This window comes from Phreatobacter oligotrophus (assembly GCF_003046185.1).
GTDB classification, from domain to species: Bacteria; Pseudomonadota; Alphaproteobacteria; order Rhizobiales; family Phreatobacteraceae; genus Phreatobacter; species Phreatobacter oligotrophus.
The window spans coordinates 110,717-219,754 of record NZ_PZZL01000008.1; the positions used below are offsets into that span (position 1 = coordinate 110,717).

Annotated in this window: 114 protein-coding genes, 2 tRNA genes and 1 pseudogene (1 of these 117 running past the window's edge); 66 read left to right on the forward strand and 51 right to left on the reverse strand. The window is 69.3% G+C overall.

Annotation, left to right across the window (positions count from 1 at the left end):
- Positions 1–290, reverse strand: the 5' portion of a protein-coding gene (locus C8P69_RS17350) for a hypothetical protein (RefSeq protein WP_108178695.1). 298 nt of this gene lie to the left of the window's left edge; the window shows 290 of its 588 coding nt (coding positions 1–290); it begins with the start codon at positions 288–290; its stop codon lies beyond the left edge, outside the window.
- A 154-nt stretch (positions 291–444) separates the two neighbouring features.
- On the opposite strand from C8P69_RS17350, the gene C8P69_RS17355 reads away from it, so the two are divergent.
- Entirely contained in the window at positions 445–1,086 is a 642-nt protein-coding gene (locus tag C8P69_RS17355) for an N-acetylmuramoyl-L-alanine amidase (protein WP_108178696.1), read from the forward strand.
- Between the two features lie 191 nt (positions 1,087–1,277).
- On the opposite strand, the gene rpe is transcribed toward C8P69_RS17355, so the two are convergent.
- Complete coding sequence (gene rpe / locus C8P69_RS17360; RefSeq protein WP_108178697.1) at positions 1,278–1,961, reverse strand: ribulose-phosphate 3-epimerase; 684 nt, start codon at positions 1,959–1,961, stop codon at positions 1,278–1,280.
- Between the two features lie 152 nt (positions 1,962–2,113).
- Here rpe and C8P69_RS17365 point away from each other — a divergent pair, with 152 nt between their 5' ends.
- Complete coding sequence (locus tag C8P69_RS17365; RefSeq protein WP_108178698.1) at positions 2,114–3,358, forward strand: NAD(P)/FAD-dependent oxidoreductase; 1,245 nt, start codon at positions 2,114–2,116, stop codon at positions 3,356–3,358.
- Positions 3,359–3,363: 5 nt separating this feature from the next.
- Entirely contained in the window at positions 3,364–4,041 is a 678-nt protein-coding gene (locus tag C8P69_RS17370) for a DJ-1/PfpI family protein (RefSeq protein ID WP_245902106.1), read from the forward strand.
- Here C8P69_RS17370 and C8P69_RS17375 read toward each other — a convergent pair.
- The 3 genes from C8P69_RS17375 to C8P69_RS17385 all read right to left on the reverse strand — a co-directional run bounded on the left by C8P69_RS17375 (position 4,031) and on the right by C8P69_RS17385 (position 5,748).
- Positions 4,031–4,264, reverse strand: a complete 234-nt coding sequence (locus tag C8P69_RS17375) for a hypothetical protein (RefSeq protein ID WP_108178700.1) — start codon at positions 4,262–4,264, stop codon at positions 4,031–4,033. The genes C8P69_RS17370 and C8P69_RS17375 overlap by 11 nt on opposite strands.
- A 107-nt stretch (positions 4,265–4,371) precedes the next feature.
- Positions 4,372–4,647 carry a hypothetical protein gene (locus C8P69_RS17380; RefSeq protein WP_108178701.1) on the reverse strand — a complete coding sequence of 92 codons (276 nt, stop codon included), beginning with the start codon at positions 4,645–4,647 and terminating at the stop codon, positions 4,372–4,374.
- Between the two features lie 108 nt (positions 4,648–4,755).
- Positions 4,756–5,748, reverse strand: coding sequence for a P1 family peptidase (locus C8P69_RS17385; RefSeq protein WP_108178812.1), 993 nt, complete (start codon positions 5,746–5,748; stop codon positions 4,756–4,758).
- A gap of 125 nt (positions 5,749–5,873) precedes the next feature.
- Between C8P69_RS17385 and C8P69_RS17390 the strand changes: the two genes are divergently transcribed.
- Positions 5,874–6,608: a cytochrome c biogenesis CcdA family protein gene (locus tag C8P69_RS17390; RefSeq protein ID WP_108178702.1), complete on the forward strand. Its 735-nt coding sequence runs from the start codon at positions 5,874–5,876 to the stop codon at positions 6,606–6,608.
- Positions 6,609–6,614: 6 nt separating this feature from the next.
- On the opposite strand, the gene C8P69_RS17395 is transcribed toward C8P69_RS17390, so the two are convergent.
- From C8P69_RS17395 to C8P69_RS17425, 7 genes are all read right to left on the reverse strand, one after another.
- Positions 6,615–7,583, reverse strand: a complete 969-nt coding sequence (locus tag C8P69_RS17395) for a tripartite tricarboxylate transporter substrate-binding protein (RefSeq protein ID WP_108178703.1) — start codon at positions 7,581–7,583, stop codon at positions 6,615–6,617.
- Between the two features lie 72 nt (positions 7,584–7,655).
- On the reverse strand, positions 7,656–8,786 hold the full coding sequence (locus C8P69_RS17400) for a branched-chain amino acid ABC transporter substrate-binding protein (RefSeq protein ID WP_108178704.1): 1,131 nt from the start codon (positions 8,784–8,786) through the stop codon (positions 7,656–7,658).
- A gap of 129 nt (positions 8,787–8,915) precedes the next feature.
- Positions 8,916–9,293: a DUF6867 family protein gene (locus tag C8P69_RS17405; protein ID WP_108178705.1), complete on the reverse strand. Its 378-nt coding sequence runs from the start codon at positions 9,291–9,293 to the stop codon at positions 8,916–8,918.
- Entirely contained in the window at positions 9,293–10,015 is a 723-nt protein-coding gene (locus tag C8P69_RS17410) for an ABC transporter ATP-binding protein (RefSeq protein ID WP_108178706.1), read from the reverse strand. Before C8P69_RS17410 ends, C8P69_RS17405 begins: the two co-directional genes overlap by 1 nt.
- The gene (locus tag C8P69_RS17415; RefSeq protein ID WP_108178707.1) at positions 10,012–10,845 is read right to left on the reverse strand and encodes an ABC transporter ATP-binding protein; all 834 of its coding nucleotides are present in this window, start codon (positions 10,843–10,845) and stop codon (positions 10,012–10,014) included. The genes C8P69_RS17410 and C8P69_RS17415 overlap by 4 nt, the downstream gene beginning before the upstream one ends.
- Entirely contained in the window at positions 10,842–12,185 is a 1,344-nt protein-coding gene (gene livM, locus C8P69_RS17420) for a high-affinity branched-chain amino acid ABC transporter permease LivM (protein ID WP_108178813.1), read from the reverse strand. Before livM ends, C8P69_RS17415 begins: the two co-directional genes overlap by 4 nt.
- A gap of 58 nt (positions 12,186–12,243) precedes the next feature.
- Positions 12,244–13,161: an ABC transporter permease subunit gene (locus C8P69_RS17425; protein WP_108178708.1), complete on the reverse strand. Its 918-nt coding sequence runs from the start codon at positions 13,159–13,161 to the stop codon at positions 12,244–12,246.
- Between the two features lie 279 nt (positions 13,162–13,440).
- Between C8P69_RS17425 and C8P69_RS17430 the strand changes: the two genes are divergently transcribed.
- A complete protein-coding gene (locus C8P69_RS17430; protein ID WP_245902107.1) occupies positions 13,441–13,968 on the forward strand; it encodes a flavin reductase family protein in 528 nt (175 codons plus the stop codon).
- 191 nt (positions 13,969–14,159) lie between these two features.
- Here C8P69_RS17430 and pcaC read toward each other — a convergent pair whose 3' ends face one another.
- Complete coding sequence (pcaC, locus tag C8P69_RS17435; protein WP_108178709.1) at positions 14,160–14,546, reverse strand: 4-carboxymuconolactone decarboxylase; 387 nt, start codon at positions 14,544–14,546, stop codon at positions 14,160–14,162.
- Between the two features lie 217 nt (positions 14,547–14,763).
- Positions 14,764–15,543 carry a 3-oxoadipate enol-lactonase gene (gene pcaD, locus C8P69_RS17440; RefSeq protein ID WP_108178710.1) on the reverse strand — a complete coding sequence of 260 codons (780 nt, stop codon included), beginning with the start codon at positions 15,541–15,543 and terminating at the stop codon, positions 14,764–14,766.
- A gap of 255 nt (positions 15,544–15,798) precedes the next feature.
- On the opposite strand from pcaD, the gene C8P69_RS17445 reads away from it, so the two are divergent.
- From C8P69_RS17445 to C8P69_RS17455, 3 genes are all read left to right on the forward strand, one after another.
- Complete coding sequence (locus tag C8P69_RS17445) at positions 15,799–16,293, forward strand: (2Fe-2S)-binding protein (protein WP_108178711.1); 495 nt, start codon at positions 15,799–15,801, stop codon at positions 16,291–16,293.
- A 63-nt stretch (positions 16,294–16,356) separates the two neighbouring features.
- A complete protein-coding gene (locus C8P69_RS17450) occupies positions 16,357–18,726 on the forward strand; it encodes a xanthine dehydrogenase family protein molybdopterin-binding subunit (RefSeq protein ID WP_108178712.1) in 2,370 nt (789 codons plus the stop codon).
- A gap of 17 nt (positions 18,727–18,743) precedes the next feature.
- Positions 18,744–19,541: an FAD binding domain-containing protein gene (locus C8P69_RS17455; RefSeq protein WP_108178713.1), complete on the forward strand. Its 798-nt coding sequence runs from the start codon at positions 18,744–18,746 to the stop codon at positions 19,539–19,541.
- A 79-nt stretch (positions 19,542–19,620) separates the two neighbouring features.
- Here the strand turns inward: C8P69_RS17455 and C8P69_RS17460 are convergent, their stop codons facing one another.
- Positions 19,621–19,986, reverse strand: coding sequence for a hypothetical protein (locus C8P69_RS17460; RefSeq protein ID WP_108178714.1), 366 nt, complete (start codon positions 19,984–19,986; stop codon positions 19,621–19,623).
- 228 nt (positions 19,987–20,214) lie between these two features.
- On the opposite strand from C8P69_RS17460, the gene C8P69_RS17465 reads away from it, so the two are divergent.
- The 11 genes from C8P69_RS17465 (at position 20,215) to C8P69_RS17515 (ending at position 31,556) form a co-directional block, all read left to right on the forward strand.
- Positions 20,215–21,060: a DUF3108 domain-containing protein gene (locus C8P69_RS17465; protein WP_170118284.1), complete on the forward strand. Its 846-nt coding sequence runs from the start codon at positions 20,215–20,217 to the stop codon at positions 21,058–21,060.
- A gap of 55 nt (positions 21,061–21,115) precedes the next feature.
- On the forward strand, positions 21,116–22,033 hold the full coding sequence (locus C8P69_RS17470) for an AAA family ATPase (protein ID WP_108178716.1): 918 nt from the start codon (positions 21,116–21,118) through the stop codon (positions 22,031–22,033).
- Between the two features lies 1 nt (position 22,034).
- Positions 22,035–22,535 carry a hypothetical protein gene (locus C8P69_RS17475; protein WP_108178717.1) on the forward strand — a complete coding sequence of 167 codons (501 nt, stop codon included), beginning with the start codon at positions 22,035–22,037 and terminating at the stop codon, positions 22,533–22,535.
- Entirely contained in the window at positions 22,535–23,725 is a 1,191-nt protein-coding gene (locus C8P69_RS17480; protein WP_108178718.1) for a vWA domain-containing protein, read from the forward strand. The genes C8P69_RS17475 and C8P69_RS17480 overlap by 1 nt, the downstream gene beginning before the upstream one ends.
- A 305-nt stretch (positions 23,726–24,030) precedes the next feature.
- Positions 24,031–24,354 carry an XdhC family protein gene (locus tag C8P69_RS17485; protein WP_108178719.1) on the forward strand — a complete coding sequence of 108 codons (324 nt, stop codon included), beginning with the start codon at positions 24,031–24,033 and terminating at the stop codon, positions 24,352–24,354.
- On the forward strand, positions 24,354–25,031 hold the full coding sequence (locus tag C8P69_RS17490; protein ID WP_108178720.1) for an XdhC family protein: 678 nt from the start codon (positions 24,354–24,356) through the stop codon (positions 25,029–25,031). The genes C8P69_RS17485 and C8P69_RS17490 overlap by 1 nt, the downstream gene beginning before the upstream one ends.
- Before the next feature lie 16 nt (positions 25,032–25,047).
- Entirely contained in the window at positions 25,048–26,652 is a 1,605-nt protein-coding gene (locus tag C8P69_RS17495; protein ID WP_108178721.1) for an NTP transferase domain-containing protein, read from the forward strand.
- Positions 26,653–26,980: 328 nt separating this feature from the next.
- The gene (locus C8P69_RS17500; protein ID WP_108178722.1) at positions 26,981–28,234 is read left to right on the forward strand and encodes a BtaA family protein; all 1,254 of its coding nucleotides are present in this window, start codon (positions 26,981–26,983) and stop codon (positions 28,232–28,234) included.
- Positions 28,231–28,893, forward strand: coding sequence for a class I SAM-dependent methyltransferase (locus C8P69_RS17505; protein ID WP_108178723.1), 663 nt, complete (start codon positions 28,231–28,233; stop codon positions 28,891–28,893). The genes C8P69_RS17500 and C8P69_RS17505 overlap by 4 nt, the downstream gene beginning before the upstream one ends.
- A 31-nt stretch (positions 28,894–28,924) precedes the next feature.
- The gene (locus C8P69_RS17510) at positions 28,925–30,043 is read left to right on the forward strand and encodes a glycosyltransferase (protein ID WP_108178724.1); all 1,119 of its coding nucleotides are present in this window, start codon (positions 28,925–28,927) and stop codon (positions 30,041–30,043) included.
- Positions 30,009–31,556: a glycosyltransferase family 39 protein gene (locus C8P69_RS17515; RefSeq protein WP_170118285.1), complete on the forward strand. Its 1,548-nt coding sequence runs from the start codon at positions 30,009–30,011 to the stop codon at positions 31,554–31,556. Before C8P69_RS17510 ends, C8P69_RS17515 begins: the two co-directional genes overlap by 35 nt.
- Here the strand turns inward: C8P69_RS17515 and bcsS are convergent.
- A complete protein-coding gene (gene bcsS / locus C8P69_RS17520; RefSeq protein ID WP_170118286.1) occupies positions 31,550–32,239 on the reverse strand; it encodes a cellulose biosynthesis protein BcsS in 690 nt (229 codons plus the stop codon). The genes C8P69_RS17515 and bcsS overlap by 7 nt on opposite strands.
- Before the next feature lie 166 nt (positions 32,240–32,405).
- Here bcsS and C8P69_RS17525 point away from each other — a divergent pair, with 166 nt between their 5' ends.
- From C8P69_RS17525 to C8P69_RS17545, 5 genes are all read left to right on the forward strand, one after another.
- Positions 32,406–32,720, forward strand: a complete 315-nt coding sequence (locus C8P69_RS17525) for an usg protein (RefSeq protein ID WP_108178727.1) — start codon at positions 32,406–32,408, stop codon at positions 32,718–32,720.
- 100 nt (positions 32,721–32,820) lie between these two features.
- The gene (locus tag C8P69_RS17530; protein ID WP_108178728.1) at positions 32,821–33,441 is read left to right on the forward strand and encodes an exopolysaccharide biosynthesis protein; all 621 of its coding nucleotides are present in this window, start codon (positions 32,821–32,823) and stop codon (positions 33,439–33,441) included.
- Between the two features lie 27 nt (positions 33,442–33,468).
- Positions 33,469–34,098, forward strand: coding sequence for an exopolysaccharide biosynthesis protein (locus C8P69_RS17535; RefSeq protein ID WP_108178729.1), 630 nt, complete (start codon positions 33,469–33,471; stop codon positions 34,096–34,098).
- A 73-nt stretch (positions 34,099–34,171) separates the two neighbouring features.
- Positions 34,172–34,420, forward strand: coding sequence for a zinc-finger domain-containing protein (locus tag C8P69_RS17540; protein ID WP_108178730.1), 249 nt, complete (start codon positions 34,172–34,174; stop codon positions 34,418–34,420).
- A gap of 7 nt (positions 34,421–34,427) precedes the next feature.
- Positions 34,428–35,603, forward strand: coding sequence for an FAD-dependent oxidoreductase (locus C8P69_RS17545; protein WP_108178731.1), 1,176 nt, complete (start codon positions 34,428–34,430; stop codon positions 35,601–35,603).
- A gap of 3 nt (positions 35,604–35,606) precedes the next feature.
- Here C8P69_RS17545 and C8P69_RS17550 read toward each other — a convergent pair whose 3' ends face one another.
- Positions 35,607–36,158, reverse strand: a complete 552-nt coding sequence (locus C8P69_RS17550; RefSeq protein WP_108178732.1) for a DUF3617 domain-containing protein — start codon at positions 36,156–36,158, stop codon at positions 35,607–35,609.
- Positions 36,159–36,336: 178 nt separating this feature from the next.
- Here C8P69_RS17550 and C8P69_RS17555 point away from each other — a divergent pair, with 178 nt between their 5' ends.
- The 3 genes from C8P69_RS17555 to C8P69_RS23930 all read left to right on the forward strand — a co-directional run bounded on the left by C8P69_RS17555 (position 36,337) and on the right by C8P69_RS23930 (position 38,016).
- Complete coding sequence (locus tag C8P69_RS17555; RefSeq protein WP_108178733.1) at positions 36,337–37,524, forward strand: YncE family protein; 1,188 nt, start codon at positions 36,337–36,339, stop codon at positions 37,522–37,524.
- 57 nt (positions 37,525–37,581) lie between these two features.
- Positions 37,582–37,666: transfer RNA gene (locus C8P69_RS17560), tRNA-Leu, on the forward strand.
- Positions 37,667–37,851: 185 nt separating this feature from the next.
- A complete protein-coding gene (locus C8P69_RS23930) occupies positions 37,852–38,016 on the forward strand; it encodes a hypothetical protein (protein ID WP_170118287.1) in 165 nt (54 codons plus the stop codon).
- Positions 38,017–38,022: 6 nt separating this feature from the next.
- On the opposite strand, the gene gpt is transcribed toward C8P69_RS23930, so the two are convergent.
- The 3 genes from gpt to C8P69_RS17575 form a co-directional block, all read right to left on the reverse strand.
- On the reverse strand, positions 38,023–38,517 hold the full coding sequence (gene gpt / locus C8P69_RS17565) for a xanthine phosphoribosyltransferase (protein ID WP_108178734.1): 495 nt from the start codon (positions 38,515–38,517) through the stop codon (positions 38,023–38,025).
- A gap of 159 nt (positions 38,518–38,676) precedes the next feature.
- Positions 38,677–39,417, reverse strand: coding sequence for an OmpW/AlkL family protein (locus C8P69_RS17570; protein ID WP_108178735.1), 741 nt, complete (start codon positions 39,415–39,417; stop codon positions 38,677–38,679).
- Positions 39,418–39,612: 195 nt separating this feature from the next.
- The gene (locus tag C8P69_RS17575; RefSeq protein ID WP_108178736.1) at positions 39,613–40,383 is read right to left on the reverse strand and encodes a competence/damage-inducible protein A; all 771 of its coding nucleotides are present in this window, start codon (positions 40,381–40,383) and stop codon (positions 39,613–39,615) included.
- Between the two features lie 129 nt (positions 40,384–40,512).
- Between C8P69_RS17575 and C8P69_RS17580 the strand changes: the two genes are divergently transcribed.
- A complete protein-coding gene (locus C8P69_RS17580; protein WP_108178737.1) occupies positions 40,513–40,995 on the forward strand; it encodes a VOC family protein in 483 nt (160 codons plus the stop codon).
- Positions 40,996–41,027: 32 nt separating this feature from the next.
- On the opposite strand, the gene C8P69_RS17585 is transcribed toward C8P69_RS17580, so the two are convergent.
- The 4 genes from C8P69_RS17585 to C8P69_RS17600 form a co-directional block, all read right to left on the reverse strand.
- Positions 41,028–41,912: a hypothetical protein gene (locus tag C8P69_RS17585; protein WP_108178738.1), complete on the reverse strand. Its 885-nt coding sequence runs from the start codon at positions 41,910–41,912 to the stop codon at positions 41,028–41,030.
- Positions 41,913–42,232: 320 nt separating this feature from the next.
- Positions 42,233–43,057, reverse strand: a complete 825-nt coding sequence (locus C8P69_RS17590; protein WP_108178739.1) for a transglutaminase family protein — start codon at positions 43,055–43,057, stop codon at positions 42,233–42,235.
- 13 nt (positions 43,058–43,070) lie between these two features.
- Complete coding sequence (locus C8P69_RS17595) at positions 43,071–44,015, reverse strand: alpha-E domain-containing protein (protein WP_108178740.1); 945 nt, start codon at positions 44,013–44,015, stop codon at positions 43,071–43,073.
- Between the two features lie 15 nt (positions 44,016–44,030).
- Positions 44,031–45,428 (reverse strand): circularly permuted type 2 ATP-grasp protein, encoded by a 1,398-nt coding sequence (locus tag C8P69_RS17600; protein WP_108178815.1) that lies wholly within the window; start codon positions 45,426–45,428, stop codon positions 44,031–44,033.
- A gap of 239 nt (positions 45,429–45,667) precedes the next feature.
- On the opposite strand from C8P69_RS17600, the gene trhO reads away from it, so the two are divergent.
- Together trhO and C8P69_RS17610 are read left to right on the forward strand one after the other, a co-directional pair.
- On the forward strand, positions 45,668–46,417 hold the full coding sequence (trhO, locus tag C8P69_RS17605) for an oxygen-dependent tRNA uridine(34) hydroxylase TrhO (protein WP_108178741.1): 750 nt from the start codon (positions 45,668–45,670) through the stop codon (positions 46,415–46,417).
- Positions 46,414–46,635, forward strand: coding sequence for a SlyX family protein (locus C8P69_RS17610; RefSeq protein ID WP_108178742.1), 222 nt, complete (start codon positions 46,414–46,416; stop codon positions 46,633–46,635). Before trhO ends, C8P69_RS17610 begins: the two co-directional genes overlap by 4 nt.
- Positions 46,636–46,641: 6 nt before the next feature.
- On the opposite strand, the gene C8P69_RS17615 is transcribed toward C8P69_RS17610, so the two are convergent.
- Entirely contained in the window at positions 46,642–47,274 is a 633-nt protein-coding gene (locus C8P69_RS17615) for a hypothetical protein (RefSeq protein WP_146167372.1), read from the reverse strand.
- Between the two features lie 128 nt (positions 47,275–47,402).
- Between C8P69_RS17615 and C8P69_RS17620 the strand changes: the two genes are divergently transcribed.
- On the forward strand, positions 47,403–48,158 hold the full coding sequence (locus tag C8P69_RS17620; RefSeq protein WP_108178744.1) for a proteasome-type protease: 756 nt from the start codon (positions 47,403–47,405) through the stop codon (positions 48,156–48,158).
- A 6-nt stretch (positions 48,159–48,164) separates the two neighbouring features.
- On the opposite strand, the gene C8P69_RS17625 is transcribed toward C8P69_RS17620, so the two are convergent.
- The gene (locus C8P69_RS17625) at positions 48,165–49,274 is read right to left on the reverse strand and encodes a DUF1176 domain-containing protein (RefSeq protein WP_108178745.1); all 1,110 of its coding nucleotides are present in this window, start codon (positions 49,272–49,274) and stop codon (positions 48,165–48,167) included.
- A gap of 69 nt (positions 49,275–49,343) precedes the next feature.
- Positions 49,344–51,581 carry a glycoside hydrolase family 3 N-terminal domain-containing protein gene (locus C8P69_RS17630; RefSeq protein WP_108178746.1) on the reverse strand — a complete coding sequence of 746 codons (2,238 nt, stop codon included), beginning with the start codon at positions 51,579–51,581 and terminating at the stop codon, positions 49,344–49,346.
- Positions 51,582–51,773: 192 nt separating this feature from the next.
- Between C8P69_RS17630 and C8P69_RS17635 the strand changes: the two genes are divergently transcribed.
- From C8P69_RS17635 to C8P69_RS17665, 7 genes are all read left to right on the forward strand, one after another.
- Positions 51,774–52,529, forward strand: coding sequence for an alpha/beta fold hydrolase (locus C8P69_RS17635; protein ID WP_108178747.1), 756 nt, complete (start codon positions 51,774–51,776; stop codon positions 52,527–52,529).
- A gap of 26 nt (positions 52,530–52,555) precedes the next feature.
- The gene (locus C8P69_RS17640) at positions 52,556–53,410 is read left to right on the forward strand and encodes an alpha/beta fold hydrolase (RefSeq protein WP_108178748.1); all 855 of its coding nucleotides are present in this window, start codon (positions 52,556–52,558) and stop codon (positions 53,408–53,410) included.
- Between the two features lie 262 nt (positions 53,411–53,672).
- Entirely contained in the window at positions 53,673–54,491 is an 819-nt protein-coding gene (locus tag C8P69_RS17645) for a hypothetical protein (protein WP_108178749.1), read from the forward strand.
- Between the two features lie 96 nt (positions 54,492–54,587).
- A complete protein-coding gene (locus tag C8P69_RS17650) occupies positions 54,588–54,803 on the forward strand; it encodes a DUF3126 family protein (protein WP_108178750.1) in 216 nt (71 codons plus the stop codon).
- A 121-nt stretch (positions 54,804–54,924) separates the two neighbouring features.
- Positions 54,925–55,245 (forward strand): DUF6949 family protein, encoded by a 321-nt coding sequence (locus C8P69_RS17655; protein ID WP_108178751.1) that lies wholly within the window; start codon positions 54,925–54,927, stop codon positions 55,243–55,245.
- A gap of 88 nt (positions 55,246–55,333) precedes the next feature.
- Positions 55,334–55,864, forward strand: a complete 531-nt coding sequence (locus C8P69_RS17660; RefSeq protein WP_108178752.1) for a gamma carbonic anhydrase family protein — start codon at positions 55,334–55,336, stop codon at positions 55,862–55,864.
- 8 nt (positions 55,865–55,872) lie between these two features.
- Entirely contained in the window at positions 55,873–56,475 is a 603-nt protein-coding gene (locus C8P69_RS17665) for a 2-hydroxychromene-2-carboxylate isomerase (RefSeq protein ID WP_108178753.1), read from the forward strand.
- Positions 56,476–56,599: 124 nt separating this feature from the next.
- Here C8P69_RS17665 and C8P69_RS17670 read toward each other — a convergent pair whose 3' ends face one another.
- From C8P69_RS17670 to C8P69_RS17680, 3 genes are all read right to left on the reverse strand, one after another.
- Positions 56,600–57,244 carry a transglutaminase-like cysteine peptidase gene (locus tag C8P69_RS17670; protein ID WP_108178754.1) on the reverse strand — a complete coding sequence of 215 codons (645 nt, stop codon included), beginning with the start codon at positions 57,242–57,244 and terminating at the stop codon, positions 56,600–56,602.
- Between the two features lie 398 nt (positions 57,245–57,642).
- Positions 57,643–58,302, reverse strand: coding sequence for a PilZ domain-containing protein (locus C8P69_RS17675; RefSeq protein ID WP_108178755.1), 660 nt, complete (start codon positions 58,300–58,302; stop codon positions 57,643–57,645).
- Positions 58,303–58,376: 74 nt separating this feature from the next.
- The gene (locus C8P69_RS17680; RefSeq protein WP_108178756.1) at positions 58,377–58,976 is read right to left on the reverse strand and encodes a PAS domain-containing protein; all 600 of its coding nucleotides are present in this window, start codon (positions 58,974–58,976) and stop codon (positions 58,377–58,379) included.
- Between the two features lie 425 nt (positions 58,977–59,401).
- Between C8P69_RS17680 and C8P69_RS17685 the strand changes: the two genes are divergently transcribed.
- A complete protein-coding gene (locus C8P69_RS17685; protein ID WP_245902110.1) occupies positions 59,402–60,130 on the forward strand; it encodes a rhomboid family intramembrane serine protease in 729 nt (242 codons plus the stop codon).
- A gap of 140 nt (positions 60,131–60,270) precedes the next feature.
- Positions 60,271–60,702: a CBS domain-containing protein gene (locus tag C8P69_RS17690; RefSeq protein ID WP_108178757.1), complete on the forward strand. Its 432-nt coding sequence runs from the start codon at positions 60,271–60,273 to the stop codon at positions 60,700–60,702.
- Between the two features lie 10 nt (positions 60,703–60,712).
- On the opposite strand, the gene C8P69_RS17695 is transcribed toward C8P69_RS17690, so the two are convergent.
- Both C8P69_RS17695 and hisI read right to left on the reverse strand, forming a co-directional pair.
- Positions 60,713–61,780, reverse strand: a complete 1,068-nt coding sequence (locus tag C8P69_RS17695; RefSeq protein WP_108178758.1) for a patatin-like phospholipase family protein — start codon at positions 61,778–61,780, stop codon at positions 60,713–60,715.
- Positions 61,781–61,783: 3 nt separating this feature from the next.
- Positions 61,784–62,233, reverse strand: coding sequence for a phosphoribosyl-AMP cyclohydrolase (hisI, locus tag C8P69_RS17700; protein ID WP_108178759.1), 450 nt, complete (start codon positions 62,231–62,233; stop codon positions 61,784–61,786).
- Positions 62,234–62,415: 182 nt separating this feature from the next.
- On the opposite strand from hisI, the gene C8P69_RS17705 reads away from it, so the two are divergent.
- From C8P69_RS17705 to C8P69_RS17755, 11 genes are all read left to right on the forward strand, one after another.
- On the forward strand, positions 62,416–62,757 hold the full coding sequence (locus tag C8P69_RS17705) for a hypothetical protein (RefSeq protein ID WP_108178760.1): 342 nt from the start codon (positions 62,416–62,418) through the stop codon (positions 62,755–62,757).
- Between the two features lie 90 nt (positions 62,758–62,847).
- Positions 62,848–63,135 (forward strand): Asp-tRNA(Asn)/Glu-tRNA(Gln) amidotransferase subunit GatC, encoded by a 288-nt coding sequence (gatC, locus tag C8P69_RS17710; protein ID WP_108178761.1) that lies wholly within the window; start codon positions 62,848–62,850, stop codon positions 63,133–63,135.
- 3 nt (positions 63,136–63,138) lie between these two features.
- The gene (gene gatA / locus C8P69_RS17715; protein ID WP_108178762.1) at positions 63,139–64,626 is read left to right on the forward strand and encodes an Asp-tRNA(Asn)/Glu-tRNA(Gln) amidotransferase subunit GatA; all 1,488 of its coding nucleotides are present in this window, start codon (positions 63,139–63,141) and stop codon (positions 64,624–64,626) included.
- A gap of 4 nt (positions 64,627–64,630) precedes the next feature.
- On the forward strand, positions 64,631–64,840 hold the full coding sequence (locus C8P69_RS17720; protein WP_108178763.1) for a hypothetical protein: 210 nt from the start codon (positions 64,631–64,633) through the stop codon (positions 64,838–64,840).
- Between the two features lie 107 nt (positions 64,841–64,947).
- On the forward strand, positions 64,948–67,221 hold the full coding sequence (locus tag C8P69_RS17725; protein ID WP_245902111.1) for a fused MFS/spermidine synthase: 2,274 nt from the start codon (positions 64,948–64,950) through the stop codon (positions 67,219–67,221).
- Positions 67,222–67,480: 259 nt separating this feature from the next.
- Positions 67,481–68,020: a sigma-70 family RNA polymerase sigma factor gene (locus C8P69_RS17730; RefSeq protein ID WP_108178764.1), complete on the forward strand. Its 540-nt coding sequence runs from the start codon at positions 67,481–67,483 to the stop codon at positions 68,018–68,020.
- A complete protein-coding gene (locus C8P69_RS17735) occupies positions 68,017–68,721 on the forward strand; it encodes an anti-sigma factor (protein WP_108178765.1) in 705 nt (234 codons plus the stop codon). Before C8P69_RS17730 ends, C8P69_RS17735 begins: the two co-directional genes overlap by 4 nt.
- A gap of 87 nt (positions 68,722–68,808) precedes the next feature.
- Positions 68,809–70,281 carry an Asp-tRNA(Asn)/Glu-tRNA(Gln) amidotransferase subunit GatB gene (gene gatB / locus C8P69_RS17740; RefSeq protein ID WP_108178766.1) on the forward strand — a complete coding sequence of 491 codons (1,473 nt, stop codon included), beginning with the start codon at positions 68,809–68,811 and terminating at the stop codon, positions 70,279–70,281.
- 45 nt (positions 70,282–70,326) lie between these two features.
- Entirely contained in the window at positions 70,327–70,908 is a 582-nt protein-coding gene (locus C8P69_RS17745) for a hypothetical protein (protein WP_108178767.1), read from the forward strand.
- A 99-nt stretch (positions 70,909–71,007) separates the two neighbouring features.
- Positions 71,008–71,640, forward strand: coding sequence for a glutathione S-transferase family protein (locus C8P69_RS17750; protein WP_108178768.1), 633 nt, complete (start codon positions 71,008–71,010; stop codon positions 71,638–71,640).
- 14 nt (positions 71,641–71,654) lie between these two features.
- Positions 71,655–72,128 carry a GNAT family N-acetyltransferase gene (locus C8P69_RS17755; protein ID WP_108178818.1) on the forward strand — a complete coding sequence of 158 codons (474 nt, stop codon included), beginning with the start codon at positions 71,655–71,657 and terminating at the stop codon, positions 72,126–72,128.
- A gap of 6 nt (positions 72,129–72,134) precedes the next feature.
- On the opposite strand, the gene C8P69_RS17760 is transcribed toward C8P69_RS17755, so the two are convergent.
- Positions 72,135–72,428 carry a hypothetical protein gene (locus C8P69_RS17760; protein ID WP_108178769.1) on the reverse strand — a complete coding sequence of 98 codons (294 nt, stop codon included), beginning with the start codon at positions 72,426–72,428 and terminating at the stop codon, positions 72,135–72,137.
- Positions 72,429–72,638: 210 nt separating this feature from the next.
- On the opposite strand from C8P69_RS17760, the gene C8P69_RS17765 reads away from it, so the two are divergent.
- The gene (locus C8P69_RS17765) at positions 72,639–73,337 is read left to right on the forward strand and encodes a glutathione S-transferase N-terminal domain-containing protein (protein WP_108178770.1); all 699 of its coding nucleotides are present in this window, start codon (positions 72,639–72,641) and stop codon (positions 73,335–73,337) included.
- A gap of 22 nt (positions 73,338–73,359) precedes the next feature.
- Here C8P69_RS17765 and C8P69_RS17770 read toward each other — a convergent pair whose 3' ends face one another.
- Positions 73,360–73,761, reverse strand: a complete 402-nt coding sequence (locus tag C8P69_RS17770; RefSeq protein WP_108178771.1) for a DUF2147 domain-containing protein — start codon at positions 73,759–73,761, stop codon at positions 73,360–73,362.
- Between the two features lie 207 nt (positions 73,762–73,968).
- Here C8P69_RS17770 and C8P69_RS17775 point away from each other — a divergent pair, with 207 nt between their 5' ends.
- Positions 73,969–74,253: an SEL1-like repeat protein gene (locus C8P69_RS17775; RefSeq protein WP_245902112.1), complete on the forward strand. Its 285-nt coding sequence runs from the start codon at positions 73,969–73,971 to the stop codon at positions 74,251–74,253.
- On the opposite strand, the gene C8P69_RS17780 is transcribed toward C8P69_RS17775, so the two are convergent.
- Complete coding sequence (locus C8P69_RS17780) at positions 74,254–75,477, reverse strand: MFS transporter (RefSeq protein ID WP_281260065.1); 1,224 nt, start codon at positions 75,475–75,477, stop codon at positions 74,254–74,256. It abuts the gene before it with no gap.
- Positions 75,478–75,613: 136 nt separating this feature from the next.
- On the reverse strand, positions 75,614–77,455 hold the full coding sequence (gene ilvD / locus C8P69_RS17785; protein WP_108178773.1) for a dihydroxy-acid dehydratase: 1,842 nt from the start codon (positions 77,453–77,455) through the stop codon (positions 75,614–75,616).
- A 225-nt stretch (positions 77,456–77,680) separates the two neighbouring features.
- Between ilvD and C8P69_RS17790 the strand changes: the two genes are divergently transcribed.
- The 3 genes from C8P69_RS17790 (at position 77,681) to C8P69_RS17800 (ending at position 82,787) form a co-directional block, all read left to right on the forward strand.
- On the forward strand, positions 77,681–79,687 hold the full coding sequence (locus C8P69_RS17790; RefSeq protein ID WP_245902113.1) for a hydantoinase/oxoprolinase family protein: 2,007 nt from the start codon (positions 77,681–77,683) through the stop codon (positions 79,685–79,687).
- A complete protein-coding gene (locus C8P69_RS17795) occupies positions 79,684–81,270 on the forward strand; it encodes a hydantoinase B/oxoprolinase family protein (protein ID WP_108178775.1) in 1,587 nt (528 codons plus the stop codon). Before C8P69_RS17790 ends, C8P69_RS17795 begins: the two co-directional genes overlap by 4 nt.
- A gap of 80 nt (positions 81,271–81,350) precedes the next feature.
- Complete coding sequence (locus tag C8P69_RS17800) at positions 81,351–82,787, forward strand: NAD(P)-binding domain-containing protein (protein WP_108178776.1); 1,437 nt, start codon at positions 81,351–81,353, stop codon at positions 82,785–82,787.
- A gap of 177 nt (positions 82,788–82,964) precedes the next feature.
- On the opposite strand, the gene nikE is transcribed toward C8P69_RS17800, so the two are convergent.
- The 8 genes from nikE to C8P69_RS17840 all read right to left on the reverse strand — a co-directional run bounded on the left by nikE (position 82,965) and on the right by C8P69_RS17840 (position 92,923).
- Positions 82,965–84,641 carry a nickel ABC transporter ATP-binding protein NikE gene (nikE, locus tag C8P69_RS17805; protein ID WP_108178777.1) on the reverse strand — a complete coding sequence of 559 codons (1,677 nt, stop codon included), beginning with the start codon at positions 84,639–84,641 and terminating at the stop codon, positions 82,965–82,967.
- Positions 84,638–85,483, reverse strand: a complete 846-nt coding sequence (locus tag C8P69_RS17810) for an ABC transporter permease (RefSeq protein WP_108178778.1) — start codon at positions 85,481–85,483, stop codon at positions 84,638–84,640. The genes nikE and C8P69_RS17810 overlap by 4 nt, the downstream gene beginning before the upstream one ends.
- The gene (locus tag C8P69_RS17815) at positions 85,480–86,511 is read right to left on the reverse strand and encodes an ABC transporter permease (protein WP_108178779.1); all 1,032 of its coding nucleotides are present in this window, start codon (positions 86,509–86,511) and stop codon (positions 85,480–85,482) included. The genes C8P69_RS17810 and C8P69_RS17815 overlap by 4 nt, the downstream gene beginning before the upstream one ends.
- Before the next feature lie 6 nt (positions 86,512–86,517).
- Entirely contained in the window at positions 86,518–88,131 is a 1,614-nt protein-coding gene (locus C8P69_RS17820) for an ABC transporter substrate-binding protein (protein ID WP_108178780.1), read from the reverse strand.
- A 197-nt stretch (positions 88,132–88,328) separates the two neighbouring features.
- Entirely contained in the window at positions 88,329–89,090 is a 762-nt protein-coding gene (locus C8P69_RS17825) for an SDR family oxidoreductase (RefSeq protein WP_108178781.1), read from the reverse strand.
- Positions 89,090–90,445, reverse strand: a complete 1,356-nt coding sequence (locus tag C8P69_RS17830) for an aspartate aminotransferase family protein (protein ID WP_108178782.1) — start codon at positions 90,443–90,445, stop codon at positions 89,090–89,092. Before C8P69_RS17830 ends, C8P69_RS17825 begins: the two co-directional genes overlap by 1 nt.
- 105 nt (positions 90,446–90,550) lie before the next feature.
- Complete coding sequence (locus C8P69_RS17835) at positions 90,551–91,516, reverse strand: NAD-dependent epimerase/dehydratase family protein (protein WP_170118289.1); 966 nt, start codon at positions 91,514–91,516, stop codon at positions 90,551–90,553.
- Between the two features lie 96 nt (positions 91,517–91,612).
- Positions 91,613–92,923: an Hsp70 family protein gene (locus C8P69_RS17840; protein ID WP_108178784.1), complete on the reverse strand. Its 1,311-nt coding sequence runs from the start codon at positions 92,921–92,923 to the stop codon at positions 91,613–91,615.
- A gap of 153 nt (positions 92,924–93,076) precedes the next feature.
- On the opposite strand from C8P69_RS17840, the gene C8P69_RS17845 reads away from it, so the two are divergent.
- Positions 93,077–94,597: a helicase HerA domain-containing protein gene (locus C8P69_RS17845; protein WP_108178785.1), complete on the forward strand. Its 1,521-nt coding sequence runs from the start codon at positions 93,077–93,079 to the stop codon at positions 94,595–94,597.
- A 26-nt stretch (positions 94,598–94,623) separates the two neighbouring features.
- On the opposite strand, the gene C8P69_RS17850 is transcribed toward C8P69_RS17845, so the two are convergent.
- Complete coding sequence (locus C8P69_RS17850) at positions 94,624–94,878, reverse strand: hypothetical protein (protein WP_108178786.1); 255 nt, start codon at positions 94,876–94,878, stop codon at positions 94,624–94,626.
- Positions 94,879–95,120: 242 nt separating this feature from the next.
- On the opposite strand from C8P69_RS17850, the gene C8P69_RS17855 reads away from it, so the two are divergent.
- Positions 95,121–95,990: a CPBP family intramembrane glutamic endopeptidase gene (locus C8P69_RS17855; protein ID WP_108178820.1), complete on the forward strand. Its 870-nt coding sequence runs from the start codon at positions 95,121–95,123 to the stop codon at positions 95,988–95,990.
- A 30-nt stretch (positions 95,991–96,020) separates the two neighbouring features.
- Here C8P69_RS17855 and C8P69_RS17860 read toward each other — a convergent pair.
- Both C8P69_RS17860 and gcvA read right to left on the reverse strand, forming a co-directional pair.
- Positions 96,021–96,111 (reverse strand) — tRNA-Ser (locus tag C8P69_RS17860).
- A gap of 58 nt (positions 96,112–96,169) precedes the next feature.
- Positions 96,170–97,138 (reverse strand): transcriptional regulator GcvA, encoded by a 969-nt coding sequence (gene gcvA, locus C8P69_RS17865; RefSeq protein WP_108178787.1) that lies wholly within the window; start codon positions 97,136–97,138, stop codon positions 96,170–96,172.
- A 138-nt stretch (positions 97,139–97,276) separates the two neighbouring features.
- Here gcvA and C8P69_RS17870 point away from each other — a divergent pair, with 138 nt between their 5' ends.
- From C8P69_RS17870 to C8P69_RS17890, 5 genes are read left to right on the forward strand one after another with little or no spacing between them, the layout of a single operon-like run.
- Positions 97,277–97,567 carry a DUF2917 domain-containing protein gene (locus C8P69_RS17870; RefSeq protein WP_108178788.1) on the forward strand — a complete coding sequence of 97 codons (291 nt, stop codon included), beginning with the start codon at positions 97,277–97,279 and terminating at the stop codon, positions 97,565–97,567.
- A 3-nt stretch (positions 97,568–97,570) separates the two neighbouring features.
- On the forward strand, positions 97,571–98,158 hold the full coding sequence (locus C8P69_RS17875) for a GNAT family N-acetyltransferase (protein WP_108178789.1): 588 nt from the start codon (positions 97,571–97,573) through the stop codon (positions 98,156–98,158).
- A 42-nt stretch (positions 98,159–98,200) separates the two neighbouring features.
- Positions 98,201–98,665 (forward strand): ArsR/SmtB family transcription factor, encoded by a 465-nt coding sequence (locus C8P69_RS17880; RefSeq protein WP_108178790.1) that lies wholly within the window; start codon positions 98,201–98,203, stop codon positions 98,663–98,665.
- Positions 98,575–99,018: an SRPBCC family protein gene (locus tag C8P69_RS17885; protein ID WP_108178821.1), complete on the forward strand. Its 444-nt coding sequence runs from the start codon at positions 98,575–98,577 to the stop codon at positions 99,016–99,018. Before C8P69_RS17880 ends, C8P69_RS17885 begins: the two co-directional genes overlap by 91 nt.
- Positions 99,015–99,656: a glutathione S-transferase family protein gene (locus C8P69_RS17890; protein WP_245902114.1), complete on the forward strand. Its 642-nt coding sequence runs from the start codon at positions 99,015–99,017 to the stop codon at positions 99,654–99,656. Before C8P69_RS17885 ends, C8P69_RS17890 begins: the two co-directional genes overlap by 4 nt.
- 81 nt (positions 99,657–99,737) lie before the next feature.
- On the opposite strand, the gene C8P69_RS17895 is transcribed toward C8P69_RS17890, so the two are convergent.
- The gene (locus C8P69_RS17895; RefSeq protein ID WP_108178791.1) at positions 99,738–101,105 is read right to left on the reverse strand and encodes a serine hydrolase domain-containing protein; all 1,368 of its coding nucleotides are present in this window, start codon (positions 101,103–101,105) and stop codon (positions 99,738–99,740) included.
- Positions 101,106–101,205: 100 nt separating this feature from the next.
- Positions 101,206–102,366, reverse strand: a complete 1,161-nt coding sequence (locus tag C8P69_RS17900) for a M20 aminoacylase family protein (RefSeq protein WP_108178792.1) — start codon at positions 102,364–102,366, stop codon at positions 101,206–101,208.
- A gap of 206 nt (positions 102,367–102,572) precedes the next feature.
- Between C8P69_RS17900 and C8P69_RS17905 the strand changes: the two genes are divergently transcribed.
- Both C8P69_RS17905 and C8P69_RS17910 read left to right on the forward strand, forming a co-directional pair.
- A complete protein-coding gene (locus C8P69_RS17905) occupies positions 102,573–104,063 on the forward strand; it encodes an amidase (protein WP_108178793.1) in 1,491 nt (496 codons plus the stop codon).
- An 81-nt stretch (positions 104,064–104,144) separates the two neighbouring features.
- Positions 104,145–105,722 carry an ABC transporter substrate-binding protein gene (locus tag C8P69_RS17910; RefSeq protein ID WP_245902115.1) on the forward strand — a complete coding sequence of 526 codons (1,578 nt, stop codon included), beginning with the start codon at positions 104,145–104,147 and terminating at the stop codon, positions 105,720–105,722.
- 55 nt (positions 105,723–105,777) lie between these two features.
- On the opposite strand, the gene C8P69_RS17915 is transcribed toward C8P69_RS17910, so the two are convergent.
- Positions 105,778–107,586: a cation:proton antiporter domain-containing protein gene (locus C8P69_RS17915; protein ID WP_108178794.1), complete on the reverse strand. Its 1,809-nt coding sequence runs from the start codon at positions 107,584–107,586 to the stop codon at positions 105,778–105,780.
- Positions 107,587–107,740: 154 nt separating this feature from the next.
- Positions 107,741–108,532 carry an SDR family NAD(P)-dependent oxidoreductase gene (locus C8P69_RS17920; RefSeq protein ID WP_108178795.1) on the reverse strand — a complete coding sequence of 264 codons (792 nt, stop codon included), beginning with the start codon at positions 108,530–108,532 and terminating at the stop codon, positions 107,741–107,743.
- Between the two features lie 363 nt (positions 108,533–108,895).
- Between C8P69_RS17920 and C8P69_RS17925 the strand changes: the two are divergent.
- Positions 108,896–109,038: pseudogene (locus C8P69_RS17925) on the forward strand (porin); the annotation flags it as partial.

Sequence of the window (109,038 nt, forward strand, 5' to 3'; positions counted from 1 at the left end):
TCCAGCAGCCACCAGGCCAGCGCGATGCCGGGCAGGAGCGGCAGCGCCTGGAGGCAGATGACCTGCAGGCTGCGCCAGGACGGGGCGTGGCCTGCCAGCAGCGAGGCGGGCAGGGCGGCGACGAGGGCAACGGCGGTGGTGATGAGGCCGGCGCGCAGGGCGCGTCCCCAGACACCTGCCGGGGGCGGCGTCGCGGGGCGGCGGGGCGTGGCAGCGGGCTTGGCTGCGGTCTTGGCGGCGCGCTTGCGGGGTGTCTTCCCCGCTCCCGCGGCCGAGCCTTTCCGGTCCATGGTCGCTGCCCTGTGTGCCATGGCGAGAGGATAGGGCGGGCGGGTTGACGGGTGCTGAATGCGCGGTGGACCTGTCGACTTATCCCCACCCATCGCAGCGGCGCGATCCTCACGGCAGACCCGGCAATCCCGCCGGCAACCCCAAGAGGTCGCCATGCCGCAAGCCGCCCATCCCGCCACCGTTTCCCCGGTCTTCACCGTCGCCGCCCACCGGCTGCTCGCCGATGGCCGCCCCGTGGCCTTCCGTCCCTCGCCGCATGGCGGCAGCCCCATCCGGCCCGCCTATCTCGTGCTGCACTACACGGCGGGCCTCACCGCGGCGTCCGCCATCGGCTGGTTCCTCGACCCGAAGGCCAAGGCCTCGGCCCATCTCGTCATCGGCCGCGATGGGGCGGTGACGCAGATGATGGCCTTCGACCGCAGCGCCTGGCATGCGGGGGTGAGCGCCTGGGCCGGGCTCACCGGCCTCAACAGCCATTCCATCGGCATCGAGATGGTCAATGCCGGCAAGCTGGTGCGCGGGCCCGCCGGCGGTTGGCGGACCTGGACCGGCGAGCCGGTTCCCGAGGCCGACGTGCTGATCGCCCGCCACCGCAACGAGCCGGCGGACGCGGCCTGGCACCGCTACAGCGAGGCGCAGGTGGCGACCGTCACCGCCATCGGCGCGGCGCTGCAGGCGGCCTATCGGTTCAAGGGGGTGGTGGGGCACGAGGACATCGCCCCGCGCCGCAAGGTCGATCCTGGCCCGGCGTTTCCGCTCAAGGAGGTGGCGGCCCGGATCATGGGGGAGGGGTGAGGGTCGTGGATGTTCTGAAACGGGCGTCAAAGACCAATGCGACGCTTCCAACTCGTCATGCCCGGGCTTGTCCCGGGCATCCACGAATGTCTGGTCAGGGCGTGGTCAAGTCGTGGATGGCCGGGACAAGCCCGGCCATGACGGCGGAGAGCTCTGTGGTCAATCGGCCCGCGGAGCGGCCGATCATTCCCTTACACCATCGTGCCGCGGGCGGTCTCGGCAGCCTGGCGGATGGCGGTGATGTTCGGCGCATAGGCCGCGGTGCCGCCCTTGAACACGGCCGAGCCGGCGACCAGCACGGTCGCGCCGGCGGCTGCGACCTGCGGGGCGGTGGCCGGCGTCACGCCGCCATCCACCTCGATGAGGATGTCGCGGCCGGCGATCATCTGGCGGATCTCGGCGATCTTCTCGACCTGGCTGCCGATGAACGCCTGGCCACCGAAGCCGGGATTGACCGTCATCACCACCACGAGATCGACAAGGTCGAGCACATGGGCGATGGCGGAAGCGGGGGTCGCCGGGTTCAGCGCGACGCCCGCCTTCTTGCCAAGGCCCCGGATCGCCTGGAGCGAGCGGTGGAGATGCGGGCCGGCCTCGGCATGGACCGAGATGACGTCGGCGCCGGCCTTGGCGAAGGCCTCCAGATAGGGATCGGCCGGGGTGATCATCAGGTGGACGTCGAAGACCTTGGCGGAATGGGGCCTGAGCGCCTTCACCACGTCGGGCCCGAAGGTGATGTTGGGGACGAAATGGCCGTCCATCACGTCGAGATGGATCCAGTCGGCGCCGGCTGCATCGGCGGCGCGGACCTCGTCGCCCAGCCGGGCGAAATCGGCGGCGAGAATCGACGGGGCGATGAGGATCGGGTTGGCCATGGCCGGCTCCGGGCGTAACGGGATGGGGCGGCGGGTAGCATGGCGCAAGGTGCGCGGGCAATGAGGAGCAGCCATCGCTTGCGGTGCAGCAAGCCTGCCTGCAATCTGTCGCCGCTTTCCCCGACCGACCTTGCAAGGCCCCGGCCCGTTCCATGACTGCTCTTCACGACGTTCTCGTTCTCGGCGCCGGCATGGTCGGCGTCTCGACGGCGCTGCATGCGCGGATGCGCGGGTTGCATGTGGTCCTGGTGGACCGCCGCCAGCCCGGCGAGGAGACGAGCTACGGCAATTCCGGTGTCATCGATGGCGGCAACCTCTTCCCCGTCGCCATGCCGCGCGACCTGCCGACGCTGTTCAAGCACGCACTCAACCGGCAGACCGCCTCGCACTACCACCTGTCGGCGCTGCCGCAGGTCGGACGCTGGATGTTCGACTACTGGCGCTGGTCGGCCCCCGACAAGCTGGAGGACACGGCGCGCGTCATGCGGCCCTTCTTCGCGCAGGCCGTGGCGTGCCATCGCGAGCTGATGGCGGTCGCGGGCGCCGAGCGCTACTTCCGCCAGACCGGCTGGCTGGAACTCTATCGCCGCCCGGAGAGCCTGGCAGCGCAGGATCGCCGGCTCGCCCTGTCGCGGGACTACGGCCTCGACAACGTCAAGCTGACCAAGGCCGAGACGCTGGAGCTTGAGCCGCACCTGAAGGGCGATTTCGCCGGCACGATCTGGTGCAAGGGCGCCGACACGGTGTCCAACCCCGGCGGCGTCACCAAGGCCTATGCCGAGGCCTTCTCGCGCGCCGGCGGGCGCTTCGTCATCGGCGATGCCATGACCGTGGAGAAGGTCGAGGGCGGCTACCAGGTGCAGACGGCCGAGGGGCCGATCATGGCGCGGCAGGTCGTCGTCGCGCTCGGCATCTGGTCCAAGGCGCTGGTGGCGAAGTTCGGCTATTCCGTGCCGCTCTCGGCGAAGCGCGGCTATCACCGCCACTACAAGGCCGCCGGCAATGCCTTCCTCAACCGCCAGGTCTGCGACGAGGATGTCGGCTATGTGCTCTGCCCGATGGAGCAGGGCATCCGCCTCACCACCGGCGTCGAGATCGCGTTGCCCGACGCGCCGGCAACCCCGGTCCAGGTCGAGCGCGCCTTTGCGCACGCCAAGGACCTGTTCGACCTCGGCGAGCCGGTCGAGGCCGAGCCCTGGATGGGCCGCCGCCCGGCAACGCCGGATTCGCGGCCCGTGATCGGCGCGGCGCCGCGCCACGAGGGCCTGTGGTTCGCCTTCGGCCACGGCCACTGGGGCTTCACGCTGGGGCCCGCCACCGGCAAGGCGCTCGCCAGCGCCATGCAGGGCGAGCCGCAGCCGCTGGACCTCTCGCCCTATCGCATCGACCGGTGGTGACGCCCATGAACGTGGTGATGCTGCTGTTCCCGCGCCTGACCCAGCTGGACCTGACCGGTCCCTTCGAGGTCTTCACGCGGTTCAAGGAACTGCAGGTCCACCTCGTCTGGAAGAGCCGCGACCCGGTGACCGACGCATCGGGCCTCAGGATCCTGCCCACGGCGACTTTTGCGGACTGTCCCCAGGCCGACATCCTCTTCGTTCCGGGCGGTCCGGGTCAGATCGCGCTCATGGAAGATGACGAGACGCTGGACTTCCTGCGGCGTCAGGCCGTTGGAGCCCGGTGGATCACCTCGGTCTGCACAGGGTCGCTGGTGCTGGCCGCCGCCGGGTTGCTGACGGGACACAAGGCGACCTGCCACTGGTCCTCCATCGACCAGTTGGCGCTGTTCGGTGTCGAGCCGGTCGCCAGGCGTGTCGTGATGGATGGCAACAGGGTCAGTGGCGCTGGCGTGACCTCGGGGATCGACTTCGGCCTGACACTCGCGTCGATCATTTTCGGCGAGGAGCGCGCCCGCCATGCGCAACTCTTCATGGAGTACGATCCGGAACCGCCTTTCACGGGCGGCAGCCCGGCCTCGGCTCCACCGGACATGGTGGCGGAGGCGCGCGAGCGGCTGAAGCCCTTCCTTGCGGAGAGGCTCGCGGTCACTGAACGCGCCGCCGCGGCCCTCAGGCGCTGATGTCGAGGAGCCGGGCGACCGGCCCGGCGGGAGCCTCGTCGCGCACGAGGCCTGCTAGGCGTCCCGTGAAGGTCACGGCAGGCTCCGGCACGCGGCCGCGCTCGCGGTCGAGTTTTTCCTGCTTCAGCGGATCGTGGGTCGGGTTCTCGGGGTCGAGCCCTCGCTTGGCGTTGCTGACGTCCGTGCAGTTTTCGCAGCGATAGCCGTTGACGATCTGGGTCATGGCGCGATCCGGCGGGAGACCTGTCCTCCCGACGGTTCGCGGCCGGAGCGGCGCCCGTTACGCGGCGGCGCCGCTTATGGTCAACGCCGCGTTAAGGCCGGCGCGGCTCAGACGGTGATGTCGAAGAGCCGCGCGGAGGGCATCACTGCGCTGGCATTGGGTGAGCGCGTGGCCTGCACGGCGGCAGCCTCCTCGGCGCGGCGCAGCTCGGCGATCTTGCCGTCATAGACCACGGCGGGCGTCTCGGCCTCCCGCGCTTCGGGCGCGGAGGAGCCCGCCTCGGCAGCGTTGCGGTTGTTGCGCTGGGCAGCCTCGTCCGCACGCCGGGACGCATCGATCCCTGCGGTATTGGCGCCTGCGGTCGCGCCGGTCGTGCTCACCATGGGTGACACCCTTCCTGGGAGCCCCCCGTCCATCGGCCAGAACATCACAAGCCGGCGGCAGGCGCGAGCCTTCGCTGAAGGGGTGGTGAAGCGCGGGTAAAGGCCGCCTCAGCCGAAGCGGTCCTTCCAGGCGGGCAGGGCGCCGGGGAAGGGCAGGGCGGTCGCCGCATGGACGCCGCGGGCGCAGGCCCGCGCCAGCACGGAAGCGGCGGTGAAGCCGATGGCCGCCATGTCGCGGGCATAGTCGGCGACGGGCACCGCGCCGGTGGCGGCGGCAAAGACCGTGTCCCCGTCGAGCGGGGTGTGGATCGGGCGGATGGCGCGGCCGAGCCCGTCCTGCGCCATGACCGCGAGATGGGTCGCCTGGCCCTTGTCGAGCACGGCATCGGTGACGACGAGGGCGATGGTGGTGTTCTCGGGACGGGCGCCCTTCAGCTTCAGGGCATGGGCATCGGCGGGGAAGGGATGGGGCAGGCCGCCGCCGCCGAACTCGTCGCCGACCTCGTCGGTCGCCGCCCAGAAATGGCCGGAGGAGCCGATGGTGGCGCTGCCCACGGCATTCACCACGACGATGGCGCCGACCCGGTGGCCGGAGGGTGAGATGGCCGAGGCAGAGCCGATGCCGCCCTTGAGGTCGGCGGTGGTGGCGCCGGTGCCGGCGCCGATGGTGCCGAGCGCCACGGGATCGGCGGTGGCGGCGGCCGCCGCCGCATAGCCGAGGTCGCGATAGGGCGAGAAGCGGCCCCAGGCCTTGTCCCCGCCAGAGAGCAGGTCGAAGACGATGGCGCCGGGCACGATGGGCACGCGCATCGGGCCGATGGCGAAGCCGCGGCCGTTTTCGGCGAGCCAGGCGCTCACCCCGCCGGGCGCATCGAGGCCGAAGGCCGAGCCGCCGGACAGCACCACCGCATCCACCGTCTGCACGGTCTTGTCGGGGCGCAGGAGCTCGGTGTCGCGGCTGCCCGGCGCGCCGCCGCGCACGTCCACGGCGCAGACGGCCGGCTCGTCGAAGATGATCGCGGTGGTGCCTGTGGCGCGGGCGAGATCGGTGGCGTGGCCGACCTTCAGGCCGGGAATGTCGGTGATCGTGTTGGATGCCATGCTCATCACGCGGCATCACGCCTCTGCGATTGGGCGAAGTCAACGCTTCCGTCCCGCGCCCCACCTATGTACAGGTCGCGGCCACAGGTCATGCGGCACGGGCCGCAAGCGGGGCGGAAACCGGAATGCCTGACGTCACCCTCACGGCAGCCCTCCTGGCGGGGCTGGTGAGTTTCCTGTCACCCTGCGTGCTGCCGCTGGTGCCGCCCTATCTCGTCTATCTGACGGGCGCGACGCTCGACGACTTGTCGGACAGCGAGGCGGATCCGTCCCTCGTGCGCCGCTCGGTGCTGCTGGCGCTGGTCTTCGTCGCGGGCTTCTCGACCGTCTTCGTGATGATGGGCGCCTCGGCCTCGCTCATCGGCGCCTATATCCGGATGTATTCGGTGACCCTGTCGATGGTGGCGGGTGTCGCGATCATCGTCATGGGCCTGCATTTCCTCGGGCTGTTTCGCATCCCGCTGCTCTACCGGCAGGCCAAGATCGACATGGCCCCGCCCAAGGCTGGCCCTGCGGGCGCCTATGTGATGGGCCTCGCCTTCGCCTTCGGCTGGACGCCCTGCATCGGCCCGGTGCTGGCGGCGATCCTCGCGGTCGCGGCCTCGGAGATGACGGTGCACAAGGGCGCGGGGCTGCTCGCCGTCTATTCGATGGGCCTCGGCATTCCCTTCGTGCTCGCGGCCTTCGCCATCAAGCCTTTCCTGCGCTTCGCCGCCGCCATGCGCGGGCGCCTCAGGGCGGTGGAGATGGTGATGGGCGGCCTGCTGGTGCTGACCGGCCTCGCCTTCCTCACGGGCAAGATGACCAGCGTCGCCTTCTGGCTGCTCGAGACCTTCCCCGTTCTCTCCAGCTTCGGCTGACCGCCCTCAGGGGCGCGGCCCCATGAGGCGGCGGAAGCGGACGATGTCGTTCGCCACCAGCGGCGTGACCGCCTCCGGCGCGCGCTCGTCCATGCCGGGCGCCGAGGCCATGAGTTCGGCATAGCGCGCCTTCAATTCAGGGCTCTCCAGCGCCTCGGCAATGGCGCGGTTGAGCCGGCCGATCACTGCCGGCGGCGTGCCGGCAGGCGCGAAGAGGGCGTTCCAGTTCTGCATCTGGAAGGCGGGGAGCCCGGCCTCGGCGGCGGTCGGTACCCCCTCGAGACCCGGTACCCGCGACGGCGAGGCGACCGCGAGGCCGCGGATGCGGCCGGCATTGATCGCCTGCCCGACCGAGGTGGCCGCATCGCAGACGCCGTCGACATGGCCGCCCATGAGGTCGTTGAGGGCGGGGCCGGCGCCGCGATAGCTCACCAGCGTCACGTCGACGCCCGCCGCTTCCATGAAGGCGCGGCAGATCAGGTAGTTCTGCGAACCGACGCCGGCATGGCCGAGCCTGATCGTCCCGGGCTTCGCCTTGGCCTCGGCGACGAGGGCGGCAAGGGTCGTCGCGGGATGGTCGGCGCGCAGCGCGATCATCGAGTTGGTCTTGGCGATGAGCCCGATGGGGGCGAAGCTCTCCGGCGTGTAGCGGATGTCGGGATAGATCGCATAGGCCGCGGCATTGGTGCCGGAATTGCCGATGAAGATGGTGTAGCCGTCGGGCGCTGCGCGGGCTGCGCGGGCGAGCGCCACGGTGCCGCCGGCCCCGCCGACATTCTCGTGGATGATGCGCTGGCCGAGCGAACGCGCCATGGCCTCGGCGACGATGCGGGCGATGACGTCCGAGGTGCCGCCGGCGGCGAAGGGCACGATCATGGTGATGGGGCGGGCGGGATAGGCCTCCTCGGCGCGGGCGGGCAGGGCTGCCGCGAGCGTCAGGGCGAGGAGGGCGGCAATCGGCGTGAAGCGCGGCATGGGAGCATCCGTGAAGCAAAAACCCGCCCGGTGACCCGGGCGGGTTTCGATGGGGCGGGCGATGAGCCGGCCTCAGTTCGTGGTGGTGTTCTCGAAGTAGGAGATCTTCCCGTCCGGACCGGCGCGCCAGGTGTAGGTCACGTAGTCGGCACGGGTGATGTCGCCCTTCTTGTCATAGGAGATGTCGCCGATGACCGTCTTGAAGACGTGGCCGGTGCGCATGAACTCGGCGATCTTCTTGGGGTCGAGCGAATTGGTGGCGACCGCCGCCTGCTGGAAGATCTGCACGGCGGCGTAGCTGTAGAGCGTGTAGGCCTGCGGCTCGAAGCGACGGGCGGTGCGGAACTTCTCGACGATGGCGCGCGCCTCCGGACGGTTGCGCGGGTCCGGCGGGAAGGTCATGAGCGTGCCCACGGCGCCGGGGCCGGCGATGGAGGCGAACTCGTTGTCGGCGATACCGTCGCCCGACATCATCGGCGCGGTGACGCCCTGGTCGCGCATCTGGCGGACGATGAGGCCGCCCTCGGTGTGCAGGCCACCCCAGTAGACGATGTCGACATTGGCGGCCTTCAGCTTGGAGATGAGGGCCGAGAAGTCCTTCTCGCCGGTGTTGACGCCTTCGTAGATGACCTCCTTGAGGCCGGCGGCGTTCATCGCCTTCTGCGTCTCGTCAGCGAGACCCTTCCCGTAGGTGGTCTTGTCATGGACGATGGCGACGCGCTTGCCCGCATAGTTGCGGACGAGATAGGCGGCGGCGACGGCGCCCTGCTGGTCGTCACGGCCGCAGGTGCGGAAGGCGTTCCACAGGCCGCGCTCGGTGATGCGCGGGTTGGTGGCCGAGGGGGTGATGAAGACCGCGCCGTTCTCGGCGTAGACCTCGGAGGCGGGCATGGTCACGCCGGAGTTGAAGTGACCGACGATGAAGCGCACGCCGTCGCCGATGAACTTGTTGGCGACGCTGACGCCCTGGCGGGGGTCGGAGACGTCGTCACCGATGGACAGCGTGATGCGCTGGCCGAGGATGCCGCCGGCGGCGTTGATGTCTTCCACCGCCTGCTCGACGCCGTTACGCAGCTGGGCACCGAACGAGGCGTTCGGACCGGTGATCGGGCCGGCGACACCGAGGCGGATCTGCGCATGGGCGGGAACCGCCAGCGCGAGACCGAGGCCGAGCGTCAGCCCGGCGAGGAGTTTGGTCTTCATGTCTCATCCTTCCCTTGAGGGGTCACGAGGGGCACGAACCTTCGCGGAGGACGGCGAAGCCGCCCTTGGAAGGGATCGAACACCCTTTCGTGCGACTTGTCAGCCCATCCGAAGGCTCCTGATGCGACATCAGGTTTTGTCCGGAGGGGAGGACAGCGGGACCGGCCGTTCTGCCCAGGTGAGCGGGCCGGTGCGTTCGTAGAGCCACCAGTACTGGTGCGCCATCTGGGCGGCGCGGGTGGCGCGGAAGGAGAGCAGGCCGATCGCCATGACGATCGTCGTGTCGACGAGGTAGTAGCGCAGCGACAGCAGCGTGCCCTCGAACAGGGCGAAATGGGCGAAGCGCACGCCGAGGCCGAGGATCAGGAGATAGGCGACCGTCTCGGGGATGCCGCGCCAGGTCTGGGCGCAGGCGCGGCCGGTCATGATGGCGAGCCAGCCGCCGAGGATCAGCGTCACCAGCGCGAACAGCCAGATGGACGGTTCCTCGTAGAGGATGCCCTGCATCAGTGCCGCCCTCCCTCGAGATAGGCGGCGCGGACTTCCTCGCGGGCAAGGAGCTCCTGGCCGGTGCCGGACATGGTGACGCTGCCGTTGACCAGCACATAGCCGCGATGGGCGAGTTTCAGCGCGTGATATGCGTTCTGCTCGACGAGGAAGACGGTGAGGCCCTCCTGGCGGTTGAGCTCGCGGATGGCGTTGAAGATGCCGGCAACGATGAGCGGGGCGAGGCCGAGCGAGGGCTCGTCGAGGAGCAGCAGCTTCGGACGGCTCATCAGGGCGCGGGCGATGGCCAGCATCTGCTGCTCGCCGCCCGACAGCGTGCCGCCGCGCTGGTCGCGCCGCTCCTTCAGCCGGGGAAAGAGGGTGAAGACCTTGTCGAGGTCGTCGGCGAAGAAGGCCGGATCGGTGAGGGAGGCCCCCATCTGGAGGTTCTCGTAGACCGACATGCGCGGGAAGATGCGGCGGCCCTCGGGCGACTGGGCGATGCCCATCCGCATGATCTGGTGCGTCTCGAGCCGGGTGATGTCGCGGCCGTCATAGACGATCTGGCCGCGGCGGGCCTGCGGGCTGCCGCAGATGGTCATCATCAGCGTCGACTTGCCCGCGCCGTTGGCGCCGATCAGCGTGACGATCTCGCCCTGCGCGACATCGATGTCGATGCCTTTCAGGGCCTGGATCGAGCCGTAGAAGGTCTCGACGCCGCGGGCGGTGAGGAGCGCGGTCACAGGCCCACCTCCGCTTCCACCTTCTCGACCTCGCTGTCGTCGACACCGAGATAAGCGGCGATGACCTTGGGGTCCTCGCGGACCTGGCCGGGCGTGCCGTCGGAGATCTTGGTGCCGTAGTCGAGCACGACCACGTGGTCGGAAATCTCCATGACCACGCTCATGTCATGCTCGATGAGGAGCAGCGAGGTGCCGTGCTCGCGGCGGATGAAGCGCAGGAGTTCGTTGAGGACGAGGCTCTCGCGCGGATTGAGGCCGGCGGCCGGCTCGTCGAGGCAGAGGAGCTCGGGCTCGGTGCACATGGCGCGGGCGATTTCCAGCGCCCGCTGCGGCCCATAGGCGAGGTCGCCGGCCGGATCGTCGGCGCGGTCGATGAGGCCGCACTTGTCCAGCCAGTAGGCGGCCTTCTGGATCGCCTGTTTCTCCGCCCGCCAGTAGGAGGGCAGGCCCAGAATGCCGCTGATGGACCAGCCGGAGGCCGCCATGAGCGGGTTGTGCTGGGCGACGAGCAGGTTCTCCAGCACGGTCATGCCGGAGAACAGGCGGATGTTCTGGAAGGTGCGGGCGACCTTCGCCGTGCGGGCGATGCGGAAATCCGGCAGGCGCTCGAGGAAGAACTCGTCGCCGGCCTTCTGGCGCATGACGATGCGGCCCTGCGTCGGCTTGTAGAAGCCGGTGATGCAGTTGAACACCGTGGTCTTGCCGGCGCCGTTGGGGCCGATGACGGCGGTGATGTCGCCGCGGCGGGCCTCGAAGGACAGGTCGTTGACGGCGACGAGGCCGCCGAAGCGCATCGTCAGGTGCTCGACCGAGAGGATGGCGTCGCTCATCCGTGGCCCTCCTTCACGAGGGAGCCGGACACCGCCTGGCGCCGCTTGAGGAAGGCGGTGGGCATGCGGGTCGAGACGAAGCCGCGCGGCTTCCAGACCATGATGACCACCATGGCGAAGCCGAAGATGAGCATGCGGTACTGGGCGGGATCGAATTGCGGACCGAAGATCGCCTTCGTCCATTCGAGTTCGCGCAGCAGCTCGGTTCCGCCAATCATGGCCACGGCGGCGATGGCGGTGCCGATCAGCGAGCCCATGCCGCCAAGCACGACGATGGCGAGGATCACCGCCGATTCCATGAAGGTGAAGCTCTCGGGCGAGATGAAGCCCTGGCGCGCGGCGAAGAAGGACCCGGCGAAGCCGCCGAACATGGCGCCGATGGCGAAGGCGGTGAGCTTGGTGTTGACCGTGTTGATGCCGAGCGAGCGACAGGCGATCTCGTCCTCGCGCAGCGCCTCCCAGGCGCGCCCGACGGGCAGGCGGCGCAGGCGGTTCGACACCCAGGCGGTGAGAAGGGCGAGGCAGACGATCACGTAGTAGAGGAAGATCGTGCGGTGGACCGGCGAGAATTCGAAGCCGAACCGCGCGGCGAAGCCTGAATCCGAGGCGTTGAAGGGCACGCCGAAGAAGGTGGGCCGCGGGATCGTCGAGATGCCCTCGTAGCCGTTGGAGAAATCGGTCCAGTTGATGAGGACGAGGCGGATGATCTCGCCGAAGGCCAGGGTCACGATGGCGAGATAGTCGCCGCGCAATCGCAAGACCGGAAAGCCCAGCAGCACGCCCCAGAAGGCCGCGAGGATGCCGGCGATGGGCAGGCAGATCCAGAAGGCCCAGACGCCGAGGCCGGGGAAGGTGGCCGGGATCACCTTGGTGGCGATCAGCGCATAGGCATAGGCGCCGACGGCATAGAAGGCGACGTAGCCGAGGTCGAGGAGGCCGGCGAGGCCGACGACGATGTTCAGGCCCCAGGCCAGCATCACGTAGATGAGGATCTGGATGCCGAAATTGTCGATCCATTTCAGCGCGCCGCCGCCGCCGGTGAGCGACAGGATCATCATCGGATAGACGAAGAGGGCGACGAGGGCGGCGGGCGGCAGGCCACGGCTCACCACCGCCGGCAGCGTGATGGCCACGCGGGCGGGCCTGGGCTCGCTGGACCGGGTGTAGCTCCAAAAGGACAGGAGGAAGCGGCCCGCCCAGACGATCAGCACGACGATGGCGAGCAGGTCCCAGCGCGGCTCGACGATCAGCCGGTTCTGCATGTCCTGCGTCGTCTTGAAGGCGAGCAGGGGGCCGAAGACGCCGGCGGCGACGAGGGCGGCGAAGAGCGCGTCCTTCATGGCGCGCGCCACGGCCGAAGGGGCGGCGGGGGCGGTGTCCGTCACGCTGGTCACGGCGTCAGACCTTCTCGACGTCGGGCCGGCCGAGAATGCCCTGGGGCATGAAGATCAGCACGATCGCGAGGATGGAGAAGGCGGCGACGTCCTTGTACTCGACCGAGAAATAGGCCGACCAGAAGGTCTCGATGAGGCCGATGAGCAGGCCGCCGAGCACCGCGCCGGGCAGCGATCCGATGCCGCCGAGCACCGCCGCGGTGAAGGCCTTCACGCCCGGCGTGAAGCCGTCGGAGAAGTTCACCACGCCGTAATAGACGAGGTAGAGCGTGCCAGCGACGGCGGCGAGCGCCGCGCCCATGACGAAGGTGATGGAGATGGTGCGGTCGACATCGACGCCGAGGAGGGCCGCCATCTTGCGGTCCTGCTCGCAGGCGCGCTGGGCGCGGCCGAGCGGCGTCTTGGTGACGACCCACCAGAAGATGGCGAGCAGCCCCGCGGTCACCACCATGATGAGGATCTGCTTGTAGGACAGCGTCACCTGGTAGCCGCCGGCGGCGGAGAGGACGAAGACGTTGTTGAGGATCGGGTCGATGGCCTTGTTGCGGGGGCCCTGGGCCACCTGCACGAAGTTCGACAGCACGATCGACATGCCGATGGCCGAGATCAGCGGGGCGAGGCGGAAGGAGCCGCGCAGGGGCCGGTAGGCGACGCGCTCGATGGTCCAGCTGATCAGCGAGGTGAAGACCATGGCGATGATCAGCACGATCAGCAGCGCGAGGAGGATGGAGCTGACGCCGAGCCAGGTGGTGAGCACCATCAGCGCGATCAGCGCGATGAAGGTGGAGACCATGAAGACATCGCCATGGGAGAAGTTCACCATGCCGATGATGCCGAAGACCATCGTGTAGCCGATGGCGATGAGACCGTAGATCGATCCCAGGGTCACGCCATTGATCAGCTGCTGGAAGAAGACTTCCATGCCGCCACCTTCCCAACTATCCCCTCCGGCGCGCGGGAACGCGCCGTGCCGATCGGGGGGCGGGCTGCCGCGTTATTGGGCGGTCTCGTCCGATCCGTCGACGACCTATCGGTAGCAAGCGCGTCGATAAGTCACAATGGTGCGGTGCCCATTATTCACACGGTGCGCTCCGGGTATCCGGGGGCCAGATCTCAACCTTAATCACCGAGAGTTCAGCCAGCGCCATTGGCCGCGGCGGTCCGACGGTCCTATATGGTTCGCCTGACAAAGGATTTTGCCATGGATGGCGGAACCGTTCGCTCGATGATCCCCGGCGTTCTCGCGGCCACTTCACAGGCCTATCGCGACGGGATGGCCCATGTGGCCGGCCACGTCCATGTCGTGACGACGGCAGGCGCCGCCGGCACCAGCGGCTTCACGGCCATCGCCGTGGCGTCCGTTTCCGACGATCCGCCCATGCTGCTCGTCTGCCTCAACCGCAAATCCGCCAATGGCGACCTGATCGGCCGCAACGGCGTCTTCTCCGTCAACGCCCTGCCTTCGGGAGCCGAGGACCTGGCCGAGACCTTCGCGGGACGGCGCGGCCTTGCCGGCGCCGAGCGATTCCGCGAGGGCTCGTGGACGCCACTTGTCACCGGCTCGCCGACGCTGGACACGGCGCTCGTCAGCTTCGACTGCCGGGTCGAGGAGATGCGGCCCATGGCGACGCACCACATCCTCATCGGCCGCGTCGAGGCCGTGCGCATCGGCCCGGCCGGGGCGGCGCTCGCCTATTTCGACCGGGCCTATCGGCCGATCCCGCGCTGAGCGGGCAGGCGGCCGTGGCCGCCGCTGTCATCTGAACACCGTGCGGTCCGTTCCCTCGGTCCGTCATGCCCGGGCTCGTCCCGGGCATCCACGTCTTGACCACCGCCCTCCACGATAGTCGTGGATGCCCGGCACAAGGCCGGGCATGACGCGGAAAGGGCAGGGATTGATCCGGTTCTGGCGGTGTTCGATCAGGTCTTGATCCCAAGCTCGGCGAAGACCTCCTTCGCCTCCTTCATCGCCGTGTTGGCGGCGGGGACGCCGGCATAGACGGCGATCTGAAGGATCACCTCCTTGATGTCGTCGGTGGTGACGCCGTTCGAGAAGGAGGCGCGGCAGTGGAGGCGGAATTCCTCCCAGCGCCCCAGCGAGGCGGTGATGGCAAGGACGAGGAAGCTCCGCGTCTTCCGCTCCAGGCCCGGCCGGGTCCAGATCTCGCCCCAGGCATAGCGGGTGATGAAGTCCTGGAACTCGCCGGAGAAGCCGTCGCGGCCGGCCAGCGAGCGGTCGACATGGGCATCGCCGAGGACGGCGCGGCGCACGGCGAGGCCTTTGTCGAAGCGGTCTTTTTCATCCATGGCGATGGTCCTTTCAGGGGTATGGCCGCGTGGCAGACAGGAAGTGCGTCCTTCGAGGCTCGCTCGCTTCGCTCGCTCGCACCTCAGGATGAGGAAGGTCGAGACTGGCACGCTGGCCGAGCAGGTCCCGCCATGCAGGACACCGAAGTCCTCATCCTGAGGTGCGAGTGAGCGAAGCGAGCGAGCCTCGAAGGACGCACTTGAGCGATGCAGGGCCTTAGTGCTTCAGGAAGCCCAGCACCGTGTCGGTGAAAGCCAGCTCCTGCTCGATATTGGAGAGGTGCGCGGCGTCGAGCTCGACATAGCGCGCGCCGGGAATGGCTTCCGCCATCTCGCGGCCGCGGGCGGCCGGGGTCGAGCCGTCATGGGTGCCGGAGATGACGAGCGTCGGCAGGCGGATGGAGCGGATCGCCTCGCGCTGGTCCATGTCGCGGATGGCGGCGGAGCAGGCGGCATAGCCCTCGGGCGGGGTCGTTTCCAGCATCTCGACCACGCGCGCCACGGCCTTCGGGGCGGCTTCTTGAAAGCGCTTGGTGAACCAGCGGTCGACGATGGAGGGGATCAGCGGCTTCAGGCCGTCGCGCTTCACCGTGGCGATGCGCTGGTTCCACATGTCGGCGGTCGGCATGCCCGCCGCCGTGTTGCAGAGAACGAGGCGGGTGAAGCGGTCGGCATGGTGGACGCCGGCCCACATGCCGCTCATGCCGCCCATGGAGAGGCCGCACCAGTCGGCCTTGGCGATGTTCAAGTGGTCGAGCAGTTCCACCGCGTCGCGGGTGAGCCGGGCAAAGCTGGTGGGTCCGACGCGCAATTCGCTCTCGCCATGGCCGCGCTTGTCATAGCGCACGACCCGGAAGGCATCGGTGAAGGCGGTCATCTGCGGCTGCCACATCTCCAGCCGCGTGCCGAGCGAGTTGGAGAGCAGGAGGACGGGTTTGGTCCCGCCGGTGTCCTCGTAGCGCAGGGACAATCCGTCCGAGGTGGTGAAGCGGGGCATGGTCGTCTCTCTCAGGCGTCGGTCGTGCGCCGGGCGGCAGGGGAGACTAGGGGAGCGGCGGGCCCATGCAAGAGCCCGGAACGGCGGAGGCGCATGGCGAAGGCTCGGAAAGGTTCCAGCTTGACGCCTCTTTCAGAACGGGTCCAAACTGCAAATCCCGACGATAACGGCTTGTTTTCGTGGTGGGAGCCGGCGGCCGATACAAAAACAATGCCGATGGCGCCCGGTTTGGTCCCATTTTGAGGAGGAACGCCCATGCCGACGGTGACCCTGACGGTCAACGGTCGATCGGTGACGGCCGATGTCGATTCCCGCACCCTTCTCGTGCAGATGCTGCGCGAGACCCTGCATCTCACCGGCACCCATGTCGGCTGCGACACCTCGCAGTGCGGCGCCTGCGTCGTCCATGTCGACGGCAAGGCGGTGAAGTCCTGCACCACGCTCGCCGTGCAGTGCGAGGGCGCCACTGTCGTCACCATCGAGGGCCTCGCCCAGGACGGCAAGCTGCATCCGATGCAGGAGGCCTTCCGCGAGCATCATGGCCTGCAGTGCGGCTTCTGCACGCCCGGCATGATCATGTCCGCCGTCGATATCGTGAACCGCAAGGGGATCGTCGACGAGGCGACCATCCGCGAAGAGCTCGAAGGCAATATCTGCCGCTGCACCGGCTATCACAACATCGTGCGCGCGGTGGAAGCGGGAGCCAAGGCCATGGTTTCCGGCACCCCGGTTCGTCAGGCAGCGGAGTAAGCGGCGCCACAAGCCGTCCCGCCACGCCTCAATCCCAACAATGGGTCCTTTAGGGAGGACACTATGACAGTCACCGCGATCGGTGCCGCCGTACGCCGCAAGGAAGATCACCGCTTCATCACCGGCAAGGGCCAGTACACGGACGACATCAACCGTCCCGGCCAGACACATGCCTATTTCCTGCGCTCGCCGCATGCCCACGCCAACCTGAAGAAGATCGACCTGTCCAAGGCGAAGCACATGCCGGGCGTGGTCGCGATCTACACCGGCGACGATGTCGCCGCCGACAAGATCGGCGGGCTCATCTGCGGCTGGATGATCCATTCCAAGGACGGCACGCCGATGCGCGCCGGCCCGCACCCGATCCTCGCCCAGGGCAAGGTCCGCTATGTCGGCGACCATGTCGCGGTGGTGATCGCCGAGACGCTGAGCCAAGCGAAGGACGCCGCCGAGGCCATCGTGGTGGACTACGAGGTCCTGCCCGCCGTGGTCGAGGCCGGCAAGGCCCAGGCCAAGGGCGCGCCGCAGGTCCATACCGAGGCCCCCGCCAACACGGTCTATGACTGGCATATCGGCGACAAGGCGGCGACGGAGGCGGCCTTCAAGGCGGCCAAGCACGTCACCAAGCTCGACATCGTCAACAACCGCCTGGTGCCGAACGCCATGGAGCCGCGCGCGGCCATCGGCGAATATGACGCCGGCAACGACGCGCTGACGCTCTACACGACGAGCCAGAACCCGCACGTCGCCCGCCTCGTGCTCTCCGCCTTCATCGGCATCGCACCGGAGCACAAGCTGCGTGTCATCGCCCCCGATGTCGGCGGCGGCTTCGGCTCGAAGATCTTCATCTATGCCGAGGAGACGGTCTGCGTCTGGGCGGCCCGCAAATGCGGACGCCCGGTGAAGTGGACGGCCGACCGCACCGAGGAGTTCCTCTGCGTCGCCCATGGCCGCGACCACGTCACGCGGGCCGAGCTTGCCATCGACGCCGACGGCAAGATCACCGGCCTGCGCGCCAAGACCATCGCCAATATGGGCGCGTATCTTTCGACCTTCGCCTCGTCGGTGCCGACCTATCTCTACGCGACGCTGCTGTCGGGCCAGTACGCCATCCCGAACATCTATGCCGAGGTGGATGCGGTCTACACCAACACCGCGCCGGTCGACGCCTATCGCGGCGCCGGGCGGCCCGAGGCGACCTTCGTGGTCGAGCGCCTGGTCGAGGCGGCGGCGCGCGAGATCGGCATGGATCCGGCGGCCTTCCGGCGGCGGAACTTCATCACCAAGTTCCCGCACCAGACGCCGGTCATCATGACCTACGACTGCGGCGACTACAAAGCCTCGCTCGCCAAGGCCATGGAGATGGCCGACGTGAAGGGCTTCGGCAAGCGCCGCCGCGAGGCGGCCCGCCGTGGCAAGCTGCGGGGCCTTGGCTACTCGACCTATATCGAGGCCTGCGGAATCGCCCCGTCACAGGCGGTCGGCTCGCTCGGCGCCGGCGTCGGCCTGTGGGAATCGGCGGAGGTCCGGGTGAACCCGGTCGGCACCGTCGAGATCCTCACCGGCTCGCACAGCCACGGCCAGGGTCACGAGACGACCTTCGCCCAGCTCGTCTCCTCGCGCCTCGGCATCTCCATCGACAATGTCTCCATCGTCCATGGCGACACCGACAAGGTACAGTTCGGCATGGGCACCTACGGCTCGCGCTCGGGTGCGGTCGGCATGTCGGCCATCTCCAAGGCGCTCGACAAGATCGAGGCCAAGGCGAAGAAGGTCGCCGCCCATGTGCTCGAGGCGGCCGAGGCCGACATCGACTTCAAGGACGGCAAGTTCACCGTGAAGGGCACCGACAAGTCGGTGGATTTCGGCACGGTGGCGCTCAACGCCTACATCGCCCACAAGTTCAATCCGCAGGAGCTGGAGCCCGGCCTGAAGGAGGGATCGTTCTACGACCCCACCAACTTCACCTTCCCGGCGGGCTGCCACATCTGCGAGATCGAGGTGGACCAGGAGACCGGCGTCGCCCGCATCGTCAAATGGACGGCCGTGGACGATTTCGGCAACGTCATCAACCCGATGATCGTCGAGGGCCAGGTCCATGGCGGCATCGCCCAGGGTGTCGGCCAGGCGCTGCTGGAAGGCACCGTCTACACCGCCGACGGCCAGCTGGTGACGGCCTCCTACATGGACTATGCCATGCCGCGGGCCCATGACCTGCCGTCCTTCGAGGTCGGCATGACCGTGACGCCGTGCCCCTCCAACCCGCTGGGCATCAAGGGCTGCGGCGAGGCCGGCGCCATCGCCGCTCCGGCCGCCGTCATCAACGCGCTGACCGATGCGCTGGGAACCGAGGACGTGCCGATGCCGGCCACGCCCCAGGCCCTGTGGTCGGTCATCGCCAAGCAATCCAAAGCCGCGATCGCGGCCGAGTAAGGTTCCGGAGAGGTCCCATGTATCCTTTCAAGTACCAGAAGGCCGCCACCGTCCGCGGCGCTGTCTCCCTCCTCAAGAAGGCGGAGGATCCCAAGCTGCTGGCGGGGGGGCACACGCTGCTGCCGACTATGAAGCAGCGGCTGGCCAGCCCGAAGACGCTGATCGACCTCTCCGGTGCCGGGCTCTCCGGCATCGAGCAGAAGGGCCGGTCCATCGTCATCGGCGCCATGACCACCCATGCGGAGGTGGCGAATTCGCCGCTCGTCCAGCAGGCGATCCCCGCGCTCGCCAAGCTTGCCGGTCATATCGGTGATCCGCAGGTCCGCCATCGCGGCACGATCGGCGGCTCGGTGGCCAACAACGACCCGGCGGCGGACTATCCGGCGGCGCTCATGGCGCTCGGCGCGGTGGTCCACACCTCCAAGCGGAAGATCCCGGCCGACGAGTTCTTCGCCGGCATGTTCTCCACCGCCCTCGACGAGGACGAGATCATCACCAAGGTGGCCTTCCCGATCCCGTCGAAGGCGGCTTACGTGAAGTTCCCCAACCCGGCCTCGCGCTACGCCATCGTCGGCGTTTTCGTGGCCAAGAAGGGGAGCAACGTCCGCGTCGCGGTGACCGGGGCCGGCTCGAACGGCGTCTTCCGCCACGAGGCCATGGAGCAGGCGCTCGCCAAGCGCTTCAACCCCAAGTCGTTGGAGGGCGTTGCGACGCCGGCCGCCGACTTGAACGGCGACATCCATGCCTCGGCGGACTATCGCGCCCATCTCGTCGGCGTCATCGCCAAGCGGGCGGTTGCGGCCGCCACCGCCTGACCTTGCGGCCCTGCGGACATGAAAAAAGGCCGGGGTTCGCCCCGGCCTTCGTCGTTTCTGAACAGGGGAGGCGAGGGGCTCAGCCCTGGCCCTCGGCCAGGCGGCGGGTCTCGATCACCTCGATGACCTCGCCATTGGAGCGCAGGGCCACGCAGCGCAGGGCGCCGATGGGCCCGGTGACCGAGGGGTCGTTGGCGAAGCTGCGGGAGAGCAGGGAGCGGCACTCCTCGGGCTTGTTCAGCATGCGCAGCGTGCGCCAGCCGCGGGAGATCTCGGGGTTCACGGTCACGTATTCGAGGCGCACCATGTCCGCGTGCTTGGGGTCGATGACGCGGCGGATGCTGCCGGTGACCATCGCGGCCTCGCGGGGGAAGAACAGGAAGAGCGAGCCGAAGCCCAGGACCAGCACGATGCCGGCGGTAATCAGGAAGGTGTTGTTGCGCATCGTCGGTGCTCCGATACGGCGGGGTGACCCAGCGATAGCACGACGGGGATTAATGAAAATTCGAATCGATTGCATGGAAACCCGTTGCATCGGCGAAAAGTGCGCCGTTGGAACGGCTGCGGTTGTCGCAGGTTCAGCATGCCGCTCCGAGCTTTCCGCAGCGTCGCCGCAAATTCGCCAGACAGGCAGTCGATCTCTGATGCAACACGACCGAACGCCGAGGCTTCCATGACGGTCCGGTTCTACCCCGCCATCGCCGCCGCCACGCTCGCAGCCCTCACCGGGCTCGGCGCGGGCGCCAATCCCGCCCGCGCCCAGACCGCGGGCCAGGTCTCGGCGGACTATGCGGTGAGCTTCCTCGGCCTTTCCATCGGCCGCGGCACGATGGTCTCGATCAGTGACGGCCGGACCTATCGCACCACCCTCGACGCCCGCGTTACCGGCGTCGCGGCGGTCTTCGCCGGCGGCAGCGGCACGGCGACCGCCACCGGACGGCTGACGCCGAATGCCGCCGTGCCCTCCTCCTTCGACATCGAGATCCGCTCCGGCGGCAAGGTCGAGACGACACGCATCGCCATGAACGGCGGCAATGTCACGGCCGTCGAGCGCAATCCCGACAAGCCGCCCCATCCGCGGGCGACGCCGGTCCTGCCCGAGCACCTGCAGGGCGTGCTCGACCCGCTCTCGGCGGGCATCTTCGTTGCCGGTGGCTCCGGCCCGGTGACGGGGGCTGCGGCCTGCGAGCGGCGCGCCCGCATCTTCGGCGGGCGCGAGCGCTTCGACCTCATCTTCTCCTTCGTCGAGACCCGGCAGGTGGATATCGGCGGCTACAAGGGCGAGGCGGCGGTCTGCCGTGTTCGCTTCGAGCCGATCGCTGGCTACCGGCCAGACCGCAACGACATCCAGAACGCCCGCCGCCGCTCGGCCGAGGTGATCCTGGTGCCGGTGCGGGGCACGCGCCACCTCGTCCCGGCGCGTATCTCGCTCTCCACAGGCTATGGCACCGGCGTCGCCGAGGCGACGCGCCTTGCCCTCGACGGCGCGCCGCAGGCACGGCGGGCCTCCGCCGATTGATGTTCTCCACCGCGCCGCGGCTGGGCTATGGTGAGCGCCCAGCCGGAGTGCCTTCGTGACGTCGACCTCGCCCGTTCCGCTTCCCACCTCCATCGACGCGACGCTCGCGCTGCTCAAATCTGGCGACTATGTCGCCGACCGCGCGCTCGCCACCGTCCTGTTCCTCGCCCTCAAGATGGGCCGCCCGGTCCTGCTGGAAGGCGAGGCCGGTGTCGGCAAAACCGAAATCGCCAAGGTCCTCGCCAAGGCGCTGGGGCGGAACCTCATCCGCCTGCAATGCTATGAGGGCCTCGATGTCGCCGCGGCCGTCTATGAGTGGAACTATGCCGGCCAGATGATCGCCATCCGCCTCGCCGAGGCGGAAGGCTCGGTCGACCGGGAGCAGCTGTCCTCCGGCATCTTTTCCGAGCGCTATCTGGTCAAGCGGCCGCTCCTGCAGGCGCTGGAGCCGGACCTGCGCGGCCCGCCGGTGCTCCTCATCGACGAGCTCGACCGCACCGACGAGGCCTTCGAGGCCTATCTGCTCGAGGTGCTGTCCGACTTCCAGGTGACCGTGCCCGAACTCGGCACGATCAAGGCGCCGGCGCCGCCCATCGTTATCGTCACGTCGAACCGGACGCGCGAGATCCATGACGCGCTGAAGCGGCGCTGCCTCTACCACTGGGTCGACTATCCCGATGCGGCGCGTGAGCTCGCCATCCTCAAGGCCAAAGCGCCCGGTGCGGCGGAGCGGCTTTCGAAGGAGATCGTCGCCTTCGTCCAGAAGCTACGCAAGACCGAGCTGTTCAAGGTGCCGGGCGTCGCCGAGACCATCGACTGGGCGACGGCGCTGACCGAACTCGATGCCGTCGGCCTCGACCCGCAGGGGGTCACCGACACGCTCGGCGTGCTGCTGAAGTACCAGGACGACATCCAGAAGATGCAGGGCGGGGAGGCCAAGGCCATCCTCGATGCGGTGAAGGCGGGTCGCTGAGGTGGGCTCGCTCCTCGCGCCGCTCACGGATCCCGGCCGCATCCCGCCGCTGAAGGCGGTGGTCATCGGCGTGCTGCTGCTCGCCGTGCCGCTGGCCTGGTGGACGATCCTGCGGCTCGCCGGAACCAGCGTGCCGGCGCCCGCGCCGTCGGGCCTGTCCATGACCCTCATCGTCGTCGCCGCGCTGGTGGTGGCGCCATTGCTGGAGACGGCGATCCTCCTCGTCCTCCATTGGCTGATGGTGGTGCGCTTTGGCGCCGACCGATCGACCTTCGTGCTCGCGGCGGTCGCCACCGCCGTCGTCGCCCATCTGCCGCTGACGCTGGTCAGGACGCCGGTCACTGCGGCGATCTTCGTGGTCTTCGCCCTGGTCTATGCCGGGTGGTTCGCCTCGCGCGGCTGGCGCTGGGCCTTCCTCGGCGCGGCGCTCGCCCATGCCACCTACAATGCCGGCTCGCTCGCCCTCTCGCCGGTCTTCGCCTGGCTCCTGAGGCCCGCCTGATGGCTGAGGCGCTGGCCGAGAACATCGCCCATTTCGCCCGGGCGCTGCGGGTTGCCGGCCTGCCGGTCGGGCCGGGAACCGTGCTCGACGCCATCGCGGCGGTGGAGGCGGCGGGCATCGGTTCGCGCGACGATTTCTACTGGACGCTCCACGCCGTCTTCGTGCGCAAGCACGAGCAATCCGTCACCTTCCGCACCGCCTTCGAGATCTTCTGGAAGCGCCGGCACCTGATGGAGAAGCTGCTCTCCATCCTCATGCCGGTCGCGCCCGCCGCGCCGGGCAAGCCCGATCCGGTCTCGCTGCGCCTGCAGGAGGCCTTCTTCAAGCAGGCCGAGAGCGTGCCGGTGGAGAAGCCGGAGATCGAGGTGGATGCGAGCCTCACCGTCTCCGACATCGAGGTGCTGCAGAAGAAGGACTTCGCGCAGATGACGGCGGCGGAGATCGCCGAGGCGAACCGCAGGGTCGCCGCGCTGATCCTGCCCGACGATGCCGTCCCGACGCGCCGCCTCGCGCCCGATCCGCGCGGGCGGCGGATCGATCTCAGGCGCACGCTGCGCCGCTCCATCGCCGAGGGCGGGGCGATCATCGACCTCGCGCGGCGCGGACCGAAGAGCAAACACCCGCCGCTCGTCATCCTCTGCGACATTTCCGGCTCGATGAGCCAGTACAGCCGGGTGATCCTTCACTTCGCCCATGCGCTGATGGAGCATCGCCGCCACGTCCATGTCTTCACCTTCGGCACGCGGCTGACCAACGTCACGCGCATGCTCAGGGCGAAGGACCCCGACGAGGCGCTCGCCGCCTGCACCGCGGCGGTGGACGACTGGTCGGGCGGCACGCGCATTGCGCCCTCCATCCACGCCTTCAACCGGCTGTGGTCGCGCCGTGTCCTGGCGGGCGGTGCGGTGGTGCTGCTCGTCACCGACGGCCTCGAGCGCGACGGCACGGCGGATCTCGCCCGCGAGGCCGACCGGCTGCACCGCTCCTGCCGGCGGCTGGTCTGGCTCAATCCGCTGCTGCGCTTCGATGGTTTCGAGGCGCGGGCCCAGGGCATCCGGGCGCTGCTGCCCCATGTCGACGAGTTCCGCACCATCCACAACGTGGCGGCGGTGGCGGAACTGGTCGCGGCGCTCGATGCGCGGCGGTCCGACCGCAGCCATGACCCGCGCCTGTGGTTGAAGGTGGCCTAGAGGGGAGGGGCGGTCCTTCGCTCGACCCGTTCGACAGTTCAAGCCCCTCACCCTTCCCTCTCCCCGCAGGCGGGGAGAGGGGGCAACAGCGTTCCGTCGTCTTTGGCACCGCCTCCGCTTGGCGCCTCCTCTGGGGAAACCGCGCGACGCCGAAGTCCCCCTCTCCCCGCCTGCGGGGAGAGGGAAGGGTGAGGGGCTCTGGCGAAAGCATGAGCGAAAGATGTCCTGCACCCCGCCTCTGCCATCCCGCCCCTTGCCTCGCGGCCCCGATCATCCGATCTCTGTGCGAGACCGTGGAGGACGACATGCTCTCGACCGATGACGACATCCTCACCACCGCCGAGGCCTGGGCGAAGTCCGGCAAGGGCGTCGCGATTGCCACCGTCGTAGAGACCTGGGGCTCCGCGCCGCGTCCCATCGGCTCGCACCTCGTCATCGATGAGGAGGGCACGTTCCTCGGCTCGGTCTCCGGCGGCTGCGTCGAGGGCGAGGTCGTCACCGAGGCGCTGGACGTGATCGGCTCTGGCAAGGCCAAGCTGCTCGAATTCGGCGTCGCCGACGAGACCGCCTGGCGGGCGGGCCTCTCCTGTGGCGGCCGGATCGCCGTCTATGTCGAGAAGGTCGGCTGATGCGCCTCGACCTGCTTCAGGCCCTCAACCGGGCCCGCGCCGATCGCCACGCGGCGGTGCTCGTCACCGATCTCGACGGGGGCGAGGCCCGTCTCGTCACCGAGGCGACGCTGGCCGGCGATCCGCTCGAGGAGCCGATCCGCGCCGCGCTGCGAACGGGGCGGAGCGGCGTGGTCGAGGGCACGCGCGCCTTCCTCACCGTGCAGGTGCCGCCGGCCAAGATGGTCATCGTCGGCGCCGTCCATATCAGCCAGGCGCTGGTGCCCATGGCGAAGATGCTCGGCTATGACCCGGTCATCGTCGATCCGCGCACGGCCTTCGCGACCCCTGAGCGCTTTCCGGACGTGACGCTCCTGGCGGAATGGCCGGACGAGGCCCTGCCGAAGCTCAAGGTCGACCGCTTTACCGCCTTCATCGCGCTCACCCACGATCCGAAGATCGACGATCCGGCGCTGCTCCACGCCTTCGAGCGCGGCTGCTTCTATATCGGCGCCCTCGGCTCGCGGAAAACCCACGCCAAGCGCGTCGAGCGCCTGACGGGCAAGGGCGCGAGCCCCGAGGCCGTCGCCCGCATCAAGGCGCCCATCGGCCTTGCCATCGGCGCGATCTCGCCGGCCGAGATCGCCGTCTCCATCCTCGCCGAGGTGACGCAGGCCTGGCGGCAGGGCATCGCCTGAGGGCCGAGGAGGGGTCATGCGCTTCGGTCCCGTTCCCCTCGGCGAGGCTCGCGGCGGCATTGTCGCCCATGCAGTGCGAGCCGAAGGCCTGGTGCTGAAGAAGGGCGCCCGCATCGGCGAGGCCGAGATGACCGCCCTTGCGGCGGCGGGCATCGAGACCGTCGTGGTCGCCATGGCGGAGCCCGGCGACATGGGCGAGGACGCGGCGGCGGCCGTCATCGCCGCGGCCGTGGCGGGGGAGGGGCTTCGGGTCGATCCCGCCTTCACCGGCCGCGCCAATCTCTTCGCCGCCGAGGCCGGCGTCCTCGTCGTCGACCGCGACGGCATCGACCGGCTGAACCGCATCGACGAGGCGATCACGCTCGCAACCCTGCCGGCCTTCGCCGCGGTCGAGGCCGGCGAGATGGTCGCGACCGTCAAGATCATCCCCTATGCGGTCGCCGCCGACCGGGTCGAGGCGGCTGCGGCAGGGCCGCTGGTGCGGGTCGCGCCCTTCGTGCGGCGGCGCGTGGCGGTGATCTCGACGCTGCTGCCGGGGCTTGCCGACAAGGTGGTGGAGAAGACCCTGCGGGTGACGGCCGACCGGCTGGACCCGGCCGGCGCCAGCATCGTCCGGGAGCTGCGCGTGCCCCACGCGGCGGATGCGCTGGCGCAGGCGCTCGCCGCGGTCACGCCTGAGGCCGATCTCGTCCTCGTCTTCGGCGCCTCGGCCATTGCCGACCGGCGCGACGTCATTCCCGCGGCGTTGGAGGCGGCGGGCGGCGCGGTCGAGCATCTCGGCATGCCCGTCGATCCCGGCAATCTGCTGATGGTCGGCGCGCTGGGGGATGTGCCGGTGCTGGGAGCGCCGGGCTGTGCCCGCTCGCCGAAGGAGAACGGCTTCGACTGGGTGCTGATGCGGCTGCTCGCCGGGCTGCCGGTGACGCGGGCCGACATTACCGGGATGGGCGTCGGAGGGCTTCTCATGGAAATCGTGTCGCGGCCGCAGCCGCGCGAGGATGTGGTGCCGGTGGCGGCCACGCCGCGCATCGCCGCGCTCGTCCTCGCCGCCGGCCGCTCGACCCGCATGGGCGGGCCGAACAAGCTGCTCGCTACCATCGACGGCGTGCCGCTGGTGCGCCATGCCGCCGAGGCGGCGCTGGGGGCGGGACTGGCCGAGGTCGTGGTCGTGACCGGCCACCAGGGCGAGGCGGTGAGGGGCGCCCTCGACGGGCTCGGCTGCCGCTTCGTCGCCAATCCCGACTATGCGGACGGCCTGTCCACCTCGCTGAAGGCTGGCCTGTCGGCCCTGCCGGACGACATCGACGCCGTCGTCGTGCTGCTCGGCGACATGCCGCGGGTCTCCTCGGCGCTCGTCGCGCGGCTCGCCGCCGCCTATGGGCCCGGCGCCGGGCGCCACATCGTCGTGCCGGTGCTGGATGGCCGGCGCGGCAATCCGGTGCTGTGGGGGCGGCGCTATTTCGGCGAGCTGATGAAGGTCACGGGCGACCAGGGCGGGCGGGCCGTGCTCGCCGGCGCGCCGGAGGCCGTGGCCGAGGTCGCGGCGGAGGCCGATGACGTCCATCTCGACCTCGACACGCCCGAGGCGCTCGCCGCCGCGGGCGGACGGATCGCCCCTTAACCACCGGCCTGTCTTGGTTGCTGGGGCGAATAAAAAAAATCCCCGGGTCGTTGGGACCCGGGGCTGAATTGTCATCTCCGTGGACGCGGAGTTGTTGGATCCGTCTATGCGCGCCGCCTGACCGAAACACAACGAAACCCGTGTCTTTACCCTACCGGTTGACCTTACCGGCTTGGTCGAGAAAAGGCTCAAATTGTCTCTGTCGGCGCCACACCGGAAACGATCCTTCCCCGCAGGCCGTCACCGATAGGTCATCTCACCTTCGTCGGGCCGTCACCCCGCGATCATACCTCGCTCGGGATCGGCCCTCGAATCGGGATGAAGCGGCATGGCCCTGGTGGCAGGCGAGACTCGCAAGGCGACCCATCACAACCTGAAGCGCGCCGTGACGCGCCATCGCCCGCTCTCCCGCGCCGGCCTGCAGGAACGTCTCTTCACGCTGATGTTCTCCGGCCTCGTCTATCCGCAGATCTGGGAGGATCCGGAGATCGACATGGAGGCCATGGCGCTCGGGGCTGACGACCATGTCGTCGCCATCGCCTCGGGCGGCTGCAACGTGCTGAGCTATCTCGTCGCCGGCCCGGCCCGTGTCACCGCGCTCGACCTCAACGAGAACCACATCGCGCTGAACCGGCTGAAGATCGCCGCCGCGCGCTTCCTGCCCGACCATCACAGCTTCTTCCGCTTCTTCGGCGAGGCCGACAGCCGCGACAATGTCGCGGCCTTTGACGCCCATCTCGCCGAGCGTCTCGATCCGGTCACCCGCGCCTATTGGGAGAAGCGCAGCCTCACCGGCCGCCGCCGCATCGAGGACTTCGCCGACAACCTCTACCGCAAGGGCCTGCTCGGCTGGATGATCGGCACCGGCCACGCGGTGGCGCGCCTCCATGGCCGCGATCCCCGCAAGATGCTGGCGGCAACCAGCCTTGCCGAGCAGCGCGCCATCTTCGAAAAGGAACTGCGGCCGCTCTTCTCCTCCGGCCTTGTGCGCTGGCTGGTGAAGAACCCGGCCTCGCTCTACGGCCTCGGCATTCCGCCGGCGCAGTACCGGGCGCTGCTCTCCGCCGCCCCCGAGGGCAGCGGCATGGAGGCGGTGCTGGTGGCCCGCCTGGAGCGCCTCGCCTGCGACTTCCCGCTGGAGCGCAACTACTTCGCCTGGCAGGCCTTCGGCCGGCGCTACCAGCCCGGCGGGGAAGGGGCCGTGCCGCCCTATCTGGCGGCCGAGAACTTCCCGGCCGTGCGCGAGCGCGCCGAGAGGGTCGAGGTGCGCCACGAGAACTTCATCGACCACCTCGCCGGCCTGCCCGAGGCCTCGCGCGACGTCTATGTGCTGCTCGACGCGCAGGACTGGATGACCGACGAGATGCTCAACCGCCTGTGGGCCGAGATCACTCGCACGGCGCGCCCCGGCGCCCGCGTGATCTTCCGCACCGCCGCCGAGGAGAGCCTGCTACCCGGCCGCGTGGTCCCCGAAGTCCTCGACCGCTGGCGCTATGATGCCGAGCGCTGCCGCGCCTGGACGGCGCGCGACCGTTCGTCGATCTATGGCGGCTTCCACCTCTACACCCTCGGCGCGCCATGACCATGCCGACCGAGGCGCTGCCGGCGGGCGAGAAGATGGATGCCATCTACCGCTGGCAGGCGGGCATCTATGACGCCACGCGCAAGTTCTACCTGCTGGGACGGGACCCGCTGATCGCCGGACTGGCTCCGCCCCCGGGCGGGACGATCCTCGAGGTCGGCTGCGGCACCGGGCGCAACCTCATCGTTGCGGCGCGCATGCACCCCGAGGCGCGGCTCTATGGCTTCGACGTCAGCCCGGTCATGCTGGCCGAGGCGCGCAAGGCCGTGGATCGCGCGGGCCTTGCCGACCGCATCCGCCTCGCCAAGGCCGATGCGGCCACCTTTGATCCGCTGACGACCTTCGCCCGCGACGGCTTCGACCGCGTCTTCTGCTCCTACACCCTCTCGATGATCCCGCCGTGGCGGGAGGCGCTGGCCCGCGCCATGGCGGCGGTGGCGCCGGGCGGCTCGCTGCATGTGGTGGATTTCGGCGGGCAGGAGCATCTGCCGGCTGCATTCAAGTCGGCCCTGCGTGCCTGGCTTGCCCTCTTCCACGTGACCCCGCGCGATGATTTCGCCGCCGTCTTTGGCGAGGTCGTCGCCCATGGCGGCACCGCCTGGCGGCTGGAGCGGCCCTATCGCGGCTACGCCCTCCATGCCGTTGCGTCGCGTCCCTAGCCTCGCTTGACCGCCTCGCGCGGCGGGGTCTATGACCCGCGCCCAGATGACCAGCGACAGCCCCACCACCGGCGCCCCCGAACTGACGGTGGTCGTGCCCAGCTACAATGAGCGCGAGAACGTGCCGGAACTGGCGCGCCGGCTCGGCGAGGTGCTGGCCGGCGTCGCCTGGGAGATGATCGTCGTCGATGACGACAGCCCGGATGGAACCTCCGCCCTCGTCAAGGACCTGTCGCGCAGCGATCCGCGCATCCGCTGCATCCGGCGCGTCGGCCGGCGTGGCCTGGCCGGCGCCTGCATCGAGGGGATGCTGGCCTCCTCCGCGCCCGTCGTGGCGGTGATGGATGCCGATCTCCAGCATGACGAGACCATCCTGCCGGCCATGCTGGAGAAGATCCGCGGCGGGGCCGAACTGGTGGTCGCCAGCCGCAACATCGACGGCGGCTCGAAGACCGAAGGCCTCTCGCCGATCCGTCAGGCGATCTCCGACCTCGGCCGGCGCCTCTCCGACATGGTGCTGCGGGCGCCTCTGAGCGATCCGATGTCCGGCTTCTTCATGATCCGCCGCGAGATCGTCGAGGAGGTGGCGCCGCGCCTCGCCACCACCGGCTTCAAGATCCTCGCCGACATCGCCGCCTCGGTGCAGCGCGTGCCGACAGTGGCGGAGGTGCCCTTCGTCTTCCGCGAGCGCATCCACGGCGAGAGCAAGCTCGATGCGAAGGTGGCGCTCGACTATATCGGCTTCGTCCTCAACAAGCTGTCCGGCGGGCTCATCCCGCTGCGCTTCATCTTCTTCGCCCTCGTCGGTGCCAGCGGCCTCGTCGTCCACCTCGCCGCGCTCTATGCGGGCCTGTCGCTGGGGCTGCGCTTCGAATGGGCGCAGACGGCGGCCACCGTCGTCGCCATGACCTCGAACTTCATCATCAACAACGAGTTCACCTATCGCGACGCGCGGCTGAAGGGCGGGCGCTTCTTCACCGGCCTGCTGCTGTTCTACGTCGTCTGCAGCATCGGCGCCTTCGGCAATGTCGGCGTTGCGAGCTGGCTCTATGCCGGCGACGTGGAATGGTGGCTATCGGGTCTTGCGGGCGCCATCATGGGCGCGGTGTTCAATTATGCCGCTTCCTCCGCCGTCGTCTGGCGCCGCTGAGCCGCCGCCGCCCGTCTGGGCCGGCAGCGCGCGCGCCGTCATCCTCCTCGTCGCCGTCCTGACGGCGATCCGGCTGGTCGCGGCCGGCCATCTCGGCCTTGCTGCCGACGAGGCCTATTACTGGATCTGGTCCAAGAACCTCGCCTTTGGCTATTTCGACCACCCGCCGATGGTGGCGGTGCTGGTGCGCGCCTCCACGGCGGTTTTCGGCGACAGCCCCTTCGGCATCCGCTGGCTCTCCGTGCTGCTTGGCGCCGCGGCGAGCCTCGGCGCCTGGCGGCTGGTCTGGCGCCTGACCGATGACCGGATCGCCGCGGTCTGGGCGGCCGGCCTTGTCCAGGCGACGCTGTTCTTGGGCGCAGGCGCGCTTCTGGTGACGCCCGATACGCCGCTCGTCCTGTTCTGGACCCTGGCGCTGCTCGCCCTCGCTGAGCTCTGGCGCACGGGCCGGGGCGTCTGGTGGCTGGCGGTCGGCCTCTGCGTCGGCCTCGCCTTCGTGTCGAAATACACCGCCGTCTTTCTCGGCCCTGCCATCCTGCTCTGGCTCGCCCTGGTGCCGGAGCTGCGCCGCTGGTTCCGATCGCCCTGGCCCTATGCGGGCGGCGTGCTCTGTCTTGCCGTGATGGCGCCCGTCATCGCCTGGAACCTCGCCCAGGGCGGCGCCTCGCTCACCAAGCAGTTCGGCCGGGCGGTTCCGAAGGCCTTCGACCCGCGTTTCGTGCCGGAATTCATCGCGGGGCAGGCGGCGCTGCTGACGCCGCTGATCGGTCTCCTCGTCGTCTGGGGCCTGTGGGTGGCACTGCGCCGCACGATCCGCGATCGCAGCCCCGGCGAGACGCTGATCACCGTCTCCGTGCTGCCGCTGGTCGCCTATCTCGTCTGGTACGGCCTCTTCGATCGCGTCCAGGGCAACTGGACGGCCTGCCTGCTTCCCGCTTCCATTGCGGCTGCGGTGATGGGGGCGCGGGCCCTGCCGGCAGCCGGTCCGCTGGCGGCGGTGCTGCGGGCCTCCCTGCGCTGGTCGGTGGTGACCGGCGTCGTGCTTGGCCTGCTGCTGCTGCTCCACGCCGCCTTCCGCATCGCGCCTCTCGCCGTCGATCCCACCGGCCAGCTCCATGGCTGGCCGGAGGCGGCGCGCGAGGTCCAGGCGGCGGCCAACACGGCCGGCGCCGCGGTCATCGGCACGGCGAGCTACACGACCACGGCGCATCTGCGCTTCTACGGCTCGGGACGGCCGCCGGTGGTGCAGTTCGGCGAGCGCGCGCGCTACGTCATGGAGCCCGCCTTCGACCCGGCTGTCCTTGCCGGGCGGCCCGTCCTGGTGGCGGTGGAGAGCCGCCGCGTCGCCGAGGTCGAGCAGCGGCTGAAGCGCCTCTACGGATCCGTCACGCCGGCGGGTGTCGTCGAGCGGCGCTGGCGCGAGCGCTATGGCTTGGCGGCGACGGTCGACAGCTTGCATCTGTTCCTCGCCCGCGATCCCGTCGCGGCCGGACTTCCCGATCTCGCTCAATAGGATCGCCACAGCGCGATGCCGCCATAGGCGCCGGAGCGGCCGCCGCGATCCATGGCGAAGCCGCCGGTGATGCGCAGGCCGAGGGGGCCGAAGGTGAGGCCGGTGACATGGCCGCCAAGGCGGGTGCGCAGCGTGCCGTGATGGGCGCTCAGCGTCATTTCCGGCCCGACATGGACGCCCTTGGCCATCTCGTATCCCGGCGCGATCCGCAGCGTGGCTGCCCTGAAGGGCGTCGCATAGGCGGCGAAGAGCTGGACGGACATCCGGTCTGCAGGGGTCAGCCAGGCATCCACGGCGATGGCCGGACCGAGCCGCGTGCCGGTCTGCGGGTCGGGGAGGGCAGGGGCGATCCGCCGCGTCTCCACGGCGAGGCCGGCATAGGCGGTGACGACGCCCCAGTCGCTCTTGAACCGCCAGCCCCCCATCAGCCGCGTGGTGCCGGCGATCTCGGTGAGATGAATCGGGAGTGCGGGGTCCATGCGGAAGCGGGAGAGGCCGCTGCCCGCGCTGAAGCGGAAAATGAAGCCCTTCTCCCCGATCGGCACATCCATGCCGGAGGCGAGGTGGAAGCCGTCGAAAGCGGCCTCGAAGCTGGCATAGCGCACGGTGCCGGGGGGCGGCTCGGCGGCATGGCCGGCCAGCGACGAGCCGATCAGCAAGGCGAGGCCAGCGAGAACGCGCATGGCAAAAGGTTGCATTAGCGATGATCTGCAACCAGTCCGGCGAAGTCCGGAAACCGGCCGGGCCGTTCACCCTTTGCTAACCATCAGGGGCGCGAAATGGTGGAACGGGTGCCGTCGTCGCGTCCCGGCCCCCGGCAGTGCATCGCCCATCCTTCTGGAGGCCGCCATGCCCTTGCCGTGCACACCCGCGCTGGCCGCACCGCCGCGCCATGCCGTCGACGCCGATTTCCTCCGGCAAATCGAGGGCTACAGCCTGACCACCGCCGAGATCCTCTACCGGATGCCCGACCATCCGCTCTTCCTGCAGGTCTATCTCTGGCAGGACTACGACCAGGCGCCCTATTTCCCGGTCCTGCGGCGGTTTCTCGACTTCTGGGAGCGCAGTCTCGACGGGCGTCTCCATACGGTCCGGATCGCCTCCTCGCGCCTCATCGGCCCCTGCGAGGTGCGGGCGGCGAGCGAGATTGGCCGGCTGCACTGAGGCCCCCGCACCGGTTCGCGTATCATGTTGTGACGATGAGAGTGGCGGCGAGACGCCCGGCAGACTATGTTCGCCCTCCCATCCTCGTCCGGGTGCCCGCGTGCAGACCCCTGAAAAGACCTCGCAGATCATCGCCTCGCTGATGTCGGCCCAGACATCCAGCCATGCGGAGGTGATCGGCAACCTGACCGTCGGGGATCTGATGGCGTCGCTGCGCACGCGCGCCTTCGGCCTGTCGCTGATCCTGTTCGGCCTGCCGAACCTGCTGCCCATTCCCGGCCTGCCGATCCTCACTGGCATCATCCTGGCGCTGCTCGCCGTCCAGATCGTCCTCGGCCGCGACGTGCCCTGGCTGCCGGCGCGCATCGCCGGCGCGACCCTGCCGCGCGAGCGGCTCAATCAGGTCATGGCCCGCACCCTGCCACTGCTGCGCTGGATCGAGCGGGTGACGAAGCCGCGCTTCGCCCTGGCCGCCGGGCCGACCGCCCGCCGCGTCGTCGGCCTCACGGTGCTCGTCCTGGCGGTGCTGCTCATCATCCTGCCGATCCCATGGATCGGCTCCATGCCGCAGGGCCTGGCGCTCTGTGTCCTCGGCCTCGGCCTCACCGAGCGTGACGGCGTGCTGGTCACGGCCGGCTTCGTCCTGGCGGCAGTGGCCACCGCCGTGGGCGCGGGAATCGGCTACACGGTCTTCGCTGGCGCTCTGGCCGTGATGCACTGAGGGCGAGGACCCGCAAGGAGACAGCCGTTGACGGAGAGCATGGATGAGCGGTCGCTCCGCACGTCGGAGGTGTTCCGCGGGCTGAAGACCATCGGCAGCGGCGAGCGCATCTCGCTCGGCGAACTGACGACCTCGCTCGGCGATCGCGGTTTCGGCCTGCTGGTCCTGATCTTCGCCCTGCCCAACATCATCCCGATGATCCCGGGCGTCTCCACCGTCTCCGGCGTGGTCATCGCCCTGGTCGGCCTGCAGATGATGATCGGCCGCCATGCGCCGTGGATGCCGGGTTTCGTTGCCGAGAAGACCATGCCGCGCGAGCAGCTTGCCGCCATGGTGGATCGCACCGTCTCCTGGGTCGAGCGGCTGGAGCGGGTCGCCCAGCCGCGCTGGACCGGCATGACGCGCGGGCCGATGCATGTGGTCCTCGGCGCCATGTTTGTGCTGCTCGGCGCGATCCTCGCCCTGCCGCTGTCCTGGATCGGCAATTTTCCGCCGGGCGTGGCGCTGGTGGTGCTGTCCATCGGCATGCTGGAGGAGGATGGCCTGCTGGTCGCCCTCGGCCATGCCATCGGCATCGTCGCGACGCTGCTCGTCCTCGCCCTCGTGGCGGCGCTGGTCGCCGCGGCGCTGGTGAGCTTCGGCTGGCTCACGGCCTGACGTCGCATCCTTCCTGCTTCCCTTGCCGCGGCGCGGGCATTATGGTCCGCGCCATCATTCACGAGGTCCCGCCATGGCCGATCACGTCGTGCCCCATTTCGCCAATGACGACGGCGTTGCCGTTATCCATATCGGCGTGAAGGAGTTCCAGTGCATGGGCGCCCGGGCGCCCTATGACCATCCGCACGTCTTCCTCGACATGGGCAGCGACCACGAGATCGTCTGCCCCTATTGCTCGACCCTCTACAAGCACGACCCGTCGCTCCATGCCGACGAGACCCGTCCGGCCGGCGCCTATGTGAAGGCCCTCGCCGAGGCCTGATCCGGCCGTGCCCGGCACGGTCACCATTGCAGGCGCCGGGATCGGCGGCCTGACCGCGGCCCTGGCGCTGGCGCGCCGCGGCCTGTCCGTTACCGTGCTGGAGCGTGCGCCAGCCCTCGACGAGGTCGGGGCGGGCATCCAGCTCTCCCCGAATGCCAGCCGCATCGTGATCGGCCTCGGGCTCGGCGAGGCGCTGGCCGCGCGCGCCGTGGTGCCGGAGGCGATGGTGGTGCGCAGCGCCGCGACCGGCGGCACCCTCGCGACCGCCGAGCTCGGGGCGGCCGTCGCGCGCCGGTACGGGGCGCCCTGGTGGGTGATCCACCGCGCCGATCTTCTCGCCATCCTCGCCGAGGCCTGCCGGGCCGAGGGGGCCATCCGCCTCGAGACCGGCGTCACGGTCACCGGCCTTGCCCTCGAGGACGGCGCGGTCCGGCTTGGCCTCGAGCGCGCCGGCGAGCCCGACCATCTCACCACCCCGGCCGTGATCGGCGCCGACGGCCTGCGCTCCGCCGTGCGGGCGGCGCTCGGTGACGGAGGACCGCCCGACTTCCGCCACCGTGTCGCCTGGCGCGCCACGCTGCCGATGGAGGCGGTGCCGCAGGCGCTGGCCGGCGGACGGCTCGGCCTCTGGCTCGGCGCCGACGCCCATTGCGTGCACTATCCGCTGCGCTCGGGCGAGTTGTTCAACATCGTGGTCATCCTTGCCGCCGACGCCCCGGTCGAGGGCTGGCGGGCGCCCGGCGATCCGGCTGTCCTCGCGCGCCGGCTCGCCGGCTGGCCTGCCGCCCTGCGCGAGGTCGTGGCGCGGGTGGATGGCTGGCAATGCTGGTCGCTTGCCGATCGCCCGGCCTGGTTCGGGCCTGAGCGCGACCCGGTGACGCTGATGGGGGATGCCGCCCATCCCATGCTGCCCTTCGTCGCTCAGGGCGGGGCCATGGCCATTGAGGACGCGGCCGTGCTGGCCGAGGAAGCGGGGGCGACGCCGGACAATCTCGCGGGGGCTTTCCGCCGTTATGGCGCGCGCCGTCTCGCCCGGGTCTCCCGCATCCAGGCGCTGGCGCGGCGCAACGGGGCCATCTACCACCTCAAAGGGCCTGCGGCGCTGGCGCGCGACCTCGCGATCCGCGTCATGGGCGGCGGGATCGTCGCCTCGCAGGACTGGATCTACGGCTGGCGGCCCTGAGCCTCAGGGACGGCGCGCACCCTCGGCCGGGGCGTTGGAGGCGGCGAGGTCGCGGATGTTGAGCCGCTGGCCGCCGGGCAGGAGGATGTCGCCGGGACGCAGGCCGCCACCGCAGCGCGCCGAGACGAAGCGGCCCTGCTGGGTGGTGAGGGTCTGCTGGAACTCCGACTGGCCGATGGTCTGGATCGTGCCCTCGACGCGCAGGGAATAGGCCTGGCGCAGGTCGCCCGAGATGACCGAACGGGCGGTGGTGCGGGTCTGGCCGATGAGGCAGTCCGTCTCGATGACATAGTCCTCGCCGTCGCGGCGGATGTCGAAGCGCTGGCAGGTGCGCCCCATCTGGCCGAAGCCATATTCCACCATCTGCCGCTCGGTGGCCGCATCCGTGCAGGTCTGCAGGGTGAATTCCTGCCCGCCGGGGCCGCCGCCGGTCATCATGCGGATCTCCCAGTAGCCGGGACGCCGTTGCGGCAGCTCCACAGGCTGCGAGACCGCCGGCGACGCAGCGAGCAGGGCAAGGGCGGCAAGGCGCAGGGGAGCGGCGAGGAGCAGCATGATGGTCCTCTATAGGCGGGAATCGCCGCGCCGTGCGTGACGGATCGGCCACGGTCGGCGGCGATCACGCGCCGCGCGCCTGTGGCTCTGGTCCGGTCGCGTGCGGATGGCGCGGTGGCGCGCCGCTGCTAGGCTCGCTGCGCATCAGAACAGGCCGACACGGCCAGGGAGAAACACCATGAGGCTCACCTCCATCCGGCCGGCGCTTGCCGCCGGGCTCTTTGTCGCATCCGCGGCGGGAGTCCTCGGCGCCCCTCCATCAGCCCTGGCGCAGATCGCCGTGTCGGCCAATGACGGCAAGATGCGCCTCGTCGACGGCGTCGCCACCGTCGTCGAGCAGCCGCGGCCGGATTCCGTCTCGATCATCGATTTCGCCTCCGGCACGCCGCGGGTGCGGGCGACGATCCCCGCGCCGGCCAGCGTCGTCGGACCGCCCGTGTCCGTTGCGGTGACGGCGGACGAGAGCCTGGCGCTGGTGAGTTCGGCGATGAAGCTCGACCCCGCCAATCCCCGCCGCACCATCCCCGACAACCGCGTCTCGGTCATCGACCTCAAGGCCGAGCCGCCGGTGGTGATCGCGACGCTCGAGGTGGGGCAGGGCGCGGCAGGCCTCTCCATCCACCCCTCCGGCACTCTTGCCATCGTCGCCAACCGCGCCGAGGGCACGGTCTCGGTGCTGACGATTGCCGGGCGAGCGGTGACGGTCGGCCCGAAGATCGCGCTGGGCGAGCCGACCTCCGGCCCGAGCCATGTCGCCTTCACGCCCGATGGCCGGACGGCGCTGGTCACCCGTGACAACGACCACAAGATCTCGGTGCTGGCCATCGAGGGGACGACCGTGACCTACACGCGCCGCGACCTGAATGCGGGCCTGCGTCCCTACGGTCTCGACGTCTCGATGCGCGGCGACATGGCGGTGGTGGCCAACATCGGCATCGGCGGCGGCGACGCCGACACGATCAGCCTCATCGACGTCCGGGCGCAGCCGCCGCGGGTGGTCAACACGGTCTCCGTCGGCCAGACGCCGGAGGGCATCAAGATGGCGCCCGACGGCCGGCATGTCGCTGTCGTGGTGATCGACGGGTCGAACAAGGCGCGCAATTCGCCCTTCTTCCAGGCCCGCGGCAAGGTGGCGATCTATGAGGTGCGCGGCACCGACCTCGTGAAGGTCACCGAGGCGCCAATCGGGCAGTGGTCGCAAGGGGCGGCCTGGTCGGCCGACAGCCGGCGCCTGCTGGTGCAGAACATGGTGGGCGACGACATCCAGGTCTTCGCCTTCGAGAATGGCGCGCTCAGGGAAATCGGCACCCTCGCCATGCCGGCCTCGCCCGCTGCCATCCGCACGGCGGAGCCGGTCCGGCGCTGATCGCGCTCGCGCTCCGGTTGCCAAATCCGCCGCCGAGCCGCTAGAGCTTGGCGGCGGGCCCCCTTGGCGAAATCGGTAGCCGCACCGAACTTAAAATTCGGAGCCCTCGGGCGTGCCGGTTCGAGTCCGGCAGGGGGCACCACCGCGCGGCCCGTCTCGACCGTTCCGTAACGACAGGTCCGGCCGTTAATGATGCCCTAACGGCAGGGCAACAGTTCGTTGACCATTTCGACCGGTCCGGTGAACGCCGCGTTGAGATACGATGGCTAGCCTGCGCGGCGGGATAGCGGAGAGGGGACGGCAAGCCCGGGGAGACCGGCCGTGCAAATGACCCCTGCCAAGATCGTGCTGTTCTTCACCTGCGTGCTGGTTCTGATGAACCCGCCGCTGATGCTCGGCCTGCTCGGCCCGGAGGGCCGTCGCGCCGGCCTGCTCATCGACGAGAGCCTCGGCACCGACAACTTCCGCATCGCCGTCTTCGGCAAGCGCTGAGAGGCGTTAGCCGGCGTCGCGGATCGGCGGCTGGAAGGTGTAGCCCATGTCCCAGGGGAAGTAGATCCAGGTGTCCTGGGACACTTCGGTGACGTAGGTATCGACCATGGGCCGCCCCTGGGGCTTGGCATAGACGGTGGCGAAATGCGCCTTGGGCAGCATTTCGCGCACCACCTTCGCGGTCTTGCCGGTGTCGACGAGGTCATCGACCACGAGGATGCCCTCGCCGCCATCGGTGAGGAGGTGGGGCGCCACCTCCTTGATGACCTTGAGCTGACCCTGGCTCTGGTAGTCGTGGTAGCTGGCGATGCAGACCGTCTCGATCATGCGGATGCCGAGCTCGCGGGTGACGATCGCCGCCGGCACGAGGCCGCCGCGGGTGATGCAGACGATGGCGCGGAACGGGCCGGCGCTGCTGATGCGCCAGGCCAGCGCCCGGGCGTCGCGGTGGAACTGGTCCCAGGAGACGGGGAAGGCCTTTTCCGGGTTCGGGGTCGCCATGGGGCACTCCAGCCAAAGGGGCATCGACAGGCCGGCGACACTAGCCGCCGCGCGGGCCCCCGCAAATCCGTCGCTGCCGGCTTTTCCAAAGGGAATATGCCCGGCGCATGCGAAAAGGGCTCCCGGCGGGGAGCCCTTCGCATGGCCACGAAGGCGGGGTCAGAACCGGTAGGTGACGCCGGTGGAGATCAGCCAGGGGTCGATGGTCACGCGGCCCGAGGTGGTGGCGAGCACGCCGGTCGTGTCGGTGTACTTGAAGTTGGACCGCAGGAAGATCTTCTTCACGTCGACATTGATGCCCCAGTGGCGGTCGATCATGTAGTCGAAACCGACCTGCAGGGCGACGCCGGCGGCGGGCGCGACGGAGAAGCGGTTGTAGGCGAAGGGCGCGCCGTTCGCCATGGCGCCCTGGGCCGACTGCGAGAAGAACATTGTGTAGTTCACGCCGGCGCCGACATAGGGCTTGAAGGCGCCGAAATCGGTGAAGTGGTACTGCAGCATCAGGGTCGGCGGCAGCAGCCAGGTCTTGCCGATATTGGCGGTGGAGGCCAGCGCCGCCGAGAGCGCGCCGGTCGGGCGCACATTGTGCGGCGTGACGCCGAGGATCAGCTCCACCGCGATGTTCTTGGTGAAGTAGTAGGTGATGTCGAGTTCCGGCACCACCGAGGTGGAGATGCCGAGGTTGTTGATCGCCGGGACCGCCGCGCCGTTCAGCGTGGTGACGGCGCCGGAGGGCGAGGGGACGACCGCCAGGGCGCGGACGCGGATCTGCCAGGGGTTGAAGGCCGGTGCGACGATCGCGGTGTCGATCGATGTGCGCGGGGCCGACAGGTCGGCGGCAAGCGCCGGGGTGGCGAGGAGGGCGGCGCCGATGGCGGCGCTGCGCAGGACGGTCTTCATGATGGGCCCCGAGATGCGAGCGTTTCTTGGTGCCACGCGGGCCGTCGGGGGAAACCGTCCGGCGCGGCGATGCGGGACGAGCAAGGCCACCGCTGCCCGCCGCCGCCTTTGCGCTGGATCAAATGGGGCGGTGTTCGGGCACCCGCGCCGGGAGGTTGCGGGCGGGATGTTGCCGCCCTGCAACAATGAGTATCGTCAGCTGCCGCGCGTGATGGTGATCGGCGCGTCCGGCCGCTTGTGCTCGCCGACCATGGCGACGACCGCCTCTTCGGCGGCGGCGAGCAGCGCCGCGTCCTTGGCGCGCAGCACGAGGCGCGTCCAGAACTTGCCGTCCTGCATCATCGGATAGGAGCCCATGATGACGCCGGGATGGGCCTTGGCGATGGCGGCATAGGGCGTGCCGATATCGCCCTCGCGCAGGCCCGGCGCCTCGATGGAGACCTGGATCATCTTGGTGCCGGTCTTCAGCCGCGGCGAGACCACGTCCATCATCGCCTGCATGACCGAGGGCACGCCGGCCATGGTGATGACATTGCCGATCATGAAGCCGGGCGCCTTCGACACCGGATTCTCGATGAGCTCGGCCCCGGCGGGGATGCGCGCCATGCGCAGGCGGGCCTCGTTCAGGTCCTTTTCGGGGATGCGCTCCAGCAGCATGGCGCGGGCGCGCGGGTCGACATCGATGGAGACGCCGAAGGCCTTGGCGACGCAGTCGGCGGTGATGTCGTCGTGGGTCGGGCCGATGCCGCCGGTGGTGAAGACGTAGCCGTACTTGGCCCGCAGCATGTTGAGGGCAGGGATGATCTCGTCCTCCTCGTCGGGGACGACCCGGACCTCCTTCACGTCGATGCCGATCGCCGTGCAGTACTCGGCGATGTAGCCGATGTTCTTGTCCTTGGTGCGCCCGGAGAGGATCTCGTCGCCGATGACGAGGATGGCGGCGGTGACGGTGGTCGGCTCGGTCATGATGCGCTCCGGGACTGGTCCGGAGGTAGAGCCTGCCGCGGGCGGCGGCAAGGGGTCGCGGGGTAGGGTTGACGGGAAGGGCATGGCCCATAACACTTAACATATAAGTTAAGTGAAAGGGTGCTAGCCATGGCCGCCATCGTCTCCCGCCTCATCCCCTGCCTCTGGTTCAACGGCGAGGCCGAGGCCGCCGCCACCTACTATGTCGGCATCTTCCCGAACAGCGGGATCACCGAGGTGATGCGCTGGCCGATGGACGGCATGGCCCCGGCGGGCAGCGTGCTGACGGTGACCTTCGAGCTCGACGGCACGCGCTTCGTCGGCCTCAATGGCGGGCCGGAGTTCACGTTCACGGAAGCCGTCTCGTTCCAGGTGATCTGCGAGACCCAGGACGAGATCGACCATTACTGGGCGCGGCTCGGCGCGGGCGGCCGCGAGGTCGAGTGCGGCTGGCTGAAGGACCGCTTCGGCCTGTCGTGGCAGATCGTCCCGCGGATGCTCCCCGAGGCGCTGGCCGATGCGGACCGCGAGCGGGCGGCGCGGGTGATGCGGTCGATGATGACGATGGTGAAACTGGATATCGCGGTGCTTGAGGTGGCGGGGAGGGGGTGAGTTGTGGTGGCACCGGGCCGCATCGCAGCTGCCTATGGCAATGCCTGGAGCGCCTCCAGTTCGGCAGCCAGCGTGCCATGCGCTTCAAGGGCGGCGGTCTTTGTGTTCCGGAGTGTCTCGACCGGCGTTCGCTGGTCCTTGGCAGCTTCTCGGGCGGCGTCGATTTTTTTGCCGACGAGAGCTATCCGTTCGCGGATCTCCTTGAGCTTCGCCTTCTGCTCAGCTGAAAGGTTTGTCTCGCTCTTTTCGTCAGCTGCCTTTTTCACCTGATCGAACGTGGGTGCCTTGAGTGCAAGACCCGCCAGTTCCGCCTTGGCTGCTTCGCGCTCGGCGGCGAACGGATCCACCGGCGTCTCATTCGGACGGGCACCGAAATAGAAACCGATCATGGCCGCCAGCATGGTCGACAGCATGGTCAGGATCTGCTTGGCGACGTCGTTTGCGACCGTGTAGTCCGCTCGTGGAACGAGGAAGAATCCGTAGGGACTCGCCGGAGTGCCGTCGCCCCGAACCACGACGAGGCCGGAGGTGCCCACCGAATCCTGCATCGCTTTAGCCTCGGCCATTGTCGTGACGGGCAGCCTCATCGGGGCGGAGGTTTCAACAAATGCGGTCCGCGATGTCTGCGCCAGCAGATAACTGGCGAATACACCGACGAGAACAATAAAGGCGAGGGTCAGGATGGCCCGAATGCTCCCCTCGGGCAGCCCAAAGGGCTGACGGCTGTCCAGGATGCCGAGGCGGCTCGCGGTCATGCTGAGGACGCTGACGAAGCCGGTGATAGCAACCAGCCCGACCAGGACGAGGATCGTCAGCAGCGAGAAGTTGGGGACATTGGCGCTCATGGCAAATGTCACGACCACGACGGAAACCGCGGCCACCGTCAATCCGACCCACGGAAAACTTCCTTGCTGCATCGCTCAACCTCACCGCACTTCGACGCGCCATAGTTGCGCAATGCGACTATTGGTTGCAGCCGGAAGAGTACGGAGGCAAAGCTGACGATGATGAAGCTGGATATCGCGGCGCTTGAGGCGGCGGGGAGGGGGTGAGAGACACCTCTCTCCACGCCGTCATGCCCGGGCTTGGCCCGGGCATCCACGAATTCTCCTGGGCGCAAACCCTCTCGGGGCTGGTGGTCAAGTCGTGGATGCCCGCCACAAGGGCGGGCATGACGATGGTTTCTGTAGGGGGATGCGGTTCGCCACGCTCCTTGGAACCGCGTTCACACCGCCCCCTACTGCACCTGCACCTGCCGCAGCGCCTGGTCGACCATGACCTTCACGGTCAAAAACTCACCCTCGCCACCATGGCGCGAGCCGCGGATGGGCGCGGCGTTGAGATAGTCGAGGCCGCAGGCGATGCGGATGTGCTGCTCGGTCGGGCAGAGGCCGTTGGCGGCGTCGAAGCCGACCCAGCCGAGGTCGGGCACATGGGCCTCGGCCCAGGCATGGCCGGCCTCCTGGTCCACCGTGCCGTCGGCATGGAGGAAATAGCCGCCCACATAGCGCGCGGGGATGCCGAGATGGCGCGCCGCGGCGATGAAGACATGGGCGAAGTCCTGGCAGACGCCGCGCTTCAGCGCGAAGGCCTCCGCCGCTGTGGTCGAGGCCTGGGTCGGGTCCTTGTCGAAGACCATGTCGCGGGCGAGGTCGTCGAGCAGGGCGTGGAGGGTGGAGAGCCGGTCGCCCGGCCGCTCGCGCGCCTCGGCATAGGCACGGATGGCAGGATCGGCGGCGGAGAGGGCGGTCTCGCGCAGGTAGAGGCCGGGCGGAAAACGCTCCACCGCGCCGCGCACCACGCCGGCCGTGTCGGAGGTCTCGACGAGGCCGTCGACGCGGACGGTCAGCGTCTGGATCGGGCCGATGCAGGAGAAGGTGTGGGTGATGTTGCCGAAGGCGTCCTCGTGGGCGTCGAGCCGGGCGTCCTGGTCGACGTCGATGCGCCAGTTGAGGATGTGCTGGCCCTCGAAGTTGCGGGGCGTCAGCCGCAGCGTCTGGATCACCGCATGGGCGGGGACCGCGTAGCTGTAGACGGTCTCGTGGGCGATGCGGATGCGCATGAGGCCTTGGCCGTCAGGTGAGGTATTGCTGGGTGATGGCGGCGCCCAGCCGGTTGTTCTCGGTGATGAAGTCCGAGACGAATTCATGCAGCCCGGACTGGAAGATGTCCTCGATGCGGGCGTTCTCCAGCCGGGTGCGCGTGGCGCGGGCGGCGCGCTGGGCCGGGCCCTGCCGGCCATAGGCCAGCGACAGGCTGTCGAGATTGCGCACGATGCTCTCGTAGCAGGCGGCGAGCGAGCGCGGCATCTGGTCGTTGAGGATGAGGAGGTCGGCCACCAGCCAGGGCTTGAGGCTCTCCTTGTAGACCCAGTGATAGGCGGTGAGTGCCGAGACCGCGCGCAGGATCGCCGACCACTGGAAATAGTCGAGCGAGCCGCCGACCGTCTCCGAGGCCGGCAACAGCACGTGATACTTCACGTCGAGGATGCGGGCGGTGTTGTCGGCGCGCTCGATCATCACGCCGAGGCGCGAGAACCAGTAGCCGTCCGAGCGCAGCATGGTGCGATAGGCCGAGCCGTCGAAGCGCAGGCCCGTTTCCTTCACGAAGGCGAGGAAATTGGCGAGGTTCTCGTCCTGGTTCAGGCCGGAGGCGCGGTACTTCGACAGTTCCAGCCACGCGGCGTTGATGGCGTCCCACATCTCCACCGTCAGCGCCGTGCGCACCGCGCGGGCATTGGTGCGGGCCACCTCGAAGCAGGAGCGGATGGAGGAGGGGTTGTCGGGCGAGAAGGCGAGGAAGTCGATGACCGTCTCGCGCGTCGCCTTCTCGTGCGCCTGGTAGAAGAGATGGGCGCAGCCGGCGGTCGCCACCGCCGATTCCCATTCGTTGGAGGTCCCGGCATAGGCCGAGGGCAGGTTCGCAAGTCGCGTCGAGGCCTCGATGATGCGGGCGAGATATTCGGCGCGTTCGACGTAGCGGGCGAGCCAGAAGAGATTGTCGGCGGTACGGGAGAGCATGGTTTCCGCCTGTCCTCAGGAATCCAGGACCCAGGTGTCCTTGGTGCCGCCGCCCTGGCTCGAATTCACCACAAGGGAGCCCTCCTTCAGCGCCACGCGGGTGAGGCCGCCGGGCACGATGCGGACCTTGTCGCGGCCGGTGAGCACGAAGGGGCGCAGGTCGACGTGGCGGGGCGCGACGCCCTCCTCGACGAGGGTCGGGCAGGTGGAGAGCGCCAGCGTCGGCTGGGCGATGAAATTGGCGGGGTCCTTGATCAGCTTCTCGCGGAAGGTCTCGATCTCGGCGTTCGTCGCCTTCGGGCCGATGAGCATGCCGTAGCCGCCGGAGCCATGGACCTCCTTGACGACCAGTTCGGGCAGGCGCTCCAGCACATATTTCAGCTCGTCCGCCTCGCGGCAGCGCCAGGTCGGCACGTTCCTCAGGATCGGCTCCTCGCCGAGATAGAACTTCACGATCTCCGGCATGTAGCTGTAGACCGCCTTGTCGTCGGCGACGCCGGTGCCGACCGCATTGGCGAGCGTGACATTGCCCGCATGGTAGGCGGACATGAGGCCGGGCACGCCGAGCGCCGAATCCGGACGGAAGACCAGCGGGTCGAGGAAGTCGTCGTCGAGGCGGCGATAGATGACGTCGACGCGCTTCGGCCCCTCGGTCGTGCGCATGTAGACGACGTCGGCCTTGACGAAGAGGTCACGGCCCTCGACCAGCTCGACGCCGAGCTTGTCGGCGAGGAAGGTGTGCTCGTAATAGGCCGAGTTGAACAGGCCGGGCGTCAGAAGCACGCATGTCGGATCGGACGAGGCCGAGCGGGGCGCCACCGACTGCATCGTGGCGAGAAGGTCGTCGGTGTAGTTCTCCACCGGCGCCACGCGGTGGGCCGAGAAGAGCTCGGGGAAGAGGCGGATCATCACCTCGCGGTTCTCCAGCATGTAGGAGACGCCGGAGGGGGTGCGGGCATTGTCCTCGAGGACATAAAACGTGTCGCCGTCGACGCGGACGATGTCGATGCCGGCAATCATCACATAGATGCCGTGGGGCACCGGCTGCTGGTTCATCTCCGGACGGAAGGCCGGGTTCCGGTAGACGAGGTCCTCCGGCACGATCCCGGCGCGCAGGATCTCGCGCTTGGAATAGACGTCGCCGAGGAAGGCGTTGATGGCGCGCACCCGCTGGGTGAGGCCCTTGGAGAGCCGGCTCCATTCATCGCTGGTGAGCACCCGCGGGATGACGTCGAAGGGGATCAGCCGCTCGGTCGAGGCGGCGTCGCCATAGACGGCGAAGGTGATGCCGATGCGGCGGAACAGCGCCTCGGCCTCTCGCGAACGGGTGGCGAGAAGATCCGGTGGAATCGACTGGAGCCAGCGGGCGAGGGTCTCGTAGGCGGGGCGGACTGCACCGTCCGCGAGGGTCATTTCATCGAAGATCGGTGCAGCGCCTGCCATTGCCGGCAAAGTCCCCTCTGGAAGACGAAGCGTGGTCCCTCTCTGGCGGAGCGATCCTGACGCTTCGCTGACAAGCTAGCGGCAAATCGCGTCGTAAGGGAAGGGGGCTTTCGCAGGCGCGAAAGGATGCGCCGTTCCGCCTCAACGCCGCCGGCCGTTGCCGGTTCCGGCGCCGGGGGGTAATGGCAGGGCATGTCCCGGATGTCGCCATGACCGTCACGGTCGCCGCCCTCTATCGCTTTGCCCCGCTGCCCGACTGCGCCGAACTCCGCGCGCCGCTCGCGGATCTGTGTGTGGAGCTCGGCCTCATGGGCACGCTTCTGCTGGCCCCCGAGGGCATCAACGGCACGGTGGCGGGTTCCGCCAAGGCCATCGCGGCGCTGCTCGATCGGCTCCGGGGCGGATGGATATTCGGTGAGCGCCTCGAGGGCCTGTCCGTCCGCCTGTCGCAGACGGATGCCATGCCCTTCGGACGGCTCAAGGTGAAGGTGAAGCGCGAGATCGTCGCCTTCGACGGCGGTGCCACCGATCCGACGCAGCGCGTCGGGACCTATGTGGCGCCCGCCGACTGGAACGAGGTCATCCGCGATCCGGAGACGCTCGTGATCGACACCCGCAACGGCTTCGAGGTGGCGATGGGGTCATTCGAGGGGGCGACCGACCCCGCCACGACCTCCTTCGGCGACTTTCGGGCCTTCGTCGACGGCGCCCTCGATCCGGCCCGCCATCGCCGCATCGCCATGTTCTGCACCGGCGGCATCCGCTGCGAGAAGGCGAGCGCCTTTCTCCTCGACCGCGGCTTTCCCGAGGTGTTGCACCTCAAGGGCGGCATCCTCGCCTATCTCGCCGAGGTGCCTCGGGAAGAGAGCCTGTGGCGTGGCGGCTGCTTCGTCTTCGACGACCGCATTGCGCTGGGGCACGGCCTGGTGCCGGTTCCCGTTGCACAGGAGGCCGCATGAGCGACGTGAACGACCTCACCGGCCGGCTGGAGGCGCTGGAAATCCGCGTCGCCTACCAGGACCAGACCATCGAGGACCTCAACGCCACCATCACCGCCCAGTGGCAGGAGATCGAGCGGTTGCAGCGCCTGCTGAAGCGGCTGGAAGAGCAGGTCAACGAGAGCCTCGCCTCGGCGGGTGCGCCGAACCTGCCGGAACCGCCGCCGCCGCATTACTGAAGGGCTTCAGGAGCAGTAGTACTGCTCGTAGGCAATCTTCTGCCAGGTGCCGCCCGATTTCTCGTAGATCGCCGCGCCGCCGCAAACCTCCATCCCGCCGCGTGTCGTGCCGTCGGGGAGGCGAAAGGACGTGTTCTGTCGCCCCTCAATGACAATCGCCGCGCGTGAGAAATCCGCGTCGAACACCGGGATGCCGAATTGGATCTCCTGTGTTTCCAATCGGCTATCGCCCGAGTGCTGCCATGCATCGTGCATTTCCTTGAAATGCTTCGCCTTTTCCTCGCGCGTGCAGAAGTTCGTGGAGCGTTTCTGGTCGGGGTCCATCAGGCCGTCCGGCCAGACGGCGACGTGGACGCCGACAAGGTCCGCCGCGACCGTGGAGTTCAGGTAGCGGCGGGCGGTCGAACGATCGATTACGGCACGGGGTAGCCATTCGTTGATGATCGCGCAGCGGCCTGGCGGTACCAGTGGCGAGTTGGCGATCGCCTGAAGCAGACTCGCCGTCTGCTCAAGAACGCGCTCCTGAAATGCTTCCGCTTCGCGATGACGCGCCTCGTCGTCGTCATCCTGCGCCAAGGCCGAGATCGAAAAGATGAGTGCAATTGTCAGGGCCGTTCCGCACGAGAGCCGCTGCCACATGATCATCTCCCTCAAGTAGACTGGAGATATCGTCTTACGTTCCGGCCGCACAAGCCCGTGGGCGGTCCATGTCCGCATTGCCCAGCGCCCCTCTCGCGTTTATCCCCTTCGCCCCGAGGAGAATCTCCATGACCTATTGCTGCGGCATTCTCGTGCGCGACGGCCTCGTGATGATCGCCGACACGCGCACCAATGCCGGCCTCGACAACATCTCGACCTTCCGCAAGCTGCACGTCTTCCAGAAGCCGGGCGAGCGGGTGATGATCCTCGCCTCGGCGGGCAATCTGTCCATCACCCAGTCGGTCATCGGCTTCCTGCAGGAGGGCGTGCTCAACCCGGAAACGGGCGAGAGCGAGTCGATCATGAACGCGCCGAGCATGTTCCAGGCGGCGCAGCGGGTCGGCCGCGCCATCCGGGAGGTGAGGCGCATCTATGGGCCGGGGCTCGAGGAGGACGGCGTCAAGTTCGAGGCCTCTTTCCTGTTCGGCGGCCAGATCAAGGGTCGCTCGCTCCGCCTGTTCATGGTCTATGCGGCCGGCAACTACATCGAGTGCACGGTCGACACGCCCTACCTGCAGATCGGCGAGCACAAATACGGCAAACCGATCCTCGATCGCGCCATCAAGTTCGACACGCCGCTCAACGACGCGCTGAAGATCGGCCTCGTCTCGATGGACTCCACCATGCGGTCGAACCTTGGCGTCGGCATGCCCATCGATATCGCGGTGACGCCGCGGGGCGATGCGATCCTGCAGACGCATTACCGTATCGAGCCGGGTGAGCCCTATTTCCACGACCTGCGCGAGCGCTGGTCGGCGGCCCTGCGCAAGGCGCACATGGACATTCCGCCGCCGCCCTATTCGGGCTCCAACGTGGTGAAGTGAGCGGCCTCAGCGCGTCCGGTAGAGGCTGAACCAGTTCGGCGGCGTCAGGCCCCGGCAGGTCGGCATGACGTCGAAACGAACCGGCCGGAAGCGCTCTCCGTCCCACTGCCATTCGGCGACCTCGCCGCAATCGCCGATGCCGCGGCCCTTGGCGAAATGGGCGACGCGACCCGTGGCGGCGTCGACGTCCGAAGTGGTCAGGATCGCGTCGTCATAGGGTTCGGGCCGCGCATCGGGCGACGGCTTCCGCGGCCGCGGGAAGGATGCGGGGCGAACCTGTGGCACCGCGCCCTCCCTGACGAGGAAATGGATCTCGCTGGACTGGTACGCGCCGCTCCAGCAGCGCACGGCCACGAGCAGAAGCCTTTCGGCGAGGCGGTGCGCGGCAATGGCGGGGTTGTCCTCGTCGTCGCAGGTGTCGGTGGGAAGGGCGCGGAAGGCCGCCAGGACCGGCGCGCGCACCGCTTCCAGCCGGCGCGCGACATCCCCCTGGTCCGGCAAGCGGCGTTCGGCCGGCGCCCGGGGCGGTTCGGTCGGCAGCGGCGGCCTCGCCCGGCCATCGCCCGGCCGGGCGAGAGCATCGCGCGATCCGATGCGACCCTGCTGCTCGTCCATCCAAAGCAGGGCCGCCATGGCGCCGTCGAGCGAGATCGGATCGGGCGGTTCTTGCTGGTTGCCGGCCGGATGAACCGTGACACGGAGGCTCTGGCCGCGCCGGATGTCGGCGATAAGGCGTTCGGCGAGGGCGCGGTCGGTGACGGTGATGGTCTCCTCGTCCTGGCTGGCGGCTTGCCCCACGACGATGTCCGTGGCGGCGCCGCCATCGACGCTGGCCGAGAGGCGCAGCCCGGTCGTGCCACCGGTGTCCCGGTCGAGGACGATGCTGATCACGGGCTGGGCATCGGCGGCCCCTCCGCGGTCGATGCGCAGGGCGACGCCGATCATGGTGTCCTGCTTCGGCATGCCGAAGGCGCGGCAGGTGCGGGTGTTGTCGCAGGCGACGATCCAGTCACGGAAGGTGCGGATCTCGCCGCGCCCGTCGGCCCGGGCGATGCTGCTGGCTGCAAGGACCGTCGCGGCGGCGATCAGGCTGGCTTGTGTCAGGCGGGCGATCATGGCGGCCTTCCCCAGAGTGTCATCCGCCTTGTCGCCTATCCCGGTTTCAGCCCGGTGCCGTCTGCAGGCCTACTCCGTGACCGTCACCCGCGCCGCCAGGGTGGCGTTGGAATCGCCGCCGACGAAGATGTCGTACTCGCCGGGCTCCACCACATAGCGGCCGGCATCGTCGTGGTAGCCCAGCGCCTGGACCGGAATCCGGAAGGTCACCGTCTGGCTCGCCCCCGCCGCGACCGCGACCTTCTCGAAATGTTTCAGCTGGCGCACCGGCCGCGACCGCTGGCCGACGCGCTGGCGCACATAGACCTGCACGACCTCCTGGCCGGCCGGCCCCGCCGCGTTGGTGAGGCGCACCGAGCCTGCCACCGTCCCCGAGCGGGGCACGGTGGGCGAGGACAGAGTCAGCTGGTCGAAGGTGAAGCGGGAGAAGGAGAGACCGAAGCCGAAGGGAAAGAGGGGCTCCATGCTCTCGTCGAGATAGCCGGTCTCGTAGCGGAAGTTTTTGACGCGCGGACGGCCGGTCGGCAGGCGGTCGTAGTAAATCGGCACCTGGCCCGTGGCGCGCGGGAAGGTCATCGGCAGCTTGCCGGAGGGGTTGGTGCGGCCGGTGAGGACCTCGGCGATGGCCGTGCGGCCCTCGGTGCCGAGGTGGAAGGCCTGGATGACCGCGGCCACCCGGTCGATGAAGCGCGTCAGCACGAAGGGCCGCGAGGTGTGCATGATCACCACCACCGGCTTGCCGGTGGCGATGACGGCATCGAGCAGCGCCTGCTGGTGGGCCGGCAGGTCGAGATGGGCGCGCGAGGTGCCCTCGCCATATTGCTCGCAATCCTCGCCGAGCATCACCACCGCAACGTCGGCGGCGCGGGCCGTTGCGACGGCGCCGGCCGTGTCACCGGCCGCGAGGCTGCAATGGGTGGCGAAGCCGGCGGCAGCGCTGACGCCGACGCCGGATCCCAGCAAGGTCTGCAGCTGGTCGGTGAGGCGCGGCGAGATCACCCGCGGCAGCCCGGCATTCTCGGTGTACTGCCAGTCTTCCTGATGGGTGGCGAGGCTGCCGATCACCGCCACCGACCGCACCGCGGGCTTCAGCGGCAGGATGGCGTTGTCGTTCTTCAAGAGGATCACGGCCTCGCGGGCGATCTCGAGGGAGGCCTCGCGCGCCTCCGCCGTGCCGAGGTCGCGCTGGGCGAGGGCGGGGTCGTAGGGCGCCTCCTCGAAGAGACCCATGTGCAGCTTGACCCGCAGGACCCGGCGCACCGACTCGTTGACCGCCGCCTCGCTGATGGCGCCCGAGCGCACGAGCTGGGCGAGATGGGCGTCGTAGAGGCCCGCCATCATGTCCATGTCGATGCCGGCGCCGAAGGCTCGCCGGACGGCGTCCGGTCCATCTGCCGCCTGGCCATGGGCGATGAGCTCCTTCACCGATTCGAAATCGGAGACGACGAAGCCGCGGAAGCCGAGCTGTCCCTTCAACACCTCGGCCACCAGGTGGCGGTCCGCCGTGGAAGCGATGCCGTTCATCGCGCTGAGCGAGGTCATGACGGTGAAGGCGCCGGCGGCCAGCGAGGCCTGGAACGGCGGCATGTGGTAGTCCCAGAGCTTGGAGACCGGGATCCACACGCTGTTGTAGTCGCGGCCGCCCTCGGCCTCGCCATAGCCGATGTAATGTTTCGCCGAGGTGGCAAGGCCACCCCGGTGGTAGCCGACCGTGCGTGCGGCGGCGAGGATCGAGGCGAGGTGCACGTCCTCGCCGGCCCCCTCCATGACGCGGCCCCAGCGGGCGTCGCGCGTCATGTCGATCATCGGCGCGAAGGTCCAGTTGATGCCGACGGCGCGCGCCTCGCGCGCCGACCAGTAGGAGGCAAGCTCGACGAGGCGCGGATTGAAGGTCGCCGCCTGGCCCAGCGGCTGCGGCATGTAGGTGGCGAAGCCGTTGATGGCGTCGAGGGCGATGATGGCGGGGATGCGCAGGCGCGAGCGCGCCGCCCGGAGCTGGATCGCCCGGATCTCGCTGGGCGTGACGAAATTCATCACCGCGCCGGTGCGGCCTTCCTCGACCCATTCCATGCGGAACTCGTCGCCGCGGCCCCAGAGGTTCAGCTGGCCGACCTTTTCCTCCAGCGTCATCTGGGCGAGCAGCGCGTCGATGCGCCGTTCGATGGCGGCGGCCTCCTCGCCGGTCTTCCAGGCACGGGGGACGGGCGGCGATCCCGCCGGCACGGGCGGGGCGGGCGTCTGGGCCAGGGCCGGGAGCGAGCCGAGGAGCAGGGCGGCGGCAAGGAGCCAACGGGGGGATGCGGGCATCGGGTCGTACAAACTCCCGGGAATGGTGGCCGCTTCCTAGCCGCTGGCGGCCACCTTCCGCAACGGCGTTGGGTTTGGCCCACGGCGCGACGCACCGCCGCGTGGCCGGGCAGGTCTCTCGCCCCGGGCCTTTCCTCGCCGGGCAGGCTGTGGCTAGAAGGGGCCATGCCCAGCCTTCCGTCCCGCCTTCCAATGCAGACCTTCGACGCGAACGGCGTCGAGATCGCCTATTTCGACACCGGCGCGGGCGAGCCCGTGCTCTGCATCCACGGCTTCGCATCGACCGCCCATATCAACTGGACCTATCCGGGCTGGGTGGAAACGCTCACCAAGGCCGGCCGGCGCGTCATCGCGCTCGACAATCGCGGCCATGGCGCGTCGCAGAAGCTCTATGATCCTGCCGCCTATCACACGACGCTGATGGCGGAGGATGCCCGCGCGCTGCTCGATCATCTCGGCATCGCGCGGACGGTGGTGCTCGGCTATTCGATGGGCTCGCGCATTACCGCCTTCCTGGCACAGCGACATCCGGACCGCGTCTCTGCCGCGATCATGGGCGGCCTCGGCATCAAGCTGATCGACGGCGTCGGTCTGCCGGAGACCATCGCGGAGGCGCTGGAGGCGCCGACGCTGGAGGAGGTCACCGACCCGCAGGGTCGGATGTTCCGCGCCTTCGCCATGCAGACCCAGTCCGACCGCAAGGCTCTCGCCGCCTGCATCCGCGGCTCGCGCAACCTGATGACGGCGGACGAGGCGGCATCGATCCGCTGCCCGGTGCTGATCGCGGTGGGCACCAAGGACGCCATCGCCGGCCCGCCGGAGCCGCTGGCCGCGATCATCCCAAAGGGGGAGGCGCTTTCCATCCCGGACCGCGATCATATGCCGGCCGTCGGCGACAAGGTCTTCAAGGCCGGCGCGCTGGACTTCCTCACCCGCATCGGCGTCTGAGCCGCTCGCGCCACCCGGATTGCCGCATGTCCCTGCAGCCCCGCCAAGCGACCTTCCTCGGCCATGCCGGGAACCGCCTCGCGGCCGATCTCTACGGCCAGGGCCCGCAGGTGGCATTGCTGCTCCATGGTGGCGGCCAGACCCGCCATGCCTGGCGGGCAACGGCCCGGCGGCTCGCCGAACGCGGCTTCACCGCCGTCTGCGTCGACCAGCGCGGCCATGGCGACAGCGAATGGGTCGCGGGCGGCCATTACAGCTTCGCCGATTTCGGCCGTGACGCCGTGGCGCTCGGCCGCCAGGTCGAGGAGCGCTTCGGCGCCAAGGCTGCCGCCATCGGCGCCTCGCTCGGCGGCATCGCCTCGCTCCATGCGCTGGGGCATGAGCCCTGCTTTTCCTCGCTCATCCTCGTCGACATCGTGCCGCGGATGGAGGAGCAGGGGGTGCGGCATGTGCAGGGCTTCATGCGCGCCCACGCGGCAACCGGCTTTGCCACGATCGAGGAGGCGGCGGAATCGGTCGCGGCCTACCTGCCGCATCGGCGGCGGCCTCCCTCGGTCGAGGGCCTGAAGAAGAACCTCCGGCTGAAGCCGGACGGGCGGTGGTACTGGCACTGGGACCCGGCCTTCCTCGATGGCGGCCGACCGGTCGACGGCGAGCGCGCCACCATCGTCCAGCGGCTCGAGGACGATGCCCGCCGCCTGACCGTGCCGACCCTTCTGGTGCGCGGCGCCTCCTCCGACATCGTCTCGCCGGAGAGCGTCGAGGCCTTCCTTGCCCTCGTGCCCCATGCCCGTTTCGTCGATGTCGGGGGGGCTGGCCACATGGTCGCCGGCGACAAGAACGACGTCTTTGCCGAGGCGATCCTCGACTTCCTCAGCTGAGGCCGGGCTTCCCGTTCTGATTCAACTGCATCCGGAAATGCGAGTCGCATCAGGGGCCTGCGCCCTGCGGCTCAAGCTGCGATTCTGATTCAGGGCGGCTCTTCATCCTCTGATTCAGATTCGGCCGGGCGGCCCAAGTCGGTGGCCCGGCGCGCGCGGAACCTGACGCGCCGCGGAAGCACTGGAAACAATTCGACCGCCGCGGCGGAACGGGCAGGCAGTCTGGGCGGGGTATCCAACGACCATTCCAAGGAGACGCCCCATGGTCCGCACCGCCCGCATCGCCGCCGCCCTCGTCCTCTCCACCGGTGTCCTCGGCGGCGTCGCCGCGCAGGCCCAGCAGGGCATGCCGGGCGTGCCGCCCTCCGTGCAGCAGGAGATCGATCGCGCCCTGTCGCGGGTTCCCGAGGCGCACCGTCCCGCCATGCCGGGTCGCCCGGCCGCTGGCCAGCCGCAGGCCGGCACGCCGGATGTCGACAGCTTCATCCGCTCGGCCGGCGCCAATGCCTCGCGGCGGGTGTCGGTCGGCTTCGAGAACAAGACGCCCTACAAGGCGCTGGTCATCCAGTTCGCCCCGGTGGGGTCGGGCGCCTGGGGCGAGAACCGCCTGCGGCGCGAGACGCTCAATCCCCGCGCCATCATGTCGTGGCCGCTGAACACCACCGAGTGCCGCTACGACGTGCGCATCACCTTCGCCCTCGGCAACGAGTTCGTGCGCCTCGACCATGACTTCTGCGCCCAGGACAAGATCGAGGTCACCAGCCCCGAGCCGACCGTGGCGCCCCTGCCGGCGCGCCCCGGCGTCGCGCTCTTCCGGGTCGTCAATCGCTCGAACGAGAAGATCGCCGTGCTGCGCGTGACGCCGGTCGGGGCCGCGCGCCCCCAGCCGGACCTGCTCGGCATCTGGATGATGGAGCATGGCGACACCTATACCGGCCGTGTCGCCCGCGGCGGCAACTGCCTGTACGACGTGCGTGTCGGCTTCGATCCCGAGGATACGCAGGGCGTGACCCTGGCGCGCCAGAACCTCTGCGAGACGCCCGAGCTCGTGGTGCCGGCCCGCCGCGCCACGGGCGGCTGAGCCGGCGCGCCCTCCACAGCGCGGACGTCCCGCCGCTTTGACTTCGGCCCCCGACGCATGGCACACGGCCCCATCAGCCCGAATGGAGTTCACGCCGTGGACCGTAGCGAGATCACGAAGCTTCAGGACTATCTGCGCCGCAAGTTCGGCAACCAGTCCATCAAGCTGCAGCCGAACATGCGCCGCAAGGAGATGGTCGAGGTCATGATCGGCGACGAGCAGGTCGGCACGCTCTACAAGGACGTGGATGACGGCGAGACGTCCTACACCGTCACCATCTCGATCCTCGACATCGACCTCGAGGAGGAGTGAGGCGACCGGGCGGTTAACCCTTCCTTAAGGATTTGCCGCCCGCCTCTTAACAGAACCCTAATGACGCGATACCGATTGGGACGAGGGCGGTTGGCCCTCGCGTCAGGTCGGGTTCCGCGTCATGTCCCAGGGCAGCCTGCAGCTTTTTCATTCGCTCGCGCTCGGTTTCGCGATCTCGGGCCTTCTCGTCAGCGTCTACCGGGCGCTGGCCGACAAGCCCGCGAGTTTCCGGCTCCTGCAGGGCGGCGGTGTCGCCGCGGTGCTGGCGGTGCCCTTCCTCGCCTTCGCCGCTCCGGTCATCATCGTCCGCAACACGATCCGCGGCCGCCGGATCGAGAACCGCCGGTTCGAGTTCGTCTTCCTCGCGACGTTCATCGCGCTGGTCTGGAGCCTGATGTCGGGCCGAGTCCTGACCATGGTCCTGCGCGGCCTCGGCTTCTGACGGCGCGACTGCCCGTCCTTCGCCCCCCTTCTCAATCCCCGGCACCGCGTGCCATAGCTCCGGTCAACGACAACGACCGGAGGATGCCATGCCGCTCTATGCCTTGGACGGGATCGAACCCAGCCTCCCGGTGGATGGCCGCTTCTTCGTCGCCCCCGACGCCCATGTCATCGGCAAGGTGCGGATCGCCGCCGATGTCGGCATCTGGTTCGGCGCGGTGATCCGCGGCGACAACGAGCTGATCGATATCGGCGAGGGCACCAACATCCAGGAAATGTGCATGCTGCACACCGATCCCGGTGCGCCCATGACGATCGGGGCGGGCTGCACCATCGGCCACAAGGTGATCCTGCACGGCTGCACCATCGGCACCAACACGCTGATCGGCATGGGCTCGACCATCCTCAACCACGCCAGGATCGGCAATAACTGTCTCGTCGGCGCCAATTCGCTGGTGACCGAGGGCAAGGAGTTTCCCGATAATTCGCTGATCGTCGGATCACCCGCCCGCGCCGTGCGCACGCTCGACGACCAGGCCATCGCGCGCCTGAAGCTCTCGGCGGCGAGCTATGTGAAGAACGCCCAGCGCTTCAAGGCCGGCCTGAAGCCGATCGGCTGAGCCGCGCCATGGCTGGCCAGATCGACTTCTTCTACGAGTTCGCCTCGACCTATTCCTATCCCGCCGCGATGCGGATCGGGGCGGTGGCGGCGCGCGCCGGCGTCACCGTGCGCTGGCGGCCCTTCCTGCTCGGGCCGATCTTCGCGTCAGCGGGCTGGACGACTTCGCCCTTCAACCTGATGCCGGCCAAGGGCCGCAACATGTGGCGCGACCTTGAGCGCATCACCGAAGGCCTCGGCCTGCCGTTCCGAAAGCCCGATCCCTTCCCGCAGAACAGCCTCACCGCTGCCCGCATCGCCACGGCGCTGGCCGACGACGGCAAGCGCGCCGCCTTTTCGCGGGCGCTCTACGCCCTGGAATTCGGCGAGGGCCTGTCGATCAGTGATCCGGAGGTCCTCGGCCGGGCGCTGGAGACCGCGGGGATCCCCGCCGCGCCGGCCATCGCCATGGCGGGCGGCGAACAGGTGAAGCTGGCGCTGCGGGCGACGACGGAAGAGGCCATGGCCAAGGATATCTTCGGCGCGCCGAGCTTCATCACGCGGGATGGCGAGCTGTTCTGGGGCAATGACCGCCTCGAGCAGGCCATCGAGTGGGCCGCGCGCAACGGCTGATCGCCTGTCATCCCTCAAAAAAGGTGACGGCCGGCCCTCGTTCTGAGGTGCCGGCCGTCTGTTCGCGAACCCGGTCTTGGGGACGGGGAGGGGTGGGACGTGACCGAGGACGCGAAACTGGTGTTCAGCGGGTGGCGACGGAGGCCGGGGCGGTGCCCGGGCCGACGGTCACCCACAGGTTGGGGTCGACAGAGGACTGGCGCTTGACGAAGCGGTAGCCCGTCTGGTGCCAGAGGCGGATGTCGCTGGTCTCGTTGTCGAGGACGTAGTCGCCGCGATCGGTGCGAACCGTCAGCACGGCGTGGCCGTCACCCTGGCGGTCGCGGACGACCGTCACGAGCAGCGCGCTCTCGGGAAGCCCGGCCTCGACCAGCAGCTTCTTCTTGAGCAGAACGTAATCCTCGCAGTCGCCGCGCCCGGAGGTCGGGTAGGTCCAGACCTCCTCGCGGCCGTACTGGTCGATGTCGGTCACCGGCTCGATGGCGGTGTTCACATGCGCATTGATGCGAATGATGGTCGCCCAGGCCGTGCCGCCGGTGCGGATCACCTCGACCGAGCGCGGCCGGGTGCGGCATTCGGCCGGCATGTCGCGGCAGAACTGGCGCCAGCCGAGGGGCGCGCTGCTGGCGCCCTGTTCGCTCAGGTAGGCGAGGCGTTCCGGGCTGGCGGTCGCCTGACCGCCCAGTCCCGCCGCCGTCACCAGCGCCAGGGCGAGGCAGGCTGCGACTCCTGATCCTCCGCCCCGTCGCCGGGTGTCCGATCCCCACATGACGTGTCCCTCCGTCGTTGAGGCGACAGTCGCAGGCCGGATTTGCAGCGCGCTGAAACGAAAAGCCGGAATCCGCTGGATCGCGGAGAGGGTTCGTTCAGGCTAACAAGGGGTGGATTCACCTTCGGCGCCTTGAGGGGATGATTCATTCCCCGGGGGCAAGGTACTGATATGTCGTGGGTTTCGCGGTTGGGTGCAGCCGGAGTCCGACCGGCTGAGGCCTCAGGCGCCCGAAAGCCCGGGGTCGTCCGTTAACAGCGGCGGCTGTCCCGCCATGCCGGCCTTCACCACCGCTTCAGCATGTCGGACGATGCACTTCCGCAAGGGCAAAGCGCGCGCTTGGGATGACCATGCGTGAGGTGGTGCAGGGAGCGTGGGAACGGAGCAGCCGGTGCGGCTCAGCGCGGGATCGCGACCGGCTCGGAATTGGGATTGAGGTCGGCGCCGAGTTCCTGGGCGAGGGCCAGGATGGTCTCGATCGGCTGCTGTCCCGAGAATTCCACTGCCACGCCGCGTTCCAGCAGGCGCACGACTCGCGCCATGGTGCGCGAGATCTGGACGATGTCACCGGGCTTGAGGCCGTCGGCGCCGCCGATGGCCGCGCCCGACATGGAAATGTCGAGGACGCGCACCGGCACCTTCTCGCCGAGCGGGGTGGTGATGGTGGTGAAGGGATTGCGCGGAATGACGCGCTCGTGGCGGCGATCCTCGGGCAGGCCGAGGATCTGGCGGTTGGCGAGCCAGGTGAGCTGGTCGGCGAGCTTGTCGCGCTTGCGCAGCGAGGCCTCGATCGTCATCGAGAAGCCGGTCTCGGTGACGCGGACGATCATGCCCTCGATTCGGCCGATATGGTCGAGATAGGCGATGACCCGCTCACCGAGGCGGCCGACGACGGGCGCGACGATGGCGGCGCCACCCGGCGACATATCGATGACCTGGCACGGAAATTCGCGCCGGTCCGACAGCATGAAGCGGCCGAGGACGTCCACCCGCACACGCTGAAAGCGGCGGTTCTCTTCCGACGATGGTGCGGACAAGACTTTCGCGAGCGCTGACATGATCGGCGGGGTTCGAGGGCGAGCCAGCCGGAGAGTATCGGCGGAGCGTTAACGCAGTGTTGCAACGCAAAGTTTCAGGACGCAATGCCGCCCTGGATGAGCCGCAGGGCTGGTTTCGCGGCAAAGGCGTGGGAGCGCGGCTGGATCGTCGCGTCGGCGGCAAGCGCCTCGGCGCCGCGGGCGGTGGGCCAGAGCAGCGACAGGGCGCCGATCTCCAGCTTGGCGATGCCGTCCCGACCTATCCACCAGGGCAGATCGGTGCCCGTGATGGTGCCGATCATCCGCGCGCCGAGGCGGCCCCGGTGGACGAGCGGCAGAAGCGTCATCTCCAGATCGACATCGCGGCCGATGGTGCTGGTGCCGGTGACGGCAAGGCTGAGGCCCGCCTGGGCGGCGAGGGCGTCGGACAGGCCGCGATGGAATGCCTGGCGGCCGAGCTCGGTAAAGAGCGCGGTGAACGATTCGCCCTTCATCTCACGGGCGAAGAGGCTGCAGATGCGCGACCCGGCGAGGCGATAGGGCAGGGCGCCGGTGAGGTCGCCCTCAAGGACGAAGGTGTCGCCGAGGATCGGGCCGATGGCGCGCGGGTCGATGTCGGAGCGCTCGGGCGCCGGGCGTCCGCCACGCAGCGAATCCCAGTAGGCGAAAAGCGTGGTCCCCGCGGCGTGGGTCATGATGGGCCTCTCCTGTGCCGTTCCGGGACGGATGGGCTCCGTCGCGGCGTTCTCGGGGCAGAGGTCGCAGAGGCCGTGCCAGCGGCGATGGGAAGGGCAGGGTTAACGATCGGTGAAGGGGGTAAGGTTAACCAAGCGTTTCGATTGCGGCCGCCGGCGCCGCGTGGTTCCGTCGGGGCGTTCCACGATTTCGGAAGGCGGGTGCTGACTCCCCCGCCGACCGCGACACTTTCAGGCTTCTCCTGGGGACATGAGGAGATGGAGACGTGACCATCGGGGCCGGTTCGCCGGTCCCCACGCTCCCGCCGGGGGAGGCCGAAAGGTCTCCCCCTCTTTTTTTGCCCGAGGCAGCGACAGGCCGCGCTCTCGACTCAGGGCCCGCCGAGGCTCTAGTGAGACCTCCCGCATCTTCCGGCATCCGTTCCTTGTCCCAGCGCGAACCGATCCTCAACGTCCCCGGCATCGTCTCGCTGCTCTGCGGCGCCATGATCCTCATTCATGCGGTGCGGCAGTACGTTCTTGACGAGGATGCCGACCGCGAGGTGCTGCTGACCTTCGCCTTCATCCCCGCCCGCTTCGAGGGCTCGATCGCCGGCACCTTCTTCCCCGGCGGGGTCGCGGGGGACATCTGGACCTTCGTCACCTACGCCTTCCTCCACGCCGACTGGACCCATCTCGGCCTCAATGTCCTGTGGTTCCTGGTCTTCGGGTCCGCCGTGGCGCGGCGTTTCGGGGCCGGGCGGACGCTCCTGTTCTTCATCGCCACCGCGGCGGCGGGCGCGCTTGGCCATCTCGCGGCGGTCGGCACGGCCTTCGTGCCGGTGATCGGCGCCTCCGGTGCGGTCTCCGGCTTCACGGCGGCGGCGCTGCGCTTCGTCTTCGAGATGGGCGGCCCGCTCGGGGCCATGCGGGCGAATGGCGAGGAGGCCTACCGCATGCCGGCGCTGCGGCTCGTCGACATGGTCCGCAACGGACCCGTCATGGGCATGGTCGCGGTCTGGGTCATCGTCAACGTCGCCTTTGGCGCCATGAGCCTGCCCATGCCCGGTTTCGAGGGCCAGATCGCCTGGCAGGCGCATCTGGCGGGCTTCGCAGCGGGGCTGCTGCTGTTCCGCTTCTTCGATCCGGTCCGCGACGAGGTCCTGCCCGCCTGAGGCCGCCGGCCGTATTGTGCGGCGCACTTCTGCCGTCTTGTTTCGTCGCCTGTGCCATCCGATGATCGCCCTCCGGGTGACCGGGACCTGACAGGCGGGGCGGCCCGCAGGGACGCGCCCCTCCGCAACCGGAGGCGCAGATGAACGTGAAGAGCATTCTCGACGCCAAGGGCCGCGCGGTGGCGACCATCGCCCCCGGGGCCACGCTGGCGGACGCCGCCCATCTCCTCGCATCGAAGCGCATCGGCGCGATCGTGGTGACGGGCCCAGGCGACACGGTCGCCGGCATCCTTTCCGAGCGCGACATCGTGCGCAGCCTGTCGGAACGGGGCGCAGCGGTGCTGGACCGCACGGTCGGGGAAACCATGACGCGCAAGGTCGTGACCTGTTCGGAGGCCGAGACGCTCGACCGGCTGATGGAGATCATGACCGAGGGCAAGTTCCGCCACCTGCCGGTGACGGAAAACGGCCGGCTGGTCGGCATCATGTCCATCGGCGACGTGGTGAAGTGGCGGCTTGCCGAGATCGAGAGCGAGCACGCCGCGCTCAAGGAGTATGTGATGAACGCCTGACCCGCCGGGGTCAGGCCACCGCCTTCAGCGCCTCGGCGAGATCGGGAAGGATGCGCTCGGCTGCCTCCTCGCCGAGCGCGATGGCTTCCGCCGCGCGGTGGAACTCGAAGAGCCCGATCTTCGACAGGCGCGGGCCGATCAATACGTTCGGCGGGTCGCCGGCGAGACGCTGGCGGGCGATGCGTTCCTGCGTGGCATTGAAGGCCTTGGCCATGACGGTGGGGATGCCCGGCGCGCGCGCCATGGCGATGCGCGGATCCATGCCACCCGCCGGGGCATCGAGCGACAGGCCGGCGCGCAGCGGACGGGTCAGGGCGCGGCCGATGCCGCGTCCGAGGCCCCGCCCGATCCCGCGGCCGAGATTGACCATGGCGGTGACGCGCGGGCGGCGCTCGACGAGCGGCAGGGCCTCGTCCTCGGGGCTGGTGCCGTGGTCCTGGATGACGGTCGCCCGCCCCAGGGCATCGGCGTTGAGGCTTACCGCCACGACGAGGCGGGCGCCCAGCGCCCGCGTCACCGAGACGGGCACGGGGTTGGAGAGCGCGCCGTCCATCAGCCAGCGCCCGCCGATCCGCACCGGCGGCAGGATGCCGGGCAGGGCGTAGGAGGCGCGCAGCGCCGTCATCAGCCGCCCGCGGGTGAGCCAGATCTCGTGGCCGGTGCCGATCTCGGTCGCGACTGCCGTGAAGCCGATGGGCAGGTCCTCGATCCGCGTCTCGCCGATCTCGCGCTCCAACAACTGGGCGACGCGGGTCCCGCCCATGAGGCTGCCGCCCGAGATGGCGATGTCGACGAGCGAGATCACGTCGCGCCGCTTCAGCGACAGCGCCCAGTCGGTGAAGGCGTCGAGCTTGCCGGCCGCGTAGAGCCCGCCGACCGCCGCACCGATGGAGGTTCCGGCGATCACGTCGGGCTCGTAGCCCGCCCGCACCAGGGTGCGGATGACGCCGACATGGGCGAGGCCGCGCGCCGCGCCGCCGCCGAGCGCGAGGCCGATGGTCGGCCGCGGTGGCGGCGTCAGCGTGCTCTCGGCGAAGTCGGAGGGCTCGGTCGCGGCCCGGCGGCGAAGGCGCAGCATGGATCAGAACGCCGCCCGCAGGCGCTCGGCATCGCGCGGCACGAGCCGCACGGCCTCGAGCGGGCCGCCGGTGGGAATGGCGCGGTAAAAGCAGGTGCGCCGGCCGGTGTGGCAGGAGCCGCCATCGCCGCCGACGGTCACCTTCATCCAGACCGCATCCTGGTCGCAGTCGATGCGCATCTCGACGATGCTCTGGATCTGGCCGGACGTGTCGCCCTTGTGCCAGATCGCGCCGCGCGAGCGCGACCAGTAATGCGCTTCGCCGGTTTCCACCGTGAGGCGGAGGGCCTCCTCGTTCATGTGGGCGACCATGAGCAGGTCGCCGGTGGCGGCATCCGTCGCGATGGCGGTGATGAGGCCGTCGGCGCCGAAGCGGGGGAGGAGGCGGTCGCCTTCCTCGCGCTCCTCCTTGGTGGGCGGCGGAGGCGATCCGGGGGGGCAATCGGCGCACATCGGCGAATGTCCTGCACAAAAGGCTGAAGTCGGCACTCCTTCTAGCGCGGCCCTGTGGACAAACCCAAGGGGATGGCGCCCGGGCGGTACCAACCGGCCACCGCGTCAAGGTTAACGAATGCTTCCGCTCGTCCCGGCGCTCCCGGCTCACTACCTTGTCGGCCTCACCCCCGGAGGCCCCCATGAGCGAGCAGAGAGACCTTTTCTCGACGTCCGTCCTTGCGGACCAGAGCGAACTGAAGGCGCATGCCGCACTCTACGAGGCGCGCGAGGCTGCCGGCAGCCCGCCGGAACAGCCGGCCATCATCACCGCGCCGCCGCGCGTCATCCGGCAGGGCGGGGCGGCCGCCGCGCGGGCGCTGCGCGAGAAGCTGGTGGAAGAGCATCGCGCCGTCGTCGTGCAGGCGGCCGAGCGTTTCGCCGGCAAGGACGGCGGCATTCCCGCCCGCTCCATCCTGCGCTTCCGCCTGAGCGACCTGCCGCGCCTGATCCGGCCGGATCGCGACCCAGCGGCCCGCGACTGACGCGCCCGCGTCCCGACTTACCATTGCGGCGCGAAAGGCCCTGATGCTAAGAGGCCGGGTCCATTTCCTGTCCCACCGGGTGAAGTCTGCATGTCCGTCGACCAGGCGACCGTCCGGCGCATCGCGCATCTCGCGCGCATCGCCGTGACTGAAGAGGAGGTTCCCCATCTCCAGGGCGAGCTCAACGCCATCCTCGCCTTCGTCGAGCAGCTCAACGAGGTCGACGTGACCGGCGTCGAGCCGATGACCTCGGTCACGCCCATGGCCATGAAGAAGCGCCAGGACGTGGTCACCGATGGCGGCATTCCCGACCAGATCGTCGCCAATGCACCGGAGCGCGAAGGCCATTTCTTCGCCGTGCCGAAGGTCGTGGAGTAAGCCATGACCGACCTGACCCAGCTCACCATTGCCGAGGCCCTTGCAGGCCTGAAGACAAAGTCCTTCTCGGCGACCGACCTGACCCGCGCCTATCTCGCCGCCATGGAGAAGGGCCGCGGCCTCAACGCCTATGTGCTGGAGACGCCTGACAAGGCGCTCGCCATGGCGGAGGCCTCCGATGCCCGCATCGCCCGCGGCGAATTCGGCCCACTGGAAGGCATCCCGCTCGGCGTGAAGGACCTGTTCTGCACCGCCGGCACGCGGACGACGGCCTGCTCGAACATCCTGCGCAACTTCGTGCCGACCTACGAATCGACCGTCACCAGCAATCTGTGGCGTGACGGCGCGGTGATGCTCGGCAAGCTCAACAACGACGAGTTCGCCATGGGCTCGTCGAACGAGACGAGCTGTTTCCCGACGCCGGTCAATCCCTGGCGCCGGCAGGGCGCCAACGACACGACCCCGCTGGTGCCGGGCGGCTCCTCGGGTGGCTCCTCGGCCGCCGTTGCCGCCATGCTCTGCGCGGGTGCGACCGCCACCGATACCGGCGGCTCCATCCGCCAGCCGGCGGCGCTCACCGGCACGGTCGGCATCAAGCCGACCTATGGCCGCGTCTCGCGCTGGGGCATCGTCGCCTTCGCCTCCTCGCTCGACCAGGCCGGCCCCATCGCCCGCGACGTGATGGATGCTGCCTTGATGCTGCGCTCCTTCGCAGGTCCCGACGCGAAGGACACGACCTGCGTCGACCGCGCCGTGCCGGACTATGCGGCGGCGGTGGGCAAGTCGATCAAGGACATGACCATCGGCATCCCCCGGGAGTACCGGATCGACGGCATGCCGGCCGAGATCCAGAAGCTCTGGGATGAGGGCGCGCAGATCCTGAAGGATGCCGGCGCGAACATCGTCGAGATCTCGCTGCCGCACACCAAATACGCGCTGCCGGCCTATTACATCGTGGCGCCGGCCGAGGCCTCCTCGAACCTCGCCCGCTATGACGGCGTGCGCTACGGCCTGCGCGAGCCGGGCAAGGACATTGTCGAGCTCTACGAGAAGACCCGCGCCGCGGGCTTCGGCAAGGAGGTCCGCCGGCGCATCATGATCGGCACCTACGTGCTCTCGGCCGGCTATTACGACGCCTATTACGTCCGGGCGCAGCAGCTGCGCACGCTCATCAAGCATGACTTCGAGCAGGCCTATGCCTCGGGCGTCGATGCCATCCTGACGCCCTCCACGCCCTCGGCCGCCTTCGGCATCGGCGAGAAGGGCTCGGCCGATCCGGTCGAGATGTACCTGCAGGACGTCTTCACCGTCACGGTGAACATGGCGGGCCTGCCGGGCATCGCCGTGCCGGCGGGCCTCGACAACCAGGGCCTGCCGCTCGGCCTGCAGCTCATCGGCCGGGCCTTCGACGAGGAGACCCTGTTCTCGGTGGCGAGCGTCATCGAGAAGGCCAAGGGCCGCTTCCCCGTCAGCGACCGCTGGTGGGGCTGAGGCCATGATCCCCGCCCGGGCCGTCGCGATTGCTGCGCTGACGGTTTTCGGGTGGGTGTTCCTCGCCCTCGCGGGCCTCATGGCCATCTATGTCGGCCTGGCGGTCTGGGCCGGCGACCCAAGTTTCAAGATCGCCTATCTCGGCCTGTTCCTGCTGCTCGCGCTCGGTGCGGCCTTCGGCTGCCGGCACATGGCGCGCCGCATCGGCCGCTGAGGCCGATGGAGCCGATGGGTCGCCTTGGCTTGCGACCGCCTTTTGAACAGTAACTTAATGGTCGATGGGGATATTCGCACGGACCGGTTGTCCATGCGGAGCGTCACGTGTCCTCCATCCATCCCTCGCTCGACGCGCCCGTGGCGCGTGGCGCCGCAGCCCGCGCCCTGACGCTTCCGGTCTTTGCGGCGGCAATTTTCCTGTCCGCGTTCCTGCTGTTCTCGGTCCAGCCGCTGTTCACCAAGATGGTGCTCCCGGTCCTCGGCGGCACCCCGGCGGTCTGGTCGGTGGCGATGGTCTTCTTCCAGGGCGTGCTGCTCGCCGGCTATCTCTACGCCCATCTCCTCAACCGCTACCTCGGGCCTGGCCGGGCCGTCCTTGTCCACCTCGCGCTGATGGCCGCCGTCTTCGTCGTGGCGCTGCCGATCGCACTGGCGCCCGGCTGGGGGCGTCCGCCCGCCGATGGTGAGGCGTTCTGGCTGATCGGGCTCTTCGCGGCCTCGGTGGGGCTGCCCTTCTTCGCCATCGCCGGCAACGGGCCGCTGCTCCAGGCCTGGTTCGCGCGCAGCGGACATCGCGATGCGGCCGATCCCTATTTCCTCTATGGCGCGTCCAATCTCGGCTCGTTCCTGGCGCTGCTGTCCTACCCCTTCGTGGTCGAGCCGCTGCTGGTACTGAAGACCCAGTCGGCCCTGTGGAGCGGCGGCTTCGCCCTGCTCGCCGTGCTCATCGCCGCCAGCGGCGTGGTGCTGGCGCGGGGCGAGCGTCCGGCGGCGAGCGGCGTTGCGGTCGCGGCGGGGCCCGCGCCGGCCTGGCGCGACCGGCTCGCCTGGATCGGCCTCTCGGCCGTCCCCTCGGGCCTTCTCGTCGCGCTGACCGCACACCTCTCCACCGATGTCGCGGCCGTGCCGCTGCTCTGGGTGGTGCCGCTCGCGCTCTTTCTCCTGACCTTCGTCCTCGCCTTCCGCGAGGGAGGCGGGGGCCTGCACCGGGTGATGCTGGCCGTGCAGCCGCTGCTGCTGGCCGCCCTGGTCTTCGCCATGGCGCTCACCGCCAAGGTTCCCTGGCCGGTCGCAGCGGCGCTGCATCTCGGCTTCTTCTTCGTCGCCACCATGGTCTGCCATGGCGAGCTCTATCGCCGCCGCCCGGCGGCCGGCCACCTCACCGAGTTCTACGTCATGCTCTCGGCGGGCGGCGTGCTCGGCGGCCTCTTCGCCAGCCTTGCGGCCCCGGTGCTGTTCAACTCGATCCTCGAATATCCGATCCTGCTGATCGCCGCGGTCGCCTGCCGCCCCGGAATCGGCGCGGCGCTGGCGCGTCTCGGTCCGGTGCGTGTCGCCCTGGGCATCATCGCGCTCGTGGTGCTGGTGGTCCTGCAGGCCGTGACGGGCCTGACCGCCTCGACCCTGCCGATCCTCACCTATCTCCTGATCGTCGCCGGCATTGCCGCGTTGATCGTGCTCGGCCGCGAGACGCCGGCCCTGATGCTCACTGGCATCGCGCTGTTCTTCGCCCTGACCCAGGCGCCGGTCATGCCGACGGGCACCCTCGCGCGCGAGCGCTCCTTCTTCGCCGTGCACGAGGTCAAGGTCACGGAGAACGGCCAGGGCCATCTGCTCGTCCACGGCATCACCGTTCATGGCGCCGAGCGCGTGCGCCACCCCGACGGCACTGCCGTCACCGGCCGCCCCGAGCCGGCGAGCTACTATCACCGCGCCGGCGCCTTCGCCGACGCCATCACCGCCTTGCGCGCCACCCGCGGCGGCGGTCCGCTCAAGGTGGCGGTGATCGGCCTCGGCGTCGGCTCGCTCGCCTGCTACCGGCAGGAGGGCGATGCCTGGACCTTCCTCGAAATCGATCCGGTGGTCGTCCGTATGGCGCGCGACGCCCGTCTGTTCGCCTCACTCGGCCGCTGTGCGCCCGATGCGCCGGTGGTCATCGGCGACGGCCGTCTGACGCTTGCCGACCAGTCCGGCCGCTTCGACCTCATTGTCGTCGACGCCTTCTCCTCCGACGCGATCCCGGTGCACCTCCTCACCGAGCAGGCCTTCGCGACCTATCTCGGCAAGCTCGCGCCCGATGGCGCGCTGGTGCTCCACATCACCAACCGCAACATGGACCTGCAGCCCGTCGTCGCGGCCTCGGCAGCGGCGCATGGCCTGACGGGTGGCGTGCGGGACGCGGTGGTCGAGGGCTCGGTGCGTGAGACGCTCGCGGGCACGGCGCGGGTGACGATGGTGGCCCGGCGGCCGGAGCATCTGGGCCCGGTCGCGACGGACCCGCGCTGGCAGCCGCTGGCCGTTCCGCCAGGCTTCCGCGCCTGGACCGACGACTATTCCAATATCGTCGGGCCGATCCTGAGGCGCATCGTGGCCCCCTGAAGCGGCGACGCCCGCATTTGCGCGAGCATCGCCGCGGTCCGGGCGCAACGGGATGCGCCGCACGGACCCAGTTCGGGCAGCAGGGGGGGAGCCACCCTGGCGGAGGGGGAACCGCCTGTGATCAATTACGCGGGCTGGTTGGTGCCGGATGCATCGCCGGCGAAAAAAGTTTGGCGCCCGTGACCGCCGGTCGCATCCGATGGCGGGTCCGTGGTGTAGAACCCTTGACGGCATGGTCGGGGAGGCCCCGGGGGCGACGATGGCGGCGACGACGGTTGATCTGAAGGAGGCGCTCGCGGCCTGTGCGGCCGGCGACCGGGCTGCCCTCCGGGCGATCTATGAACGCGAATGTGCAGCGATGATCGGTGTCGCTGCGCGGATCGTGAAGCGGCGTGAGCTCGCCGAAGAGGTCGTGCAGGAGGCCTTCGTGCGGATCTGGCGCAATGCCCATCGCTACAATCCCGAGCTTGGGCCACCGCGCGCCTGGCTCTATGCGATCGTCCGCAACCAGGCGATCAACATCCTCAGGAGCGGCCGGCGCGAGGATCTCGTCGACGAGGTGCCCGAGGACGTCGCCTCGGCCGTCCAGGCCCATGCGGCCGCCGAACGAATCCCCGAGGGGCAGGCGCTGCGGCGCTGCCTCGAAGGCCTGGAGGTGCGCCGCCGCACCAGCCTGCTGATGGCCTATGTGGACGGCTTCTCCCATGGCGAGATCGCGGGGCGCCTCGGGCTGCCGCTGGGCACGGTCAAGGCCTGGATCCGCCGCTCGCTGGTCCAGCTGCGGGAGTGCATGGGATGACCGACGACCTTCTCGCCGATGCCGGTGAATATGTCGCCGGCCTGATGAGCGCAGAGGAGGCCGAGGCCTTCGAGCGGCGTCTGGCGGTGGATGCCGATGCGCGCCGCGCCGTCGGCGACTGGCGGGCGCGTCTCCTGGCGCTCGACGAGACCGCAACGCAGATCACCCCCTCCGACGGCCTCTGGCCGCGGATCGAGGCGGCGATCGGAACCGCGCCCGCCGGCGCGCCCGCCGCACCGGGCCTTCTGGCGCGCATCTGGAACGACGTCACCACGCTGCGCTGGGCCTCGCTTGCGGCGGCCGCCGCCGCGGCCCTGTTCGCCGTTCTGCTGGTCACCCAGCCCTTCGGTGGCGGCGCGAAGCCGGTGGTTGTGGCGGTGCTCACCGCGCCGGACACCCGCGAGGCCGGCGCCATTGTCGAAGCTTTCGCCGATGGCCGGGTGAGGGTGGTGCCGCTCCGCGCCATTCCCGTTCCGGAGGGCCGCACCCTGCAGGTCTGGACGCTGTGGGACCGCCAGGTCGGCCCGCGGTCCGTCGGACTCATGCCGGCAGCGCGCCAGCAGGACTATGCGACGAGCGGCATGCCGCGCCCGGCCGACCAACAGCTCTACGAGATCACGCTGGAACCGGCTGGCGGCTCGCCGACCGGCCGGCCGACCGGACCGATCCTCTATGTCGGCCGCGGCTCCAGCCCGCTCTGAGGCCCCGCAGGCGGCGAGCCTATTGCCGTCCGCCGCCCTATTGGCTACCCAGTCCGCTTCACGGATACCGTCGGGACCGCCGCTGCCATGACCGCCCATGCCAATCCGAAGAACCTCATCCCCGGCGCCACCGGCGACTGGGAGGTGGTGATCGGCCTCGAGATCCACGCGCAGGTGGCCTCCAACGCCAAGCTGTTCTCGGGCGCTGCGGTTGGCTTCGGCGATGCGCCGAACGCCAATGTCAGCCTCGTCGACGCGGCCATGCCGGGCATGCTGCCGGTGATCAACGAGGAGTGCGTGCGCCAGGCGATCCGCACCGGCCTCGGCCTGAAGGCGCGGATCAACCACCGCTCGGTCTTCGACCGGAAGAACTATTTCTATCCGGACCTCCCGCAGGGCTACCAGATCAGCCAGTACAAGAGCCCGATCGTCGGCGAGGGCGAGGTCACGGTCGACCTGACCCCCACCGAGAGCATCAAGGTCGGCATCGAGCGGCTGCATCTCGAACAGGATGCCGGCAAGTCGATCCACGACCAGCATCCGACGCTGTCCTATATCGACCTCAACCGGTCCGGCACGGCGCTGATGGAGATCGTCTCCAAGCCGGACCTGCGCTCGGCGGACGAGGCCAAGGCCTATGTGACGAAGCTGCGCACCATCCTGCGCTATCTCGGCACCTGCGACGGCGACATGGAGAAGGGCAACCTGCGCGCCGACGTGAACGTCTCGGTGCGCAAGCCCGGCGATCCCTTCGGCACGCGCTGCGAGATCAAGAACGTCAACTCGATCCGCTTCATCGGCCAGGCCATCGACTACGAGGCACGCCGGCAGATCGGCATCCTCGAGGATGGCGGCAAGATCGACCAGGAGACGCGCCTCTACGACGCGGCCAAGGGCGAGACCCGCTCCATGCGCTCGAAGGAAGAGGCGCATGACTACCGCTACTTCCCCGATCCGGACCTGCTGCCGCTTGAGTTCAGCCAGGCCTATGTGGACGAGCTCGCTGCCCACCTTCCCGAACTGCCGGACGCCAAGAAGGCGCGCCTGATCGCCCAGTACGGCCTCACCCCCTACGACGCCTCGATCCTGATCCTGGAGAAGGAGAGCGCCGACTTCTTCGAGGCCGTGGCCAAGGGCCGCGACGGCAAGACGGCGGCCAACTGGGTCATCAACGAGCTGTTCGGCCGCCTCAACAAGGAGGGCAAGGACGTCACCGCCTCGCCCGTCACGCCGGACCAGATCGGCGGCATCATCGACCTGATCCAGGCCGGCACCATCTCCGGCAAGATCGCCAAGGACCTGTTCGAGATCGTCTTCACCGAGGGCGGCGACCCCGCAGCCGTCGTCGAGGCGCGCGGCATGAAGCAGGTGACCGATACCGGCGCCATCGAGAAGGTCATCGACGAGGTCATCGCCGCCAACCCCGACAAGGTCGAGCAGGCCAAGGCGAAGCCGACGCTGCTCGGCTGGTTCGTCGGCCAGGTGATGAAGGCCTCGGGCGGCAAGGCCAATCCGGGTTCGGTCAACGAGATCCTGAAGGCCAAGCTCGGGATCGAGTGAGGGGCGCTCCGGCGCCGGTGTGAGCAAGGCGCGGGGCAGCATCTGATGGCGGGTCTGTGGACGCAGAACATCGAGCGGGACCCGCGCTATCGCGGCGCGGCCGAGGTGCTTGAAGCGGCCGGCTACGCCATCACCATCGCCGACGGCCTCGTCGAGATCGAGAACGAGGAGAGCGGCGATCGCCAGCGCTTCCGTGCCCGCAAGGAGCTGCTGGCCTTCGCGAGCGCCATCGCCGCCGGCGAACAGCCCCAGCCGGTGAAGCGGAGTGCGCCGATCCGCAACGGGCAGGGATTCGGCGGGCGCCAGCCGCGCCCCGAGGCGCGGGACAGTGATCCCCCGCCTGCCGAGAAAGAGCCCGAGCTGGACCTCGCCAAGCTGAAGGCGCTGTGCCAGGCGCTTGTCATCGAGCGCGATGCCTGGAAGGCGCGGGCGCAGATCCGTGAAACGGCCGCAGCGGCGGAGCCGTCCGGCAGTGACGAGAAGTACCGAGCCCTGAAGAAGTTCATCGCGCGGGAATTCCATCCGGACAATGTCCGCGCCGACGGGATCGAGCGTCTGGTGCGCACCGAGGTGTTCAAGACGATCTGGGCCCATATCGAGGAGATCGAGCGCGCCGGTCGCTCCTGATCCGCGGCCTCGGTCCGCCGAATGGCAGCAGTGATCCTCTCCCCCTTGCGTTAGGGCAAGCAGCGCTGTTCCATCCCGGTCCCCGAGGGAGGAACAATCATGTCGAAACGCTTCACGCTCAGCGGCTTCTGGCTGTCCGGGCCGACCTACAAGGTCGGGCTCATGCTCAGCCTGTGCGGCGAGGACTTCGCCTATCATTCGGTCAACCTGCGCGCCGGTGAGCACAAGAGCCCGGCCTTCCTCGCCAAGAACCGCTTCGGCCAGGTGCCGGCGCTGGAGGATGCCAAGTCCGGCATGGCGCTCTGCCAGTCGGCGGCGATCCTCGAATATCTCGCGGCAGAGCTCGGCAAGTTCGGCGGCGAGGGCGCCTGCGGCGCGGCCCAGGCGCGCGAATGGATGTTCTGGGACTTCGACCGCCTTGCCGCCCCGATCTATCGCCTGCGGGCCCAGCGGGCCGGCTTCCGCACGTTCACCCAGCCGATCGTCGAGATGTATTTCGCCGAGGCGGGCGCGGCCCTGAAGGTCCTCGAGGAGGCGCTGGGCAAGACCCTCTGGCTCTGCGGCTCGCAGCCGAGCATCGCTGATATCGACGTCTATGGCGTCGTCGCCTATGCGCCGCAGGCGGGCTTCGACATTGCCGCCTATCCGGCGATTTCCGCCTGGACCAAGCGGATGGAGGCCCTGCCGGGCTTCATCGGCATCAATGACCTGCCCAAGGCGACCCAGGCGTGACCACCGGTGCAGGCGTGAGTGACGCCGTCGATCTGCGCGAGGCGACCGCGGCCGACGTGCCGCGGATCGCTGCGCTCATCGCCATGGGCGACGCCAAGAAGCCCATGGATGCGGCCACGGCCGAGGCGGAAGGGCATCACCCCGCCTATGCCGAGGCCTTCCGCCGGGTCTCGGCCTCGGAGGCGAACCACCTGTTCGTCGCCGAGCAGGGCGGGCGCATCGTCGGCACCTACCAGCTGACCGTCCTGCCAGGCATCGCCGAGCGCGGCCGCACCCGCGGCAAGATCGAGAGCGTGCATGTCGATCCGGCCCTGCGCGGGTCTGGCATTGGCGCGGCGATGATGCGCCACGCCATCGTCACGGCGCGGGAGAAGGGGATCGGCCTCGTCGAGCTCTCCTCGAACAAGAGCCGCACCGATGCCCACCGCTTCTACGAGCGGCTCGGCTTCGCCAAGAGCCACGAAGGCTTCAAGATGGCGCTGGACTGAGGCCGGTCAGCCGCGCTGGCGGCCCCGGCATTCCGGCAGGAAGGTCCGCCAGGTCTTGCCGGCGGCCTGCAGCCGCGCCTTGTCGCGCCGCCATTCCGCGCCGCAGGTGCGCATGATCTGGTCGTTGCGGAGCTGCGCCGCAGACCGCGGCCGCCGGGTCGTCTGGCCTGACCCGCCGGAGGTCGTCGTGGTGGCCTCGGTGGAGGAGGCGCGGCTGCGGCTGGCGCGGCTCTCCTGCGCGGCCGCGAGGTCGACGGTGAGCACGAGAGCGGCGAGGGCGGCGAGAACGGGAAGTCGCATCGGAATCCTCCTGGGCGAATGGACGTCAGCCTCTGCCGTTTAACCCCAACCCGGCATGAACGTCCTTCCGGTTGCAGTGTCATGTCGTTTTGCAACCGAGCCAATGCGGCATTGCACGGATGAGGCGGAACGGCTGACCTGTACGCCGACGGCGCCCGTGCTAGCTTGGCGCCGCGGTCGCCGAGGCGGCCGGTTGCCCCGGAGAGATCCATGAGCGAGCGCCCCATCGACCTGCACTTCTGGCCGACGCCGAATGGCTGGAAGATCACCATCATGCTGGAGGAATGCGGGCTGCCCTACCGGGTGATCCCGGTGAACATCGGCAAGGGCGACCAGTTCAAGCCGGAATTCCTCGCCATCGCCCCCAACAACCGCATGCCCGCCATCGTCGATCCGGACGGACCGGGCGGCGAGCCGATCTCGGTCTTCGAGTCGGGCGCGATCCTGATGTATCTCGGCCGCAAGACCGGCAAGTTCTATCCGCAGGACGAGCGCGGCCGCGTCGCCGTCGAGGAATGGCTGATGTGGCAGATGTCGGGCTTCGGGCCGATGCTCGGCCAGACCCACCACTTCCGCATTTATGCGCCCGAAAAGATCGACTACGCCATCGAGCGCTACACCAAGGAGGCGAACCGCCTCTACGGGGTGCTCAACCGCCGTCTCGAAGGGCGCGACTATATCTGCGGCGACTACACCATCGCCGACATGGCCTGCATCGGCTGGGCCAAGCTCTGGGAGCGCCAGGGCCAGGACATCGCCCAGTTTCCGAACGTGAAGGCCTGGATCGACCGGATGCTGGCGCGCCCGGCCGTGCAGCGCGGCTTCGCGGTCAACAAGGAAGACCGCACCAACGCCGCCGTGACTGATCCCAACGCCCGGGCGGTGCTGTTCGGGCAGACGGCGCGCTGACCGCGCGCCGCCCGGCATCCCGTCAGTTGACGCGCGTCCAGGTCTGGCTGCGGCAGACGAGGCCGCCGAGGACGCAGCCCGACAGGCTCATGCTGTCGGCGCTCGGCATGGTCATGCGGCCGCTATAGGTCTTGCCGTCCTGGAAATTGTAGAGCGAGCCCTGCCAGGCATTGGCGCCGGCCGGGCGCATGGTGATCATGCGGATGCCGACGAGGGCGCGGTTGCGCAGGGACGAGTTCTCGTTCTTCTCGTCGGTGGTCTGGCCACGCACCGCGACGATGGTGCCGCAGATCTGACCGCCGCAATCGGCGAAGCGCACGCGGGTATCGCCGGACTGGCTGACGAAGGTGCCGGTGGGGCTCTGGGCGGCGGCCGGCAGGGCGACGAGGGTGGCGAGGAGCGCCAGGACGGGGCGTGTGGTCATGCGGTGTCTCCCGTGCCGCCCTCTGCGGGGCGGGCGCGGGCGAGAGTGAAGCGGCCGGGGGGCAGCGTCCACTCGGCCGTCCGTCGATGGGACGATCGTTCACCGTCTCGTAGCGTTAATCCATCGTTGACCTATGGGAAGCAAACTCGCCGCCATTGGGTCAACCGCGGCCGCCCCCCGGGCCGTGCAGTCATGGGAGATCATGCGATGACCGTGATGTTCCTCGCCGAGGCGGATGCCCCGTCGATCGTGCCGGAAGAGCTGGAGAACCGGCCGCCGCGCGAACTCGGCACGCTCTATGCCGCCGGCCGCGTCGTGCCGCGCGACCTCGTCGCCGCCCATATGTGGTTCAACATCGCGGCGATGCGCGGCGACCGCGAGGCCGCCGTGCAGCGCCAGGAGGTCGCCGCCGAGATGAGCCGGGACGAGATCGCCCAGGCGCTCGGCTGGGCGCGGGCCTGGCTCGATTCCAAAGGTCCGGTGACCGCCTGATCAGGCGGCCGCCAGCCGGGCGCGTTCCTTCTCGACGTCGGGCAGGAAGATCGTGAGAAGCCCGATGGCGGGCAGGAACGAGCAGATCCAGTAGACGAATTCGATGCCGCGCAGGTCGGCGATCTGGCCAAGCACCGCCGCGCCGAGCCCGCCCATGCCGAAGGCGAAGCCGAAGAAAAGGCCGGCGATCATCCCGACCTTTCCCGGCACCAGTTCCTGCGCGAAGACCAGGATGGCGGTGAAGGCCGAGGCCATGACCAGGCCGATGATGCCGGTGAGGATCGCCGTGCCGACGAGGTTGGCGTAGGGCAGGGCGAGGGTGAAGGGCAGCGTCCCGAGGATCGAGGCCCAGATCACCGGCTTGCGGCCGAAGCGGTCGCCGATGGGGCCGCCGAGCACGATGCCTGCCGCGAGTGCGCCAAGGAAGATGAACAGCAGCAGCTGCGCGTCGCGCACGGACACGCCGAACTTCTGGATGACGTAGAAGGTGTAGTAGCTCGACAGGCTCGCCATGTAGACGTACTTCGAGAAGACGAGGCAGCCGAGAACGACCAGCGCACCGATGACCGTGCGGCGGTGCAGGGCAATGGGCTTTGCCGGCGCCGGCTTCTTCGCCTGCGCCGCACGATGGCGGGCATACCAGCCGCCGACCCGCACCAGGATCAGCATGCCCGTGAGCGCCAGGACGCCGAACCAGGCAACGCTCTCCTGGCCGCGCGGCAGGATAATGAAGGCGGCCGCGATGGGACCGAGCGCCGTGCCGGCATTGCCGCCGACCTGGAACAACGACTGGGCAAGGCCGTGCCTGCCGCCCGAGGCGAGGCGCGCCATGCGCGAGGATTCCGGGTGGAAGACCGCCGAGCCGAAGCCGACGAGGCCGGCTGCGAGCAGCAGGAACGGAAAGCTCGTCGCATAGGCGAGCAGCAGCAGGCCGCAGAAGGAAAAGGCCATGCCGGCCGCCAGCGAATAGGGCAGCGGGTGCCGGTCGGTGTAGAGGCCGACGAGCGGCTGGAACAGCGAGGCGGTCGCAGAGAAGACGAAGGCAATGAGGCCGATCTGGCCGAAGCTGAGGTCGTAGTTCGCCTTCAGCACCGGGTAGAGCGCCGCCACCAGCGACTGCATGACATCGTTGAGGAGGTGGCAGAGGCTGAGCGCCGCCAGCACGCCGAAGGCGGTGCGGTCGGCGGCGGGCGGGGCCGCCACGGCGACGGGTGTGCTGGTCACGCGGGCTCCTGGGGCGAAGCGCCGCGTTCTCGATGCACGGCGTCTTGCCCAATTGGGCGGCAGAAGCCCGGCGCGGTCAATGGGTGGCCGGCTTGGCCGCCCTGCAACGGCGTGAGAGCTGCCGCCGCTTCGCGCGTCAGTTGACCTGCCGCACAGCGCCCTTCGCGGCGCTGGTGGTGAGGGCCGCATAGGCCTTCAGCGCCGTGGTGACCTTGCGCTTGCGCGGCGCCTCAGGCTGCCAGGCCGCCTTGCCTCGGGCCTCCATGGCTGCGCGGCGGCGGGTCAGCTCCTCGTCGGAGACACGGACATTGATCGACCGGCTGGGGATGTCGATGTCGATCATGTCGCCCTCCTCGACCAGGCCGATGGCGCCGCCCTCGGCCGCTTCCGGCGAGGCGTGGCCGATGGACAGGCCAGAGGTGCCGCCGGAGAAGCGGCCGTCGGTGACGAGGGCGCAGGCCTTCCCCAGGCCCTTCGACTTCAGGTAGCTCGTCGGATAGAGCATTTCTTGCATGCCGGGGCCGCCGCGCGGACCCTCGTAGCGGATGACCACCACGTCGCCGGCCTTGATCTTGTTGGTGAGGATCGCGTCCACCGCCGCGTCCTGGCTCTCGAAGATGCGAGCGGGACCGGAGAAGGTCAGGATCGAGGCGTCGACGCCCGCCGTCTTCACGATGCAGCCGTCGAGGGCGATGTTGCCGAAGAGCACGGCGAGGCCGCCATCCTTCGAATAGGCATGCTCGGCAGAGCGTATGACGCCCTTCTCGCGGTCGAGGTCGAGCTCGGCGAAGCGGCGGTTCTGGCTGAAGGCGGTTTGCGTCGGAACGCCGCCGGGCGCCGCCGAATAGAAGGTGTGGACGCTCTCGGCATCCGAGACCTTCACGTCCCAGCGGCCGAGGGCCGCTGCGAGGCTCTGCGAATGCACGGTCGGCACCGACGTGTTGATGAGGCCGGCGCGGTCGAGCTCGCCGAGGATCGCCATGATGCCGCCGGCGCGATGGACGTCCTCCATGTGGACGTTGGCGACCGAGGGCGCGACCTTGCAGAGCACCGGGACCTTGCGCGACAGGCGGTCGATATCGGCCATGGTGAAGCCGATCTCGCCCTCATGGGCCGCCGCCAGCAGATGCAGGACGGTGTTGGTCGACCCGCCCATGGCGATGTCGAGCGTCATTGCGTTCTCGAAAGCCGTGAACGAGGCGATGGAGCGCGGCAGGACGCTGGCATCCTCCTGCTCGTAGTAGCGGCGGGCGAGATCGACGATGAGGTGGCCGGCCTCGACGAAGAGGCGCTCGCGGTCGGCATGGGTGGCGAGCACCGAGCCGTTGCCGGGCAGGGCCAGGCCAAGGGCCTCGGTGAGGCAGTTCATGGAATTGGCCGTGAACATGCCGGAGCAGGAGCCGCAGGTCGGGCAGGCCGAGCGCTCGATGACCGCCACCTCCTCGTCGGAGACGTTCTCGTCGGCAGCGGCGACCATAGCGTCGACGAGGTCGACCTTCTTCAGCACGCCCTCGGCGATGAACTTGCCGGCCTCCATCGGGCCGCCCGAGACGAAGACGGTGGGGATGTTGAGGCGCATCGACGCCATCAGCATGCCGGGGGTGATCTTGTCGCAATTGGAGATGCAGACGAGCGCGTCGGCGCAATGGGCGTTCGCCATGTACTCGACGCTGTCGGCGATGATCTCGCGCGAGGGCAGGGAATAGAGCATCCCGTCATGGCCCATGGCGATGCCGTCATCGACAGCGATGGTGTTGAATTCCTTGGCCACGCCGCCGGCCTTCTCGATCTCGCGGGCGACGAGCTGGCCCAGGTCCTTCAGGTGCACGTGGCCGGGCACGAACTGGGTGAAGGAATTGGCGACCGCGATGATCGGCTTGCCGAAATCGCCGTCCTTCATGCCCGTCGCGCGCCAGAGGCCGCGGGCGCCGGCCATGTTGCGGCCATGGGTGGAGGTACGCGAGCGATAGGCGGGCATGGTCGTTTCCGGGCTGGGAGAGTCTTCTGGTCGGGCGCGAGCGCCCGTTGGCCAGCCTTTAGCCGTTCCAGGGAGGCAGGAGAAGGGGCGGGACGTCGCGGCCGTCATCCCGTCAGCCGGTAGCTCCGGTGGGCATGGCAGCCATCCCGCGCCGGTGGTTCGCCGCTTGCTTCGCGAGGCGCAGCCTGTGGCATCGCCGCGGGCGCGATGGATGAGTGCGTGAGCATGGACGGCAGCAGGGTCTGGGACATCGGCACCGATATCGGTGGCACCTTCACCGACATCATCGCCGTTCACGCCGGAGGTGCGGACACCCGCATCGCCAAGGTGCCCTCGCGCCCCGATGCGCCGGTCACGGCCATGATGGAGGCGCTGGCGGCAGTCGGGCTCGGCCCCGAGGACGTGCGCCGCTTCGTCCATGGCACGACGCGGGTGACCAACGCGCTGGTCGAGGAGCGACTGCCGAAAGTGGCGCTGGTCGCCACAGCCGGCTTCGAGGACGTACTGGAGATCGCGCGCTACCGGCGGCAGGACCTCTATCGCCTCGATGTGAGGCCCAAGGCGCCGCCGCTGGTGCCGCCGGAGCTCTGCTTCGGCATCGCCGAGCGGATGGATGCGGCGGGCGCGGTGCTGGAACCGCTCGCCGAGGCCGAGATCGACCGGCTGATCGCCTGGCTGAAGGCCCATGCGGTCGAGAGCGTCGCGGTCTGTCTGCTCCACTCCTACGCCAATCCGGCGCATGAGAAGCGGCTTGCCGAGCGGCTCGCCGGCGTCGTGCCGCATCTCTGCCTCTCGCACGAGATCAACCCGGAGGCGCGCGAGTACGAGCGCGCCTCGACCACCGCCTTCAACGCCGCGGCCATGCCCATCGCCGTGACCTATCTCACCGAACTCGAGGAGCGGTTGCCGATCGGCGCGGGGCTGCAGGTCTTCCACTCGGCCGGCGCCATGGTGCCGGTGCCGGCGGTGAAGCGCCGGCCGCTGGTCATGGCCATGTCCGGCCCGGCGGCGGGCGTCGCGGCCTCCGTGCGTATCGCGCGGGACCTCGGCCTGCCGCGCGTCCTCACCTTCGACATGGGCGGCACCACCACCGATGTCTGCCTCATCGTCGACGGCGCGGCCGAGATGGCGGATACGCGGATGATGGGTGGGCGGCCGCTGCGCCAGCCCATGCTGGCGGTGCATTCCATCGGCGCCGGTGGCGGCTCGCTGGTGGATCTTGGTCCCGGCGGGCTCGCGGTTGGGCCGAAGAGCGCCGGCGCGGTGCCGGGCCCCGCCTGCTACGGCCGCGGCGGCACCCGCGCCACGATCACCGACGCCAATGCCGTGCTCGGCTATCTCGACCCCGAGGCCGTGCTCGGCGACACGATCCGCATCGATGTCGAGAAGGCGCGCGCGGCGCTGGCACCGGTCGCCACCGCGCTCGGGCTCTCGATCGAGGCGACGGCGCTCGGCATCGTCAAGGTCGCCAATGCCACCATGGCGCGGGCGCTGAACCGCGTGACGGTGGAGCGCGGCATCGACGGGCGCGACTGCACGCTGCTGGCCTTCGGCGGCGGCGGGCCGATGCACGCAACGGGCCTTGCCGATCTCTACGGCCTGAAAGAGATCGTCGTGCCGGCGGCCTCCAGCGCCTTCTCGGCGCTCGGCTGCCTCACCGCCGACCTGTCCTTCCTGCAGCAGCGCACCCTGCGCCTGGCGCTGGCGGATCTGACGGCCGAGAGCTTCGGCGCGCGCGTCGCGGAGATGGTGGCGGAGGCCGAGGCGCCGCTGGTCGCGGGCGGCGTCGCCCCTCATGACATCGCCGTCGAGCATGTGGCGCTGATGCGCTACGCCGCCCAGAGCGAGGCCATCCCCCTTGCTTTCGCCATGCCGCTCGACCCGTCCCGCCTCGAAGCCGATTTCCACGCCCGGCATCGCGAGCTCTTCGGCTATGCCACCGCCGAGCCGGTGGTCATCGAGGCGCTGCGCATCAAGGCCACACGACCCTCGGCGGTGGCCGTCCTGCGCCCCGACATTGGCCGGCCCGTCCACGCCGAGCGCAGCCGTGCCTGCATTTTCGGGCCGGGGGGCGCCGTCGAGACGCGGATCCTGCCGCGCGAGACGCTGGCCGCACCGGTCGACGGACCCGCCATCATCGAGGATGCCTGGTCGACGGTGGTGGTGCCGCCGGGCTGGCGGGCGCGGCCCGATGCCGGCGGCAATCTTCTCCTCACCCGGAGCGCGTCATGACCCCGCTCGATCCCTTCGTCGTCGAGGTCATCCGCCACGGGCTCTCCGCCGCGGCGGAGGAGATGAGCCTGGTCATGACCCGCTCGGCGCGCTCGCCGCTGCTGCGCGAGGCGGGCGACCTCTCCTCCGCCATCACCGATGCAGAGGGCGGGCTGGTCGGGCAGGGCAAGGACATCCCGATCCATCTCGGCGCCATGGCCTACACCGTGCGCGAACTCCTGAAGGTGCGGCCGGCGGCGGGCCTCAGGGAGGGTGATGCCATCATCTACAATCTCGGCGCGCTCGGGGGTAACCACCTCAACGACGTGAAGATCGCCCGGCCGGTCTTTGTCCAGGGGCGGCTCGTCGCCTTCGCGCTGAGCCTTGCCCATTGGCCCGATGTCGGCGGCACCTGGCCGGGAAGCTATCTCGCCGACGCCTTCGACACGTTCCAGGAGGCGATCCGCATCCCGCCGCTCACGATCGCGACGGCTCAAGGCATCGAGCGCGGCGTGCTCGACCTCATCCTCGCCAATGTCCGCGACCCCGTGTCCTGCGAGGGCGACCTGATGGCCCAGCTCGCGGCGACGCAGGCCGCCGAGCGGCGCATCCGCGACCTCTGTGCGGCGCACGGCACCGACGTCTTCATCGCCGCCATGGCGCGTCTCCACGACCTGTCGGAAGCCGAGATGCGGGCGGCCATCGCCGAGCTGCCGGACGGCACCTATGAGGGCGAGGATTTCCTCGACGATGGCGGGCCGGACGGGGCACCCGCCCGCATCCATGTGCGCATCACCATTTCGGGCGACGAGGCGACCTTCGACCTCTCGGGCTCGGCCGACCGCGTCGCCAATTTCTGCAACACCACGCCCTTCATCGCCCGCTCGGCGGTCGCCTATGCGGCGCGCATCATGAGCGGGCGCGACATGCAGCAGAATGCCGGGGCGCTCAGGCCGCTGACGATCATCACCCGTCCCGGCTCGATCCTCGAGCCGGGCTGGAAGGCGGCGGTGGCGGCGGGCAACCACGAGACCTCGATGCGTGTCGTCGATGCGGTCATCCGCGCCATGGAGGGTGTCATCCCCGACCGGCTGACGGCGGGGGGACCGGCGACCTCCGGCCTTCTCGCCTTTGCCGAGCCGCTGGCCGATGGCGGCTGGCGGATGCTCTACGAGGTTCATGGCGGCGGGGAGGGGGCGCGGCATGACCGCGACGGCTGCCCGGCGACGCGTGTCCACCTCGCCAACACCTCGAATACGCCGGCCGAAATGATCGAGGCGAACTATGCCATCCGCGTCGAGCGGCAGGCGATCCGCCGCGGCTCCGGCGGGGCGGGTCGCCACCGTGGCGGAGAGGGCGTCATCCGCGCCTATCGCGTGCTGGCGCCAACCCTGTGGCTCACCACCTGCGTCGAGCGCACGGTCATGCCACCCTATGGGCTCCAGGGTGGCGAGCCCGGCGCGCCCTATCGCATCACGCTGACGCGCGAGGGCGCGAGTGAGGTCCTGCCCGGCAAGGCGAACCTGCTGCTCCGCGCCGGCGATCTCGTGACGCTGGAGGGCTGCGGCGGTGGCGGCTTCGGCGTGCCCGCAACGGGCTTGTGAGCCATGCGCGGCTCAGGCACCGTCGGGCCCGCATCTTGCCTGCCGATGGCCGTTCCCTCGTGCCTCGACCCGAGACCCTGATGACCAACGCCACAGCCGCCCTTGCCACCCGCATCCGCGACGATCTCGATCGGATCGCCCATCCGCGCGCCAGCTGGCTGACGCCGCGGCGGGCACCGGACGGCACCGAGGCGCTCGACGTGCTCGTCGTCGGGGCAGGGCAATCGGGCGTCGTCACCGCCTTCGGCCTGAAGCGCGCCAAGGTCGACAACGTGCTGGTCATCGACAAGGCGCCGCGCGGCGAGGAGGGGCCCTGGGTCACCTATGCGCGGATGAAGACGCTGCGCAGCCCCAAGGATTTCACCGGGCCTGACCTCGACATCCCGAGCCTCACCTACCAGTCCTGGCACGAGGCACGCTATGGCGCCGACCACTGGCGGGCGCTCGACCTCATCACCCGCGAGGACTGGAACGCCTATCTGCTGTTCGTGCGCGACGTGACGGGGGTGAAGGTCGAGAACGGCACCGAACTCCTGTCGCTGGAGGATGCCGGCGGGCTCGTCGCCGCGCGGGTTCGGGGCCCCGGCGGCGAGCGGGTCATCCATGCCCGCAAGGTGGTGCTGGCGACGGGCCAGGATTCGACCGGGCGCTGGTGGATGCCGGACTTCATCGAGGCCCTGCCCAAGCCGCTGCGGGCTCACACGGCCGATGCCATCGATTTCACGGCCCTGAAGGGCAAGGTGGTGGCCGTGCTCGGCGCGGGCGCCTCGGCCCTCGACAATGCCGCCACCGCGCTCGAGGCGGGGGCCGCGTCCGTGCACCTGTTCTGCCGGCGGCTGGAGCCGCAGGTCATCCAGCCCTATCGCTGGATCACCTTCCGCGGCTTCATGAAACATCTCGCCGATCTCGACGACGCGTGGCGCTGGCGCTTCATGGCCCGCGTCCTCGGCCTGCGTGAGGGCTTCCCGCAGGCGACCTATGACCGCTGCGCCGCCCATCGCAATTTCGTCCTGCATACCGGCGCGCCGTGGACGAATGCGCGGGCGGAGGGCGGCCGCGCCGTGGTGACGACGCCGCAGGGCGAGTTCGCCGCCGATTTCCTCATCTGCGGCACCGGCATCGCCATGGACTTTTCGGCGAAGCCGGAGCTTGCCGCCTTCCACGACAACATCCTCACCTGGGCGGACCGCTACACGCCGCCGGAGGAGGAGCGCAGCGACCGGCTCGGCGCCTTCCCTTACCTCTCGCCGGACTACCAGTTCATGGAGAAGGTGCCGGGCAAGACCCCGTGGATCGCCAACGTGCACCTGTTCTCCATTGCCTCGACCATGAGCTTCGGGCCGTCAGGCTCCTCCATCAACGCCATGACGACCGCCGTGCCGCGGCTCGTCGACGGCATCACCAAGGGCCTGTTCGAAGCTGACGTGGATGCCCACTGGCAGGCCTTCCTCGCCTATGACGTGGCGCAGGCCACGGTGCGCGAGACGGTCGAGGGGCTGGGGCAGGCGGCGGAGTAGGGGGAAGCCCTTTCGCCGCATGGCTCAGCGCTCTTCGTCATGCCCGGCCTTGTGCCGGGCATCCACGACTTGAACACCGCGCCAGCAGAATTCGTGGATGCCCGGGCCAAGCCCGGGCATGACGGTTGAGGTTCTAGCGCCGCTTCCCCGGGACGCGAGATGGGCGCCTGCCGCCCCTCACACCGCCGCGGCCAGGGCCTTCTGGCGCGCCAGCGCCGCCTCCGGATCGAAATGCGGGATGGCGGCGATGAGCTCGCGCGCATAGTCCGAGGCCGGCGCCGTGAAGAGCGGCCCGCTCGGGCCTTCCTCGACGATCCGGCCCTTCTGCAGGACGATGGTGCGCTCGCACATCATGCGCACGACGTTGAGGTCGTGGCTGACGAAGAGATAGGCGAGGCCCGTCTCGCGCCGGAGCCGGTCGAGCAGGTGCAGGATCACCGCCTGCACCGAGACATCGAGCGCCGCCGTCGGCTCGTCCAGCACCAGCAGCCGTGGCTTGGCGGCGATCGCCCGGGCGATTCCGACGCGCGCCTTCTGCCCGCCCGAGAGCTGGTGCGGGAAGCGGTCGAGGAACTCCTCCGGCAAGCCGACGCGGCGCGCGCAGTCCTCGACCTGCCGGCGCAGCTCGCGGGCGTCTTGCACGCCGCCGAGCAGGCGCAGCGGATCGGCGATGGCGTCAAAGGCGGAGAAGCGCGGATTGAGGCTGTCCCCGTGGTCCTGGAAGACGATCTGGATGTCGCGGCGGAAGCGCGAGCGGTAGAAATCGCGCGAGGGAATGGCGCCGATATCCTCGCCGTCGAAGGTGATCGTGCCCTCGGTGGCGTCGATCAGCCGGCAGACGATGCGCGACAGCGTGCTCTTGCCGGAGCCGGATTCGCCGACGAGGCCGAGGCTCTCGCCCGGCGCGAGGCTGAAGGACACGTCGTCGACGCCGCGGAAGCCGTTGTCGAAGACCTTCACGCAGTTGCGCACGGCGAGCAGCGGCTCGGAGCCTGGTCGCGGCGCGATCCGGACCGGTGCGGTGGGGAGCGCCTCGCGGTCGACGACAAGGCTCTCGACGGTGGAGAGGCGGGTCGGCGAGGCCGCCACCAGCCGGCGCGTATAGGGATGGGTCGGGGCGCCGAAGAGCGTGGCAGGCGCCGCCTGCTCGACGACGACGCCCCTCTCCATCACGGCGACGCGCTGGCAGTACTGGGCGGCAAGGCCGAGATCGTGAGTGATGAGGATCATCGCCATGCCGCGCCGCGCGGTGATCTCGGCGAGCAGGTCCATCACCGTCTTCTGCGTCGTCACGTCGAGGCCGGTGGTCGGCTCGTCGGCGATGAGCAGGGTGGGCTCGCAGGCGATCGCCATGGCGATCATCACGCGCTGGCACATGCCGCCGGAGAGCTCGTGCGGATAGGCGTCGAGCCGGGCCTCGGGATCGCGGATCATCACCGCCTCGAGCAGCTTGAGCGCGCGGGCCCGCGCCTCCTTGGCCGAGATCTGTTCGTGGGCGCGCAGCACGTCGGCGATCTGCAGGCCGACCGTCCGGATCGGGTTCAGCGCCGCCCGCGGGTTCTGGAAGATCATCGACATGGCGGCGCCGCGCAGCGGCTGGAGCATCCCCCGCGAGGCGTTGGTGATGTCCTGCCCGCGGAAGGTGATCCGCCCGCCGGTGATCTTCCCCGCACGGTCGAGGAGCTGCATGACCGAGAAGGCGGTGACGGACTTGCCGGACCCGGATTCGCCGACGATGCCCAGACTTTCGCCGGCGGAGAGCGACAGCGACACGCCCTTGATGGCCTCCACCGGTCCATTTCGGGTGGAGAAGGTGACCTTGAGGTCCTCGATGGTGAGAAGCGGGCCGGTCATGTGCGCATCCGCGGATCGAGGATGTCGCGCAACCCGTCTCCCAGCAGGTTGAAGCAGAGGACGGCGGTCATCAGCGCCGCGCCGGGGAAGACGACAAGCCACCATTTGCCTGTCGTGATGAAGCGCGCGCCCTCGGCGACCATGATGCCCCATTCCGGGGTCGGTGGCTTCACGCCAAGGCCGAGGAAGGAAAGGCCGGCGGCGTTGAGGATGGCCCAGCCGAGGTTGAGCGAGATCTGCACGGCCATGGCCGGCAGTACGTTGGGCAGCAGGAACAGCATGACCACGCGCACGTGGCTGTTGCCGGAGGCGCGCGCCGCTTCCACCCAGCCGGAATTGCGCCGGACATTCACCTCGGCACGGGCGAAGCGGATGTAGAAGGGCAGGTTGATGATGGCGGTGGCGTAGATGATGTTCTCGACGCGGTTGCCGAGAGCCGCAACCATGGCCATGGCGAGCACGAAGAGCGGGAAGGCCATCAGCACGTCGACGAAGCGGCCGACCCAGCGGTCGAGCCGTCCGCCGGTATAGCCGCAGAAGGCGCCGATCATCGCGCCGAGGGCGAAGGACAGCGAGACGGCGGAGGCGGCGATCGCAAGGTCGAGGCGGGTGGCGGCGATGACGCGCGAGAACACATCGCGGCCGAGCTGGTCGGTGCCGAACCAGTGGGCGGCGGAGGGCGGCATCAGGGCGTTCGGCACGTTGGACGCAGTCGGGTCGTAGGGCACGATCCACGGACCGACAATCGCCAGCGTGACCAGGACCAGGGCCCCGAAGCTGGCGACCATGGTCACGGGATTGCCGCGCAGGACCCAGCCGGTATGGCGCAAGACGGCGATCATTCGATGGATATCCGGGGATCAGCGAGACCGTAGAGCACGTCGACGGTCAGGTTCACCATCACGAAGATGGTCGCCATCAGGAGGACGAAGCCCTGGACGGGCGCGTAGTCGGAGGCGAGCAGGGCGTCGAGCGCGTAGGAGGCGACGCCCGGCCAGGAGAAGACCTTTTCCACCAGCACGTTTGCGCCAAGCATGGTGGAGAAGACGATGCCCATGATGGTGAGCACCGGCAGGAGCGCGTTGCGCAGGGCATAGACCAGCACGACGCGGCGGCGCGACAGGCCGAGGGCCTCGCCGGTGCGCACGAAGTCGCTGGTGAGCACCGCGAGCATGGAGGCGCGCGTCATGCGGGCGAGCGGGGCCAGCACGAATAGCGCCATCGTGCAGGCTGGCAGGATGAGCTGGCGCGCTGCCGAGCTCCAGGCGTCCCAATCGCCGGCGACGGCCGCGTCGATGAGGAGGAAGCCGGTGATGGTCGGCGGCTGACCGGCAAAAATGTCGATGCGGCCGGTCGGATCCGGGGCGATGCCGAGAATGTAATAGAAGGCGAAGATGAACAGCAGGCCGGACACGAAGGTCGGCACGCAGACGCCGAGCGTGCAGATCATCCGGACGATGTTGTCGATCAGCGAGTTCGGGCGCAGCGCCGCCAGAATGCCGAGCGGCAGTGCCAGAACCAGCGCCAGCATGAGCGCCACGAAGGTCAGTTCCAGCGACGCCGGCAGACGCGACACGAGGTCAGTGACCACCGGCTGGCCGGTGGTCATGGATCGGCCGAGATTGCCGGTGCCGATATCGCGTAGATAGAGCAGCAATTGCTGGGGCACGGGCTTGTCGAGCCCCATCTGCTGGCGGATCTGCTCTATTTCCGCCTGGCCCGCATTGGGGCCGGAGGCGAAGAAGATCGCGGGATCGCCGGGCAGCACGCGCATCAGGAGGAAGGTGAAGATCACCACTCCGAACAGCGCCGGGAGGGACGAGACGACCCGTTTCCCGGCGCGCCGCGCGATGGAGACTGCAAGACCCATGGCTGATCAGGCTCGCTTCATGTCGCGATAGTCGACCTGGCGGTGATAGCCGTAGACGTAGCCCTCGACATTCTTCGGCATCACGGCATCCTGGTTCGGCTGCCACAGCAGCAGGACCGGAACCTCTTCGGCGAGGATGGAGATCATCTTCTTGCAGAGCTTCTCATACTCCGCGGCATTGATCTCAAAACGCGCCTTTTCGGCGAGCGCCACGATCTCCGCATTGTCCCACGAGGAATAGTTCCAGCGCTGGTTGCCGGTGAAGAAGTTGCGGAAGAAGTAGTCGGTCGAGGGCAGCCAGGCGATCGAGGTCTCGGTGAAGAAGGGCAGCTTCTTCTCGGTGACCATCGTCGAGATTTGCGCGTCGGGCAGCTTCTGGATGTCGACGCGGACGTTGATGGCCGCCAGCGATTCCTTGATCAGGGCCGCCATGGGCTCGGCGATCGCGGCCGCGCCGACATTGAACGCGAAGGGCGTGTCGAGGCCGTTCGGGAAGCCGGCCTCGGCGAGCAGCTTCCGGGCGAGGGCGACGTCCTGCTTCAGGGGCATCGGCTGCGGGAAGATGCCGCTCGGCGGGGTGTCGGTCCAGTTGGCGCCGAACAGAGGCGCGCCCCGCTCGAAGAGGGCGGCCTTGAAGATGTTGCCGTAGGGCAGGGCCGCCGCAATGGCCTGGCGAAGCTTCTTGTTGTTGAAGGGGGCGGCCTGCGTGTTGAACGCGATCATCGAGAAGGCGTTGAACTGGGGCGTCGAGATCACCTTGACGTTGCCGCGGCTGGCCAGCGTCGCGACGTCCGAGGCCGCGAGGTCGATGGAGAGGTCGGCATCGCCCTTCTCGATCAGGCTGGCGCGGGTGGCGGCCTCCGGAATGGTCTGGCAGATGACACGGCGGAAGCCGGCCGGCTTGCCGTCGATGGAGCGGTTCCAGGCGTCGTTGCGGCGCAGGATCACCTGCTCACCGGGACGGAAGGACTCCAGGATATAGGCGCCCGAGCCGGCCGTGTTGGTCTTGGTCCATTCCTGGCCCCAGGGATCGGCGGCGGTGGCATGGCTCTTCACCACCTTCGAATTGAAGATGATGCAGTAGAGCGTGCAGAGGTTCGGCAGCGCCAGGCGGTCGGGTTTGTCGACCTTCGCCTCGACCGTGTACTGGTCGATGATCCTGAACTGCTCGGGCTTGGTCCACGATCCGGTCTGGATCTGGGCGGCGGCGAGCGACCTGGCCGAGACGGCGCGGTCGAGCGACCACTTCACGTCCTCGGCGGTGACGGGCGTGCCGTCGTGGAACTTGGCGTCGCGGCGCAGGTGGAAGGTGAATGTCATGCCGTCGGCGGAGGTGACCACCTTCTCGGCGAGCTCGCCACGGATGGTGTCGGGATCGAAGACCCAGCCGGCCGGGGTCTGTTTCTTGCCGAAGGACACCAGGCGGTCATAGATGTTGACGCTGATGCCGAAGGCCTCGCGGGTCGAACCGGGCATGGTCGGGTCAAGGGTGTTGACCGCGTTGCCGGTGACCTGGCGCAGCGTTTCGGCGCGGGTTTGGGCGAAGGCCTCGCGGCCAAGATGCGGCACCGTAGCAAGGGCGGCGCCGCCCGCCAGGAGGTTACGACGGTCCAGTTTCATGACGTAGTCTCCGTTGACCAGCAGGCCGAAGCCCTTGTGGGTTGGTTGCAATCTCCGTACCAGCACGACCGTATCGCAAGGCGAAACGGTCGGCCGTCGGCATGTCCGTTCTTCCGCCAGCGGGCCCGGCGAAACGCTTGTCCTTCCTGCGCGCCCTTGAGGCGCGCCAGCAGTCCCTGCCCAAAGGCTGGGCAGTGTCAGCCGGCAAGCCAGCCACCATCCACGGCGAGGGTGGTCCCCGTGGTGAAGGCGGCGGCGTCGCTGGCGAGATAGAGCACGGCCTCCGCGATCTCCTCGGGGCGTCCGAGGCGGCGCAGCGGGTGGCGGCCGACCGAGCGCGCCTCGGCGGCGGCCGGGTCGGCATTGCGGGCGAAGGAGCGGCGCAGCATCGGGGTGTCGATGGCGCCGGGCGCGACCGCGTTGACGCGGATGCGGTCGGGGGCAAAGTCCAGCGCCATGGTGCGAGTGAGGCTGAGGATGGCGCCCTTGGCGGCGATATAGGCGGAATTGCCGGCGCCGCCGGCGAGCGCCAGCTGCGAGGCGGTGGTGACGATCGCGCCACCCCCTTGCGCCTTCATCGTGGGCACGACCGCGCGGGCCCAGAGCCAGGTGCCGCCGACATTGGCGCGGAAGACGCGGTCCCAGTCCTCGGGGCTGGTGGTCAGCACCGTGCCGCCGACCGAAAAGCCGGCACCGGCATAGAGAATGTCGATGCGGCCGAAACGGGCGATGACCGCCGCGGCATCCGCGTCGGCCGTGCCGGGCTCGCCGACATCGGAGACGCGCACCATGGCCTCGCCGCCCGCTTCCGTGACGAGGCGGGCCGTTTCCTCGGCGCCGGGGCCATCACGGTCGACGAGGGCGAGGCGGGCGCCCTCGCGCGCGAAGGCGAGTGCCACCGCCCGCCCGATTCCCGAGCCGCCTCCGGTGATGACCGCAACATTGTCGGCGAGGCGCATCACGCGGCGTCCTTCGGCAGGCTCTGGAGCGCCGCATCCACGGCGTCCTTCAGGAGGTCGACCATCTGGTCGATCTCCGGACGGGTGATGATGTAGGGCGGGGCGAGGATCACGTGGTCTCCCGCATAGCCGTCGGCCGTGCCGGGCGAGGGATAGCAGAGCAGGCCGCGGGCAAAGGCCTCATCCTTGATGCGCTTGTGAAGGCCGTGGGACGGCGCGAAGGGCACCTTGCCGTCGCGGTCCTTCACCAGTTCGACGGCGACGAAGAAGCCGCGGCCGCGGATGTCGCCGACATGCGGGTTCTGGCCGAAGGCCTGGCCGAGCGCCTGCATGAGATAGGTGCCATCGGTCCGGCATTTTGCGACGAGGCCGTCACGGATGATGACCTTCTGCAACGCGAGGCCGGCGGCGCAGGCGGCGGTATGGCCGGAATAGGTATGGACCGACGCAATGGTCCCGAACGTGTCGGCGATGGTGCGGTAGACCTCTTCCGTCATCAGCGCTGCGCCGAGCGGGGCATAGCCGCCGGCAAGACCCTTGGCGGTCACCATGATGTCCGGCGCAACGCCGTCATGGGCGAGGGTGCGCCAGGTGCCGCAGCGCCCGACGCCGCACATGACCTCGTCGGCGACCATCAGGATGCCGTAGCGGGTGCAGATCTCGCGCATGCGCTGCGCGTAGCCCTCCGGCGCGGGGACCGCGCCGCCGGCCGCGCCCACCACCGGCTCGAAGAAGAAAGCGGCGATGCGCTCGGCGCCGACGCGGTGGATCTCCCGCTCGAATTCAGCGGCGAGATAGTCCACGAGCCCTTCCTTGCTCACCCCCTCGGGCGGGCGGTAGTCATTGGCGGGCGACAGATGCGTCACCGGCATCAGCGCGCCGACATAGGGCCGGCGGCGGGCCGGATGGCCGGAGAGCGACAGCGCTCCCATCGTGTAGCCATGCCAGGACTGGCGGCGGGCGAAGAAATGGGTTCGCCCGGCATGGCCGCGGGCGAGGTGATACTGGAGCGCGATCTTGATCGCGGTCTCGGTCGCCTCGGAGCCACCGGAGACGAAGGAGACGCGGGAGAGCCCGCCGCCTGCCTGGTCGACGATGGTGTCGGCGAGCGCATCGATGGGGTCGGAGGTGAAGTCGGCGGTGTAGCCGAAGGAGAGGCGATCGTACTGCGCCTTGATCGCCTCGATCACCTCGCGATGGCCGTGGCCGAGGCAGAAGAGCGCCGGGCCGGAGGAGCCGTCGAGGAAGCGGCGGTCATGTTCGTCATGGACGAAGATGCCGTCGCCGCCGACCGCCCGCGGCAGTCTCTGGCCTGCACGATGCTGGTTGAGCCAGCGGTGGCCGACATCGTCCATGGTGACGCTCCCCACGGGATGGAGGCTAGGAGAGAGCTTCGCGCCGGGTCAAACCCCGCCCGGCGCATGGCTGACCCGGCAGCCATGCCCGTGGGGCAGGGGGCTTCAACCCGCAGTAGCCGAGGGGCGCCCGAGCCATGCCAGGTAGTCGGCCGCGCCATTGGCGAGGCCGAAGCGGGGCGTGAACCCCGTTGCTGCGGCAAGGCGGGAGAAATCGCTTCCCGGCCGGTCGGCGGGGATCTGGTAGCGCACCGTCGGATGGTCCGGATCGACGGCATGGCTCCAGCCTGGGAAGGCCGGCGCAATGGCCCGGCAGAAGGCCTCGATGGAAAAGACCTCCGGGCCGCCGAGATCGAAGATCGGCGCTGCCTCGGCGAAGGACGCCTCCGCCAGGGTCACGAGGGCTGCTGCCGCGTCGCGCGAATGCAGCCAGGCGCCGAAACCGGGCCGCGTCAGGCGCGTCGGCCGTCCGGCGAGTGCGTCCGCCACCACCTGCGCCGGGGCGGAGAGGATTTCGCGCACGCCGGTGTCGCGCTCGAAGGGGCCATAGACTCCGGCGATGCGGAGGATCGGCGTCGTCAGCCCATAGACCGCGCCAAGCCGCGTCGCGACCTCCTCGGCCATCTTCTTGGTGAGGCCGTAGAGCGCGGCCGGGACGGGCGGGTCGCGATCGACGCGGAAGCGCTCGGCATCGGCCTTGGCGAGGGGATAGACGCTCGCGGAGGAGCAGATGACGACGCGCCCGCAGCCGGCTTCGGCGGCCGCCTGCAGCACCGCTGCGGTGCCGCCGACATTCACCGAGACGATGCGCTCGGGATGGGCGCGCTCCATGTCGGGGCCGGCGGTGATGGCGGCGCCATGGATGACGGCGCGGGGCCGGCGCTCCCGCATCACGGCGGCGAGCGCCTGGGCGTCACGGATGTCGGCGAGCCGCACCTCGACGCCGGCAGGCAGCCAGCCGGGCTCGGGCGCATGGGCGGCGAGCACCACGACGTCCTCGCCGGCCCTGGCGCAATGGTCGACGGTCGCCGCGCCGACGAAGCCGGTTCCCCCGGTGATGAGAATGGTCACTGCGCGCCTCCGGCCGATGAGCGGGCATCATGGGCCGGTCCTGCGGCCCTCACCTAGGCCGGCCAAGGCGGAGCGGGCATTCGCGCCAAGCGCGCCTCAGGCGGCCCAGCGCGCCGCGTCCGGCTCGCGGCCGATGAGGGCGAGGCCATAGGCGATCGATTCGAACTGGTCGGCCTGGGTAAGGCGGTCGGCATCGAAACGGTCGGTGAAGAGGCGGCGGATGGCCGGCACGAAGGAGGTGCCACCGGTGAGGAAGACGCGGTCGATAGCCTTTTCGGTGACGCCGGCGCGGGCGAGCGCCTCGTCCACGGTGGCGCCGATGCGCGCCACGTCCTCGGCGATCCAGGACTCGAAATCGGCGCGGGCGATGCGGCCGGTGATTGAAACGTCGTCGGCGACGAAACGGAACTCCGCCTCATCCGTCGAGGACAGGGCCACCTTGGCGTCCGACACCGCGCGGTAGAGGGCAAGACCGAGGTCATAGTCGACGACGTCGATGAAGCGGCGCAGGGCTTCCGGCTCCAGCGCCACCTTCTCGAGGTCGCGCAGGCCCGCGAGATCGCCGTTCGACTTCATCATGGCGAGCTGATGCCAGCGGGCGAGATTGGCGTAGTAACGGTTCGGGACGGTCAGGACCTTGTCGAGGGAGCGATAGGACGAGCCCTTGCCGAGGGCGGGCGAGACCATGGCATCGACGATGCGATAGTCGAAACTGTCGCCGGCAATGCCGATGCCGGCATGGGAGAGCGGCGTCGCGGCAAGGCGGCCGTCCCTGCGCTCGAAGCGCATCACCGAGAAGTCCGAGGTGCCGCCGCCGAAATCGGCGACCAGCACCGTGGAATCGTGGTCGAGGGCGCGGGCATAGAAGAAGGCGGCGCCAACCGGCTCATAGACATAATGGGCATCGGTCAGGCCGAGGCGGCCGAAGGCCGAGCGGTAGCGCGTCATGGCCAGCGCCTCGTCCGGGTTCGTGCCGGCAAACCGCACGGGACGGCCGATCTGGACGCGCGCGTTTTCGAGGTCGAGCGGCCGGCCGGCGCGCTTCGCGGCGGTGCCGAGAAAATCGACCACCAGGTCCTCGAACCGCGTGGTGCGGCCGAAGATGCGCGTCTCCTGGAAGCTGGCGCTCGCCGCGAAGGTTTTGAACGACTGGATGAAGCGCTGCGGCCCGCCGCCGACCATGAGCTGGTCCATGGCGAAGGGGCCGCCCTCGACGCGGGTGGTGACGCGGCCGCCGGCGCGCTCCTGCCAATAGCAGAGCGCAGTGACGAAGCCCTTCAGGTCGGCCTCGCCATGGCGAAAGGTCACGGCCTCGGCACGGCCGTCCTCGTCCGCCACCGCGATGACGGTGTTGGTCGTGCCGAAATCGATGCCGATCGACAGCGGGGCGGGCTCGGCCACGGGCATGGGGTCCTTCGCGGGAAAGCGGCGGGGGATAGACCATCCGGGCGCCGGAGGCCAGCCCGGCGGTTGCCTGTGGGTTTCTCTGGGATGGGGAGGCGCGGGCGCACACGGGATGCTAGGAAGGCCCGTTCCGCGGATGAGGATGCGTGAGTCCCGATGAAGGTCGATATCGACATGGGGTCGCAGCCCGGAGGCAAGGCGGCCACGCTCGATCTCGAGGAGCTCCTGGCCACCCGCCTGCTGGTCCAGGGCAATTCCGGCTCCGGCAAGTCGCATCTGCTGCGCCGGTTGCTGGAGCAGAGCGCGCCCTGGGTGCAGCAATGCGTCATCGATCCGGAGGGTGACTTCGTCACGCTGGCCGACAAATACGGCCATGTGGTCGTCGATGCCGAGCGATCCGAGGCCGAGCTCACCCGCATCGCCGGCCGAATCCGCCAGCACCGCGTCTCCGTCGTGCTCAATCTCGAAGGGCTCGACGTCGAGCAGCAGATGCGCTGCGCCGCGGCCTTCCTCGGCGGGCTCTTCGATGCCGACCGCGACCACTGGTACCCGGTCCTCGTGGTCGTGGACGAGGCGCAGCTCTTCGCCCCCGCCGTGGCCGGCGAGGTCTCGGATGAGGCGCGCAAGCTCTCGCTCGGTGCCATGACCAACCTCATGTGCCGCGGCCGCAAACGCGGCCTTGCCGGCGTCATCGCCACGCAGCGCCTCGCCAAGCTCGCCAAGAACGTGGCGGCGGAAGCCTCGAACTTCCTGATGGGCCGCACCTTCCTCGACATCGACATGGCGCGCGCCGCCGACCTCCTCGGCATGGACCGCCGCCAGTCCGAGATGTTCCGCGACCTTGCCCGCGGCCATTTCGTGGCGCTGGGGCCGGCCATGTCGCGCCGGCCGCTGCCCGTCACCATCGGCCCGGTCGAGACCTCGGCCCGCTCCACCAGCCCGAAGCTGACGCCGCTGCCCGATGCGCCAGCGCCGGAGGATGCGCGCGACCTCATCTTCACGCCCTCGCCGGAGGAAGCCCGGCCCATGGCGGTGCGCCGGCCGCCCCCGCCGCCGCCGGTCTCCACCGCCGACATCCTCACCCAGCTCGCCAATGCCCGCCCGAAGGCGGAGGAACCGGCCGAGCCCATGCTCCCGATCATCGCCGAGGCCGAACATGCCGCGATGATCGACGAGGTGCTGCGCGAGATCCTCGCCGATCCGGACGCCGCCTTCCGCACGGTCGCGGTGCTCTACCAGGACTTCCTCGTGCGCTGCCGCATCCGCCGCGTGCCGGGCGAGCCACTGACGCTGGCCGATTTCCGCCGCCGCTTCGCCGTGGCGCGGGCCGGCGTCGACATGAGCCGCGAGGGCGAGGAGGGCTGGTCGCAGGCGGTGACGCTCTCCGCCGGGCTCCCCGACGACCTGCAGGGCGTGTTCCTGGTCATCGCCCGGGCGGCGCTCTCCGGCGCGCCGTGTCCGTCGGATGCGACCATCGCGCGGGTCTATGGCAGCCATTCGCCGAGCCGGGCGCGGCGGCTGCTCGCCTATTTCGAGGAGCGCGGGCTCTTCGTGACGCGCACGGATTTCCGGGGGCGGCGTGTGGTGGCGGCGCCGGACCTGAATTGCGAGACGGCGCCGGGCGATCCTGCCGGGCCGGCCGATCTCAGCCAGGACATGCCGTCGGCCGCGGAATAGGATCCGTCGGGGGCCGGCAGGCCGCGTCAGAGGCCGAAATGCAGGCTCACGATGGCAAGCTGCAACTCGGCGGCCTGGCTGGCAATCTCGCCGAGCCTGGTCATGAGCCGGGCGCGTGCTTCGTCCTCGACCGTCGCCGCGCTGATGCCCTGGGCGGCAGCGGCGAAGCGCTCGAGCGCCTGGGTCATGGCGGCTGTGGCGGCCAGGAGCGGCGTGGTCTCCACCGCTGATGCGGTGACGGCGCGCAAGGCGACCACGTTGTCGGTTTGCGGGATCGCCATGGGGGAGTCCTGTCATGTCAGGTTGACATGACGGAGCGTAAGGATGGAGTGGTCAAGGGAGGGTTAACGGTCCGTGCGCGCTCGTGGCGGCCCAAGGTTTCGCCGCAGCCCGGCACTCAGGCCCTCGCGATTGACAGGTATCGATGTACAGGATCGGATTGGGGTTCATCGGCCCTTCCTGGAGATCGTGCCGTGGGATCGTCTCTTCAGCGCGACCAATGCGCGGCTTGCCGGAACTGGCCATGACGACGCCGTCCCCCACGACTCCCCCGCTGTGGTTGCGCATCATCCGCTTCCCGCTGACGCGTCTCATCGTCCTCGGCGGGGCCCTGTTCGCCCTGATGGCGATCAGCGGCGGCTTCATGGAGCAGTTGAAGGGCGACACGCTCACGTCGATTGCCGTCGTGGCGGGGATGGTGGCGGCGGCCATCGCGGTCTACGTGGCCTATGCGCGCCTGATCGAAGGGCGGCCCTCTGACGAGTTCGCACTCGCCGGCGCAGCCAGGGAATGGGGCGCGGGGCTTGTCGTAGGGGCCGGGCTCTACACCGCCTGTGTCGCGATCCTGATGGCCCTCGGGATCTATCGGATCGAGGGGTTCAATCCCTGGACCTTCCTCATTCCGGCCCTCGCCTTCGCCCTGCATTCCGGCGTCTTCGAGGAGCTGCTGTTCCGCGGCGTGCTGTTTCGCTCCGTCGAGGACCTGTTCGGGAGCTGGATCTCGCTCATCGTCTCGTCCGCGGTGTTCGGCCTGATGCACCTCGTCAATCCCGCCGCGACCCTGACGGGCGCCATCTTCATCAGCGTCGAGGCCGGCCTGCTGCTGGCCGCCGCCTATATGCTGACGCGGCGGCTCTGGCTGAGCATCGGCTTCCACATGGCCTGGAACTATACCCAGTCGGCGGTCTTTTCCGGCATCGTGTCGGGCAGCGTCGCGGACCCCGGCCTCATCCGGCCCATCATCAGCGGGCCGGACCTCTTGACCGGCGGCAGCTTCGGCCTGGAATCCTCGGTCATCGCCTTCGCGCTCTGCACCGCCACCGGCATCACGCTGCTGGTGATGGCTGTGCGGCGTGGCAGGATCGTCCCGCCGCCATGGGCGCGGGGCGGGTGAGGGTAGGGCGGATCGCTGGGATTCGGGAAATGGCGGAGACGGAGGGATTCGAACCCTCGATACCCTTTTGGGGTATGCTCATTTAGCAAACGAGTGCCTTCAGCCGCTCGGCCACGTCTCCGTTGGGGCGCTTCTATGCCCGTCCCGCCGCTGATTTGCAAGGCGGGCGGCAGCACTGCTCACACCATCGCGCCCTGCAGGATGGCGAGCTCGGCGAGGGGCTCGGCGACGAGGTCATCGGCCGCCTCCTCGTGCAGCCAGGCGACGAAGGCCGCCACCTGCGGCTTGGCCGCGCCCGCGCTGGAGCGGATCAGATAATAGCCATGCGGGCCGTCGACCTGGCGGTCGAAGGGCGCGACGAGGGTGCCGGAGCGGATCGCCTCGTTGATCAGCGGCGAGACGCCGAGCGCCACGCCCTGGCCGTCCATTGCCGCCTGGATCATCTGGTCGTAGCGCGAGAAGCGCAGGGAGCCCGCGGGTTTCAGGTCCTCGATGCCCAGCGCCGTCAGCCAGGTGCCCCAGTCGAACCAGGTGCGGCTGGCGCCGTGATAGTCGAGGTGGAGGAGCGTGTGGCGCGCGAGGTCCTCCGGCTGTCGCAGCGGCGCGGCGGCATCCGTCACCAGCGAGGGGTGGCAGACGGGGAGGATGTCCTCGGCGAAGAGGCGCTCGGCGCCGGCCGGGGCGCGTTCCGTCTTGGTGTAGCGGATGGCGAGGTCGATCTGGCTGCGCTCGAGGTCGAGGATGCGGTCATTGGCGACGATGCGCACATCGACATGCGGGTGGAGGCGGGTGAAGCGCTTCAGCCGCGGGATGAGCCAGAGCGAGGCGAAGCCCGAGACGGTGGTCACCGCCAGCTGGTTGTCGGCATGGCGGGCGCGCATCTGGTTGATGCCGCCCTGCAGCCGGTCGAGCACGTCGGTGGCGATGCGGTGGAAGGCACGGCCGTCCTCGGTGAGGGCGAGGGCCCGGTGGCGGCGCTCGAAGAGCGTCACGCCGAGGTGCTCCTCTAGCGTCTTGATCTGGCGGCTCACCGCCGACTGGGTCAGCGCCAGCTCGTCCGCGGCACGGGTGAAGGAGAGGGTGCGGGCGGCTGCCTCGAAACCCTGCACGAAGCCGAGCGGCGGCAGGTCATAGCGCTTCCTTGCCATTCCTTCACCTCATGCATTGCGTGAGAATTGATCGTTTGTGCAGGTGCGAAGAGGCCTGCATTCTGTGTGTCACGGGCAGGGCATCGCAGCCGCCCCATCAGTCTGACATTCCCAATCCTCATTGCAAAGGGGGCGGCCATGGCCGACCACATGACCGATCGCGTCTATCTGCAGCGGGGCGGCATCGTTCGCCTGGAGCAGGTCGGGGCGCGCGTCACCTGCCGCAGCGGCGTGCTGTGGCTGACCTTTGCCGACGATCCGCGCGACGTGCTGCTGGAGGTCGGCGAGGACTTCGTCGTCGATCGCGAGGGCCTCACCCTCGTCTGCGCCATTGCCGGGCCTGCGGCGGCGGAGATCGACTGGCCCCGTGCGGCCGATGCGGTTGCCGAGGCCGAGCCGGCCGCGGACGATGCCCGCCGGGCGGCCTGAGCCATGGACCCGCACCGTCCGGTTCCCCGCAGCGTCGCCGCGGCTCCCGTCCAGCTGTTCCGCACCCGCGCCGGCGACCTCGTGCGCATTCGGCCCTTCGCACCGGAGGAGGCCGAGCGCCTCGGCGAGCATGTGGCGGGCCTGTCGCCGGCCTCGCGGCGCAACCGCTTCCTCGGCGGCCTGGCGCAGCTGACGCCCGCGGCGGCGCTCCGCCTCATCGGCCATCCCGACGGCCCGGTCACCGGCCTGGCGGTCGAGCGCCTCGACGATGGCGCGCCGCTGCTGGTCGGTGAAGGCGTGCTGGCGCTTGATGCCCACGGGGCGAACGCCGAGCTCGCTTTGTCGGTCGCCGATCCATGGCAGGGCAGGGGGATCGGCCGCAGCATCCTTGCGAGCATCGGCCTGCGCGCCGCCGCAGCCGGCGCGCGGCACCTGACCGGGGAGCTCCTCCACACCAACCACCGCATGCGCGCCCTCGCCCAGGCGGCGGGCTTTGCCGTCGCCTCCCACCGGCAGGATGCGCGGCTGCTGGCGATCACGCGTCCGCTGGACCATTGCCCGGGCCGGGAGGCGCTGGGCCTTGCGGCGTGAGGCCGCTTGACAGGCGCGGCTCTGCGGTCATAACTAAACAACATGGTTAAGCAACAGGCCGCACCCCTCGACCGAACCTTCCAGGCTCTCGCCGATCCGACCCGGCGGGCTCTGCTCGCCCGTCTCGGCGAGGCAGACGCCCTGTCGATCAGCGATCTCGCTCGGCCCTTCGCCATGTCGCTGCCGGCGGTGATGAAGCATCTGGACGTGCTGGCCGAGGCCGGCCTGGTGACTCGCACCAAGACCGGGCGCACCGTCTTCTGCCAGCTGAACGCCGATCCCATGGAGGAGGCGATGGCCTGGTTGAACCGTTACCAGATCTTCTGGACGCGCCAGCTCGACCGCCTGCAGGCCTTCCTCGAGGAGGAGTCATGTCCGCCCAAGCCCGCCCCCTCGACGCCGATCCCGGTCGCCGCATCGACGCCCGGCCCAGCCTCACCCTCCGGCGGTGGCTCAACGCCAGTCCCGCCCGCGTCTACGCGGCGTGGACGGACCCGCGGCAGCTAGCGCGCTGGTGGGGGCCGGGAACGCCCGAGGACATGCATGTCGTGGATCTCGACGTGCGGGTCGGCGGCCGCTTCCATGTCGGGTTCAGCTATGCCGGCGAGCGGCATGACGTGCACGGCACCTACAAGGAGGTCGTGCCCGGCGAGCGGCTGGTCTTCTCGTGGTTCTGGGGTTCGACGCCGGAGCGCGTGTCGCAGGTGACGGTGCGCTGCCGGCCGGACGGGGATGGCTGCATGCTCACCCTCATCCACGAGCAGTTCGTCGACGAGGCTGCCCGCCTTGGCCATACGCGCGGCTGGACTGCCTCGCTCAACCGTCTGGAAGCGCTGTTCGCGCGGGAGCACCTGGCATGACCGATGGATCGATGGTGCTGCACTATGCCGAGACGCTGATGCCGCGGAAGGCCTGCTTCGTCGCGCGGCATCTCCGCTCGCCCGTGGCGTTTCGCCCGATCGACCTCGGGCGCGGCGAGCACAAGGGGCCGGCCTTCAAGGTCCTGAACCCCAACGGCAAGGTGCCCGTCCTCGTGGATGGTGACCTCGTCCTGTGGGAGTCGGATGCGATCATGATGCATCTGGCGCTCGCCGCCGGCTCGGACCTCTGGCCAACGGCTGCGCGCGAGGCGGTGGAGGCGCAGCGCTGGCTGAGCTGGGCGGCGCATGAGTTCAATCCGCAGGCCGGCACGCTCTATTTCGAGCATGTCATCCGCCCGCATTTCGGCTTGGGCGACGTCGATGCCGCCGCCGATGCGACGGCTCGCAAGCGGACGCGGGCGGGGCTCGCCGTGCTGGAGCGCCATCTGTCGGGCCGGACCATGCTGGTGGGGGATCGCCTGACCCTCGCGGATGTCGCGGTCGCGATCACCTTTCCCTACGCGGCGGCCGCCGGCATTCCGCTGGCCGATTATCCGGCCGTGGCCAACTGGAACGCCCGCCTCGAGGCACTGCCCTTCTGGCTCGATCCCTTTCCGCAGGCTGCCGCCGCGCATTGACGAGGTCCAGGAGCCGGGGAACGGCTCCGCCCGCTCCCCCGCCGGCGGTCCGCCCGCCGGTGGCGGAGCGGCTTCTTCGCGTCACCCTCCGAAGCGGGTCGCGACCTCCTCGGCGAAGGCGAACTCACCGATCAGGCGGACGCCGCCCATCCAGACCTCCGAGACCTCGCCCTCGGCATCACGGACGCGGGTCGCCGCCTCGCCGGGCTGGTTGAAGCCGGGCGCACGGGTGATGAGGCCGGCATCGAGGCCGGTGACGGTGATCTCGCTGACCTCGGCCAGCGGCGGGTTGAGCGCCGGCGGGCTCGCCAGCACCTTGTCGCCGGCCGGCACCAGGTCCATGGCGCCCCAGAGCGTCCACCAGCGGCCGGCCCAATCGGCGACCTCCGCGCTGGGTGCGCCTCGCGTGCGGAAGACCTTGAGGATCTGGGCGATGCCGTCGACCCAGAGCTGGGCCGGTCCATCGATGGCATTGGTCAGGACGGAGATCGTCACATCCTCGGCGGGGAAGACCGCCGTGCGTGACAGCGTGCCGGCGAAGGAGCCGGAATGGCCGAACCAGTCCCACCCGGCGACGCTGCCGGAGATGGTGCCGAGGCCGTAATAGCGCTCCAGCGTGCTTTCGCTGTCGCGCCAGTGGCGACGGGTCATGTCGCGGCGGGCGGCGGGGGAGAGCAGCGTCGCGGGCGATGAGGGCGACAGCTGCGCGAAGAAGCGGGCGAGGTCGGCGGCGGTCGAGACGAAGCCGGTGGCCGAGGCGAGGTCCGCGGTCGGCGCATCGCCGGGAATGACGAGGCGGCGGCCATAGGGCAGGCGGGTCGAGTGGCCCTTGGCCAGTGTGCCGGCATTCATCAGCCCGATATCGGCATAGGTCTCGGTCAGGCCGGCCGGGCCTACGATCTCGCGCATAATCCAGTCGCGGTAGTGCTCGCCGGTCACCGCCTCGATGACGAGGCCGAGAATGCCATAGCCGTGGTTCGAATATTTGAACCGCTGGCCAGCGGGGAGCGGCGGGGCCAGCGCCAGCTCGGCCCTGAGCTGCGCGGCGGTGAGGAAGGGGCGGGTGCCGGGGAAATAGCCGGCATCGGCGCCGTCACGGACATAGCCGGCGCTGTGGGAGAGAAGCTGGGAAAGGGTCGCGGCGGCGGCGTCCTCGTGCAGCCCCTGGACGAAGGTGCCGGCCGCATCGTCGAGGCGCAGCAGGCCGCGATCCTTCAGCTTCAGGATGGCGGCGGCGGTGAAGGTCTTGGAATGGGAGGCGACGCGGAAGCGGTGGCGGGGCGTGAGCGCCTCGCCGGTCCCCAGGTCCGCCGTGCCGAAGGCCTCCTCCAGCACCACCTCGCCGCGATGGGCGATGGCGATCGAGCAGCCCGGCTGGTCGAAATGCTGGACCTGGAAGTCGATCCAGCGCGGCACATAGTCGAGCGCAGCCTTGAGCCAGGCGTCCATGATCCGATCCCCGTCTTCGGTGTCGGTGGACTGTGGCACGGCCTTAGGCCCACGGCCAAGCGGCGCCGCTCCCTATGGTGAAGCGGCGCCGGGCGGGGCGTCAGGCGACGGCGAGCTTCTTCTCGATCACGCGGGCATAGAAGGCCGCGGCATAGGGCAGGAGCTTGTCATTGAAGTCGTAGGCGGGATTGTGGACCTGGGCGGAATCGCCGTTGCCGATGTTGATATAGGCGCCCGGCACCTTCTCCAGCATGAAGGAGAAGTCCTCCGAGCCCATGATGAGGCTGCGGTTGCGGTCGACATGCTGCTCGCCGACGAGTTCAGCCGCGACGTCGGCCGCGAACTCCGCATGTTCCGGCGTGTTGTAGAGCGGCGCGAAGATCAGCCGCCAGTCGACTTCGGCCGTCGCGCCGAAGCCGGCGGCGACGCCCTTGGCCATGCGGCGCATGTTGTCCTCGATCAGCTTGCCGATCTCCGGCTTGAAGTAGCGCGCCGTGCCACGGATCCAGGCCGTGTCAGGCACGACATTGTAGGCGTCGCCGCCCTCGATCCGCGTCACCGAGATGACGCCCTGGTCCACTGCGCCGATGTTGCGCGAGACGATGGACTGCAGCGCGGTGACGATCTGGCAGGCGGTGAGCACCGGGTCGACGGAATGTTCGGGATGGGCGCCGTGGGAGCCGCGGCCCTGCACCTTGATGTCGAAGAAGGCACCGCCGGCCATCATCGGGCCCGGGCGGATGGCGAACTTGCCGACATCGAGCTTCGGCGAATTGTGGAAGCCGAAGACGGCATCGCAGGGGAAGCGGTCGAAGAGGCCGTCGGCCAGCATGGCATTGGCGCCGCCGACGCCTTCCTCGGCCGGCTGGAAGATCAGCGTCACGGTGCCGTCGAAGTTCCTGGTCTCGGCGAGGTACTTGGCCGCGCCCAGCATGCTCGCGGTGTGGCCGTCATGGCCGCAGGCATGCATGCGGTTCTCATACTTGGAGCGATAGGCGAGCTGGGTAATCTCGTGCATCGGCAGCGCGTCCATGTCGCAGCGCAGGCCGATGGACCGCGGCGAGGAGCCGACCTTGAGGCGGCCGACGACGCCGGTCTTGCCGACATTGCGATGGACCTCGTAGCCCCAGCCCTCCAGCGCCTTGGCGACGATCTCGGAGGTGCGGGTCTCCTCGAAGCCGATTTCCGGATGGGCGTGGAAATCATGCCGCCAGGCGGTCATTTCGGGGGCGAGGGCGATGATCTTGTCGGGAAGGGCCATGGCTGATCCGGAACGCGCGGAAGGGGCAGGGGTGCCCCGGAGCGCGAACCTTAGCCGGGCCTCGTGCTGCGGGCCATGCAGGCGGCGGGACGGCTCACGGCCGAGCCATGCGTGGCAGCCATGCCTTGGCGCTTGCCGCGTTGCACGATGGACGGGTCGCGGACAGGATGCCGCATCTTTGGTCCTGCCCGGAAAGTGCCCACCCCATGGAACCCTGCGACCTCACCGCCATCGAGGCCCGCCGCCTCATCGGGGCGAAGAAGCTCTCGCCGACGGAACTGCTGGAGAGCTGCCTTGCCCGCATCGACGCGGTGGACCCGGCGGTGAACTGCATGGTGGCGCGGGACGACAGCGCGGCCCGTACAGCGGCAAAAGCGGCCGACGCGGCGGTCATGCGCGGCGATGCCCTGGGGCCGCTCCACGGCCTTCCCGTGGGCGTGAAGGACCTTGAGAACACCAAGGGCCTGCGCACCACTTATGGCAGCGTGATCTTCAAGGATTTAGTGCCGCCGGAGGACCAGCTCATCGTCCGCTCGGTGCGTGAGGCGGGCGCGATCATCGCCGGCAAGACCAACACACCGGAATGGGGTGCCGGCGCCAACACCCGCAACGCCGTCTATGGCGCGACGGGCAATCCGTTCGATCCGACGAAATCGGCTGCCGGCTCCTCTGGCGGGTCGGGCGTTGCGCTTGCCTGCGGCATGGTGCCGATCGCGACGGGCTCGGACACGGGCGGTTCGCTGCGCAACCCCGCCGCCTTCAACGGCATTGTCGGCTTCCGCCCCTCGCCGGGCCTGGTGCCGAGCGACAAGCGCCCGCTCGGCTGGAATCCGCTGAGCGTGCTCGGACCGATGGCGCGGACCGTGCCGGACCTGTGCCTCCTTCTCTCCACCATGGTCTCGGACGATGCCTGCGATCCGCTGGCGACGACGATCCACGGCAAGGCGGTGCGCCGGTCCGAGGATTTCGCTGTTCCCGCCGAGATCGACCTCGCGGGCCTGAAGGTCGCTGTGACCCCGGATTTCGGCTTCTCGCCGACGGAGAAGCATATCCGCGAGGTCTTCGCCGAGAAGGTCGGGCTCTTCGCCCATCTCTTCGGCGCCGTGGACGAGGCGACGCCCGACTGCACCGGCACGGACGAGACCTTCGAGGTGCTGCGCTCGGTCGCTTTCATGGCCGGCATGTACGAGCGTGTCAGGGACACGCCCGAGCTCGTCGGCCCGAACGTGCGCGCCAATGTGGAGGAGGGGCTCACCTATTCCGCCCTCGACGTGACGCGGGCGCTGAAGCAGCAGACCGTGCTCTACAAGACCTGGCAGCAGTTCTTCGGCCGCTACGACGTGATCCTGTCACCGGCGGTGACGCTGAGCCCCAGGCCTTGGTCCGAGCTCTTCCCCGCCGAGATCGACGGCAAGGCGACACGGACCTATTTCCACTGGCTCGCCAATGCCTATGCGGTGACGACGGTGGGCCATCCCGCCATCTCGCTGCCTGTCGGCCTCGACCGGGCCGGAATGCCCTTCGGCCTGCAGATCGTCGGCCCGCGCGGCGGCGACGCCAAGGTGCTGGCGGTGGCCGCGGCGCTGGAGCGGGAGCTCGCCGGCGACACGCGCACCGCGCGCCCGGTCCCTGACATTGCGGCGCTCGCCAAGGCCCGGCCCATCAGCGGCATGCCCGGCTTCCTCGGTTTCGACTGACCCAATATTGCAAGACGGCCGGCGTGGCGCGACGATCCGCGCCGGCCTGATCCTTTTCAACGACCCATGAGGATGTGATCGATGATGTTGAACCGACGGACGCTGGTGAAGGGCGCAGCCGCAACCCTGGTGGCAGCGCCGGCCCTGGCGCAGGACTGGCGCGGCACCACCCTGCGCTTCATCCCGCAGGCGAACCTGTCGTCGCTCGACCCGATCTGGACGACGGCGACCGTCACCAACAATCACGGCTACTACGTCTACGACACGCTCTATGCGGCGGACATGGACTTCGTGGCGAAGCCCCAGATGGCCGAGGGCCACGAGGTGCTCGACAATGGCCTGCGCTGGCGGTTCAAGCTCAGGGCGGGGCTGAGGTTCCACGATGGCGAGCCGGTGCGCGCCCAGGACTGCATCGCCTCGATCATGCGCTGGACACAGCGCGATGCCTTCGGCCAGCTGGTCGGCCGCGTGGTCGATGACTGGGCGGTGATCGACGACCGCACCTTCGACCTCAAGCTGAAGAAGCCCTTCCCGCTGCTGCTCGACGCTCTCGGCAAGCCCGACACGCCGGCCTTCATCATGCCGGAGCGCCACGCCAAGACCGATGCCAACCGGCAGGTGACGGAGATGGTGGGCTCCGGCCCCTATCGCTTCGTGGCAGGCGAGTACAATTCCGGCAGCCGGGCGGTCTATGAGAAGTTCGCCGATTACGTGCCGCGCCCGGAGCCCGCGAGCCGCGGGGCCGGCGGCAAGGTCGGCCATTTCCAGCGGATCGAGTGGCACATCCTCCCCGATCCCTCCACCGCCGCCAATGCGCTCACCCGTGGCGAAATGGACTGGTGGGAGCGCCCGCCGGCCGACCTCCAGCCGCTGCTCGCCCGCAACCGCGACGTGGTGCGCGAGGTGACCGATGCCTCGGGCCGCATCGCCATCATGCGGCTCAACCACCTCCACCCGCCCTTCAACAACCCGAAGGTGCGCGCTGCCGTCCGCATGGCGGTTTTCCAGGAGGACTACATGCGGGCGACTCAGGGCGACGACACCTCGGCCTGGCAGCTTTGCCGCAGCCTCTGGCCGAAGGGCACGGCCTACTACAACGGCGAGCAGGAAGACCTGATGCCGCAGTCCATCGCCCGGGCGACCGAGGCGCTGAAGGCCTCCGGTTATGCCGGCGAGAAGGTGGTCATCATCAACCCGACCGACTTCCCGGACATCGGCCCGCTCGGCCAGGTGACCGCCGACATCCTCAAGCGCATCGGCATGAATGTTGAACTCGCCGAGACCGACTGGGGCACGGTGATCCAGCGCCGCGGCAGCCGCGAGGCGGTCGACAAGGGCGGCTGGAGCATCTTCCACACCACCGGCCCGGCGCCGGGCTGGGGCACCCCTGCCACCTCGCTGCTGGTGCGCGGGCAGGGCGCCCGCGGCTGGTTCGGCTGGTGGGAGAGCGCGAAGGCCGAGCAACTGACCCAGGAATGGCTCGATGCCCCGGACGAGGCCGGCCAGAAGAAGGCCGCGCATGCGCTGGGTCGCCTGGCGCTGGAAGAGGTGGCGACCGTGCCGCTCGGCCAGTTCACGCTGAAGACCGCCTATCGCAGGACGCTCACGGGCATGCCGCACGGCTCGGCGCCCTATCCCTGGAGCGTCAAGCGCGCCTGAGGCCCCACGGCGGGTCCCATAGGCGGCGGGTCCAGGCACCCGCCGCTGTCCGGTCTCAGATATGCGAGCCCTGTGCCGCGTCCTCGCGGATCACGGGCGATGTCGGCTTTGCGGCGTCCGGTCCGGGCGCCGCCGGTCCGGAGCGTGCTTCGCCCGCCACGACCTCGTCGATGATGCCGCGGGCGATCTCGCGCTCGCCCATGATGACGGTGCCCGCGCCGAGGCTCGTGAGGTGATCGACCTCGGCATCGGAATGGGCGCGGGCGATGATGCTGATCCCGGGATTGGCGGCCCGCGCCGTCTCGACGATCTGGCCGGCCTCGAAGGCATTGGGGATGGCGACGATGAGCCGCCGCGCCGCCGCGACATTGGCGCTGGCGAGGATGTCCGCCCGCGCGGCATTGCCGTTGATGGACTCCACGCCCTCCGCATGCAGGCGGGACTGCGGGCGCGCCGCATCCTCGATGACGCAATAGGGCAGGTTGCGCTGCTGCAGGGCGGCGCCGACGAGGCTGCCGACGCGGCCATAGCCGACGACGATTGTATGGCCGCTGAGCGCCGTCGTCGGGGGTGCGTCCTCCTCGATGGCCGCGGGACGGGCCGCCTGCGCCGCAGGCTCCGCCTCAGGCGGCGGCGCGGCGGAGAGATTGAGGCGGCGCTTCAGCCAGCCGACACCGGCGAAGACCGCCGGGTTCAAGAGGATCGACAGGATGGCGCCGGCGAGGATGAGGTCGCGGCCCTGTTCGGGCAGCAGTTTCAGGCCGACGCCGAGCTCGGCGAGGATGAAGGAGAATTCGCCGATCTGGGCGAGCGAGGCGGAAATGGTGAGGGCGGTGCCTGCCGGATAGCGGAAGGCCATGACGATCAGGAAGGCCGCCAGCGACTTGCCGACGACGATGATGAACAGCGTCGCGAGGATCGGCCAGGCGCCGGTGAGGAGGCTCGCCGGATTGAACAGCATGCCCACCGAGACGAAGAACAGCACGGAGAAGGCATCGCGCAGCGGCAGGGATTCCTCCGCCGCGCGGTGGCTGAGCTCGGACTCGCTCATGATCATGCCGGCAAAGAAGGCGCCGAGCGCGAAGGAGACGCCGAAGAGCTTGGCCGCGCCGAAGGCGACACCGAGCGCGATGGCGAGGACCGCGAGGCGGAAAAGCTCCCGCGATCCGGTATGGGCGACATAGTGCAGGACCCAGGGGATGACCTTGCGGCCGAGCCCCAGCATGACCGCGACGAAGCCGGCAACCTTCAGCAGGGTCACCAGGACGACGCCGCCGACGCCGAGGCCGAGCCACTGGACGATCGGGTCGCTGGCCGCGCCCGGCAGGGGCTCGCCGCCGAGCAGGCCCGCCACGGCTGGCAGCAGGACGAGGGCGAGGACCATGGCGATGTCCTCGACGATGAGCCAGCCGACGGCGATCCGGCCGCGCTCGGTCTCGATGATGCGGCGCTCTTGCAGGGCGCGCAGCAGCACCACGGTGCTGGCCACCGAGAGGGCGAGGCCGAAGACGATGCCGGCGCCCATGGGCCAGCCCAGCGCCCAGGCGAGCGCCATGCCGAGGGCCGTGGCGGTGGCCATCTGCACGACGGCGCCGGGGATGGCGATGGCGCGGACGGAGAGCAGATCCTTCAGCGAGAAATGCAGGCCGACGCCGAACATCAGCAGGATGACGCCCATCTCGGCGAGCTCGGTGCCGAGCTTCTGGTCGGCGACGAAGCCGGGCGTGTGCGGGCCGATGACGATGCCGGCGAGGAGATAGCCGACGAGGGTCGGTAGCTTCAGCCGGTTGGCGATGGCGCCGAAGACGAAGGCAAGCCCGAGACCGGCGACAATGGTGGCGATCAAGGGCGTGTCATGCGGCATCGGCGCGAAATCCTCATCAATTGTCGGTGGAAAGCGGCAGAAGTTGCCACTCCCGACAGTATGGGGATGGGGGATGGCCGCGGCAATGCGAGAAGCGCGGCAGGTTGCCGCGCCTCACGGAAAAGTTGGACAAGATCAGAGGCTTAGGTGGTTTTCAGATACCGGAGGCGAGGTATCCGCCGTCCACGGCGATCACCGTTCCCGTGACGAAGCCGGCGCCGGGCGAGGCCAGGTAGACGGCAGCGCCGACCAGTTCCTCGGTCTTGCCCCAGCGGCCCATGGGGGTGCGGCGCAGCGCGTTCTCCTTGCGCTCCGGCGGCATCTTGGCGGCGTTGAGCTCGGTCATGAAGAAGCCGGGCGAGATGGCGTTGACGCGGACGCCGGCGGTCGCCCATTCGGCCGCCAGCGTCTGGGTGAGGCCGACGATGGCGTGCTTGGTCATGGCATAGGGGCAGGCGCGCGGCCAGCCGCGATGGGCCGAGAGCGAGGCGATGTTGATGATGGCGCCCTTGCCGCGCTCCACCATGGCGCGGCCGAAGGTGGTGCAGGAGAAGAAGACGCTGGTCTGGTTGGTGCGGAAGATGTGCTCGACCTCCTCGGGCGTGAAGTCGAGCGTCGGCTTGATGATGGTCGTGCCCTGGCAGGGCACCAGCACGTCGATGGGGCCGAAGTCGCGGGCAACGGTCTCGGCAAGGCGCGCGAGGTCCGCCATGTCGGTGACATCGGCCACATAGCCCTTCGATCCGGGATGGGCGGCGGCGAGGCGGTCGGCGGCGACGCGGAGCTTGTCGGGAGAGCGGGCGGCGATCGCCACGCGCGCGCCCGCGGCCGCGTATCCGTGCGCGATCGCCTCGCCGATGCCGCTCGACCCGCCGATGACGAGGGCATTGAGCCCGGCAAGGGACAGCGAGGTGGAGGGGGCAGGGGAGGCGGCGGATGCGGTCATGGCGTTCCTCGGGACTCATGGGCCTTTTTCGTGGCCCTTCCGGCAAGGTGCCGGGATGCGGGCAGGGAGGCAAGGGCGGGCGCTGCGGGGCGGAAAACCGTCCCAGATTGCGCCGAGTCTTTTCCGGCGGAGAGCTCCGAGTCGGCGGGCCACGGTGATGGACGCGGCCGTCCGCAGCGCGATGCGGTTGGAGGGCGGACACCCCCCGAAGACGTCGAAATGCAATCGCAGAGCCCCGTTGCCCGGCGGCACTCGCCTCAAGCGAGTGGAATGGGTGCAATTGGCGCGGGTTGTACCCAGGCCCCCGAGGCAGACGATCTCCCTTGTTTAGGACATCCGTCTTAGTTGGTTTGATTCGCTCCGAGCCTTCTTCTCGGCGCTGCGGCGGGCTTCGTTGCCCTCTCGGGCGCTCAGGCAGCGGATCTCCCGGGCAAGGCTGCTCCCGCCGAGTACGTTCGCATCTGCGACACCTACGGCGCGGGCTTCTTCTTCATCCCGGGTTCCGA

Coding starts and splice junctions, on each gene's coding strand:
- C8P69_RS17820 (WP_108178780.1), bottom strand. CDS start 88,131: ATGAAACTGGACCGTCGTAACCTCCTGGCGGGCGGCGCCGCCCTTGCT.
- C8P69_RS17850 (WP_108178786.1), bottom strand. CDS start 94,878: ATGGCGATCCCGCAAACCGACAACGTGGTCGCCTTGCGCGCCGTCACC.
- C8P69_RS17855 (WP_108178820.1), top strand. CDS start 95,121: ATGACGACGCCGTCCCCCACGACTCCCCCGCTGTGGTTGCGCATCATC.
- C8P69_RS17920 (WP_108178795.1), bottom strand. CDS start 108,532: ATGACCGCATCCGCCGCCTCCCCTGCCCCCTCCACCTCGCTGTCCCTT.
- C8P69_RS17395 (WP_108178703.1), bottom strand. CDS start 7,583: ATGCCGCGCTTCACGCCGATTGCCGCCCTCCTCGCCCTGACGCTCGCG.
- C8P69_RS17540 (WP_108178730.1), top strand. CDS start 34,172: ATGGCCGATCACGTCGTGCCCCATTTCGCCAATGACGACGGCGTTGCC.
- gpt (WP_108178734.1), bottom strand. CDS start 38,517: ATGGCGACCCCGAACCCGGAAAAGGCCTTCCCCGTCTCCTGGGACCAG.
- C8P69_RS17580 (WP_108178737.1), top strand. CDS start 40,513: ATGGCCGCCATCGTCTCCCGCCTCATCCCCTGCCTCTGGTTCAACGGC.
- C8P69_RS17375 (WP_108178700.1), bottom strand. CDS start 4,264: ATGACCCAGATCGTCAACGGCTATCGCTGCGAAAACTGCACGGACGTC.
- C8P69_RS17880 (WP_108178790.1), top strand. CDS start 98,201: ATGGTTAAGCAACAGGCCGCACCCCTCGACCGAACCTTCCAGGCTCTC.
- C8P69_RS17620 (WP_108178744.1), top strand. CDS start 47,403: ATGACCTATTGCTGCGGCATTCTCGTGCGCGACGGCCTCGTGATGATC.
- C8P69_RS17825 (WP_108178781.1), bottom strand. CDS start 89,090: ATGCGCCTCGCCGACAATGTTGCGGTCATCACCGGAGGCGGCTCGGGA.
- nikE (WP_108178777.1), bottom strand. CDS start 84,641: ATGACCGGCCCGCTTCTCACCATCGAGGACCTCAAGGTCACCTTCTCC.
- C8P69_RS17585 (WP_108178738.1), bottom strand. CDS start 41,912: ATGCAGCAAGGAAGTTTTCCGTGGGTCGGATTGACGGTGGCCGCGGTT.
- C8P69_RS17625 (WP_108178745.1), bottom strand. CDS start 49,274: ATGATCGCCCGCCTGACACAAGCCAGCCTGATCGCCGCCGCGACGGTC.
- C8P69_RS17555 (WP_108178733.1), top strand. CDS start 36,337: ATGAGGCTCACCTCCATCCGGCCGGCGCTTGCCGCCGGGCTCTTTGTC.
- C8P69_RS17405 (WP_108178705.1), bottom strand. CDS start 9,293: ATGCAGGGCATCCTCTACGAGGAACCGTCCATCTGGCTGTTCGCGCTG.
- C8P69_RS17415 (WP_108178707.1), bottom strand. CDS start 10,845: ATGAGCGACGCCATCCTCTCGGTCGAGCACCTGACGATGCGCTTCGGC.
- C8P69_RS17665 (WP_108178753.1), top strand. CDS start 55,873: ATGGCTGGCCAGATCGACTTCTTCTACGAGTTCGCCTCGACCTATTCC.
- C8P69_RS17845 (WP_108178785.1), top strand. CDS start 93,077: ATGAAGGTCGATATCGACATGGGGTCGCAGCCCGGAGGCAAGGCGGCC.
- C8P69_RS17460 (WP_108178714.1), bottom strand. CDS start 19,986: ATGCGCAACAACACCTTCCTGATTACCGCCGGCATCGTGCTGGTCCTG.
- C8P69_RS17790 (WP_245902113.1), top strand. CDS start 77,681: ATGGACGGCAGCAGGGTCTGGGACATCGGCACCGATATCGGTGGCACC.
- C8P69_RS17370 (WP_245902106.1), top strand. CDS start 3,364: ATGAACGTGGTGATGCTGCTGTTCCCGCGCCTGACCCAGCTGGACCTG.
- C8P69_RS17675 (WP_108178755.1), bottom strand. CDS start 58,302: ATGTCAGCGCTCGCGAAAGTCTTGTCCGCACCATCGTCGGAAGAGAAC.
- pcaC (WP_108178709.1), bottom strand. CDS start 14,546: ATGGATGAAAAAGACCGCTTCGACAAAGGCCTCGCCGTGCGCCGCGCC.
- C8P69_RS17800 (WP_108178776.1), top strand. CDS start 81,351: ATGACCAACGCCACAGCCGCCCTTGCCACCCGCATCCGCGACGATCTC.
- C8P69_RS17490 (WP_108178720.1), top strand. CDS start 24,354: ATGCGCCTCGACCTGCTTCAGGCCCTCAACCGGGCCCGCGCCGATCGC.
- C8P69_RS17445 (WP_108178711.1), top strand. CDS start 15,799: ATGCCGACGGTGACCCTGACGGTCAACGGTCGATCGGTGACGGCCGAT.
- C8P69_RS17870 (WP_108178788.1), top strand. CDS start 97,277: ATGGCCGACCACATGACCGATCGCGTCTATCTGCAGCGGGGCGGCATC.
- C8P69_RS17400 (WP_108178704.1), bottom strand. CDS start 8,786: ATGAAGACCAAACTCCTCGCCGGGCTGACGCTCGGCCTCGGTCTCGCG.
- C8P69_RS17610 (WP_108178742.1), top strand. CDS start 46,414: ATGAGCGACGTGAACGACCTCACCGGCCGGCTGGAGGCGCTGGAAATC.
- C8P69_RS17750 (WP_108178768.1), top strand. CDS start 71,008: ATGTCGAAACGCTTCACGCTCAGCGGCTTCTGGCTGTCCGGGCCGACC.
- C8P69_RS17910 (WP_245902115.1), top strand. CDS start 104,145: ATGATGTTGAACCGACGGACGCTGGTGAAGGGCGCAGCCGCAACCCTG.
- C8P69_RS17595 (WP_108178740.1), bottom strand. CDS start 44,015: ATGCTCTCCCGTACCGCCGACAATCTCTTCTGGCTCGCCCGCTACGTC.
- C8P69_RS17425 (WP_108178708.1), bottom strand. CDS start 13,161: ATGGAAGTCTTCTTCCAGCAGCTGATCAATGGCGTGACCCTGGGATCG.
- C8P69_RS17455 (WP_108178713.1), top strand. CDS start 18,744: ATGTATCCTTTCAAGTACCAGAAGGCCGCCACCGTCCGCGGCGCTGTC.
- gatA (WP_108178762.1), top strand. CDS start 63,139: ATGACCGACCTGACCCAGCTCACCATTGCCGAGGCCCTTGCAGGCCTG.
- C8P69_RS17730 (WP_108178764.1), top strand. CDS start 67,481: ATGGCGGCGACGACGGTTGATCTGAAGGAGGCGCTCGCGGCCTGTGCG.
- C8P69_RS17390 (WP_108178702.1), top strand. CDS start 5,874: ATGCCTGACGTCACCCTCACGGCAGCCCTCCTGGCGGGGCTGGTGAGT.
- C8P69_RS17915 (WP_108178794.1), bottom strand. CDS start 107,586: ATGCCGCATGACACGCCCTTGATCGCCACCATTGTCGCCGGTCTCGGG.
- ilvD (WP_108178773.1), bottom strand. CDS start 77,455: ATGCCCGCCTATCGCTCGCGTACCTCCACCCATGGCCGCAACATGGCC.
- C8P69_RS17570 (WP_108178735.1), bottom strand. CDS start 39,417: ATGAAGACCGTCCTGCGCAGCGCCGCCATCGGCGCCGCCCTCCTCGCC.
- gatB (WP_108178766.1), top strand. CDS start 68,809: ATGACCGCCCATGCCAATCCGAAGAACCTCATCCCCGGCGCCACCGGC.
- C8P69_RS17810 (WP_108178778.1), bottom strand. CDS start 85,483: ATGATCGCCGTCTTGCGCCATACCGGCTGGGTCCTGCGCGGCAATCCC.
- C8P69_RS17895 (WP_108178791.1), bottom strand. CDS start 101,105: ATGGACGCCTGGCTCAAGGCTGCGCTCGACTATGTGCCGCGCTGGATC.
- C8P69_RS17380 (WP_108178701.1), bottom strand. CDS start 4,647: ATGGTGAGCACGACCGGCGCGACCGCAGGCGCCAATACCGCAGGGATC.
- C8P69_RS17385 (WP_108178812.1), bottom strand. CDS start 5,748: ATGGCATCCAACACGATCACCGACATTCCCGGCCTGAAGGTCGGCCAC.
- C8P69_RS17705 (WP_108178760.1), top strand. CDS start 62,416: ATGAGCGAGCAGAGAGACCTTTTCTCGACGTCCGTCCTTGCGGACCAG.
- C8P69_RS17660 (WP_108178752.1), top strand. CDS start 55,334: ATGCCGCTCTATGCCTTGGACGGGATCGAACCCAGCCTCCCGGTGGAT.
- C8P69_RS17890 (WP_245902114.1), top strand. CDS start 99,015: ATGACCGATGGATCGATGGTGCTGCACTATGCCGAGACGCTGATGCCG.
- C8P69_RS17515 (WP_170118285.1), top strand. CDS start 30,009: ATGCCGCTTCCTCCGCCGTCGTCTGGCGCCGCTGAGCCGCCGCCGCCC.
- C8P69_RS17690 (WP_108178757.1), top strand. CDS start 60,271: ATGAACGTGAAGAGCATTCTCGACGCCAAGGGCCGCGCGGTGGCGACC.
- C8P69_RS17795 (WP_108178775.1), top strand. CDS start 79,684: ATGACCCCGCTCGATCCCTTCGTCGTCGAGGTCATCCGCCACGGGCTC.
- C8P69_RS17365 (WP_108178698.1), top strand. CDS start 2,114: ATGACTGCTCTTCACGACGTTCTCGTTCTCGGCGCCGGCATGGTCGGC.
- C8P69_RS17900 (WP_108178792.1), bottom strand. CDS start 102,366: ATGGCCCTTCCCGACAAGATCATCGCCCTCGCCCCCGAAATGACCGCC.
- C8P69_RS17695 (WP_108178758.1), bottom strand. CDS start 61,780: ATGCTGCGCCTTCGCCGCCGGGCCGCGACCGAGCCCTCCGACTTCGCC.
- C8P69_RS17505 (WP_108178723.1), top strand. CDS start 28,231: ATGACCATGCCGACCGAGGCGCTGCCGGCGGGCGAGAAGATGGATGCC.
- C8P69_RS17875 (WP_108178789.1), top strand. CDS start 97,571: ATGGACCCGCACCGTCCGGTTCCCCGCAGCGTCGCCGCGGCTCCCGTC.
- C8P69_RS17640 (WP_108178748.1), top strand. CDS start 52,556: ATGTCCCTGCAGCCCCGCCAAGCGACCTTCCTCGGCCATGCCGGGAAC.
- C8P69_RS17450 (WP_108178712.1), top strand. CDS start 16,357: ATGACAGTCACCGCGATCGGTGCCGCCGTACGCCGCAAGGAAGATCAC.
- C8P69_RS17840 (WP_108178784.1), bottom strand. CDS start 92,923: ATGCCCGTGGCCGAGCCCGCCCCGCTGTCGATCGGCATCGATTTCGGC.
- C8P69_RS17635 (WP_108178747.1), top strand. CDS start 51,774: ATGCAGACCTTCGACGCGAACGGCGTCGAGATCGCCTATTTCGACACC.
- C8P69_RS17645 (WP_108178749.1), top strand. CDS start 53,673: ATGGTCCGCACCGCCCGCATCGCCGCCGCCCTCGTCCTCTCCACCGGT.
- C8P69_RS23930 (WP_170118287.1), top strand. CDS start 37,852: ATGACCCCTGCCAAGATCGTGCTGTTCTTCACCTGCGTGCTGGTTCTG.
- pcaD (WP_108178710.1), bottom strand. CDS start 15,543: ATGCCCCGCTTCACCACCTCGGACGGATTGTCCCTGCGCTACGAGGAC.
- C8P69_RS17465 (WP_170118284.1), top strand. CDS start 20,215: ATGACGGTCCGGTTCTACCCCGCCATCGCCGCCGCCACGCTCGCAGCC.
- C8P69_RS17655 (WP_108178751.1), top strand. CDS start 54,925: ATGTCCCAGGGCAGCCTGCAGCTTTTTCATTCGCTCGCGCTCGGTTTC.
- C8P69_RS17495 (WP_108178721.1), top strand. CDS start 25,048: ATGCGCTTCGGTCCCGTTCCCCTCGGCGAGGCTCGCGGCGGCATTGTC.
- C8P69_RS17485 (WP_108178719.1), top strand. CDS start 24,031: ATGCTCTCGACCGATGACGACATCCTCACCACCGCCGAGGCCTGGGCG.
- C8P69_RS17765 (WP_108178770.1), top strand. CDS start 72,639: ATGAGCGAGCGCCCCATCGACCTGCACTTCTGGCCGACGCCGAATGGC.
- C8P69_RS17775 (WP_245902112.1), top strand. CDS start 73,969: ATGACCGTGATGTTCCTCGCCGAGGCGGATGCCCCGTCGATCGTGCCG.
- C8P69_RS17670 (WP_108178754.1), bottom strand. CDS start 57,244: ATGTGGGGATCGGACACCCGGCGACGGGGCGGAGGATCAGGAGTCGCA.
- C8P69_RS17480 (WP_108178718.1), top strand. CDS start 22,535: ATGGCTGAGGCGCTGGCCGAGAACATCGCCCATTTCGCCCGGGCGCTG.
- C8P69_RS17770 (WP_108178771.1), bottom strand. CDS start 73,761: ATGACCACACGCCCCGTCCTGGCGCTCCTCGCCACCCTCGTCGCCCTG.
- C8P69_RS17615 (WP_146167372.1), bottom strand. CDS start 47,274: ATGTGGCAGCGGCTCTCGTGCGGAACGGCCCTGACAATTGCACTCATC.
- C8P69_RS17680 (WP_108178756.1), bottom strand. CDS start 58,976: ATGACCCACGCCGCGGGGACCACGCTTTTCGCCTACTGGGATTCGCTG.
- C8P69_RS17720 (WP_108178763.1), top strand. CDS start 64,631: ATGATCCCCGCCCGGGCCGTCGCGATTGCTGCGCTGACGGTTTTCGGG.
- C8P69_RS17830 (WP_108178782.1), bottom strand. CDS start 90,445: ATGGACGATGTCGGCCACCGCTGGCTCAACCAGCATCGTGCAGGCCAG.
- C8P69_RS17355 (WP_108178696.1), top strand. CDS start 445: ATGCCGCAAGCCGCCCATCCCGCCACCGTTTCCCCGGTCTTCACCGTC.
- trhO (WP_108178741.1), top strand. CDS start 45,668: ATGACCGTCACGGTCGCCGCCCTCTATCGCTTTGCCCCGCTGCCCGAC.
- C8P69_RS17430 (WP_245902107.1), top strand. CDS start 13,441: ATGGATGGCGGAACCGTTCGCTCGATGATCCCCGGCGTTCTCGCGGCC.
- C8P69_RS17735 (WP_108178765.1), top strand. CDS start 68,017: ATGACCGACGACCTTCTCGCCGATGCCGGTGAATATGTCGCCGGCCTG.
- C8P69_RS17745 (WP_108178767.1), top strand. CDS start 70,327: ATGGCGGGTCTGTGGACGCAGAACATCGAGCGGGACCCGCGCTATCGC.
- C8P69_RS17575 (WP_108178736.1), bottom strand. CDS start 40,383: ATGACCGAGCCGACCACCGTCACCGCCGCCATCCTCGTCATCGGCGAC.
- gatC (WP_108178761.1), top strand. CDS start 62,848: ATGTCCGTCGACCAGGCGACCGTCCGGCGCATCGCGCATCTCGCGCGC.
- C8P69_RS17500 (WP_108178722.1), top strand. CDS start 26,981: ATGGCCCTGGTGGCAGGCGAGACTCGCAAGGCGACCCATCACAACCTG.
- C8P69_RS17600 (WP_108178815.1), bottom strand. CDS start 45,428: ATGACCCTCGCGGACGGTGCAGTCCGCCCCGCCTACGAGACCCTCGCC.
- livM (WP_108178813.1), bottom strand. CDS start 12,185: ATGAAGGACGCGCTCTTCGCCGCCCTCGTCGCCGCCGGCGTCTTCGGC.
- C8P69_RS17630 (WP_108178746.1), bottom strand. CDS start 51,581: ATGCCCGCATCCCCCCGTTGGCTCCTTGCCGCCGCCCTGCTCCTCGGC.
- hisI (WP_108178759.1), bottom strand. CDS start 62,233: ATGTGCGCCGATTGCCCCCCCGGATCGCCTCCGCCGCCCACCAAGGAG.
- C8P69_RS17760 (WP_108178769.1), bottom strand. CDS start 72,428: ATGCGACTTCCCGTTCTCGCCGCCCTCGCCGCTCTCGTGCTCACCGTC.
- C8P69_RS17590 (WP_108178739.1), bottom strand. CDS start 43,057: ATGCGCATCCGCATCGCCCACGAGACCGTCTACAGCTACGCGGTCCCC.
- C8P69_RS17815 (WP_108178779.1), bottom strand. CDS start 86,511: ATGGGTCTTGCAGTCTCCATCGCGCGGCGCGCCGGGAAACGGGTCGTC.
- bcsS (WP_170118286.1), bottom strand. CDS start 32,239: ATGCGCGTTCTCGCTGGCCTCGCCTTGCTGATCGGCTCGTCGCTGGCC.
- C8P69_RS17905 (WP_108178793.1), top strand. CDS start 102,573: ATGGAACCCTGCGACCTCACCGCCATCGAGGCCCGCCGCCTCATCGGG.
- rpe (WP_108178697.1), bottom strand. CDS start 1,961: ATGGCCAACCCGATCCTCATCGCCCCGTCGATTCTCGCCGCCGATTTC.
- C8P69_RS17510 (WP_108178724.1), top strand. CDS start 28,925: ATGACCCGCGCCCAGATGACCAGCGACAGCCCCACCACCGGCGCCCCC.
- C8P69_RS17550 (WP_108178732.1), bottom strand. CDS start 36,158: ATGCTGCTCCTCGCCGCTCCCCTGCGCCTTGCCGCCCTTGCCCTGCTC.
- C8P69_RS17525 (WP_108178727.1), top strand. CDS start 32,406: ATGCCCTTGCCGTGCACACCCGCGCTGGCCGCACCGCCGCGCCATGCC.
- gcvA (WP_108178787.1), bottom strand. CDS start 97,138: ATGGCAAGGAAGCGCTATGACCTGCCGCCGCTCGGCTTCGTGCAGGGT.